Source organism: Novosphingobium aeonii, from assembly GCF_052279045.1.
Lineage (GTDB): Bacteria > Pseudomonadota > Alphaproteobacteria > Sphingomonadales > Sphingomonadaceae > Novosphingobium.
On record NZ_CP176832.1, the window covers coordinates 2,614,902 to 2,728,342 of the forward strand.

104 protein-coding genes, 2 other RNA genes and 1 pseudogene (2 of these 107 cut by a window edge) are annotated in these 113,441 nt (G+C 65.0%); 41 read left to right on the plus strand and 66 right to left on the minus strand.

Annotated features, from left to right (window positions below):
- Positions 1-184, minus strand: the start of a protein-coding gene (locus ACLIMP_RS12645; protein ID WP_185997111.1) for a saccharopine dehydrogenase family protein. The gene continues 1,028 nt to the left of window position 1, outside the view; only the first 184 of its 1,212 coding nucleotides appear in the window; it begins with the start codon at positions 182-184; its stop codon lies beyond the left edge, outside the window.
- A gap of 280 nt (positions 185-464) precedes the next feature.
- Between ACLIMP_RS12645 and ACLIMP_RS12650 the strand changes: the two genes are divergently transcribed.
- The 5 genes from ACLIMP_RS12650 (at position 465) to ACLIMP_RS12670 (ending at position 4,009) form a co-directional block, all read left to right on the plus strand.
- Entirely contained in the window at positions 465-1,700 is a 1,236-nt protein-coding gene (locus ACLIMP_RS12650; RefSeq protein ID WP_324695827.1) for a BtaA family protein, read from the plus strand.
- 10 nt (positions 1,701-1,710) lie between these two features.
- Positions 1,711-2,355 carry a class I SAM-dependent methyltransferase gene (locus tag ACLIMP_RS12655; protein ID WP_324695829.1) on the plus strand — a complete coding sequence of 215 codons (645 nt, stop codon included), beginning with the start codon at positions 1,711-1,713 and terminating at the stop codon, positions 2,353-2,355.
- Between the two features lie 16 nt (positions 2,356-2,371).
- Positions 2,372-3,349 carry a threonine ammonia-lyase gene (locus ACLIMP_RS12660; RefSeq protein WP_324695831.1) on the plus strand — a complete coding sequence of 326 codons (978 nt, stop codon included), beginning with the start codon at positions 2,372-2,374 and terminating at the stop codon, positions 3,347-3,349.
- 127 nt (positions 3,350-3,476) lie between these two features.
- On the plus strand, positions 3,477-3,707 hold the full coding sequence (locus ACLIMP_RS12665; protein WP_185997107.1) for a hypothetical protein: 231 nt from the start codon (positions 3,477-3,479) through the stop codon (positions 3,705-3,707).
- Between the two features lie 41 nt (positions 3,708-3,748).
- Positions 3,749-4,009, plus strand: a complete 261-nt coding sequence (locus ACLIMP_RS12670; RefSeq protein WP_054440830.1) for a hypothetical protein — start codon at positions 3,749-3,751, stop codon at positions 4,007-4,009.
- Positions 4,010-4,058: 49 nt separating this feature from the next.
- On the opposite strand, the gene ACLIMP_RS12675 is transcribed toward ACLIMP_RS12670, so the two are convergent.
- From ACLIMP_RS12675 to ACLIMP_RS12685, 3 genes are read right to left on the minus strand one after another with little or no spacing between them, the layout of a single operon-like run.
- A complete protein-coding gene (locus tag ACLIMP_RS12675) occupies positions 4,059-5,318 on the minus strand; it encodes a class I SAM-dependent RNA methyltransferase (RefSeq protein WP_054440828.1) in 1,260 nt (419 codons plus the stop codon).
- Positions 5,315-6,721, minus strand: coding sequence for an NAD(P)H-hydrate epimerase (locus ACLIMP_RS12680; RefSeq protein ID WP_324695837.1), 1,407 nt, complete (start codon positions 6,719-6,721; stop codon positions 5,315-5,317). Before ACLIMP_RS12680 ends, ACLIMP_RS12675 begins: the two co-directional genes overlap by 4 nt.
- On the minus strand, positions 6,693-7,070 hold the full coding sequence (locus ACLIMP_RS12685) for a hypothetical protein (protein WP_324695839.1): 378 nt from the start codon (positions 7,068-7,070) through the stop codon (positions 6,693-6,695). The genes ACLIMP_RS12680 and ACLIMP_RS12685 overlap by 29 nt, the downstream gene beginning before the upstream one ends.
- A 125-nt stretch (positions 7,071-7,195) precedes the next feature.
- On the opposite strand from ACLIMP_RS12685, the gene ACLIMP_RS12690 reads away from it, so the two are divergent.
- Positions 7,196-7,471 (plus strand): hypothetical protein, encoded by a 276-nt coding sequence (locus ACLIMP_RS12690; RefSeq protein ID WP_324695841.1) that lies wholly within the window; start codon positions 7,196-7,198, stop codon positions 7,469-7,471.
- A 168-nt stretch (positions 7,472-7,639) separates the two neighbouring features.
- Here the strand turns inward: ACLIMP_RS12690 and ilvD are convergent, their stop codons facing one another.
- The 4 genes from ilvD to ACLIMP_RS12710 form a co-directional block, all read right to left on the minus strand.
- Positions 7,640-9,496, minus strand: coding sequence for a dihydroxy-acid dehydratase (gene ilvD / locus ACLIMP_RS12695; RefSeq protein ID WP_132468967.1), 1,857 nt, complete (start codon positions 9,494-9,496; stop codon positions 7,640-7,642).
- 179 nt (positions 9,497-9,675) lie between these two features.
- Complete coding sequence (locus tag ACLIMP_RS12700) at positions 9,676-10,395, minus strand: N-formylglutamate amidohydrolase (protein WP_324695844.1); 720 nt, start codon at positions 10,393-10,395, stop codon at positions 9,676-9,678.
- An 11-nt stretch (positions 10,396-10,406) separates the two neighbouring features.
- A complete protein-coding gene (locus ACLIMP_RS12705) occupies positions 10,407-11,219 on the minus strand; it encodes a 4-(cytidine 5'-diphospho)-2-C-methyl-D-erythritol kinase (RefSeq protein ID WP_443477889.1) in 813 nt (270 codons plus the stop codon).
- A gap of 170 nt (positions 11,220-11,389) precedes the next feature.
- The gene (locus tag ACLIMP_RS12710) at positions 11,390-13,039 is read right to left on the minus strand and encodes an electron transfer flavoprotein-ubiquinone oxidoreductase (protein ID WP_324695848.1); all 1,650 of its coding nucleotides are present in this window, start codon (positions 13,037-13,039) and stop codon (positions 11,390-11,392) included.
- Positions 13,040-13,131: 92 nt separating this feature from the next.
- On the opposite strand from ACLIMP_RS12710, the gene ACLIMP_RS12715 reads away from it, so the two are divergent.
- The 3 genes from ACLIMP_RS12715 to moaB all read left to right on the plus strand — a co-directional run bounded on the left by ACLIMP_RS12715 (position 13,132) and on the right by moaB (position 16,326).
- Positions 13,132-13,932 carry a uracil-DNA glycosylase family protein gene (locus ACLIMP_RS12715; RefSeq protein WP_324695850.1) on the plus strand — a complete coding sequence of 267 codons (801 nt, stop codon included), beginning with the start codon at positions 13,132-13,134 and terminating at the stop codon, positions 13,930-13,932.
- A 143-nt stretch (positions 13,933-14,075) separates the two neighbouring features.
- Positions 14,076-15,809 (plus strand): lytic transglycosylase domain-containing protein, encoded by a 1,734-nt coding sequence (locus ACLIMP_RS12720; protein ID WP_443477890.1) that lies wholly within the window; start codon positions 14,076-14,078, stop codon positions 15,807-15,809.
- Positions 15,799-16,326, plus strand: a complete 528-nt coding sequence (moaB, locus tag ACLIMP_RS12725) for a molybdenum cofactor biosynthesis protein B (RefSeq protein WP_324695853.1) — start codon at positions 15,799-15,801, stop codon at positions 16,324-16,326. The genes ACLIMP_RS12720 and moaB overlap by 11 nt, the downstream gene beginning before the upstream one ends.
- A 72-nt stretch (positions 16,327-16,398) precedes the next feature.
- Here the strand turns inward: moaB and ACLIMP_RS12730 are convergent, their stop codons facing one another.
- The 8 genes from ACLIMP_RS12730 to ACLIMP_RS12765 form a co-directional block, all read right to left on the minus strand.
- Positions 16,399-17,241, minus strand: coding sequence for an arylamine N-acetyltransferase family protein (locus ACLIMP_RS12730; RefSeq protein WP_324695855.1), 843 nt, complete (start codon positions 17,239-17,241; stop codon positions 16,399-16,401).
- A 170-nt stretch (positions 17,242-17,411) separates the two neighbouring features.
- On the minus strand, positions 17,412-19,046 hold the full coding sequence (locus ACLIMP_RS12735; protein ID WP_443477891.1) for an alpha-D-glucose phosphate-specific phosphoglucomutase: 1,635 nt from the start codon (positions 19,044-19,046) through the stop codon (positions 17,412-17,414).
- Between the two features lie 107 nt (positions 19,047-19,153).
- A complete protein-coding gene (locus ACLIMP_RS12740) occupies positions 19,154-19,453 on the minus strand; it encodes a JAB domain-containing protein (protein ID WP_324699058.1) in 300 nt (99 codons plus the stop codon).
- Between the two features lie 236 nt (positions 19,454-19,689).
- Positions 19,690-20,199 (minus strand): hypothetical protein, encoded by a 510-nt coding sequence (locus tag ACLIMP_RS12745; protein WP_324695859.1) that lies wholly within the window; start codon positions 20,197-20,199, stop codon positions 19,690-19,692.
- A gap of 61 nt (positions 20,200-20,260) precedes the next feature.
- Entirely contained in the window at positions 20,261-20,599 is a 339-nt protein-coding gene (locus ACLIMP_RS12750; protein ID WP_054440813.1) for a hypothetical protein, read from the minus strand.
- A 63-nt stretch (positions 20,600-20,662) separates the two neighbouring features.
- Complete coding sequence (locus ACLIMP_RS12755; protein ID WP_231636147.1) at positions 20,663-21,184, minus strand: helix-turn-helix domain-containing protein; 522 nt, start codon at positions 21,182-21,184, stop codon at positions 20,663-20,665.
- Between the two features lie 522 nt (positions 21,185-21,706).
- Positions 21,707-23,509, minus strand: a complete 1,803-nt coding sequence (gene lepA / locus ACLIMP_RS12760; RefSeq protein WP_185997095.1) for a translation elongation factor 4 — start codon at positions 23,507-23,509, stop codon at positions 21,707-21,709.
- A 32-nt stretch (positions 23,510-23,541) separates the two neighbouring features.
- Positions 23,542-26,247: an EAL domain-containing protein gene (locus ACLIMP_RS12765; protein ID WP_324695864.1), complete on the minus strand. Its 2,706-nt coding sequence runs from the start codon at positions 26,245-26,247 to the stop codon at positions 23,542-23,544.
- A gap of 201 nt (positions 26,248-26,448) precedes the next feature.
- Here ACLIMP_RS12765 and ACLIMP_RS12770 point away from each other — a divergent pair, with 201 nt between their 5' ends.
- Complete coding sequence (locus ACLIMP_RS12770) at positions 26,449-27,789, plus strand: FAD-dependent oxidoreductase (RefSeq protein WP_054440807.1); 1,341 nt, start codon at positions 26,449-26,451, stop codon at positions 27,787-27,789.
- Positions 27,790-27,860: 71 nt separating this feature from the next.
- Here the strand turns inward: ACLIMP_RS12770 and dnaN are convergent, their stop codons facing one another.
- The 5 genes from dnaN to ACLIMP_RS12795 form a co-directional block, all read right to left on the minus strand.
- Positions 27,861-28,979: a DNA polymerase III subunit beta gene (gene dnaN / locus ACLIMP_RS12775; RefSeq protein ID WP_132468963.1), complete on the minus strand. Its 1,119-nt coding sequence runs from the start codon at positions 28,977-28,979 to the stop codon at positions 27,861-27,863.
- Between the two features lie 96 nt (positions 28,980-29,075).
- Positions 29,076-29,639 (minus strand): GNAT family N-acetyltransferase, encoded by a 564-nt coding sequence (locus ACLIMP_RS12780; RefSeq protein WP_324695869.1) that lies wholly within the window; start codon positions 29,637-29,639, stop codon positions 29,076-29,078.
- A 1-nt stretch (position 29,640) separates the two neighbouring features.
- On the minus strand, positions 29,641-30,405 hold the full coding sequence (fabG, locus tag ACLIMP_RS12785; RefSeq protein ID WP_185997091.1) for a 3-oxoacyl-[acyl-carrier-protein] reductase: 765 nt from the start codon (positions 30,403-30,405) through the stop codon (positions 29,641-29,643).
- Between the two features lie 105 nt (positions 30,406-30,510).
- Positions 30,511-31,446: an ACP S-malonyltransferase gene (fabD, locus tag ACLIMP_RS12790; RefSeq protein WP_324695871.1), complete on the minus strand. Its 936-nt coding sequence runs from the start codon at positions 31,444-31,446 to the stop codon at positions 30,511-30,513.
- Positions 31,447-31,518: 72 nt separating this feature from the next.
- Complete coding sequence (locus ACLIMP_RS12795; RefSeq protein ID WP_324695874.1) at positions 31,519-32,346, minus strand: LD-carboxypeptidase; 828 nt, start codon at positions 32,344-32,346, stop codon at positions 31,519-31,521.
- A gap of 53 nt (positions 32,347-32,399) precedes the next feature.
- Here ACLIMP_RS12795 and ACLIMP_RS12800 point away from each other — a divergent pair, with 53 nt between their 5' ends.
- Positions 32,400-33,821, plus strand: a complete 1,422-nt coding sequence (locus tag ACLIMP_RS12800) for a glutamate ligase domain-containing protein (RefSeq protein WP_324695876.1) — start codon at positions 32,400-32,402, stop codon at positions 33,819-33,821.
- 40 nt (positions 33,822-33,861) lie between these two features.
- Here the strand turns inward: ACLIMP_RS12800 and ACLIMP_RS12805 are convergent, their stop codons facing one another.
- Positions 33,862-34,806, minus strand: a complete 945-nt coding sequence (locus ACLIMP_RS12805) for a DUF808 domain-containing protein (protein ID WP_324695878.1) — start codon at positions 34,804-34,806, stop codon at positions 33,862-33,864.
- Positions 34,807-35,044: 238 nt separating this feature from the next.
- Between ACLIMP_RS12805 and ACLIMP_RS12810 the strand changes: the two genes are divergently transcribed.
- A complete protein-coding gene (locus tag ACLIMP_RS12810) occupies positions 35,045-35,866 on the plus strand; it encodes a flagellin N-terminal helical domain-containing protein (RefSeq protein WP_054440801.1) in 822 nt (273 codons plus the stop codon).
- Between the two features lie 61 nt (positions 35,867-35,927).
- On the opposite strand, the gene ACLIMP_RS12815 is transcribed toward ACLIMP_RS12810, so the two are convergent.
- Positions 35,928-36,590 carry a glutathione S-transferase gene (locus ACLIMP_RS12815; protein WP_324695880.1) on the minus strand — a complete coding sequence of 221 codons (663 nt, stop codon included), beginning with the start codon at positions 36,588-36,590 and terminating at the stop codon, positions 35,928-35,930.
- 154 nt (positions 36,591-36,744) lie between these two features.
- Between ACLIMP_RS12815 and ACLIMP_RS12820 the strand changes: the two genes are divergently transcribed.
- From ACLIMP_RS12820 to ACLIMP_RS12845, 6 genes are all read left to right on the plus strand, one after another.
- On the plus strand, positions 36,745-37,995 hold the full coding sequence (locus ACLIMP_RS12820; protein ID WP_324695882.1) for a polyhydroxyalkanoate depolymerase: 1,251 nt from the start codon (positions 36,745-36,747) through the stop codon (positions 37,993-37,995).
- A gap of 163 nt (positions 37,996-38,158) precedes the next feature.
- Complete coding sequence (gene rpsF, locus ACLIMP_RS12825; RefSeq protein WP_054440796.1) at positions 38,159-38,521, plus strand: 30S ribosomal protein S6; 363 nt, start codon at positions 38,159-38,161, stop codon at positions 38,519-38,521.
- Positions 38,522-38,526: 5 nt separating this feature from the next.
- Complete coding sequence (rpsR, locus tag ACLIMP_RS12830; RefSeq protein WP_021232952.1) at positions 38,527-38,751, plus strand: 30S ribosomal protein S18; 225 nt, start codon at positions 38,527-38,529, stop codon at positions 38,749-38,751.
- A 14-nt stretch (positions 38,752-38,765) separates the two neighbouring features.
- The gene (gene rplI, locus ACLIMP_RS12835; protein ID WP_054440794.1) at positions 38,766-39,359 is read left to right on the plus strand and encodes a 50S ribosomal protein L9; all 594 of its coding nucleotides are present in this window, start codon (positions 38,766-38,768) and stop codon (positions 39,357-39,359) included.
- Between the two features lie 140 nt (positions 39,360-39,499).
- Positions 39,500-40,930 (plus strand): AMP nucleosidase, encoded by a 1,431-nt coding sequence (locus tag ACLIMP_RS12840; RefSeq protein ID WP_324695886.1) that lies wholly within the window; start codon positions 39,500-39,502, stop codon positions 40,928-40,930.
- A gap of 458 nt (positions 40,931-41,388) precedes the next feature.
- Positions 41,389-44,214, plus strand: coding sequence for a TonB-dependent receptor domain-containing protein (locus ACLIMP_RS12845; protein WP_443477892.1), 2,826 nt, complete (start codon positions 41,389-41,391; stop codon positions 44,212-44,214).
- A 90-nt stretch (positions 44,215-44,304) separates the two neighbouring features.
- Here the strand turns inward: ACLIMP_RS12845 and ACLIMP_RS12850 are convergent, their stop codons facing one another.
- The 3 genes from ACLIMP_RS12850 to ACLIMP_RS12860 all read right to left on the minus strand — a co-directional run bounded on the left by ACLIMP_RS12850 (position 44,305) and on the right by ACLIMP_RS12860 (position 47,511).
- A complete protein-coding gene (locus ACLIMP_RS12850) occupies positions 44,305-46,140 on the minus strand; it encodes a M2 family metallopeptidase (protein ID WP_324695890.1) in 1,836 nt (611 codons plus the stop codon).
- A 165-nt stretch (positions 46,141-46,305) separates the two neighbouring features.
- On the minus strand, positions 46,306-47,067 hold the full coding sequence (locus tag ACLIMP_RS12855; RefSeq protein WP_054440790.1) for an alpha/beta fold hydrolase: 762 nt from the start codon (positions 47,065-47,067) through the stop codon (positions 46,306-46,308).
- The gene (locus tag ACLIMP_RS12860; RefSeq protein ID WP_324695893.1) at positions 47,068-47,511 is read right to left on the minus strand and encodes a GFA family protein; all 444 of its coding nucleotides are present in this window, start codon (positions 47,509-47,511) and stop codon (positions 47,068-47,070) included.
- A gap of 5 nt (positions 47,512-47,516) precedes the next feature.
- Between ACLIMP_RS12860 and ACLIMP_RS12865 the strand changes: the two genes are divergently transcribed.
- Positions 47,517-47,810: a hypothetical protein gene (locus tag ACLIMP_RS12865; RefSeq protein WP_324695895.1), complete on the plus strand. Its 294-nt coding sequence runs from the start codon at positions 47,517-47,519 to the stop codon at positions 47,808-47,810.
- Between the two features lie 85 nt (positions 47,811-47,895).
- Here the strand turns inward: ACLIMP_RS12865 and ACLIMP_RS12870 are convergent, their stop codons facing one another.
- From ACLIMP_RS12870 to hrpB, 7 genes are all read right to left on the minus strand, one after another.
- A complete protein-coding gene (locus tag ACLIMP_RS12870) occupies positions 47,896-48,921 on the minus strand; it encodes an aspartate-semialdehyde dehydrogenase (protein ID WP_054440783.1) in 1,026 nt (341 codons plus the stop codon).
- A gap of 182 nt (positions 48,922-49,103) precedes the next feature.
- Positions 49,104-51,506: an endopeptidase La gene (lon, locus tag ACLIMP_RS12875; RefSeq protein ID WP_054440781.1), complete on the minus strand. Its 2,403-nt coding sequence runs from the start codon at positions 51,504-51,506 to the stop codon at positions 49,104-49,106.
- Positions 51,507-51,781: 275 nt separating this feature from the next.
- Entirely contained in the window at positions 51,782-52,117 is a 336-nt protein-coding gene (locus ACLIMP_RS12880; RefSeq protein WP_132468956.1) for a YbaB/EbfC family nucleoid-associated protein, read from the minus strand.
- 1 nt (position 52,118) lies between these two features.
- Complete coding sequence (locus ACLIMP_RS12885; protein ID WP_324695898.1) at positions 52,119-54,014, minus strand: DNA polymerase III subunit gamma/tau; 1,896 nt, start codon at positions 54,012-54,014, stop codon at positions 52,119-52,121.
- A 134-nt stretch (positions 54,015-54,148) separates the two neighbouring features.
- Positions 54,149-54,243, minus strand: an RNA gene (gene ffs, locus ACLIMP_RS12890) — signal recognition particle sRNA small type.
- Positions 54,244-54,402: 159 nt separating this feature from the next.
- Positions 54,403-54,681 (minus strand): ETC complex I subunit, encoded by a 279-nt coding sequence (locus ACLIMP_RS12895; RefSeq protein ID WP_054440780.1) that lies wholly within the window; start codon positions 54,679-54,681, stop codon positions 54,403-54,405.
- An 88-nt stretch (positions 54,682-54,769) separates the two neighbouring features.
- The gene (gene hrpB / locus ACLIMP_RS12900; RefSeq protein WP_324695901.1) at positions 54,770-57,220 is read right to left on the minus strand and encodes an ATP-dependent helicase HrpB; all 2,451 of its coding nucleotides are present in this window, start codon (positions 57,218-57,220) and stop codon (positions 54,770-54,772) included.
- 169 nt (positions 57,221-57,389) lie between these two features.
- Between hrpB and ACLIMP_RS12905 the strand changes: the two genes are divergently transcribed.
- Positions 57,390-59,342, plus strand: a complete 1,953-nt coding sequence (locus tag ACLIMP_RS12905; protein WP_443477893.1) for a putative bifunctional diguanylate cyclase/phosphodiesterase — start codon at positions 57,390-57,392, stop codon at positions 59,340-59,342.
- A gap of 7 nt (positions 59,343-59,349) precedes the next feature.
- On the opposite strand, the gene ACLIMP_RS12910 is transcribed toward ACLIMP_RS12905, so the two are convergent.
- The 4 genes from ACLIMP_RS12910 to ACLIMP_RS12925 form a co-directional block, all read right to left on the minus strand.
- Entirely contained in the window at positions 59,350-60,114 is a 765-nt protein-coding gene (locus ACLIMP_RS12910; RefSeq protein ID WP_185998746.1) for an energy transducer TonB, read from the minus strand.
- A gap of 103 nt (positions 60,115-60,217) precedes the next feature.
- On the minus strand, positions 60,218-61,282 hold the full coding sequence (locus ACLIMP_RS12915; protein ID WP_324695905.1) for a linear amide C-N hydrolase: 1,065 nt from the start codon (positions 61,280-61,282) through the stop codon (positions 60,218-60,220).
- Positions 61,283-61,322: 40 nt separating this feature from the next.
- Complete coding sequence (locus ACLIMP_RS12920; RefSeq protein WP_324695908.1) at positions 61,323-62,261, minus strand: hypothetical protein; 939 nt, start codon at positions 62,259-62,261, stop codon at positions 61,323-61,325.
- A gap of 272 nt (positions 62,262-62,533) precedes the next feature.
- Positions 62,534-63,550, minus strand: a complete 1,017-nt coding sequence (locus tag ACLIMP_RS12925) for a polyprenyl synthetase family protein (RefSeq protein ID WP_054440898.1) — start codon at positions 63,548-63,550, stop codon at positions 62,534-62,536.
- 108 nt (positions 63,551-63,658) lie between these two features.
- On the opposite strand from ACLIMP_RS12925, the gene ACLIMP_RS12930 reads away from it, so the two are divergent.
- Positions 63,659-63,961 carry a chorismate mutase gene (locus ACLIMP_RS12930; protein WP_185997076.1) on the plus strand — a complete coding sequence of 101 codons (303 nt, stop codon included), beginning with the start codon at positions 63,659-63,661 and terminating at the stop codon, positions 63,959-63,961.
- Between the two features lie 143 nt (positions 63,962-64,104).
- Here ACLIMP_RS12930 and ACLIMP_RS12935 read toward each other — a convergent pair whose 3' ends face one another.
- From ACLIMP_RS12935 to ACLIMP_RS12950, 4 genes are all read right to left on the minus strand, one after another.
- Positions 64,105-64,308 (minus strand): hypothetical protein, encoded by a 204-nt coding sequence (locus ACLIMP_RS12935; RefSeq protein WP_054440894.1) that lies wholly within the window; start codon positions 64,306-64,308, stop codon positions 64,105-64,107.
- A gap of 113 nt (positions 64,309-64,421) precedes the next feature.
- Entirely contained in the window at positions 64,422-65,738 is a 1,317-nt protein-coding gene (locus tag ACLIMP_RS12940; RefSeq protein ID WP_243692624.1) for a sensor histidine kinase, read from the minus strand.
- Positions 65,739-65,847: 109 nt separating this feature from the next.
- Positions 65,848-66,525, minus strand: a complete 678-nt coding sequence (locus ACLIMP_RS12945) for a response regulator transcription factor (protein ID WP_132468951.1) — start codon at positions 66,523-66,525, stop codon at positions 65,848-65,850.
- 171 nt (positions 66,526-66,696) lie between these two features.
- On the minus strand, positions 66,697-66,960 hold the full coding sequence (locus ACLIMP_RS12950; protein WP_185998745.1) for a PepSY domain-containing protein: 264 nt from the start codon (positions 66,958-66,960) through the stop codon (positions 66,697-66,699).
- 212 nt (positions 66,961-67,172) lie between these two features.
- Here ACLIMP_RS12950 and ACLIMP_RS12955 point away from each other — a divergent pair, with 212 nt between their 5' ends.
- The gene (locus ACLIMP_RS12955) at positions 67,173-68,969 is read left to right on the plus strand and encodes an ABC-F family ATP-binding cassette domain-containing protein (RefSeq protein ID WP_185997074.1); all 1,797 of its coding nucleotides are present in this window, start codon (positions 67,173-67,175) and stop codon (positions 68,967-68,969) included.
- A gap of 15 nt (positions 68,970-68,984) precedes the next feature.
- On the opposite strand, the gene ACLIMP_RS12960 is transcribed toward ACLIMP_RS12955, so the two are convergent.
- The 5 genes from ACLIMP_RS12960 to ACLIMP_RS12980 form a co-directional block, all read right to left on the minus strand.
- On the minus strand, positions 68,985-69,968 hold the full coding sequence (locus ACLIMP_RS12960) for an alpha/beta fold hydrolase (protein ID WP_324695913.1): 984 nt from the start codon (positions 69,966-69,968) through the stop codon (positions 68,985-68,987).
- Between the two features lie 118 nt (positions 69,969-70,086).
- Positions 70,087-71,175, minus strand: coding sequence for an oxidoreductase (locus tag ACLIMP_RS12965; protein WP_054440770.1), 1,089 nt, complete (start codon positions 71,173-71,175; stop codon positions 70,087-70,089).
- Positions 71,176-71,204: 29 nt separating this feature from the next.
- On the minus strand, positions 71,205-72,827 hold the full coding sequence (locus ACLIMP_RS12970; protein WP_132468949.1) for an NAD-dependent malic enzyme: 1,623 nt from the start codon (positions 72,825-72,827) through the stop codon (positions 71,205-71,207).
- Between the two features lie 12 nt (positions 72,828-72,839).
- Positions 72,840-74,303, minus strand: a complete 1,464-nt coding sequence (locus ACLIMP_RS12975; protein ID WP_324695916.1) for an alginate export family protein — start codon at positions 74,301-74,303, stop codon at positions 72,840-72,842.
- 44 nt (positions 74,304-74,347) lie between these two features.
- Entirely contained in the window at positions 74,348-75,670 is a 1,323-nt protein-coding gene (locus ACLIMP_RS12980) for a dicarboxylate/amino acid:cation symporter (RefSeq protein ID WP_132468947.1), read from the minus strand.
- Positions 75,671-75,904: 234 nt separating this feature from the next.
- Between ACLIMP_RS12980 and ACLIMP_RS12985 the strand changes: the two genes are divergently transcribed.
- Together ACLIMP_RS12985 and ACLIMP_RS12990 are read left to right on the plus strand one after the other, a co-directional pair.
- Positions 75,905-77,614 (plus strand): sensor histidine kinase, encoded by a 1,710-nt coding sequence (locus tag ACLIMP_RS12985; RefSeq protein WP_324695918.1) that lies wholly within the window; start codon positions 75,905-75,907, stop codon positions 77,612-77,614.
- Positions 77,614-78,924: a sigma-54-dependent transcriptional regulator gene (locus ACLIMP_RS12990; protein ID WP_324695920.1), complete on the plus strand. Its 1,311-nt coding sequence runs from the start codon at positions 77,614-77,616 to the stop codon at positions 78,922-78,924. Before ACLIMP_RS12985 ends, ACLIMP_RS12990 begins: the two co-directional genes overlap by 1 nt.
- Before the next feature lie 35 nt (positions 78,925-78,959).
- Here the strand turns inward: ACLIMP_RS12990 and ACLIMP_RS12995 are convergent, their stop codons facing one another.
- From ACLIMP_RS12995 to ACLIMP_RS13015, 5 genes are all read right to left on the minus strand, one after another.
- On the minus strand, positions 78,960-79,214 hold the full coding sequence (locus ACLIMP_RS12995; protein WP_054440765.1) for an HP1242/YdcH family protein: 255 nt from the start codon (positions 79,212-79,214) through the stop codon (positions 78,960-78,962).
- 141 nt (positions 79,215-79,355) lie between these two features.
- Complete coding sequence (locus ACLIMP_RS13000) at positions 79,356-79,601, minus strand: hypothetical protein (RefSeq protein WP_054440764.1); 246 nt, start codon at positions 79,599-79,601, stop codon at positions 79,356-79,358.
- Positions 79,602-79,786: 185 nt separating this feature from the next.
- On the minus strand, positions 79,787-80,209 hold the full coding sequence (gene ndk / locus ACLIMP_RS13005; RefSeq protein WP_324695923.1) for a nucleoside-diphosphate kinase: 423 nt from the start codon (positions 80,207-80,209) through the stop codon (positions 79,787-79,789).
- Positions 80,210-80,320: 111 nt separating this feature from the next.
- On the minus strand, positions 80,321-80,758 hold the full coding sequence (locus ACLIMP_RS13010) for a DNA polymerase III subunit chi (RefSeq protein ID WP_324695925.1): 438 nt from the start codon (positions 80,756-80,758) through the stop codon (positions 80,321-80,323).
- Between the two features lie 21 nt (positions 80,759-80,779).
- Positions 80,780-82,243, minus strand: coding sequence for a leucyl aminopeptidase (locus ACLIMP_RS13015; protein ID WP_054440758.1), 1,464 nt, complete (start codon positions 82,241-82,243; stop codon positions 80,780-80,782).
- Positions 82,244-82,337: 94 nt separating this feature from the next.
- On the opposite strand from ACLIMP_RS13015, the gene ACLIMP_RS13020 reads away from it, so the two are divergent.
- The 4 genes from ACLIMP_RS13020 to rsmA all read left to right on the plus strand — a co-directional run bounded on the left by ACLIMP_RS13020 (position 82,338) and on the right by rsmA (position 88,052).
- Positions 82,338-84,641 (plus strand): LPS-assembly protein LptD, encoded by a 2,304-nt coding sequence (locus ACLIMP_RS13020; protein WP_054440756.1) that lies wholly within the window; start codon positions 82,338-82,340, stop codon positions 84,639-84,641.
- Positions 84,642-84,820: 179 nt separating this feature from the next.
- Entirely contained in the window at positions 84,821-86,191 is a 1,371-nt protein-coding gene (locus ACLIMP_RS13025; protein WP_132468946.1) for a peptidylprolyl isomerase, read from the plus strand.
- A gap of 20 nt (positions 86,192-86,211) precedes the next feature.
- Positions 86,212-87,231 (plus strand): 4-hydroxythreonine-4-phosphate dehydrogenase PdxA, encoded by a 1,020-nt coding sequence (gene pdxA / locus ACLIMP_RS13030; protein ID WP_324695929.1) that lies wholly within the window; start codon positions 86,212-86,214, stop codon positions 87,229-87,231.
- Positions 87,228-88,052 carry a 16S rRNA (adenine(1518)-N(6)/adenine(1519)-N(6))-dimethyltransferase RsmA gene (gene rsmA, locus ACLIMP_RS13035; protein WP_324695931.1) on the plus strand — a complete coding sequence of 275 codons (825 nt, stop codon included), beginning with the start codon at positions 87,228-87,230 and terminating at the stop codon, positions 88,050-88,052. The genes pdxA and rsmA overlap by 4 nt, the downstream gene beginning before the upstream one ends.
- 9 nt (positions 88,053-88,061) lie before the next feature.
- Here rsmA and ACLIMP_RS13040 read toward each other — a convergent pair whose 3' ends face one another.
- Both ACLIMP_RS13040 and ACLIMP_RS13045 read right to left on the minus strand, forming a co-directional pair.
- On the minus strand, positions 88,062-88,556 hold the full coding sequence (locus ACLIMP_RS13040; RefSeq protein WP_082370517.1) for a PilZ domain-containing protein: 495 nt from the start codon (positions 88,554-88,556) through the stop codon (positions 88,062-88,064).
- Between the two features lie 74 nt (positions 88,557-88,630).
- A complete protein-coding gene (locus ACLIMP_RS13045; protein ID WP_324699059.1) occupies positions 88,631-90,760 on the minus strand; it encodes a malate synthase G in 2,130 nt (709 codons plus the stop codon).
- Between the two features lie 360 nt (positions 90,761-91,120).
- On the opposite strand from ACLIMP_RS13045, the pseudogene ACLIMP_RS13050 reads away from it, so the two are divergent.
- Positions 91,121-91,360: pseudogene (locus tag ACLIMP_RS13050) on the plus strand (hypothetical protein); the annotation flags it as partial.
- A 114-nt stretch (positions 91,361-91,474) separates the two neighbouring features.
- Here the strand turns inward: ACLIMP_RS13050 and ACLIMP_RS13055 are convergent.
- The 3 genes from ACLIMP_RS13055 to mscL all read right to left on the minus strand — a co-directional run bounded on the left by ACLIMP_RS13055 (position 91,475) and on the right by mscL (position 92,758).
- Positions 91,475-91,825 (minus strand): GFA family protein, encoded by a 351-nt coding sequence (locus ACLIMP_RS13055; RefSeq protein ID WP_054440752.1) that lies wholly within the window; start codon positions 91,823-91,825, stop codon positions 91,475-91,477.
- A gap of 88 nt (positions 91,826-91,913) precedes the next feature.
- Positions 91,914-92,287, minus strand: a transfer-messenger RNA (tmRNA) gene (gene ssrA, locus ACLIMP_RS13060).
- 45 nt (positions 92,288-92,332) lie between these two features.
- Positions 92,333-92,758 carry a large conductance mechanosensitive channel protein MscL gene (gene mscL, locus ACLIMP_RS13065; RefSeq protein WP_054440750.1) on the minus strand — a complete coding sequence of 142 codons (426 nt, stop codon included), beginning with the start codon at positions 92,756-92,758 and terminating at the stop codon, positions 92,333-92,335.
- 214 nt (positions 92,759-92,972) lie between these two features.
- Here mscL and ACLIMP_RS13070 point away from each other — a divergent pair, with 214 nt between their 5' ends.
- From ACLIMP_RS13070 to ACLIMP_RS13090, 5 genes are read left to right on the plus strand one after another with little or no spacing between them, the layout of a single operon-like run.
- The gene (locus ACLIMP_RS13070) at positions 92,973-93,578 is read left to right on the plus strand and encodes a LemA family protein (protein WP_054440748.1); all 606 of its coding nucleotides are present in this window, start codon (positions 92,973-92,975) and stop codon (positions 93,576-93,578) included.
- A 4-nt stretch (positions 93,579-93,582) separates the two neighbouring features.
- Positions 93,583-94,404, plus strand: coding sequence for a TPM domain-containing protein (locus ACLIMP_RS13075; protein WP_132468944.1), 822 nt, complete (start codon positions 93,583-93,585; stop codon positions 94,402-94,404).
- Positions 94,405-94,418: 14 nt separating this feature from the next.
- Positions 94,419-95,102, plus strand: a complete 684-nt coding sequence (locus ACLIMP_RS13080; RefSeq protein ID WP_185997062.1) for a TPM domain-containing protein — start codon at positions 94,419-94,421, stop codon at positions 95,100-95,102.
- Entirely contained in the window at positions 95,099-95,659 is a 561-nt protein-coding gene (locus ACLIMP_RS13085; protein ID WP_132468942.1) for an NUDIX hydrolase, read from the plus strand. Before ACLIMP_RS13080 ends, ACLIMP_RS13085 begins: the two co-directional genes overlap by 4 nt.
- Positions 95,660-95,663: 4 nt before the next feature.
- On the plus strand, positions 95,664-95,885 hold the full coding sequence (locus ACLIMP_RS13090) for a hypothetical protein (protein WP_324695939.1): 222 nt from the start codon (positions 95,664-95,666) through the stop codon (positions 95,883-95,885).
- Here ACLIMP_RS13090 and mmsB read toward each other — a convergent pair.
- From mmsB to ACLIMP_RS13120, 6 genes are all read right to left on the minus strand, one after another.
- Complete coding sequence (gene mmsB, locus ACLIMP_RS13095) at positions 95,872-96,741, minus strand: 3-hydroxyisobutyrate dehydrogenase (RefSeq protein WP_324695941.1); 870 nt, start codon at positions 96,739-96,741, stop codon at positions 95,872-95,874. The two genes, ACLIMP_RS13090 and mmsB, sit on opposite strands and share 14 nt — an antisense overlap.
- A 112-nt stretch (positions 96,742-96,853) precedes the next feature.
- Positions 96,854-97,636: an enoyl-CoA hydratase-related protein gene (locus tag ACLIMP_RS13100; RefSeq protein ID WP_054440745.1), complete on the minus strand. Its 783-nt coding sequence runs from the start codon at positions 97,634-97,636 to the stop codon at positions 96,854-96,856.
- A complete protein-coding gene (locus ACLIMP_RS13105) occupies positions 97,633-98,706 on the minus strand; it encodes an enoyl-CoA hydratase/isomerase family protein (protein WP_324695945.1) in 1,074 nt (357 codons plus the stop codon). The genes ACLIMP_RS13100 and ACLIMP_RS13105 overlap by 4 nt, the downstream gene beginning before the upstream one ends.
- A 13-nt stretch (positions 98,707-98,719) precedes the next feature.
- Entirely contained in the window at positions 98,720-99,862 is a 1,143-nt protein-coding gene (locus ACLIMP_RS13110; protein ID WP_185997057.1) for an acyl-CoA dehydrogenase family protein, read from the minus strand.
- A gap of 31 nt (positions 99,863-99,893) precedes the next feature.
- A complete protein-coding gene (locus ACLIMP_RS13115) occupies positions 99,894-100,376 on the minus strand; it encodes a hypothetical protein (protein ID WP_324695948.1) in 483 nt (160 codons plus the stop codon).
- A gap of 73 nt (positions 100,377-100,449) precedes the next feature.
- Positions 100,450-101,943: a CoA-acylating methylmalonate-semialdehyde dehydrogenase gene (locus tag ACLIMP_RS13120; RefSeq protein ID WP_324695950.1), complete on the minus strand. Its 1,494-nt coding sequence runs from the start codon at positions 101,941-101,943 to the stop codon at positions 100,450-100,452.
- A 158-nt stretch (positions 101,944-102,101) separates the two neighbouring features.
- On the opposite strand from ACLIMP_RS13120, the gene ACLIMP_RS13125 reads away from it, so the two are divergent.
- The 4 genes from ACLIMP_RS13125 (at position 102,102) to ACLIMP_RS13140 (ending at position 105,190) form a co-directional block, all read left to right on the plus strand.
- Positions 102,102-102,995 (plus strand): LysR family transcriptional regulator, encoded by an 894-nt coding sequence (locus ACLIMP_RS13125; protein WP_054440737.1) that lies wholly within the window; start codon positions 102,102-102,104, stop codon positions 102,993-102,995.
- Between the two features lie 37 nt (positions 102,996-103,032).
- Positions 103,033-103,524: a flavin reductase family protein gene (locus tag ACLIMP_RS13130; RefSeq protein WP_324695952.1), complete on the plus strand. Its 492-nt coding sequence runs from the start codon at positions 103,033-103,035 to the stop codon at positions 103,522-103,524.
- Between the two features lie 77 nt (positions 103,525-103,601).
- Positions 103,602-104,354, plus strand: a complete 753-nt coding sequence (locus tag ACLIMP_RS13135; protein ID WP_185997055.1) for an SDR family NAD(P)-dependent oxidoreductase — start codon at positions 103,602-103,604, stop codon at positions 104,352-104,354.
- Between the two features lie 44 nt (positions 104,355-104,398).
- On the plus strand, positions 104,399-105,190 hold the full coding sequence (locus ACLIMP_RS13140; RefSeq protein WP_324695955.1) for an alpha/beta fold hydrolase: 792 nt from the start codon (positions 104,399-104,401) through the stop codon (positions 105,188-105,190).
- On the opposite strand, the gene ACLIMP_RS13145 is transcribed toward ACLIMP_RS13140, so the two are convergent.
- The 4 genes from ACLIMP_RS13145 to ACLIMP_RS13160 form a co-directional block, all read right to left on the minus strand.
- A complete protein-coding gene (locus ACLIMP_RS13145; RefSeq protein WP_443477894.1) occupies positions 105,178-107,538 on the minus strand; it encodes a TonB-dependent receptor in 2,361 nt (786 codons plus the stop codon). The genes ACLIMP_RS13140 and ACLIMP_RS13145 overlap by 13 nt on opposite strands.
- Before the next feature lie 66 nt (positions 107,539-107,604).
- A complete protein-coding gene (locus tag ACLIMP_RS13150) occupies positions 107,605-108,474 on the minus strand; it encodes an SDR family NAD(P)-dependent oxidoreductase (protein ID WP_324695960.1) in 870 nt (289 codons plus the stop codon).
- Positions 108,474-109,811, minus strand: a complete 1,338-nt coding sequence (locus ACLIMP_RS13155; protein ID WP_324695962.1) for a cytochrome P450 — start codon at positions 109,809-109,811, stop codon at positions 108,474-108,476. The genes ACLIMP_RS13150 and ACLIMP_RS13155 overlap by 1 nt, the downstream gene beginning before the upstream one ends.
- 119 nt (positions 109,812-109,930) lie before the next feature.
- On the minus strand, positions 109,931-110,266 hold the full coding sequence (locus ACLIMP_RS13160; protein WP_443477895.1) for a 2Fe-2S iron-sulfur cluster-binding protein: 336 nt from the start codon (positions 110,264-110,266) through the stop codon (positions 109,931-109,933).
- A 240-nt stretch (positions 110,267-110,506) separates the two neighbouring features.
- Between ACLIMP_RS13160 and ACLIMP_RS13165 the strand changes: the two genes are divergently transcribed.
- The 3 genes in view from ACLIMP_RS13165 to ACLIMP_RS13175 are tightly spaced (at most 11 nt apart) and all read left to right on the plus strand, a layout consistent with a single transcriptional unit that may run on beyond the window.
- Positions 110,507-111,793 (plus strand): metal-dependent hydrolase family protein, encoded by a 1,287-nt coding sequence (locus ACLIMP_RS13165; RefSeq protein WP_324695965.1) that lies wholly within the window; start codon positions 110,507-110,509, stop codon positions 111,791-111,793.
- An 11-nt stretch (positions 111,794-111,804) separates the two neighbouring features.
- On the plus strand, positions 111,805-113,232 hold the full coding sequence (locus ACLIMP_RS13170) for an aromatic ring-hydroxylating oxygenase subunit alpha (RefSeq protein ID WP_324695967.1): 1,428 nt from the start codon (positions 111,805-111,807) through the stop codon (positions 113,230-113,232).
- A protein-coding gene (locus ACLIMP_RS13175) for an SDR family NAD(P)-dependent oxidoreductase (protein WP_324695968.1) crosses the window boundary here: on the plus strand, positions 113,232-113,441 show its start. The gene runs 543 nt beyond the window's last position; only the first 210 of its 753 coding nucleotides appear in the window; it begins with the start codon at positions 113,232-113,234; its stop codon lies off the right edge, out of view. The genes ACLIMP_RS13170 and ACLIMP_RS13175 overlap by 1 nt, the downstream gene beginning before the upstream one ends.

Here is a 113,441-nt window from a genome sequence, read left to right on the forward strand (position 1 = left end):
CGTCGATCGCATAAGTGCTGATCGAGACGCCGGTGCGCTCCTTCACCGATTCGGCAATCGCCTCGCACTTGGAAACCGTGCGGCTGGCGAGGTGGATGTCCGAGAAGATGTCGGGATTCATCGCCATCTTGTGGACCGCGACCGAACCGACGCCGCCTGCGCCGATCACCAGAACCTTGCTCACCAATTTGTCTCCTTAACGCGATGCTCGCGAACAGCCGCATATAGAGGCCCTGTGTGACAACTCAACTCTTCGAGTTTCGTTGATTCGTTTGTCCGACCTGTCGGTTGGGCAAGACGGCCATCCGGCCGTTTTGTGCGGCACCGGCCCACGCCCGTCCCGGATGTGACGAGCGCACCCAACGAAAACTGTCACAATCCGCCATCGTCCCGTCATCGCGCGGTCACCCGGCGGGGGCAATGCGGCGAGCGAACACCTTTCCCTCGCGGCCAAGGAATTTCCGATGCCTCCTGCCCAGCACCCTCACGCGAGGCCTGCGTCCGACCTCATCGGCAAGGCCGTCGTCCGTCCCGAATCGAACCGTGCCGCCCGCCTGCTCGACAAGGCTTTCGCGCTCGCGTTCAAGGGCCTCGTCTACGCGCAGATCTGGGAAGATCCGGTTGCCGATATGGAAGCGCTGCAGATCGGGCCGGAGAGCCGGATCATCACCATCTCCAGCGGCAGCTGCAACGCCCTGTCCTACCTGACCGCCGATCCCGCCGCGATCACCAGCGTCGATCTCAACACCGCGCATATCGCTCTTGGCCGCCTCAAGATCGCCGCGATCCGCAAGCTGACCGACTATGCGGACTTGCGCCGCTTCATTGCCGAGGCCGATCATCCCGGCAATGTCGCGACATATCGGGACCGCCTTGCCCCGCACCTCGACGAAGCCACCCGCCGGTACTGGGAAGGCCGGGATCTGGTGGGCCGCCGCCGCATCCGCGGCTTTGCGCGCGGTATCTACAAGCAGGGCCTGCTCGGCCACTTCATCGGTGCGGCACATGTCCTCGCCAAGCTCTACAAGATCGACCCCAGCGAAATCCTCGGCGCCGAGACGCTGGAGGAACAGCGCCGCGTGTTCGACGAACGGCTGGCGCCGATCTTCGAGCGCAAGCTGGTTCGCTGGCTGACCGACCAGCCCGCCTCGCTTTTCGGCCTTGGCATTCCGCCTGCCCAGTACGACGCGCTGGCAGGCGGCAACCGCATGGCCGATGTGCTGCGCGCACGGCTGGAGAAGCTGGCCTGCCACTTCCCCCTCAACGACAACTACTTCGCCTGGCAGGCTTTCGGGCGCGGCTACGGACGCGAGCCCAAGGCCCCGCTGCCGCCCTATCTTCAGGAAGCCAATGTTCCCTTGGTGCGCGAGCGGCTTGGCCGCCTCACCTTGCGCCATGCGAACTTCACGCAGGTTCTGAAAGAAAGCGCCGAAGCCTCGCTCGACCGCTACATCCTGCTCGATGCGCAGGACTGGATGAGCGACGCGCAGCTTACCGAGCTCTGGAGCGAGATCACCCGCACCGCGCGCGCCGGTTCGCGCGTGCTGTTCCGCACTGCCGCCGAGCCCACCCTGCTGCCGGGCCGCGTGCCGGAAGCGATCCTTTCCCGCTGGGACTACCGCGAAGAGGAATCCCGAGCGGCCACGCGGGGGGATCGCTCCTCCATCTATGGCGGCGTCCACCTCTACGTCCTGCGCTGAGGCATCCGCGATGACGGGAAGCGCCACCTCGCAGGACCATGCCGCGCTGATGGACAAGGTCTATCGGGGCCAGCGCCACATCTATGACCTCACCCGGAAATACTACCTGTTCGGCCGGGACCGGCTGATCCGCGAACTGGGCGCGGAACCCGGCATGAGCGTGCTCGAAGCAGGCTGCGGCACCGGCCGCAATCTGGAACGGGTCGCCCGTGCCTGGCCCGGCGCTGCCTGCCACGGCTTCGACATTTCCGGCGAGATGCTGAAATCCGCCCGCGCGCGGCTGGGCCCCGACGTGCAACTGGCGCTCGGCGACGCCACACGATTCGAGCCGCGTGACCTGTTCGGCCGCACCGGCTTCGACCGGATCATCCTGTCCTACACGCTCTCGATGATCCCCGGATGGGAGGCCGCGCTGCGACAGGCGGCACATGCGCTGGCACCCGGCGGCGTGCTCCATGCCGTCGACTTCGGCGACCTTTCCGGCCTGCCCGCCCCTCTGCGCGGAGCCCTGCGCGCGTGGCTGACGAAGTTCCACGTCAGCCCCCGGCTGGACCTGCCGATGGTCGCCGCGCGGATCGCCGGAGAACTGGGCCTGCGGGTTGAGGTGAAGCGCGGGGGCCTGGGCTATTACCAGATGGTGCGCCTCATCTGCTGACGCTATGGCCGGGCGCATGACTCAGGCCCTTCTTCACCGTCCGACCGGCCAAGGCGTTGCCATGGCTGCCCGCAAGATCTCGGAAATCCTGCCAAGAACGCCGCTTCTGCCGCTCGACGTCGATGGCCGCACGATCTGGTGCAAGGCCGAAAGCCTGCAGCCCGTCGGCGCATTCAAGATTCGCGGCGCCTGGCACCGTCTGACCGCCCTGACCGAAGAGGAACGCGCGCGCGGAGTCGTCGGCGTTTCCAGCGGCAATCATGCGCAGGGGGTCGCCTGGGCCGCACGCAGGCTGGGCATCGAAGCCACCATCGTCATGCCGGTCGACGCGCCGGAAGTGAAACTTGCCAACACCCGCGCTCTGGGCGCCGAGGTCGTGCTCTACGACCGCCCCGGCGGCGAGGACCGTGACGAAGTGGCGGCCCGCCTGTGCGCCGCCCGGGGCGCTACGCTCGTCCACGCCTATGGCGATCCCTGGATCATCGAAGGCCAGGGCAGCACCGGGATCGAGATCGCCGCGCAAATGGCCGAACGCGGCCTCGCGGCGCCGGATCAGGTAGTGGCACCCTGCGGCGGCGGCGGCCTGACCGCCGGGCTCGCACTCGCCCTGCCGGATGCGGCAGTGATCCCCGTCGAGCCCGAAGGTTGGGACGACGTGTGCCGCAGCCTCGAAACCGGAACGATCTGCCGCGTCGGCGCCGATGCCCCGCCCACGCCCTGCGATGCACTGCAGACGCCCGGAACCTGGCCGATCAACTTCGAGATCCTTCGGGCGCGCTGCCCGTTCGGCCTCGTCGTCACCCCCGCCGAAATCCGCGCGGCGCAGCGCCTCGCCTTCGCGAAGCTGCGCCTCGTTATCGAACCCGGCGGCGCCGCGGCGCTGGCGGCGGTTCTGGCCGGCAGAACTCCTTCGGCGGAGCGTACTGCCATCGTGCTCTCGGGCGGCAATACCGACGCCCAGGCCTTCGCCAGAGTGCTTTCCGGAGCCGACTGACCCGAAAACCGGCAGGGCCGATCGGTGCATTTTGAAACACTTGCACCGGAAAGCAAATTTCTGGACGAACGACGCAACCTGAACTAATCTTGCGCGAACAGGGCAAGACACATTCGGGAGAAAACGCGTGAGCACCCGCAGTGAACCATTTTCCGCCATTTCGATGCGCTGGGCCTTCTTTGCGCTCGAAGCCGTTCTGGTCGTGGTCACCCTCGCGGCGCTTACCAACAACCTGCTCGATGCGGACTGGGGCCTGAGCTGGTCGACCTTCTTCGTGGGCATGATCGGAAGCTGCTGGGCGCTGGTGATCTACCAGCTGGTGTCCGCGCATGTATGCGGGCGCAGTACGGATTCCTGACGCCCCTTCGCGTCGGCCCCCGGTCCTGCTAGGGCGAGGCCATGGATTTCGACGACCAGCTTCGCCGCTACTTCGGCACCGACGACCTTTCGACGATCGCTCCCAGCACGCTGGAAACCGGGATTGACCGGATGCGCGTCGATCTTGGCATGGAGAAGGACCGCAGCCGCCGTTTCGCGCTGTGGTCGTTGCTCTACCTGTTCAATGCCTCGCCCGACCTCGACGTCGCCTTCGACAACGAGGAAGACCGCAACGCCGCGCGGGACTTCATGGACATGATGGCCAAGGCCCAGGGAGAGTAAGGAAGGGGGCGAGGCAGGGAGCCCCCTGCCCCGTCACCATGCGGACGGGCTATCTTTCGAAATAGCTCGCCAGTTCGACGTGGGTGGACCAGCGGAACTGGCCGACCGGACGCAGTTCGACCAGCCGGAACCCCGCCTCCACCAGCCGCGCGGCATCGCGGGACCAGCTCGACGGGTTGCACGAGATATAGACCACCCGGTTCACCGTGGAATCGGCGATGCAATCCACCTGCTCGCGCGCACCGGCGCGGGGCGGATCGAGCAGGACGGCGTCGAACTTGCTCAGTTCGTCAGGCTGGAGCGGATTGCGGAACAAGTCGCGGTGAGCGGAGAACACCGGCAATTGCGCCCGGTCCGCCGCGGTCTTGCAGGCGAGATGGGCATCGCGTGCAGCCTCTGCGGCCAGCACCTTGGTCTGCGGCCCGGCCAGCGCCAGCGCAAAGGTGCCCAGCCCCGAAAACAGGTCCGCGACCGTTGCTGCGCCCTCGAGCCAGCCGCGCGCGGCTTCGACCAGGGCCTGTTCGCCGTCGAGCGTGGCCTGAAGGAACGATCCCGGCGGGAACGGGACCTTGACGGGGCCGAGGCTCACCGTCACCGGTTCCGGCTCCCACACCGTCTCGAAGCCGTAGCCGCCGTCCATGGTGAGACGGGCGAGACCGTACTGGCGCGAGAAATCGAGCATCGATTCGGTCGCCGAGAGCCCTTCGGCGGTGAGCCCCTTGACGCCGAGATCGACGCCCTGGTCAGTCAGCGTCATCTCGATATCGGCGGCCATGCGCGCCTGCTGGTGCTTCGCGGGCTTGCCGGGCCTGCCGCCCTTCTTGGCGGGCGCCGCCTTGCCCATCATGATGAGCAGTTTGCGAAGCGGGCCGAGGATCGCGAACAGTTCCGGCGCCATGACCGGACATTCTTCCAGCTCCACCAGTCGGTGCGACTTGGCCTCGCGGAAGCCGATGACCACGCGCCCGCCCGAGCTTTCCGCCCGCAACGACACGCGGCGGCGCGCGCCCGGCGGGGACAGGTAGGGCGGCGAGATCGCTTCCGCTCCCAGTTCCTGCGAGGCAGAGGCATTGGCCACGCGCGATCCCACGAAGTGTTCGAGGCTTTCCTCGTCGAGCTGTTGAAGCTGGCAGCCGCCGCAACGGCCGAAATGCTGGCAGGCGGGCTGCACATGATGCGGCCCCCATTCGAGCGTGCCGTCCTCGTGCAGGAGGTCGCCCGGTGCAGCGCCCCAGGCGAAGCGGCCGGATTCGGTAACGCCATCGCCCTTGGAGGCGATGCGCAGGATTTCTTCTGTTCCAGTAGTCACAGGCAGGCCGCTAGCGCAGCCGGGACCATTTGTCCAAGCTGACCGGCAGTAAAGGCAGGCGAAGCGCGCCGCGCCGCCTCTCCATGAAGCCACACGCCCTCGCAGGCGGCCGCGAAAGCTTCGGTTCCGGCAGTCAGACGGCTGGCGATGCACCCGGCCAGCACGTCACCCGTTCCCGCAGTCGAAAGCCAGGAACTGGCACGGGGGGCGCAGGCGATCCGGCCGTCCGGCGCGGCGATCACGGTGTCAGGGCCCTTGGCCACCACGACCATGCCCCCTGCCCTCGCCAGCGCCAGCGCGCGGCCGGGCTTGCTTCCGCTTCCCTCGCAGCCGAACGCCCGTTCAAGAGCCAGCAGTTCGCCTTCGTGCGGCGTCGCCACTGTGGCGGCCTTGCGCTCGGCAAGCAGGCGCGGCGTCAGCAGGATCAGCGCATCGGCATCGATCACCGCAGGAACCGGATCGGCCAGGGCAATGGCGAGCCGCTCCCGCGCCAGACTGTCACGCCCCAGCCCCGGCCCTACCAGAACGGCGGTATTGCGGTCATCCACGAGCACATCGACCAGCTTGCCCTGATCGACCACGAGGTCCGCAGGGACGTTACGCTTGCTGTCCGCGAAGAGTTTGACGTAGCCCGCCCCGGCGCCCTGCGCGGCAAGGCTGGCCAGCACCGCTGCGCCAGGCATCGCTCCGCCGACAACCGCAAGAAGCCCGCGCCGGTACTTGTGCGCGTCGGCCGCCGGAGCCGCGAGGCGAGGCTTGGCCACGGCCGATGCAGCCCCTTCCACCGGCGCGACGCCGATCGGCACCAGGCGCAGCGCGCCCATGGCGGCAGCGGAAGGCATCAGGAAATGCGCGTATTTCCAGGCGCCCAGCGCGATCGTGAGGTCATAGTCCGGGAGCGACGGATTCAGCGCCATGCCGGTATCGGATTGCACGCCGCTCGGCAGGTCCACGGCCACCCGGTGATGATGTGCATTCGCCAGCCGCGTGAGCAGCGCCAGGTCGCCTGCCGAAAGCGGACGGGTCAGCCCGCTGCCATAGAGGCAATCGACGAAGACATCGGCAGGTGTCTCCGGCCCAGACACCGCGCCCTGATAAAGCTTTCGCGCATGGACCGCCGCCGCGCTCTTCGGATCGGCGCCGGCAACGACAGTGACATGGCCGCCACGCTCGCGGATGGCCTCGGCCAGAACGTAACCGTCACCGCCATTGTTGCCCGGACCGCAGAGCACAGTGACCTTGCGCCCCGCGCAGATCCGCCAGATCCATTCCGCCGCGCCCCGCCCCGCGATCTGCATCAGCGCATCGACCGACGACCCTGCTGCGATCAGTGCCTCTTCCGCCCGCCGCATCTGCGCAACGGTGAGAATCTGGTCAGCGTGAAGGCTCTGGATTTGCGGCATGGGGCTTCCTCGTCACCGGGAACAGGTAGCGGTCCGCCCCGACGCTGACGTCGAGCCGTTCACCTTCCAGCCTTGTTACCGCCACTTGCGCCCCATCGGCAACCGCAAGGCCGCTGCCGTCTGTCATGACGGTGAAACGCCGGAAGGCGCCGTCGGGGTGGTGGACCACGAGAACGAGCGTTCCCCCTTCTTCCGACCGCTCGACCGCGCAAACCGGTTTCAGTTCGGCGGAACCGCCCACGGCGCAGGAGACAGGCTCGCCGCCTTCGGCGACATTCGGCGCCTCGTGCCGCGACGAGCAGGCGGCAAGAGCGAGGATGAAGACGAAACCGGGAAGCGAGCGTGCCATGCCGCCGGCTAAAAGGACTTTCCCGCCGACATCAAGCCTCTGCACGGCGCAGCCCGAGAATGGGACACTTAACGCGGCCCGCGCGTGATGTTACGCTGGAGCATAATCTACCGAGGGAGAGCACTATGCCGCTGATCGAACGCGCAGCAAGGGCGCTGGCGAAGGCTGAACACGGAACGGATGACTGGAATGGCCTTACCGCGAAAGATCGCGAGCAGTTCAAGGCGACCGCGCGGGAAGTGGTAAAGGCGCTGCGGGTTCCCACGCCGGGCATGTGCCTTGCCGGCGAACATCTGCTCAAGAAGGATCGTGGCCTTACCGTCAACGTCGCCGACGTTCACGATGCATGGCAGAACATGGTTGACGAGGCTGTCCGCCTCTACCCTGTCAGCGACGGTTAACCGGCGCAGTTCCCCAGCCTCAGTTCCCCCGCCTTTCATCGCGAGCAATCCGGAGCGGCGCATGACCGGCTCCGGATCGCGTTGCCATGCTTGCAGTGACGACAGGGAGCGGACCGTCCGAGGATGCGGCCGAAAGCGCCACGCACCCTCGGCCGGCTTCCTCGAACCTTACTTCCGCTTGAGCTGGGTCACGTCGCGCACGGCACCACGGGCAGCGCTGGTCGTCATCGCGGCATAGGCCTGGAGCGCGGCCGAGACCTTGCGAGGACGCGGATGGACCGGCGACCATGCGTCGGCTCCGCGCGCTTCCTGCTGGGCCCGGCGATGGGCCAGAACCTCGTCCGAGACCGCGAGGTGAATGGTGCGACCGGGGATATCGATCTCGATGGTGTCGCCGTTCTCGACGAGACCGATGGCGCCGCCTTCCGCCGCTTCCGGCGAGGCATGTCCGATCGAGAGACCGGAAGTACCGCCCGAGAAACGACCGTCGGTCAGCAGCGCGCAGGCTTTGCCGAGGCCCTTCGACTTCAGGTAGCTGGTCGGGTAGAGCATTTCCTGCATGCCCGGCCCCCCGCGCGGTCCTTCGTAGCGGATCACCACGACATCGCCCGCAGCCACCTGGCCGCCGAGAATCCCCGCAACGGCGGCATCCTGCGATTCGTAGACGCGCGCAGTGCCGGTGAACTTGAGGATGCTGTCATCCACGCCCGCCGTCTTCACGATGCAGCCGTCAGCAGCGATATTGCCGTAGAGCACCGCAAGGCCGCCGTCCTGGCTGAAGGCATGTTCCTTCGAACGGATGACGCCGTGCTCACGGTCGAGGTCGAGGTCGTCCCAGCGGCGGCTCTGGCTGAACGCGGTCTGGGTCGGCACGCCGCCCGGCGCGGCCTTGAAGAACTCCTGCACCGAAGGCGAATTGGTGCGCGAGATATCCCAGTGGTTGAGCGCGTCGCCAAGCGACTTGCTGTGCACCGTCGGCAGGTCAGAGTTGAGCAGGCCGGCGCGGTCGAGCTGGCCGAGGATCGCCATGATGCCGCCGGCGCGGTGGACGTCTTCCATGTGGACGTCGTTCTTGGCCGGCGCGACCTTGGAAAGGCACGGCACCTTGCGGCTGAGACGGTCGATGTCCTCCATCGTGAAGTCCACGCCCGCTTCCACGGCAGCCGCCAGCAGGTGAAGCACGGTATTGGTCGATCCGCCCATGGCGATATCGAGGCTCATGGCGTTTTCGAAAGCGCCGAAGCTGGCGATGTTGCGCGGCAGCGCGGATTCGTCTTCCTGCTCGTAATAGCGGCGGCACAGGTCCACGACGAGACGGCCTGCTTCGAGGAACAGTCGCTGACGGTCGGAGTGGGTCGCCAGCGTCGAGCCGTTACCCGGCAGCGACAGGCCCAGCGCTTCGGTCAGGCAGTTCATCGAGTTTGCAGTGAACATGCCCGAGCACGAACCGCACGTGGGGCAGGCCGAACGCTCGATCGCCTTCACTTCCTCGTCGGTGTAGCTCTCGTCGGCGGCGGCGACCATGGCATCGACCAGATCGAGCGCCTGCTCCTTGCCGCGCAGCACGACCTTGCCCGCTTCCATCGGCCCGCCCGAAACGAACACGACCGGGATGTTGATGCGCAGCGCGGCCATCAGCATCCCCGGCGTGATCTTGTCACAGTTGGAGATGCAGACCATGGCGTCGGCGCAGTGGGCATTGACCATGTATTCCACGCTGTCGGCGATCAGGTCGCGGCTGGGCAGCGAATAGAGCATGCCGTCATGGCCCATCGCGATGCCGTCATCGACCGCGATGGTGTTGAATTCCTTGGCGACGCCGCCCGCAGCCTCGATCTCGCGGGCAACCATCTGGCCCAGGTCCTTCAGGTGGACGTGGCCGGGCACGAACTGCGTGAACGAGTTCACCACCGCGATGATCGGCTTGCCGAAGTCCGCATCCTTCATGCCCGTCGCGCGCCAGAGGCCACGCGCGCCCGCCATATTGCGGCCATGGGTGGAAGTGCGGGAACGATAGGCGGGCATTGTGCGAACTCCGGGATACAGGGGCGCGACTATACGCCCTTTGCGCCGGCCCCTACACTGCGAACTGCGCCGCAGCAATGGGGAGTGAGACATTTTCTTTCGCAAATGCCATAAAGATTGTTTTATTGGTTCAAGGGCCAAGCAGGTTTTCGAATTTCACCCTGCCCGATGCCGCCCCCTCACAGCCGTTCGACCACGCCTGCGCAAAGCCGCGTCATCCGCTCGGCCCAGAGCGCCTGCCCGGCCTCGTCCGCAATCTGGTCCTGCCGGATCTCGATGCTGAGGTAGGGCCGCCCATGCGCCTCGGCATGGCGGTTCATGGAGGCGTTCAGTATCCGTCCCGAGTAAGGCTCCTGATCGCCCACCGTCAGGCCGTCCGCCTCCAGCAGCGCAATGGCGATGCGCGCCGCGCGGTCATCCTGGTTGTAGAGGATGCCGATCTCCCAGGGCCGCGGCTTGTCGCACGTTGCCAGGCCCGGCGTGAAGCTGTGAAGCGAAACGATCAGTGCAGGCTCGGCAGATTCCAGCATTTCTTCGAGAGCGGTGTGATAAGGGGCAAAGTATTCCGCCACGCGTGCGGCGCGGCCATCGTCACCGATCATGTTGCCGGGGATCGCGTAGCCGTCCGAAACGACCGGGAACATGCCGGGCATCCCGATATCGCGGTTCAGATCGCAGACGAGGCGGCTGATCCCGGCAAGCCATGCCGAAGTGCCCGCCTCCGTCATCCTCTCCGCCACGGCGGCGACGCCGATGTCGATGGCGATGTGCTGGTTCATCAGATCCGCGGGAATGCCGAGGTCGATTCCGTCTGGCACATGGTTCGAGGCATGGTCGGCGATGACGACGATGCCGCCTTCCACGGGTTTGCCAAGCAACTTGTAGAGTTCGGTTTTCATCGCAGGGGCTTTCAACGCAATTTCCCGGATAGTTGCCACCAGTCGGGGTGTTCCGCCGCGATGCTTGCGGCAGCATCGCTTAAGGCTTCCTGACTCTCATAGAGCGCAAAACACGTTGCGCCGGAGCCTGACATGCGCGCGAGGAACGGCCCGGTATCGCGCAAGGCCGCCAAGACATCGGCGATAACCGGGCAGATGGCGATGGCCGGTCCTTCCAGGTGGTTGCGCCCGCCCTGGGCGATCTCGCGCAGGGTTCCGCCCGGCATCGGGCCGCGGTCTACGCCGTCCCACGCCTTGAACACCGGCCCGGTAGGCACCGGCGCGCGGGGATTGACCAGCAGCACCGGGCATCCGGCAAGGTCGTTTTCGGAGACTTCGGCAAGATCGGTGCCGGTGCCGGTGCCGATGCAGGGCCGCGAAAGCACGCAGGCGGGCACGTCGGCGCCCAGCCTTGCGGCGCGCTCATGCCAGTCGTCCGGGAGGCCATGAGCGCGTTCGATCATGCGGAATATGGCGCCTGCATCGGCGGAGCCCCCGCCCAGCCCTGCCGCCACGGGCAGGCGCTTTTCGAGGTCGACCGACCATCCCTTGCCATGCGGCAGCGCTGTCAGGGCCTTGGCGACGATGTTGCCGAGCGGGTCGTCGATCTTCCCTGCAAACTCGCCGTGCGTGGCAAGGCGATCCACCTCGGCGGGCGCCGCCGCCAGTTCGTCTCCCGCATCGACGAAGGCGAACAGGGTTTCCAGCTCGTGATAGCCATCCTCGCGTCGCCTGCGGACATGGAGGGCGAGGTTGATCTTGGCATAGGCAGTTTCGGTCAGCATCGCTCCGTCCATGGCGCGAGGCGAGCCCAGAGGCAAGGCGAGCGTTGGCCTTCCCACCCCTCGTTGCAAACCGGGGAACCGTCACCCTGAACCCGTTTCAGGGTGACGGGAGAAATCGGCGGCAATCAGATTCCGAACCGGGAAAGGGCGCTGCCCTTCCCTCATTCCGATTACATATTCGGATAGTTCGGGCCGCCGCCGCCTTCAGGGGTGACCCATTCGATGTTCTGGGTCGGATCCTTGATGTCGCAGGTCTTGCAGTGGACGCAGTTCTGCGCGTTGATCTGGAGCTTCATGCCCGAACCGTCCGGATCGACGAATTCGTAGACGCCCGCCGGGCAATAGCGCGCCTCTGGCCCCGCATAGAGCGGCAGGTTGATGCGCGTGGGGACCGTCGGATCGGTCAGCTTCAGGTGGACCGGCTGGTCTTCCTCGTGATTGGTGAACGAGTAGGACACGCTGGTCAGGCGGTCGAAACTGATGACACCGTCCGGCTTGGGATAGGCGACCGGCTTGTAGAGGTCGGCGCGCTGGAGTGTCGAGGCATCGGTGTGATGCTTCATCGGCCTGGCCAGCCCGAAGCCGAACAGCGTGCGCAGCCACATGTCCGCGCCCGCCAGCACCGTGCCGATCTCGCCGCCCCACTTGGCGACCAGCGGCTCCGCGTTCTGGACGAGCTTGAGTTCCTTGGCGATCCAGCTCTCGCGCACGGCGGTGTCGTATTCGCCCAGCGTGTCCTGCTCGCGGCCTGCCTTGATGGCCGCAGCAATCGCCTCGGCAGCCAGCATGCCGCTTTTCATGGCGGTATGCGTGCCCTTGATGCGCGGCACGTTGACGAAGCCGGCCGAACAGCCTGCCAGCACGCCGCCCGGGAAGGCCAGCATCGGCACCGACTGCCAGCCACCCTCGTTGATCGCACGCGCACCGTAGGCGACGCGCTTGCCGCCTTCGAGAATCGCACGGATTTCCGGGTGCTGCTTCCAGCGCTGGAATTCCTCGAACGGGTAGACGTAGGGATTCTTGTAATCCAGCGCGGTAACGAAGCCCAATGCCACCTGGTTGTTCGCCTGGTGGTAGAGGAAGCCGCCGCCCCAGCTATCGGTCTCGCTCATCGGCCAGCCCTGGGTGTGGATCACGCGGCCGGGGACGTGCTTGTCCGCCGGGATATCCCAGAGTTCCTTGATGCCGATGCCATAGATCTGCGGCTGGCAATCGGCCTCCAGATTGTACTTCGCCTTGAGCCGCTTGGTCAGGTGGCCGCGCGCGCCTTCGCAGAACACGGTGTACTTGCCCAGCAGGTTCATGCCCGGCTGGAAATCACTCTTGGGTTTGCCTTCGCGGTCCACGCCCATGTCGCCGGTCTGCACGCCGATGACGGCGCCATTGTCGTCATGGAGAATCTCGGCGGCGGGGAATCCGGGGAAGATCTCGATCTCCAGCGCCTCGGCCTGCTCGGCCAGCCAGCGGCAGAGGTTGCCCAGCGAGCCGGTGTAGTTGCCATCGTTCGACATGAACGGCGGCATCACCAGATGCGGAAGAGAGAACTTCTTCTTTTTCGTGAGGTGCCAGTGCCAGTTGTCGGTCACGGGCGTTTCCGCCAGCGGGCAGCCGTCTTCGCGCCAGGTCGGCAGCAGTTCGTCAAGCGCCTTGGGATCGATCGTCGCGCCCGAAAGGATGTGCGCGCCGATCTCCGAGCCCTTTTCGAGCACGCAGACCGAAAGCTCAGGATCGACCTGCTTCAGCCGGATCGCCGTCGCCAGTCCTGCGGGCCCACCGCCCACGATGACGACGTCATACGGCATCTCTTCGCGTTCAATCATTGCGTCCACGCAGCAAGCCCCTAGTTTAGTCGCTCGATTAATTTTCGCGAATTGCCTTGATTGGTGGATGGCAAGAGGTCAAGACCCACGCGATGGATCAGGCCCCAAATCGGCAATTTCTGGACGATATCACAGGTGCGCTGAACTGGTGGCGCGAAGCCGGGGTCGAATTCGACTTTCTGGACGAGCCCCGCCAGTGGATCGTGCCCGAGGACGAACAGGACGAAAACGGAGACCGGCTGCCCCCGCGTCGCCGCCTCCCGGTGGACGTCGACGCGCCGCCGCCCCGGCCCGCCCGGATCGACCCGGCATTGCTCCCGGCCGACCTTCCCGCCTTCCGCGATTGGTGGATGAGCGAATCGCTACTGGACGATGGCGGCCCGGCCGGCCGCGTGATGCCGGGCGGCGTGGCAGGCGCGAAACTGATGGTCGTGGTGGAAACGCCCGAACAGCAGGACCGAGACGAACTGCTCACCGGCCAGCAGGGCAAGTTGCTCGACGCGATGCTCGCGGCCTTCGGCACCCGGCGCGCGGATATCTATCTCGCCAGCGCGCTGCCCCGCCACGATGCGCTGCCGGACTGGCGCGCGGCGGAATCGCGCGGCGTGGGCGAAGCACTCGCCCGGCACGTTAACCTTGTCGCACCGCAGCGACTCATTGTGCTTGGCGGAAACGTCCTGTCGCTTCTTGGCCACGAATCACCGCAACGCGCTGCCGTTTTAAGACAATTTCATCATGAAGGACTTACGACACCTCTCCTGGGCGGGTGGGGCCTCGCCGCGCTGCTGCAACAGCCGCGCGCAAAAGCGAGCTTCTGGAACGCCTGGCTTGAGTGGACGAAGTCTGAAATTGCACAGATGAAAGATGCCGGGCCGGAGGGTTCACAGTCCTGAAAGGACGGTTCCCTGCGGATGAACAGGCCAAAGAACGCCGGATGGGTCGCACGATGCGGGGAATTGATTTGAAACGATTTGGCGCTGGAGGTTTGGGCAGCGGGGCTTGGCGCGCAGGCGCGGCCCTGATTGCCGTGGCCGGGATGACCGCAGCCGCGGGGCCAGCCTTCGCCAATAGCGCCGCTGTCGAGTATTTCCGCACGCGGGCGGACAATACCGCCGTTCCCTCGCTGCTCAGCCAGGACGATCGGACCTATTACAAGCAGGTCTTCGACGCGATCGACGCGAAGGACTGGACCACCGTGCAGCGAATGCTGACGGACCGTCCCGACGGCCCGCTGCACCAGCAGGCCCGCGCCGAATACTACCTCGCCTCCGGCTCCCCGAAGATCGAGCTTCCGGCACTGCAATCCTGGCTGGCGCAGGGCACCGAGCTTCCCGGCGCCGACCAGATCAGCCGCCTTGCGCTGAAGCGCGGCGCCCTCAGCGTTCCCTCGCTTCCTGCAGAGCAGCAGTTCGCCCGCCTGCCCACCATGGCCAAGCGCGTGCGCCCCGCCTCCATAGACGACGGCACGATGCCGGCGATGATCGCCTCGGGCATTAACGACCGTATCAAGGCCGACGATCCCACCGGCGCGCGCGTCCTGCTTGACGGCATCGACGCCGGCCTCAGCCCCTCGGCTCAGGCCGAATGGCGCGAAAAGGTGGCCTGGAGCTTCTATATCGAAAACCAGGATGCGCAGGCCTACCAGCTTGCCCAGCTTGCCGCGATGGGCACTGGCCCCTGGGTGGGCGAGGCATGGTGGACGGCCGGGCTCGCGGCCTGGCGCCTGGGTGATTGCGACGGCGCTGCCGACGCCTTCTCCCGCGCGGCCCGCTCATCCGAGAACGCGGAACTGACCAGCGCCGCACATTACTGGAACAGCCGATCGCTCGTGCGGTGCCGCAAGCCGGAGCAGGCCGCCGCGTCGCTGCGCCTTGCCGCCGCGCGCGACGAAACGCTTTATGGCATGCTCGCCGCCGAACAGCTCGGCCTGAAGATGCCGGAACAGCATGCCGCCGCCGATTTCACGCCGACCGACTGGCAGGCGCTGCGCACCAATTCCAACATCCGCACCGCGGTGGAGCTGGCGGAAATCGGCAAGGACAGCCTGGCCGACGAAGTGCTGCGCCATCAGGCCCGCATCGGCTCGGCAGACCAGTACGCCTCGATCAGCCGCCTCGCCCGCGATCTCGGCCTGCCCTCCACCCAGCTCTGGATGGCCTACAATGCGCCTTACGGCGGCAAACCGGAACCGGCCAGCCGCTTCCCCACGCCCAAGTGGACCCCGGTGGGCGGCTGGAAGGTCGACCCGGCGCTGGTCTACGCCCATGCGCTTCAGGAATCGATCTTCCAGGCCAGCGTCGTCAGCCCGGCCGGTGCGCGCGGCCTCATGCAGATCATGCCCGCCGCCGCCCGCGACCATGCGGCCTCACTCGGCGTAACCGGCAATGCCAGCGACCTCAACAAGCCCGAAGTGAACCTCGCTTTCGGCCAGCGCCACCTCCAGATGCTGCGCGACGCACCCGGAACCCAGGGCCTGCTGCCCAAGGTCATGGCCGCCTATAACGCCGGCATTCTCCCGATCAGCCGCTGGAACACCGAAGTGAAGGACCAGGGCGACCCGCTGCTGTGGATTGAATCGCTGCCCTACTGGGAAACGCGCGGCTATGTGAACATAGTGCTGCGCAACTACTGGATGTACGAGCGGCAGGCCGGCGGCCAGTCCGAAAGCCGCATGGCGCTCGCACAGGACATGTGGCCGACCTTCCCGGGGCTTTCCGGCTCGCAGGCCGTCCGCATGGCACCGAATGGAGCTATCCTGCGTGGCAATTGATCCTGAGCGTACCTTCAAGCCGATCAACATCGCCCTTCTGACAGTCTCCGATACGCGTGTCCCCGAGAACGACACCTCGGGCGACATTCTCGCCCAGCGCATCCGTGATGCGGGCCACACCCTGGCAGCGCGCGCCATCGAGAAGGACGACGCGGACCTGATCGCCGCACGGTTCAATGCCTGGATCGACGATCCGAACGTTGACGCCATCGTTTCCACCGGCGGCACCGGCCTCACCGGCCGCGACGTTACCCCGGAGGCCATCGACCGCGTGAAGGAACGCGACATTCCCGGCTTCGGCGAACTCTTCCGCTGGCTCTCCTACCAGACGATCGGCACCTCCACCGTCCAGTCCCGCGCCGCCGCCGCCGTTTCGCGAGGGACTTACATCTTCGCCCTGCCCGGCTCCAACGGCGCGGTGAAAGACGGCTGGGACGGCATCCTCGCCGAACAGCTGGACAGCCGGAACCGCCCCTGCAACTTCGTGGAACTGATGCCAAGGCTCAGGGAAGTCTGAGAAGTCAGGCGGTGCGGACGAATTCGGCGTAGCCACGGATTTTGGCTACGGCCCCGAGGGAGCTGGGCTCCCTTAGGAAAACGGCGGCAGTCTCTCCGCATCCTCATCGGACAGCGCAATACGAAACAGGTCACGCAGGTTCTGCGCATAATCGCGCGCGTCCTCGATGGCGCGGGTTTCGCTCACCCCCTGGGAATGGATCGTGAGTTGCCGGTCGCTGAGAGCCGCGAAACCGCCATCCAGCACCACGCTTGCGACGCAAAGCGTGGTGAACCGCGTGCCGGGCCGCGTCGAAGTCCAGTGATTGGCCATTTCGAGATCGTCTCCGGCCACTTGCGCAAGATCGAAGACATATTGCGGCTGCCAATCGCCGTGCGGTGCGCTGCGCCCATCGGTCGCACCGGCCGGACCGGCTCTTTCGAGCCGCCACTCACCGCCGAGTGATCCGCGCTCCCCGCTGCGCAGCAGGCGGTGCCAGGCCCCGTCCGGGGTCTGGACCTGCGCCCCGTCTTCCAGCGGAAGGGGCGGAACATAGCTGCCGCCGAACCCGGCATCGGCAATCCACGCATCGCCGCCGAGGTTGACCAGCAAAAGCGTATGGGTTCGCGGCGGAACGACGCCTTCCGGCAGCCCCAGCAGCACCCGCGCCAGAAGCGGCCGGTTCGCCAGCCCCAGTGCGGAAAGAACGTCCGAAAACAGCCTGTTCTGCTCGAAGCAATATCCCCCGCGCCCCTGCACCACAAGCTTCTCGAACACGCTGGCGCTGTCGATCCGAACACCCTCGCCGAGCGGGATCGCGAGATTCTCGAAACCGATTGCACGCCGATGCGCCAGCTGAAGCTGCGCGAGCCCGTCCGGATCGAGCGTTGGGGCAGCCGGAAGGCCGATGCGGGCGAAGTAGTTTTCGAGGTCCATATCGCCTGCTCTGCCTTGCCTTCCCGCAGTGGGCAAGGCTGTGGATAAACATGCTGACAAGCCGGGCAGAAACAAGGGAACGATCGGGATAAGTCGGCGCCCTCCGCAAAAACGCAAAAGCCCTGGGAGACGGCGCTCGCAAGGCCTTGCAACCGCGGCGGCGCGGCGTTTTAGGTTATGACGTCGGGCGCGATCCGTCCCGTGTGCCGCGTGATCCCGGCGATCTCCTGCGCGGCAGCAATCTGGTGTTCCAGCATAGCACCGGTTTCCTGATCGATATGACCGGTCGCCGGTTCATAGCGTTCGAGATAGACCCGCAAGGTGGCGCCCTGCGTGCCGGTGCCGGAAAGACGGAACACCACGCGGCTGCCATCCTCGAACAGGACGCGGATGCCCTGGTTTTCGCTCACCGATTGATCGACCGGATCGGAGTAGGAAAAATTGTCGGCCCCGGCGACGATGAGCGGCCCGAACTGCTGGCCTACCAGGCTGGTCAGTCGCTGCTTCAGCTCCGTCATCAATCCGGCTGCGCGGTCGCTTTCGATCGCCTCATAGTCATGACGTGCGTAGTAGTTACGGCCAAAGCGCGCCCAATGCGTGCGCGCAAGCTGATCCACGCCGATATCACGCACGGCAAGGATGTTGAGCCAGAGCAGCACCGCCCACAGGCCGTCCTTCTCGCGCACATGATCGGACCCCGTACCGGCGCTTTCCTCGCCGCAGATCGTCGCCATTCCCGCATCGAGGAGGTTGCCGAAGAACTTCCACCCGGTCGGCGTTTCGAAACAGGGGACCCCCAGCGCTTCCGCCACCCGGTCGGCCGCGGCGCTGGTCGGCATGGAACGGGCAATTCCGGTCAACCGCCCGCGATAGGCCGGAGAGATCTCGATATTGGCCGCCAGCATCGCCAGCGAATCCGACGGCGTGATGAACCGCCCCCTGCCGATGATGAGATTGCGGTCGCCATCACCGTCCGACGCGGCTCCGAGATCCGGCGCGTCCGGCCCCATCATCACATCGTAGAGGTCCTTGGCATGGATCAGGTTCGGATCGGGGTGGTGCCCGCCGAAATCCTCCAGCGGCGTGCCGTTGATCACGGTGCCGGGCGCGAAGCCCAGGCGATTTTCCAGTATCTCCATCGCATAGGGCCCGGTCACGGCGCTCATCGCGTCGAAGCGCATGGTAAAGCCGCTGCCGACCGCCTTGCGGATCGCATCGAAGTCGAACAGCTCCTCCATGAGATCGGCATAGTCGGAAACCGGATCGATGACCTCGACCGTCATGCCGCCGATCGTGGTTTCGCCGAGCGTGTCGAGATCGACATCGGCAGAATCCACCGTGAGCCAGAGCGCGATTTCACGCGTGCGCGCCAGGATCGCGTTTGTGACGCCCTCAGGCGCCGGGCCGCCGTTGGCAATGTTGTACTTGATGCCGAGGTCTTCCTCAGGGCCGCCGGGATTGTGGCTGGCGGAAAGGATCAGGCCTCCACTCGCACCGTATTTGCGGATGACGTGACTTGCCGCAGGCGTCGAGAGTATGCCCCCCTGGCCCACCAGGACCCGGCCATAGCCGTTTGCCGCGGCCATCCGGATAGCCTGCTGGATCACCGTGCGGTTATGAAAACGCCCGTCACCGCCGATCACCAGCGCGGCGCCGGGCTGCGGCTTCACCACATCGAACACGGACTGGATGAAGTTCTCGGCATAGTTCGGCTGCTGGAACACGCGAACCTTCTTGCGCAGGCCGGACGTTCCCGGCGCCTGTCCTTCGAAAGGCGTGGTCGGTACGGTGACGATATCGGTCAAAACCCCAATCTCCATGCAGGACCTGCAGGCGCAGGCGCGGTCGTCGGTATAGATAGCTTGGACGACACTCTGGTTGCATGGCCGGCAAAGTCAAATGCCGATCGTATCTAGATCAAACCATTGTCGCTCATGCTGAAAATACCGCCCCGCGCGACGACGAAATGGTCATCGAGACTGAACTCCAGCGCGGCCATGACCTGCCGGAACGTTCGGGTGGACTGGATATCATCGACACTGGGCGTCGGATCGCCGGAGGGGTGGTTATGCGCCAGCACCAGCCGCCGTGCATCAAGGTCGAAGGCGCGACGCACCGTGCGCCGCAGCGGCAGTTCGCAGCTCGACTGACGGGTGCCGATCTGGAACTCCTCGGCGATGAACAGGCCCTGCGCGGTGAAAAACAGCATCATCACGCATTCCTCCCGGCGGCCGAGCAGCCGCCGCGCAAGGTACTGCCTGAAAGGGCTGCTGCCGATATCGGTTACCTCGCCCAGCAAGGTTTCGCGTGCGGCGACGTCCGCCAGGTTGCGGGCGGCGACAATGGCGGCAGCGATCGCCTCCCGGGCGATCTCACCCGCATCGAGTTCCTCGGCGAGCGCCTGTGCCGACGCGGTATAGACCGTGTAAAGCGAGCCGAAGCGCTGGATCAGGCGGCGCGCAACTTCTTCGCTCCGCTGGCCGATGAAGGGACGTAGGATTTGCGCCAGGACGGATAGTTGCCCAGTTTCTTCTGCCGCCGCATATGAAAACCCAGCCCCAGCGCCATCGCCAGAAGCTGGACGTAGGACGGCATGATCGCCATGACCTGATAGGCCGTCGTGTGGATTTCGACGATCCCCAGCCGATAGAAATGGCTCGAAAAAGCGATAATCTGTGCCCCACCTATCCATAACGGGTAGAACCTGTTTGCCTTGAGCGCGACAGCGCCGATAGCCAGAAGGCTGAACGTGTCGATCGCCAGATGGACGAGATCGACCCCCTGATAGAGCAGGAGGTCAGGCCCCCGCACAAGATGATAGATCCGGTCTACCACGATCATGCCAAGGATGATGCTGGCCAGGATACGTTCGGGCGCCGCACCGCGGCGCATGGCCACGAGGAAAAGGGCGAGATACGCGCCGTACTGCACGTAGGCCCGCGCGCTCCAGATCAGCATGCAAGCCCCCCATGGCCATGCCGCCTGAAACGCGCGGAGCCCGCGATCGGGCCTGGGTCGCTTAAGCCGATCGCAACATCGGCGCTTCTTCCACCAGTTCTGCGGTCTTGGGGCAGGCTTCCGGCTCGTCGGCAATGGCCTTGATATCGCGGCCGATGCCGAGAAGCTCGTGGTGAACACGGATCATGTCGTTCTGGGTTTCCAGCAGGGAGCGCTGGGTCTTGGCAAGGCGCATAAGTGCCGTCTGCCCCGTGAACGTGGCGATGCCATCCGCCTGACGCGCAAGCAGCATGGATTCCATAAGCCGCGCCGAGGCGAGCAGCGCAGAGTCGAGAGAAACTTCGGCCTCGGGAAGCTGACGGGCGATCCGGGCAGTGGCAGAGGAAATGGTGATGGACATGGAGACCCTCATCCAGCGTCATCGGCCCGTTCGATGCGCCTGTTCTTGTGCCGGGAGGCTGGATCAAAGCAGACTGCTCAACCGAGTGGCGAAATCCAGACCGAACACCGCGACGAGGAGAAGTCCCCCGGCGATGGCAATCATGGCTGCCGTGCGGCTGAGGCCCGCGTTGGAACCATCGAGCACCTCCGGAACGATCCTGGCGTAAGGTTCTTCCTGCCAGGGCGCCGTAACCTTGAAGGTGGCACCATCGGCAAGCGTCAGCCTGTCGGTCAGTTCGTCCTGAGCCCGATCCTTGTCGAACATCGCAACAGCCGGAACCTGAGGATTCTTGGCTGGTATCGGATTACAGGCCGCTGCCAGGTCCAACTGATACTGCCTGTAGGCACGCGCCAGTTCCGCGCGCGGCGGCGCCCCCGTTCGGTTACGCACACCCTCGATACGCTGGTTTACGGCGCTTTCGGAAATGCCGAGTTCCCAGGCAATCTCCTTGCTGGTGCGGTTTTCCGCGACGAACGCCAGCACCTCGTGCTGCTTCGAAGTCAGCACGGGAAAGATCGCCATGATCTTCTGGACGTGCGTCAAGTCGCCGCTCCGCTCCATCTGCCCAACTTCCATAACACTATCGAACCACCCTCGTTCCGCCGAGCCCCCGCCCACGCAGTTCGTACAAAGCAATTATAGGTCGTCTGCAAACGCACTATCAACCCGTTACAGGCTACGACTTAACCAAATCCGACTTATCGCTCATCCACGACGCCATGCCGGCGGCCCGCCAAACATCCAGCTTCCAGCATCCGAATGAATTCAAAGCCGAATCGCCGTGTTCGCGCCCGGACAATACCGGCCACCCCTTAACCAGTTCTGCTCACTATCCGCGAGATTCGCGTCACTTGCGTCACGCCGGTTCGGCCAGCTCTATGTTCGAACAGAATTCAACCAACGAATGACCCAAAATGGATTAATTGGTCACTGCGACCGGCATTTCCCGCCCCGCCCAAAGCAAGCGAGGTAAAGCGGGAACTGATACTCACATACGACAACGCCCTCGCGCGGACGGGTCGCGTCCGCACGAGGGCGTCAATGTGACGGTTCGTGGAAGGGGCTTTATTCCTCGCCCATGCGCAGCGCGGCGATGAAGGCTTCCTGCGGAATCTGCACGTTGCCGTATTCGCGCATGCGCTTCTTGCCTTCCTTCTGCTTTTCCAGAAGCTTCTTCTTGCGGGTGATGTCGCCGCCGTAGCACTTGGCGGTAACGTCCTTGCGCATGGCGCTGATCGTTTCGCGTGCGATGACCTTGGCACCGATCGCCGCCTGGATCGGAATCTTGAACATGTGCCGGGGGATCAGTTCCTTCAGGCGTTCCACCAGCGCGCGGCCGCGCGGTTCGGCCTGGCTGCGGTGAACCACCATCGACAGAGCATCGACCGGCTCGTTGTTCACGAGGATGTTCATCATCACGAGATCACCCTCCTGAAGGCCGATCTGCTCATAGTCGAAGCTGGCGTAGCCTCGGCTGATCGACTTCAGGCGGTCGTAGAAGTCGAACACCACTTCGTTGAGCGGCAGTTCGTAAGTCACCTGCGCACGGCCGCCGACGTAAGTGAGGTCCTTCTGGATACCGCGACGGTCCTGACAGAGCTTCAGGATCGAGCCGAGATATTCATCCGGCGTATAGATCACGGCCTTGATCCACGGTTCTTCCATGAAGTCGATCTTGACGGGATCGGGCATGTCGGACGGGTTGTGCAGTTCCTTCACGGTGCCGTCCGTCATCGTCAGACGGTAGACCACGGAAGGCGCGGTGGTGATCAGGTCGAGGTCGTATTCGCGGCTAAGCCGCTCCTGAATGATCTCCAGGTGCAGCAGGCCAAGGAAGCCGCAGCGGAAGCCGAAGCCCAGTGCCGCGCTCGATTCCATCTCGAAACTGAAGCTCGCGTCGTTGAGACGAAGCTTGCCGATCGATTCGCGCAGTTTCTCGAAGTCGTTGGCGTCGACCGGGAAGAGCCCGCAGAACACCACCGGCTGCACTTCCTTGTAGCCCGGCAGCGCCTGCGTTGCGCCAGCCTTGACGGTGGTGATGGTGTCACCGACCTTGGCCTGCTCGACTTCCTTGATCTGCGCCGTGATGAAGCCGATCTCGCCGGGGCCCAATTCGGGCAGATCGATACGCTTGGGCGTGAAGCAGCCTACGCGGTCCACCAGGTGATCGGTGCCGCCCTGCATGAACTTGACGTTGAGGCCCTTCTTGATGACACCGTCGATGACGCGCACCAGAATGACGACGCCGAGATACGGATCGTACCACGAATCGACCAGCATCGCCTTCAGCGGCTTGTCGCGCTCGCCCTTCGGCGGCGGAATCTTGGCAACCACGGCTTCGAGGATCTCGGCAATGCCGATACCCGATTTGGCGGAAGCGAGCACCGCTTCCGACGCATCGATGCCGATGATGTCTTCGATCTCGGTGCGGACCTTTTCGGGTTCGGCGGCCGGCAGGTCGATCTTGTTGATGACGGGCACGATCTCGTGGTCGTGCTCGATCGACTGATAGACGTTGGCCAGCGTCTGCGCTTCCACGCCCTGCGCTGCGTCCACGACCAGCAGCGCGCCCTCGCACGCCGCCAGACTGCGCGATACTTCGTAGGCGAAGTCGACGTGGCCCGGCGTGTCCATCAGGTTCAGCTCGTAAGTGAGCCCGTCCTTGGCGGTGTAGCTCAGGCGCACGGTCTGCGCCTTGATGGTGATGCCCCGCTCCTTCTCGATATCCATGTTATCGAGCACCTGGGCGCTCATCTCACGCTCGGAGAGGCCGCCGGTCGACTGGATCAGGCGGTCGGCAAGCGTCGACTTGCCATGGTCGATATGGGCAATGATCGAGAAATTTCGGATCTGGGCGAGGTCTGTCATGAATGCGCCGTTAGCAGCGGTTTTCGCACCTGTCAGCCTGCCTTGCGCATCAATCCTGAATCACTTGCCTTCGGACCGGCTTCCGGATCGACCCGCGAGGGGCTGAACAGCACCGTTCCCGAGCCGTCGAGCTGCAGCGGACGGACGAATTCCACGCCCATGCGATCCTCCCGGCACCAGCGCGCGGTGGCGAGAACAACGTTGTCGTCCGCAAGCTGAATCCCGAATTGCGTATCGGCCGGCACGTTCCACAGGCCCTCTACCATAGCACCGGTGCTGGAGATGTTGCGGATCGTGGCATGATAGATATGTCCGCCGTGCTCCAGCACGACCTTGCGCAGCATGGTCTGGCGCGGCGCGCGAGCCGAACGCGGCCCCGTAGCCACTGCCGAAAGCCCCTGTTCGAGCCGGGCTGCCGCTTCGGCGGAGGTCAGTGACTTCTCGTAGATATAGCCCTGCACATGACTGCAGCCCAGCAGCCGCACGAGATCGAGCTCGTCGAACGTCTCGACCCCTTCGGCCGTCGTCTCCATGCCCAGCGCTTCGGCGAGGCTGACGATCGAGGAGATGATCGCGCCGTTACGGCTGCCGTCGATGGTGGCGCCGCGCACGAAGCTCTGGTCGATCTTGATCTTGTCGAACGGCGCCTTCTTCAGGTAGCCGAGCGAGGAATAGCCGGTGCCGAAATCGTCGAGCGCCAGCCGCACGCCGATCCCCTTGAGCGCGCCGAACATATCCTCCGTTGCCTTGCCCTCCCCAAGGAAAACGCTCTCGGTGATTTCGAGTTCGAGCCGGGCGGGATTGATTCCGGCTTCCGCCACGGCACCGGCAACGATCCCGGGAAGGTCGGGATTGGCGAATTGCAGTGGCGAGACGTTCACCGCAACGCGCACGTCATGCGGCCAAGCTGCCAGGTCGCGGCAGGCGGTGCGCAGTGCCCATTCGCCGATCTGGGAGACAAGACCGGTCTCTTCCGCCACCGGCACGAACTTCGCGGGCGAAAGATAGCCATGCCGGGGGTGCTTCCAGCGAAGAAGCGCCTCGAAACCGGTGATTTTCTCGGTCGTGGTATGAATTTGCGGCTGATAGTGCAGTTCAAGCGCGTCTCCGGCGATGGCATCGCGCAGGTCCTGCTCCAACTGCTGCCGCTCGCGTGCATCAGAATGGAGATCGTCGTCGTAAAAATGATGACGGCCACGTCCGCCGCCTTTCGCCGCATAGAGAGCAAGGTCGGCATTGCGGATCAGTGCTTCCGTCGTCGTGCCGTCGTCAGGACACATCGCGATGCCCAGCGATGCGCCGATCACCACGCGCGCGCCGTCGATCGAGTAAGGCTGCGACAGGTTCTCGATGATCCGGCGGGCGAGATGGCCGAGACCTTCGTGCTGGTGATAGCCCGGCAGGATCACCTGGAACTCGTCGCCGCCAAGGCGGCCGACCCGCCCCATGTTCGCGACAGTTGCGCGCAGGCGTTCGGCCACTTGCTTGAGCAGCGCATCGCCGGCCGGATGGCCCATGGTATCGTTGACCTGCTTGAAGCGATCGAGATCGAGCAGGAACACCGCGCAGGCACGATTTTCGATCCGCGGCGAATTGATGACCTTCTCCAGCCATTCCGACATCTGGAAGCGGTTGGCGAGCTTTGTCAGCGAATCGAAGCGCGCAAGCTGGGTGGCGTGCTGCTGCGACTTGCGGGTCTCGGTCAGATCGATCCCCGAGCCCCGGAATCCCAGGAAATTGTGAAACTGATCCAGCACCGGACGGCCGCTGATGGACCACCAGCGCTCATCCTTCTCATCGGTCGCGGCGCGCACGCCGATGTCCTGGAAGGAGGAGCGGGTCGAAAGGTGGAACGCCAGCGTGCGCTCGCTCTCGTGATCCTGCGCGCGCAGCCGGAACAGCCCGAGGAAGGGCCGTCCGTAAAGCTCCTCCTGCGGCACGCCGACCAATTCGGCGATGCGAGGCGAGACATAAGTGATGAAGGCTCGCCGGTCGGTCTCCCAGAACCAGCCCTGCCCGGTCTCCTCGTATTCGCGCAGAAGCTCCTCGGCGCGGTGCTGCTCGCGCTCCTGCTCCGCACGACGCGCCGATTCCCGCGCGGCGATGCGCGACTGGCGCATGGCCGCGCTCAGCCCGATGCCGATCCCCGCCGCCAGGAGGCCCATGGTCTGCGGCGATGCGGAATGAATCGACGCCCCTGCCCATACCCCCACCGTCGCCGCCACGATCGAGGTCAGGCGGCGGTCCAGCAGGACCGTCGCCAGCAACACCAGGATGCCGTAGCCCTTGATCGTGAGCCGCCAGTCGAGCGCCGGCGTCTCGTAAGTCCACTGCGCCGCAGCCACACCGAACAGGCACATCGGCAAGGCCACGGCCAGCAGCATGAGCGGATAACGCTTCCAGCTGCGGTGATGGAACTGGCCCTCAAGCGTGGCCAGTAGCGGCGCGGCGAGGCACAGCAGCATCGCGCCGAAGGACAGGCAAAGCGGAAACGAACCGGGCGCGCTGCGCGAGGCCACGCCCATCGCCACCAGCACGCAGACCATGGCCGGTGCCATGAGTTCCCAGCGCCGGGCGATGAAGAAGTGAAGCGGATCGCTGCTCGGGCCACGAGGGCGCAGAAACGCGAAGTTGGGTATGCCGGTGCGCGCGGCTTCCGACTGGGCGGAAAGCGCAGCCCTGTGCGCCGCGCCGCCACGCGATGCCTGCTGCTGCTCCTGAAGTCCCTTGCGCGCCATCAGATCGGCTATTGCCCCGAGCCCATTTCCAAAGTGTTAAGTCCCGGCAACCAAATCCGTTTGCGGTCGGGTATGGCACAAGTCGCCCGATCCACCGGATTTCACTTGCCGCCGCCGCCCAGTCATGTTTGCTTCCATGAATGGCGGGCGCTTAAGTGAGACACCGCCCGCCTGAGAGATAAGCCCTTGGGAGACAACACGATGCGGCACCTGGCAATCGTTGGTTCCGGACCGGCCGGCTACTACACGGCCGAAGCGGCGCTCAAGCAGTGGGGAGACGGTGTCAAAGTCGATATATTCGATTTGTCACCAGTGCCCTTCGGACTGATCCGCACCGGAGTCGCGCCCGATCACCAGTCGATCAAGAGCGTCTCGCACCGATACGAGACGACCGCGCTCAATCCGAACGTGCGCTTCGTCGGCAATGTGATGGTCGGCCGGGATATCACCATCGCGGAACTTCAGGATCTTTACGACGCCGTCGTTCTTGCCACCGGCGCGCCCAACGACCGAAAGCTGGGCCTTCCCGGCGAGAACCTGGCCAATGTCTTCGGCAGCGCCGCCTTTGTCGGCTGGTACAACGGCCATCCCGATTTCGCCGGCATCGGCCCCGATTTCGCCCATGAAACCGCCGTGATCGTCGGAAACGGCAACGTCGCACTCGATGTCGCCCGCATTCTCGCCAAGTCCGGCGCCGAATTCGAAGGCAGCGACATCGTGAGCCATGCGCTAGAAGCGCTGGAGGCATCCCGCGTAAGGCGGATCGTCATTCTCGGGCGACGCGGGCCGCACCAGGTGACGATGACGCCGAAGGAGTTGGGGGAACTGGCCAAGCTCTCTCGCGCCTGCCCGAGCGTCGATCCTGCCGACCTTCCGCCTCTGACGGAGGATGCAGCACTCGATCCGGGCATGCGAAAGACCATGGGGCACTTGCGCGGCTTCGCGATCGGCGGCGGCACTGCCAACGACAACGAAGGCCCGGCATGTCCCGGCCGCGACGTGCGGATCGAGTTCGACTTTTTCGCTGCCCCGCGCGCCATCCTCGGCACCGACCAGGTCGAGGGCATCGAGGTGGAACGCACCCGGCTCGTCGATGGCAAGGCCGTCGGCACCGGGGAGACCTATCGCATTCCCGCTGGCATCGTGGTCGCCTGCATTGGCTACCAGACCTCCCGGATTCCGGATGTTCCCTATGACGAACAGGGGGGGCGCTTCGCCAATGCCGAGGGAAGAATCGCGCCCGGCCTCTATTGCGTGGGCTGGGCAAGGCGCGGACCGACCGGAACCATCGGCACCAACCGGCCGGACGGCTTTGCGATTGTCGAGAAGATCGACGCCGATATCGGCGAAGGCAGCGGAAAGGCTGGGAGGCCGGGGTTCGACGCCCTCGCCGCACAGCGCGGCATCGACTACGTCAAGTTCACCGAGTGGCAGAAGATCGAGGAAGCCGAAGCCGCCAACGCCCGGCAAGGCGCCCCGCGCGAGAAGTTCGTGGCCGTGGACCAGATGATCGCGGAAGCGCATCCCTCCGCCGGAACCTGATCGATCCAAGGTAACAAAAAGGCCGGGGAATGCCCCGGCCTTTTCATTTTTCTGGTCCCTGAACGCGCAGGTCAGACGCGCATCGGCATCAGCACGTATAGCGCCGGGCTTTTCTCATCCTGGCGGATCAGCGTCGGCGCACCAGCGTCTGCCAGATGCAGTTCCACCGTATCGCCGTCGATCTGGCCGAGGATGTCCTTGAGATAATTGGCATTGAAGCCGATCTCGAAGCCTTCGGCCGAATAGTCCGCCGGAACCTCTTCGGCAGCCGTGCCGTTATCGGGCGACGTGACCGAAAGCGTCACACGGTCCTGTTCCAGCGCCATCTTCACCGCGCGGGTCTTTTCCGTGGCGATCGTCGCAACGCGGTCCACGCCTTCGAAGAAGCTCTTGGGATCGATCTTCAGCAGCTTGTCGTTCCCGGTGGGGATGACGCGCGTGTAGTCCGGGAAGGTTCCGTCGATCAGCTTGCTGGTCAGCACCACGCCATGCTCACCGCCCAGCGTGAAGCGGATCTTGCTCGCCGAGAGATCGACCAGCACATTGGTGTCGAGCGCTTCTTCGAGCAGCTTGCGCAGCTCGCCGACGCATTTGCGGGGCACGATCACGTCGGGCATGCCCTCCGCGCCGTCGGGACGAGCAAGAGTGAAGCGTGCCAGTCGGTGGCCATCGGTGGCGGCTGCCTTCAGTTCCTCGTCGGAGACGTGGAGGAAGATGCCGTTGAGATAGTACCGGGTTTCCTCGGTCGAGATGGCGAAGCGCGTGCGGTCGATCAGCTGGCCCAGCGTTGCCGCCGGAATCTCGAAGCTGGTCGGCAGTTCGCCCTCGGCAATCATGGGGAAATCGTCACGCGGGAGCGTCGGCAGCTGGAAGCGGCTGCGTCCGGCCTTCACCACCATGCGGTTGTCCGCGGCATCGAGGCTCACCTGGCTGCCGTCAGGCAGCTTGCGGGCGATGTCGAACAGGAGGTGGGCGGAAACCGTGATTGCGCCAGCCTGCTCGACCGAGACGACGCCGAGCGTCTCGACGACCTGCAAGTCGAGGTCGGTCGCCATGATGCGCAAGGACCCGGTGCCCGAGGCCTCGATCAGCACGTTCGAGAGAATGGGAATGGTATTGCGCCGCTCGACGACGGACTGCACGTGCGAAAGACAGCGCAGGAGCGTGGAACGTTCGATGGTGGCCTTCATGACAGCCTTTAGTCCCCCTTGATCGGGCAAGGGATGCAAAACATCCCGAATTTCAGGACGAATATCTCTAGCGAACGGAAGGCTTGCGGCAAGCGACTATTGCCCGCTCTCCGGTGTTTCTGGGGATAAATTAGGGGATTTCAGGCGTTCGCGGATCGATTCGAACGCTTTCCCCGCATTGGGCGCTCGAATTGCTTCATCCAGCACCCTCCCCATGCAAACCGATTCTTCCCGGCCCACATAACGCCCATAAGCCGCAACCGGCGCGTAGCCATGCCGACGATAGAACGCTGTCGCGCGGGTATTGACCTTGCGTGTGGAGAGGCGAACCTCGCGGTAGCCGTCAGCCGATGCGCCCGCCTCCAGGGCGGCCAGAACCGCCGCACCGCAGCCTTGATCGGCATACATGCGCTTGATCTCCGCCACTTCCTCTTCAAGTGGCCGATAGGCGCCGCATCCGATCACGGCGCCCTCCCCGTTCCGCGCGACCACAAACAGCGCGCGGGAAACGAGGACGTCCGCCGGATCGAACGACGACGTGCCGCCGTCCCCCGTGATCGCTGCGAGCGCCTCCGAAAGGCGCTCCATCGCCGCGACGGCTTCGGGATTGCGCGGATCGCAGGGTTCCACCCGCACGGTCCGCGCAATCCCGGGGGTCATGTCAGACCATTACCATGCCGCCGTTGACGTGGATCGTCTGGCCGGTGACGTAGCCTGCTTCCTTCGAGGCCAGGAATACGGCGGCCGAGGCGATATCCTCGCCCTCGCCCATGCGGCCCATCGGGATCCGGCCGTTGAGCGCGTCCTTCTGGGCATCGGGCAGCACTTCGGTCATCGCGGTGCGGATGAAGCCCGGCGCGATGCAGTTCACGGTGACGTTACGGCTGGCGAGTTCCTGCGCGAGGCTCTTCGACATGGCGGTGATTCCGCCCTTGGCCGCGCAGTAGTTCATCTGGCCGGGATTGCCGGTGGTGCCGACGACCGAGGTAACGTTGATGATACGGCCGAAGCGCGCCTTCATCATCGGCTTGGTCACGGCGCGCATCAGGCGGAAGGTCGATTCGAGGTTGATGCGGATGACCTGATCCCACTCCTCGTCCTTCATGCGCATGGCGAGGTTGTCACGGGTGATGCCGGCGTTGTTGATCAGGATATCGATCTTGCCCAGCGATTCGAGCGCGGCGGGAACCAGCTTCTCGACCTGCTCGGCATCGCCGAGGTTGCAGGCGATGGCGACGTGATCGACATCCTGCAGGTGCTGCGGGGTGTGCTCGTCCAGCTCGTCGCGGAAGGCGCGCAGCTTGTCGGCGTTCGAGCCCGAGATGGCAAGGCGCGCACCCTGCGCGGCCAGCGCGCGGGCGACGGCGGAACCGATGCCGCCCGAGGCGCCGGTGACGAGGGCGGTCATTCCGTTGAGGTTGAACATCTTTCAAATCTCCGTGAATCGCCTGCCTGATCGGCAGGCGACGGCCCGCTGAACGGGGCCATTCTTCAAACCTTCAAGGCGCCGGGGTCAAGCCCGGCGCGCCAATCAGAGGCCTTTCGCCAGTTCCTCGATCTCGGCCATGGTCACGGCGGAGATCACCTCCACCTCGCCGGCCGAACGCTTGATCATCGGGCCGAGCACCTTGCCGCCGAGTTCGACGAACGTCTCGACGCCCGCCTCCCGCATGGCGATCGCGCTTTCGCGCCAGCGGACACGGCCGGTGACCTGCTCGACCAGCAGGCGCTGGATTTCTGCGGGATCGGTGACGACCGAGGCGGTGACATTGGCGAACAACGGCACGTGCAGGCTGACCGGAGGGGTCTTGGCCAGTGCCTCCGCCATGGCGTCGGCAGCGGGCTGCATCAGCGGGCAGTGGAACGGCGCCGAGACCGGCAGCAGCACGCCGCGCTTGATCCCGAAGTCCTTCACCAGCGCAACGGCGCGCTCGATGGCTTCGCGGTGCCCCGAAATCACGACTTGCGTGGGATCGTTGTCATTGGCCACCGTGCAGACCTGGCCCTCGGCAGCGGCAGCGGCGAGTTCCGTGGCCTTCTCGATATCGGCGCCGAGCAGCGCGGCCATGGCGCCAAGGCCCACCGGAACGGCAGCCTGCATCGACTGACCGCGCAGCTTCAGCAGACGCGCGGTGTCGGCAAGGCTGAAAGCACCGGCGGCGCAGAGCGCGGTATATTCGCCCAGCGAGTGCCCGGCGACGAAGTCCGCCTTGTCGGCGAGCGTGATGCCGCCCTCCTTTTCCAGCACGCGCAGGACGGCGATGGCATTGGCCATGATCGCCGGCTGGGCGTTCTCGGTAAGGGTCAGTTCCTCTTCGGGGCCCTGCGTCATCACGCGGAAGAGGTTCTGGCCGAGCGCCTCGTCCACTTCCTGGAAAACTTCGCGCGCGACGGCGCTGGCTTCGGCGAGTTCGGCGCCCATGCCGACCTTCTGGCTGCCCTGTCCGGGGAAAACGAATGCACGCATCTGGCGGCTTCCTTTGTCTGGCAGGCGCTGAGGCCGTGTGCCGTTTTTACGAATCGAATGTGGCGCGGCGGGTTATTGCCCTTCCGCGTTCCCCGCAAGTCCGAACGGCACGATCCTGTTGGCCGCGTCATGCCCGATGTCCGCGCTGCCGAGGAAGGGGATCGAATGATGCTCGCACCAATGGCGGGCGATTTCCTCAGCCTCGATGCCGAAAGGCCGATCATTTTCGGGCACGTCGCTGACCCGGCCGAGCCGCAGGCCGGCGATACCGCCGAGATGCGCGGTCAGGTGGAAGAACAGCCGGTCCACCGCATAGAGATACTCCGAGACCTCCTCCACCAGCACGACATGCTTGGCCAGCCCCGGCATCAGCCGCGTGCCGCACAGCATCGCGAGAGTCATGAGGTTGAAGGCGACTCGCGGGTGGCCATCCCCGCTCGGCTCCAAGCCCGAGGCATCGCCCGAAAGAAAGGCCAGCGCGCGCCGAACCGCATCCGCACCGCCCGCGCGCCGGATATCGGCCAGCATCGGCCCATGGACCGGCTTACCGATCCGCGCGCGATAGAGCCCGCCCAGCAGATAGCCTGCATCGGAATAACCGAGGAACGTCTTGTCCTGCGCCTCGTGCGAGAACCGGGCGAGAGCGGCTTCGGCCACGCGGCAGGCGCCATAGCCGCCGCGCGCGAACCACACCGCGTCCACCGAGGGATCGTTGGCGCATTCCACCAGAGCCTCGATCCGCCGCGCGTCGCTGCCGGCGAAATGGCCATCCACTTCGAAGCACTGATCGTGGATCACAAGCTCCGCATCGGGGAACTCCTCAGCCGCGAGAGCGACGACGGCTTCCGCATCCTCGCGGGTGATCGGGGTGGACGGTGCACAAACTGCGATACGGGTCATGGCTCCTTCCTATCGAGGTTGTCAGGACGAACAAGGCCGCATACCGAAGCGTCATGACTTCCGATCACGATCTCACCTCTCATCCCTGGTTCTTCTGCGGCATCGGCGGATCTGGCATGTTGCCGCTCGCGCTGATCCTTCGGGGACACGGCGCGCAGGTCGCGGGATCGGACCGCAGCCGAGATCAGGGCCGCACGCCTGAAAAGTTCGCATGGCTGGAAAGCCTTGGCTTCGAACTGCACCCGCAGGACGGCAGCGGCATTACCGGCGCGGAACAAACGCTGGTCGCCTCGGCGGCAGTGGAAGACACGGTGCCGGAAGTGGTGCGCGCGCAAGAGTTCGGCTGCCCGCGCATGAGCCGCGCGCAGCTTCTCGCCACCCTGTTCAATGCCGCACCCTTCGGGATCGCCATCGGCGGCACCTCGGGCAAGTCGACCGTCACCGGCATGACAGGCTGGATCATGACCCATGCGGGCTGCGATCCCACGATCATGAACGGCGCGGTGATGAAGAACTTCGCCTCGCCCGATGCACCTTTCGCCAGTGCCCGGGTTGGTCAGGGCGAAGTCTTCGTTTCGGAAGTGGACGAGAGCGACGGCTCCATCGCGCTCTATCGCCCGAAAGTGGCGGTGCTGGGCAACGTCAGCCTCGACCACAAGAGCCTTGAGGAACTGCGCCAGCTTTTCGGCGACTTCCTTGGCCGTGCGGATGTATCCGCGATCAATCTCGACGATGCGGAAACCGCCGCCCTCGCCCCCCACGCCAAGGCGCTGGTGACGTTCGGCATTTCATCGCCGGACGCGCAGATCGGCGCCGTCGATGTAGTCGAAGGGCCGACGTCACTGACTGCCGTGGTGCTGGATCGCCGCGACGGGACTTCGCACGCGCTGGCATTGAAGGTGCCGGGTCGCCACAACCTCTACAACGCGCTCGCCGCCATCGCCGCGGCCAATGCCGCCGGTGTTTCGGTGGCCGAGGGGGTAGAGGCGCTGGGCAGTTTTGCAGGGCTTGCCCGCCGGTTCGATATCGTCGGCACTTCGCCATCGGGCGTGACGGTGATCGACGATTTCGGCCATAACCCGGACAAGGTCTCGGCCACGCTGGCAACGCTCAAGGCGCATCCGGGCCGCGTTATCGCCTTCTTCCAGCCGCACGGCTACGGCCCGCTCAAGCAGATGGGCCATGAACTGGCGCATGTGCTGGCCACCAGGCTGGGGCCAAACGATATGACGATCCTGTGCGATCCGGTCTATTTCGGCGGCACCGTGGACCGCTCCGAGGGCAGCGAGCGCATCGTGCGCCTGATCGAGGCCGATGGCGGAGCAAATGGACCAGGGGCCGAATACGTGCCCTCTCGCGAGAACTGCGCCAGCCGCATCGTCGAGATCGCCAAGCCGGGCGACCGTGTGGTCGTGATGGGCGCGCGCGACGATACTCTGACAGTCTTCGCGAAAGACCTGCTCGCAAGACTGTGAAACACCGCCCCGGCTCTGTCCGGGGCGATGTATGACCCAATCAGTGCGCCGTGCCGCGCGCCTTTGCGATCAGATGCACCACGATCGCGATCACCGCGCCCAGCACCAGCCCGACCACGGCCGAAGCCAGGGCATAACCGAGCCAGCCCAGCACGCCGCCGAGCGGCCCGCCCAGCACGGCCAGCCAATGCTCGACACCATGGGCAAGATGGGCGGGACCGGGAACGCCCAGTTCTTCCAGCCCGTGCAGGATGATCCCGCCGCCGACCCACAGCATCGCCAGCGTACCCACAGACGCAAGGACCGTCAGCACCTTGGGCATGCCGGTAACGAGCATGCGTCCGAAAGCCTGCGTGCCTTTGCCCTGCTTCCTGGCGAGGTGCAGGCCGATGTCGTCCATTTTCACGATCAGCGCGACAGCGCCGTAGACACCCGCCGTGATGAGAATGCCGACCAGCGCCAGCGCCACGGCCCGCGCCAGCAGCGAACTGTCCGCCACTTCCGCAAGGGCGATGGCCATGATCTCCGCCGAGAGGATCAGGTCCGTGCGGATCGCACCGGACACGCGCGCCTGCTCGAAGCTCGCCGCGTCGGCAACCGGCTCTTCCAACGTCTCACCGTGATGCGCGCCGCCGAACTTCTCGATAACTTTCTCGGCGCCTTCGAACGCGAGATACGCACCGCCCAGCATCAGGATCGGGGTGATGAGCCAGGGCAGGAATGCGCTCAGCAGCAGCGCGATCGGCAGCAGGATGAACAGCTTGTTCCGCAAGCTGCCCTTGGTGATCTTCCAGATGATCGGCAGTTCGCGCTCGGGCGTGAAGTCCGTGACATAGCCCGGCGTAACCGCTGCGTCGTCAATCACAACGCCTGCCGCCTTGCTGCCGGCCTTGGCGACGCCCAGCCCCACATCGTCGAGCGAAGCTGCGGCGGCGCGGGCGATTACCGCGACGTCATCTAGAAGAGCTACGAGGCCGGAAGCCATCTGGAAGGAAATCCCCTGTTTGAATGATGCCCGCAGCCATGCGGGCGAAACTATCCGCGATCAAGCGAAAGCGGACAAAGTCGTGCCCATGAAAGGGCTTATCATGAGCATGGCCACACATGCCCCGGCCTTTTCACATCCGGCCCCTTAATGCTCCCCTCCCCCCAACCGTTCTCAGCCTTGTCCGGAAGATCACTTCCAAACTCCTGACAATCTCTTGAAAATCTGGGGAAACACCATGTCCGTCATCAATACCAACATCAGCGCCCTGCGCGCTTCGAACGCCTCCATCGCCGCCAACAAGACCCTTGGCACCGCCATGGAGCGCCTCTCCACCGGCAAGCGCATCAACTCCGCCAAGGACGACGCCGCCGGTCTCGCCATCTCGACCTCGATGACGGCGCAAGTCCGCGGTATGAGCCAGGGCATCCGCAACGCCAATGACGGCATCTCGCTTGCCCAGACCGCCGACGGCGCGCTTTCGGAAGTGTCGAACATGCTCCAGCGGGTTCGCGAACTGGCCATCCAGTCCGCCTCGGGCACCTATCAGGACAGCGACCGCAACGCGATGCAGCAGGAAGTCACCGCGCTGACCGATCAGATCGACGATATCCTCACGCAGACCACCTTCAACGGCAACACCCTCTTCGCCACTACCGGCAGCGACGTCACCTTCGACATCCAGACCGGCGCCAATTCGGGCGAGACGGTTACGCTGACCTCCACCATGATCGACGGCAGCAATCTCGACGCCTCGGCGCTCGACGTATCGACCAGCACCGCAGCCTCGGACACGCTCGACTTCATCGACGACGCCCTGGAAGACGTGAACCAGACCCGCGCCTCGCTCGGCGCCGGGCAGAACCGCCTCGAATCCGCGATCAACAACCTGACCAACAATGTCACCAACCTGTCGGACGCCCGCTCGCGGATCGAGGATGCAGACTACTCGCTGGAAACCACGCAAATGGCCAAGGCGCAGATCCTCAGCCAGGCATCCACCGCGATGATCGCCCAGGCCAACCAGGCCCAGCAGAACGTCATGAGCCTGCTGCGCTGACGATCCGATAGCCCGACAGGGTCGCAAACAGACGGCGGGCCGGAAGGTCCGCCGTCTTTCGTCAGAACTCGACGTCGAGTTCCTCGATATCCTCGGGTTCGGCATGTGCCGCAGCGATCCACTCCGCCATCGGCGACCACTTCTCGATCGTCTCGCAATAGGCGCGGAGCTGGCCCGACATCGGCACTGCATAAGTGATGAAGCGCCGTGTCACCGGCGCATACATGGCATCGGCGATCGTCGGCTTCTTTCCGAACAGGAAAGGCCCCCGATAGGTATCGAGGCAATCTTGCCAGATCGTCTCGATCCGTTCGATATCGGGCCGGGCACCGGAGAAGATCGGGAAACTCTCGTGCCGGACCTTGAGATTCATGGGCAATGCCGACCGCAGGTTGGTGAAGCCGGAATGGATCTCGCCGGAAATCGACCGACAATGTGCCCGCGCAATGGCGTCTTCGGGAAGGAGGCCCGCGTCGGGGAACTTCTCGTTGAGATATTCGGCGATTGCCAGGGTATCCCACACGCTCGCGCCATCATGGCTTAGCCGGGGCACCAGCACCGAGGGCGACAGCAGTAACAGTTCGGCACGGTTCGCCGCATCGTTGAGCACCTGCTTCTCTTCGATATCCAGACCTGCAAGCCGGCACAGCAGCCAGCCCCTCAGCGACCATGCGGAATATGTCTTGCTGGAAATCGTCAGCTGCGCCGGTGCCGAGTCGCTCATGAGTCATGTCCTTGCAGCGTGCTTTTGCTTGCATCAGCTTATGATGCAGCGCAGCATGAATCCAGTGCGGATTGCATCTCCGCCGCCGAATCGCCCACCTGCTTATCAGCCTCTCGATCCCTCGAAACGCATTTGTCACAGGGGACCAGTACGAATGCTTTACCAGGCGTACCAGACCTGCTCCGACATGCTGGCACCGGCCCGAATGGCCGCGCAGGCCGCCACCGGATTCCGCGACCGCTATCTTGGCGGAGCGCAGGATATGCCTTGGTTCAGGCGGTTCTTTGCGCTGGCCGAAGTGTTCGACAAGGCAACCATAACGCACCAGCGCCCCGCCTACGGTATCGACAGCGTTCTCTCCGGCAACCGCGACGTCACGGTACGCGAGGAAGTGGCGCTGGACCTGCCGTTCTGCAACCTGCTGCACTTCGCGAAGGACGATGTTGCAACGCCGCAACCCAGGATGCTGGTGGTGGCCCCGCTTTCAGGCCACTACGCCACGCTCCTGCGCGACACCGTGCATACCTTACTGAGCGATCACGACGTCTACATCACCGACTGGAAGAACGCGCGCGACGTCCCGCTGAGCGAGGGCGATTTCGGCTTCGACGATTTCGTGGACTATGTGATCCACTTCCTTCAGGAACTGGCCGATCCCGCCGACCAAGGTTCGCAAGGCCGCCGCGGTGCGCACGTGCTCGCAGTATGCCAGCCCTGCGTCCCGGTTCTGGCGGCGGTAGCGCTGATGGCGCAGGACGACGACCCCGCGCAGCCCCGTTCGATGACCCTGATGGGCGGCCCGATCGACACCCGCGAAAGCCCGACATCGGTCAATGAACTGGCGACGGAGCACCCGTTCATGTGGTTCGAGGACAACATGATCCACACCGTGCCGCTGCGCCATCCCGGCGCCGGACGGAAGGTCTACCCCGGTTTCGTCCAGCTCTCCGCCTTCATGTCGATGAACATGGGCCGCCATTTCAGCCAGTTCCGCAAGCTCTACCAGGCGCTTGCCGACGAACGCCCGACGGACGCCGAAAAGATCGAGACTTTCTACGACGAGTACCTCGCCGTGCTCGATCTTACCGCCGACTTCTATCTGGAAACCATCGACAAGGTCTTCCAGCGCGCCCTGCTCGCCCGGGGAGAACTGGAACATCGCGGCCGCAAGGTCGATTGCGGCGCCATCCGCAAAACCGCGCTCCTCACCGTCGAAGGCGAGCGCGACGACATTTGCGCCGTGGGCCAGACGGCCGCCGCCCATTTCCTCTGCTCCAGCCTTCGCCCTCACCTTAAACGCCACCACTTGCAGACAGGAGTGGGTCACTACGGCCTGTTCGCGGGCTCGCGCTGGGAAACGCAGGTCTACCCGCAAGTCCGCAACCTGGTCCTCGCCGTGAGCTGATCCGCGCGGCGGACACGGTTTTGCTTGCGTTCCGTCCCGGATAGGCTAAGGGCGCGCCTTCCGTTTCATGCCGTGATGCAGGACGGAAGGAAAGAAAGCCGGAGGGGCCCCGCAATCCCGCGGACAAGCCAGCGATCGGTTAGACAGAGAAAAGGAAGCTGCCGTGGCTCAGTATGAGCACGTGTTCCTGGCACGCCAGGACCTCAGCCAGGCGCAAGTCGATGCACTTGCCGCCACCGCCACCGAGATCGTCGAAGCAAACCAGGGCAAGGTCACCAAGACCGAAACCTGGGGCCTCAAGAATCTCGCGTACAAGATCAAGCGCAACCGCAAGGCGCACTTCGTGATGCTCAACATCGAAGCTCCCGGCGACACCATCGCCGAGCTCGAGCGTCAGACGCAGATCAACGAAGACGTGATCCGTTACCTGACCATCCGCGTCGACGAACACGAAGCTGGTCCGTCGGTCATGATGCGCAAGAGCGACCGCGAGCGTACTCGCCGTCGTGAACGTGAAGGGAACTGATTTCCATGGCACGTGCATTCTTCCGCCGCCGCAAGTCCTGCCCGTTCTCGGGCAAGAACGCTCCGGCCATCGACTACAAGGACGTACGTCTGCTTCAGGGCTTCATGTCCGAGCGTGGCAAGATCGTTCCGAGCCGCATCACCGCGGTTTCCGCAAAGAAGCAGCGTGAGCTGAGCCAGGCGATCAAGCGCGCCCGGCACATCGGCCTCCTGCCCTACATCGTCAAGTAAGGGAGGCTAGGCCCATGGACATCATCCTCCTCGAACGCGTCGAAAAGCTCGGCGCCATCGGCGATGTCGTTTCCGTCAAGGACGGTTACGCCCGCAACTACCTTCTTCCCAACAAGAAGGCCCTGCGCGCCAACGAACGCAACAAGAAGGTCTTCGAGGCCAACCGCGCGAAGATCGAGGCTGAAAACGCCGAGCGTCGCGCCGGTGCAGAAGCCCAGTCGAGCGAAGTCGAAGGCAAGCAGGTCGTCCTGATCCGCGCTTCGTCGAACTCCGGCCAGCTCTACGGTTCGGTTTCCGTCCGTGACATCGTCGATGCCCTCAACGAGCAGGGCGCTGGCGTTGCCAAGCAGATGATCGTGCTCGAGCGCCCGATCAAGACCATCGGCGTGTTCGACGTTCGCGTCAGCCTGCACCCCGAAGTCTCGGTCAACGTCAAGGTGAACGTCGCTCGTTCGCCCGACGAAGCCGACCTGCAGTCGCAGGGCGTGGACGTGATGGCCGCGATGTTCGAACAGGACGTCTCCGGCTTCACCGAAGCCTACGACCCGAACGCCGAACCCGGCGAAATCGCGGTCGAGGAAGCTGTCGAAGGCGAAGAAGAAGCCTGAGCTTCTTCTTTCCCGGCAACTGCCTAAGGGAATCAAGGCCCTCGCTCCATGCGGAGCGGGGGCCTTTCTCTTTTTCCCCGCGCCCCGTTCGAAATTTAAGCTGCTATTGCCCTGCAACATAAATTCAGTAATTACGGGCGATGGAAACGATCAAGAGCACTCTCGCGGAACTCGTCCGCGTTTATGAAACCGCCGTCAGCACTCTCCGGGCCGACATTTCCGCCTTTGTAGAGAACGGCACGCCTCCGCCGCCCGAACGCCGCGAAATGCGCGCATGGTCCTACCCCGAACTGCGCATCACTTACGCAGGCACGGAGCGCGGCACGTTCTACAGCCGTTCGTTCGGCCGCCTGAACGAAGCCGGCGTCTACACGACCACGATCACCAAGCCGCGCCTCTTCGCGGACTATCTCGAGGAACAGCTCGCGCTGCTTCACGAAGATTACGAGGTGGAGATCGTTGTCGGCCCGTCGACGCAGGAAATCCCCTTCCCCTACGTCCTTGACGGCGTTGGCATGGGCAGCGTCACGCCGCAGGAACTGGCCGCGCACTTCCCGACGACCGAACTCGCGATGATCGGGGACGAGATCGCCGATGGCGTGTTCCGCCAGGAATCCGGCGAACCGCTGCCTCTGGCCCTGTTCGACGGTTTGCGCACCGACTTCAGCCTCGCTCGCCTGGCACACTACACCGGGACCAGCCCTGAGCACTGCCAGCGCTACATCCTCTTCACCAACTACCACCGCTACGTGGACGAGTTCGTGGACTGGGCCGGCAAGCAGATCGGCACGGACGACTACACGGCGCTTTCGGGCGCCGGCGGCCTCTATCTCGACAGCCCGGTAGAGAATGCCCGCGAACGCCTGTCCGACACGGCATGGCGGCGTCACCAGATGCCCGCCTACCACCTGATCCGGCCCGACAAGTCGGGCATCACGCTCGTCAACATCGGCGTCGGCCCCTCGAACGCCAAGACGATCACCGATCACCTCGCGGTCATCCGCCCCGAAGTGTGGCTGATGATCGGCCACTGCGGCGGGCTTCGCGAAGGCCAGCGCATCGGCGACTATGTGCTCGCCCATGCCTATCTGCGCGATGATCATGTGCTCGATCCGGTCCTGCCGCCCGAGATCCCGCTGCCTGCCATCGCCGAAGTGCAGCAGGCGCTTGCCTCGGCGGCCGAAGCGGTCAGCGGCGAAGGCGGCGCCAACCTGAAGAAGCGGATGCGCACCGGCACCGTCGTCACCACCGACGACCGGAACTGGGAACTGCGCTATACCGAATCCGCGCATCGTTTCAGCCTCAGCCGCGCCATCGGCATCGACATGGAAAGCGCCACGATCAGCGCCCAGGGCTACCGGTTCCGCGTGCCCTACGGCACCCTGCTGTGCGTCTCGGACAAGCCGATCCACGGCGAACTCAAGCTGCCGGGCCAGGCCAACCGCTTCTACGAAGAAGCCATCGCCAGCCACCTCAAGATCGGCCTCCACGCCTGCGACCTGCTCCGCGCCGAGGGCGAGAAGCTGCATTCCCGCAAGCTGCGCGCGTTCAACGAACCGCCTTTCCGGTAAGAACCCGCCGCGCGGCGGCGCTAACGGCATGACGGGAAAGGGCGTCGCTCCACCAGAGCGACGCCCTTTTTCGATTCCGGCAAAAACACACGGCGCGCGCCCGATGCGCGATGGCGCCCAGAACCCTTCCATTCCCCGCAACCCGGCACGGAAATGTCAGCGCCGGCAGCCAGATAGCAATCTTATAAGTTTGTGATGGATTTTTGCACAACAAATCGGCATATCCGCAAGACAAGATGAAGTAATTTCATGTTACATGAATATTTCAAAAAATTACCTTTAAATTACTTTTATAAATCATCCGATGAAATAATAGTTGCCCATCTACAACTGTGGGAACTTCAATAAAGATCGAATACTATTTACTGATGACAGATCGTTAATCTCGGGAGCAAACCCCCTCATCTGGTTTCGGCCTGCGCCGAATGACGCGCCGAAACCCGCAAAGGGAGTACCGAATGACATCCGAGATGAAGCGCCTTCTGCTGGCGTCCACCCTGCTGATGGGCCTGCCTGCCATGGCACATGCCCAGGACAGCACCCCGGCAAATGCCTCCGCCAACGCGGCCGATGCCGAACCGGAAGGCGGCGCCATCGTCGTGACCGGCTCGCGCCTGTCCAATCCGAACCTTGAGCAGGCCGCGCCGATCATGGCCGTGTCGGCAAAGGAAATCGCGCTGACCGGGCAGGTCAACGTCGAGAATATCCTCAAGGACCTGCCGCAGATCCTGCCGGGCTCGACCGCTGCCTCCAACAATCCCGGCGGGGGCGTCGCCACGGCCGACCTGCGCGGCCTGGGCGCCGCGCGCACCCTGGTCCTGGTGAACGGCCACCGCTATGTCTCGTATGACACCAACCAGATCGTCGACCTCAACACGATCCCGACCGCGCTGATCGAGCGTGTGGACGTGGTGACGGGCGGCAAGTCGGCAGTCTACGGGTCGGACGCAGTGACCGGTGTCGTCAACTTCGTGACCAAGCAGGACTTCGACGGGGTCCAGGCCAATGCCAACTACCGCCTGACCGGCGAAGGCGACGGTGCGCAGTACAATGGCGGCCTTCTGGTCGGCAAGAATTTCGCCGACGGGCGCGGCAACATCACGATCTACGGCGACTACATGCGTCGCAAGTCGATCCTCCAGTCGGGCCGCAGCTACACCTCGGTCGCGCAGACCGACGGCACCAGCGGGCTGGTCGCCGGCGGTTCGGGAACGACACCGGACGGCAAGGTCACGCTGGACGGAACCGGCTACAAGTTCGCGCAGGACGGCAGCTATTCGCTCTACGAAAGCCCGGCCGACGCCTACAACTACGCATCGGAGAACTACCTTCAGGTTCCCCAGAAGCGCGAATTGCTCTCGGCGCAGTGGCACTTCGACGTCAGCGATCACCTGACTCTCTACGGTGAGGGCCAGTACATCCACAACCGCGTGAAGAACCAGCTCGCGCCGACGCCGCTGACCGGCACCTTCTCGATCGACACCGATTCGTCCTTCCTGTCATCCAGCTCGCAGGCCCTGCTCGCCAGCTACGACACCGACGGCGACGGCTATACCTCCACCGCCATCAACCGCCGCCTGACCGAAGTCGGCGACCGCATCTCCAACATGGACAGCAAGGCCTATCGCGGCCTCATCGGCGCACGCGGCCAGATTTCGGGCAACTGGAACTACGACGCCTACTTCAGCTACTCGCGCACCAGGCAGGTCGAGCGCCAGTCCGGCAACGTCTCGGCAAGCCGGGTCCAGCAGGCCCTGCAGACCACCTACGATTCCAGCGGCAACCTCGTTTGCTCGGATACCAGCAACGGCTGCGTTCCGCTGAACATCTTCGGTGCCGGCAACATCAGCCAGGAAGCGGCGGACTTCATCTCGATCGATACGGTCAACCGCTCCACCATCACCGAGAAGGTCGCCAGCGGCGCGATCACCAACAGCAACCTGTTCGATCTTGGTGCAGGCCCGGCCGGTCTTGCGTTCGGTGCCGAGTATCGCAGCGAGCACGGCAGCTTCGAACCCGACGAAGCACTCGCCTCGGGCGATGTGATCGGCTTCAACTCGTCCGAGCCGATCGCCGGCGGCTATAACGTCAAGGAGCTGTTCGCCGAAATCGACGTCCCGCTGATTGCCGACAAGCCGTTCATCCACCGCCTGGACTTCAACGGCGCCTACCGCTTCTCGGACTATTCGAATGCGGTGTCCCAGGTCAGCACTTTCTCGGCGGGCCTCGTCTGGTCGCCGGTCAAGGACATCAGCTTCCGCGGCCAGTTCTCCCGCGCAGTCCGCGCGCCGACGGTCAACGACCTGTTCAGCGGCAATGCCCAGAACTACGAATCGGCAACCGACCCCTGCGCCAAGGATTCGGCGACCGGCACGAGCGAGGCGATCACCAACGCCAATCTCAACGCAAGCTGCCTTGCCTCGGGCATCCCTGCATCGAAGATCGGCAACTACACTGCGGATTCGCAGATCGAGAGCTACAACGGCGGCAATACCGCGCTGCGCGAAGAAACGGCGAATACCTGGACGGTCGGTACGATGATCCAGCCCCGGTTCGCTCCGGGCCTCTCCTTCACCGTCGATTATTACCACATCAAGATCGACAACTTCATCACTGCCGTTGGCACGTCGAACATCATCAAGTCGTGCTACGGTACCAAGGAGAACGGCTGGACGCCGATCGATACCAGTGCCTGCGCCCTGCTGCCGCGTGACTCCAATACCTACATGATCACCGGCGCGATCGACAATCTGACCAATTCGGGCGGCGTGAAGACCGACGGCATCGACTTCGATGCCCAGTACGCCATCCCGCTTGCCTTCGGGGCCCAGGACAGCAGCAAGCTGACTCTGCGCGTGAGCGGCACCCGGTTGCTGCACTGGACGTTCAATCCCACCGCCAACCTGTCCAGCGCGTCGGTCGAATGCGCCGGCAAGTTCGGCCTGCTCTGCAACAACGTCTATGCCAAGTGGCGCCTCAACAGCCGCGCAACATGGTCGACCGACGGCGCGACCGTGTCGCTTGCGTGGCGCCACCTTTCGCCGGTCAAGGATGACGACAACTCGACGGAATACACCGTCGAGAAGATCAAGGCGTATGACTACTTCGATCTCACCGCGCAGATCGATGTGGCGGACCGCTTCACCTGGAACATCGGCATGAACAACATGTTCAACAAGAAGCCGCCGATCCTGGGTGACAACCAGGAACAATCGAACACCTATCCGACGACTTACGACGTTTACGGCCGGACTTTCTTCACCGGTGTGACCGTCAACTTCTGACGCTCATGAAAAAGGGGAGCCGGGCGAACCGGCTCCCCCTATCTGCTTCGAAACGGCCCCGGCGACCATGCGTCGCCGGGGCCGTTCTCGTTACCAGCCCTGCTTCTCGCCCTTGTTCTGCTCGTCGAGCCACTTCTTGAGCGGCGCGAAATAGTCGAGCATCGGCTTGGCGCTCATCTGCGGAGTGCCGGTGAAGGCCTTGAGCGCCTCCGGCCAGGGCTTGGACATGCCCATCTCCAGCATCTTGTTCAGGTTTTCGCCGACCTTCTTGTCACCATAGAAGCTGCAACGGTGCAGCGGGCCCTTCCAGCCGGCCTGCTTGCACGCCGCCTGATAGAACTGGAACTGGAGGATGCGGGCGAGGAAGTAGCGCGTGTAGGGCGTGTTGCCCGGAACGTGGAACTTGGCACCCGCGTCGAAGCCGTCGTCACCGCGCGCGGCAGGCGGGGTGATGCCCTGATAGTCGAGACGCATCTTCGTCCAGGCCTTGTTGTAGTCGGCAGGCTGGATCGAACCGTCGAAGATACCCCAGCGATAGCGGTCGATCAGCAGGCCAAAGGGCAGAAACGCCACCTTGTCCATCGCCTGGCGCAGCAGGAGGCCGATGTCCTTGTCGGCGCTGGGCACCTTGGTCTTGTCCAGCAGGTCGATCTGCACGAGGTACTGCGGCGTGATCGAGAGCGCGATGAAGTCGCCGATCGCCTCGTGGAAGCCGTCGTTGGCGCCGTTGAGATAGAGGAACGGCTGCTTGTTATAGGCGCGCTGGTAGTAGTTGTGGCCCAGTTCGTGGTGGATCGTCACGAAGTCACCGGAATCCACCTTGGTGCACATCTTGATGCGCACGTCGTCCTTGTTGTCGACGTCCCAGGCCGAGGCGTGGCAGATCACCTCGCGGTCGGCGGGCTTCACGATCATCGAGCGCTTCCAGAACGTCTCGGGCAGCGGTGCGAAGCCGAGCGACGAGTAGAAGCCCTCGCCCGCCTTGACCATGTCGATCGGGGTGCGGCCCTGCGCCTTCAGCAGATCGCCGATGTCGTAGCCGAGATCGCCGGCACCCTTGGGCGCGACCAGCGGGTAGATCGTGCCCCACTCCTGCGCCCACATGTTGCCGAGCAGGTCGGCGCGGATCGGCCCGGTCTTGGGCTGCACGGCATCGCCGTACTTCTCGTTCAGCTTGTGGCGGACATACGTGTGCAGCGCGAGGTAGAGCGGCTTCACTTCCTCCCACAGGCGCTGCGTTTCTGCCGAGAACTGCTCCGGCGTCATGTCGTAGCCCGAACGCCACATGGCGCCGACGTCGGCATAGCCGAGCTCCTTGGCGCCCTGGTTGGCGATGCCGACCATCTTCACGTAGTCACCCTTCATCGGCTTGCCGACATTGTCGTGCCAGGTCGTCCACATCTCGGCGAACTCGGCAGGCGTGTGGGTCAGATTGCCCATCTCCGCCTCGATGTCCGAGCCGTTGATCTCCTTGCCGTCCAGCGTGCCGCGGCCCTTGCCGTAAGTGGAGGCGAGACGCGTGGATATCGCGCTCAGTTCGGCGGCGGCACCCGGCGTGGTCGGCGCCGGCAGGACGATACCCTGCCGAAGAATACCAAGCTTGCGCGAGACATCGGCATCGAGACCCGGCAGCTTCGAGAACTTCGCCGCTTCCACCGCATAGGCCACCTGCTTCTCGGTCAACAGCCCGTTGGACTGCGCTGCCAGAGCGTCGGTATCGTCGGTGAGATAGGTGTAGTTCACCCAGTTGATGCGCGCATTGTCGACCGAGAAATCGAACAGGTCCTTCTCGGCGGCGGCCACGAACTGCGCGGCGCCCTGTGCGGTCTCCGGATAGGAGGGCGCGTCCTCGGCAAAGGCCGGCGCGGCCACGCCGAACGAAAGTCCGGCCGCGAGCGCGGCAAGCGCGGTGGATGCGAATTTCATGGGGTTGTCCTCATTTGTCTCTCTGATGGCGCGGGAGACTAGTCGCCCGCTGTGTGAGATCAACTGTTGAGGACGGAAGAGAAGGGCAAAAGCAGGGGAGCATAGCCCCCTGCACCCCCAGGAATGTCGAAGCCGGGTGCCGCCTGCCCCGGAATCTTCTTCTACTTAATCGAGCAGAAACTCGGCCATGGCCCTGCCCATATCCTTGAACGTCACCGAAGACATGTGATTGCCCGGCGTCTCGACGTAATGTCCCTGCGGCAAAGCTTCCGCCAGTTCCGGCGCGGAGCCGTTGTCGTGATCTTCCGCCCCGCAAACGCAGAGCGTGGGCATCACGATCCGGGCGATGGCATCCGCACCGGTATCGTCCACCGATCCCAGCAGCAGCCGCGCCGCCACCCGGTCGATCTTCATCGACTTCATGAAGGCCTGCGCGATGAAGGCCTTGTCGCCGCGTTCGATAGTGCCGAAACGATCGATGGCATCCACGAAGTGGGCGCTGCGCCGCGCCCAGCCGGAGAGCCCGGTAAGACCCATGCCGCCAAGGATCAGCTTGCGCGGCGCAAGGCCTGCCAGCACGCCGCGCACCGAAGTCCGCGCGCCCAGTGAGAAACCGCCAAGATCGTAGTCGGCCAGGCCAAGCGCGGCGATCACCAGTTTGAGATCCTCGACCAGCACGTCGGCGGGATAGGCAGCGGTATCGTGCGGCGCACCGCTCTCGCCGTGAGCGCGCAGGTCCGGCATGAAGACTTCGAACCCGGCGTCGGCAAGGATCTTCGCGTTGCCGTACTTGATCCAGTTCACGTCGGCGCTGGAGAACAGGCCGTGAAGCAGCAGCAGCGGGCGCGCGCCGGTATCGCCCATGACGTGCACGGCCAGATCGGTGCCCGCGTAACCTTCGATGACTTCCTTGCGCAGATCGCTCACTTAGGGAACCTCCAGTCCTGCCGCCTTCCAGCGCGACGCGACGCTTTCCGTCTCCGCGCTGTAATGCCTCGGCAGGTCCTTGGTATCGAGCCACGCCGGATGCAAGCTTTCGCAGCCGGAATGTGCAGCGGGACGGAAGAAACCCGGTTCGTCGAAGCTGCCGAGCGTCAGGTCCATGTTGCCGCTGCTCTCGATGAAGTCGAACCCGAGCGGGGTGCCGCAGCGCGAGCAGAACGGCCGTTGCGCGATGGCGGAACTTTGGTACCAGTCCGGCTCATGCTCCCAGGTCACCCCGGCTTTCGGCACCTGGACGAAAGCCGCCGCGAAGCCGCCCGTCGCCTTCTGGCAATAGCGGCAATGGCACAAATAGGCCTCGTCGTTCTCGACCTTGGCCTCATAGCGAATGCGGCCGCACTGGCAGCCGCCGGTCATGGTTTGGGTCATGCGCAATGAGTAACCCGGAACGCCCCGCGCGCGCCATTGCTGCCGCGAACGAAGCCGTGATAAAGCGCCCCATGGAAACGACAGAAGAAAACACGAGCGCCGAAAACCCGGCGCTGAGCCGGCCGCAACGACGCCTGCTGAAACGAATCTACAACAGCCGAACCGTTCCCATCGTGGCCGATGACCAGCCGTTCCTGACGTACAAGGAGGCTTCGGCCTATCTCCTGTCCCTGACTGATGACGCGCGCGAGGCGGCATATGCGCAGATGAAGGCGTTTGCCGCGGCCGAGGGACGATAGGCCCCGATCCGCACGAAAAGGGCCTGCGCAGCGAATGCTCCGCAGGCCCTTTTTCATGTCGGCGAGGGCCGTGAAGCCCGCCGCGTCAGCCCTTCTTGAGGTGACGGCGGCCGAGCAGCTCGGCAATCTGCACCGCGTTGAGCGCGGCGCCCTTGCGCAGGTTGTCAGAGACGCACCACAGCGCCAGGCCGTTTTCGACGGTCGAGTCTTCGCGCACGCGGCTGATGTAGGTCGCGCCGTCGCCCACGGCTTCAACCGGGGTGACGTATCCGCCGTCCTCGCGCTTGTCGACCAGCATCACGCCCGGCGCTTCACGCAGGATGTCCTGCGCTTCGGTGGCCGAAATCTCTTCCTCGAACTCGATGTTGAGCGATTCCGAGTGGCCCACGAAGACCGGCACGCGCACGCAGGTGGCCTGCACCTTGATCTTGGGATCGAGGATCTTCTTGGTTTCCACGACCATCTTCCACTCTTCCTTGGTGGAACCATCGTCGAGGAAGACGTCGATATGCGGGATCACGTTGAAGGCGATCTGCTTGGTGAACTTGCGCGGCTCGACCTGGTCGCCCACGAAGATCGCGCGGCTCTGTTCGAACAGTTCGTCCATGCCCGCCTTGCCCGCGCCGGAAACCGACTGGTAGGTCGAGACGACGACGCGCTTGATCTTCGCCTTGTCATGCAGGGGCTTCAGCGCCACGACCATCTGCGCGGTGGAGCAGTTGGGATTGGCGATGATGTTGCGGGCCTTGTAGCCGTCGATCGCCTCGGGGTTCACTTCCGGCACGACCAGCGGAATGTCCGGGTCCATCCGGTAGAGCGACGAGTTGTCGATCACGACACAGCCTTGCGCGGCGGCACGCGGCGCGTGGATCGCGGTCGGGCCGGAGCCTGCAGCGAAGAGCGCGATGTCCCAGCCGGTGAAATCGAAATGCTCGATGTTCTTTACTTTGAGCATTTTGCCGGTTTCGCCGAATTCAATCTCGGTCCCGGTCGAACGCGACGAAGCCACCGCTGCGATCTCGTCGCAGGGGAATTCGCGCTCGGCGAGGATGTTGAGCATTTCGCGGCCGACATTTCCGGTCGCGCCGACGACGGCAACCCGGTAACCCATTTCAAGATCCTTCTAGCAAAATCCTGCAGGCAAGGTGCGCCGCAGGAACGCGGGCCGTTACAGGGTGTGTGCGCTCATGACAAGCGCCCTGCGCAAAAGACTTTCTTTCAGAAGGTCCAGCTCGACCGAAAATTGCCGCGAGACACCCTCTCCCGAAATGGAAAGGGCGTCTCGCGACAGATTCAGTGAGCGGTCGCCGAAGGGACCGGAGCCTGCGGCGGTGCTGCAGCCAGTTCGTCTGCCTCCGTCCACTCGATGGCTTCGAGCGGCTCGGTCAGGGCCTTGGCCAGCACTTCGTCGACATGCGAAACGGGAATGATATCAATGCCCTGCTTCACATTCTCGGGAATTTCCGCGAGGTCCTTGCGGTTCTCTTCCGGGATCAGCACCGTGGTGATGCCGCCGCGCAGTGCGGCAAGCAGCTTCTCCTTGAGACCGCCGATCGGCAGCACGCGGCCGCGCAGAGTGACCTCGCCGGTCATGGCGACATCCTTGCGCACCGGCACGCCGCTCAGCGTCGAGACGATCGAGGTGACCATGCCGATGCCCGCCGAAGGACCATCCTTGGGCACCGCGCCTTCGGGCAGGTGGATGTGGATGTCCTTCTTCTGGATCGTCGAAGGCTTGATGCCATAAGCGGGCGAGCGCGCCTTCACGAAACTGAAAGCCGCCTGGATCGACTCGCTCATCACGTCGCCGAGCTTGCCGGTCGCCTTGATCTGGCCCTTGCCGGGCACGGTCACGCTTTCGATGGTCAGCAGTTCGCCGCCCACTTCGGTCCAGGCAAGGCCGGTGACGGCACCGACCTGATGCTCTTCCTCGCCCACGCCGTGGCGGAACTTGCGAACGCCCGCGAAGTCGGAGAGGTTCTCCGGCGTGATCGTGACCTCGGTAGCCTTGCCTTCGAGGATCTGGCGCAGCGACTTGCGCGCCAGCTTGGCGATCTCGCGCTCCAGCGTACGCACGCCGGCCTCACGGGTGTAGTAGCGGATCAGGTCGCGCAGGCCCTCTTGCGTGAGCGTGAACTCACCCTTCTTGAGGCCATGTGCCTCGACCTGCTTGCGCACGAGGTGCCGCTCCGCGATCTCGACCTTCTCGTCCTCGGTGTAGCCTTCGAGGCGGATGATTTCCATGCGGTCAAGCAGCGGCTGCGGCAGGTTCAGGCTGTTCGCCGTGCAGACGAACATCACGTCCGACAGGTCGATGTCGAGTTCGAGGTAGTGATCCTGGAACTTCGCGTTCTGTTCCGGATCGAGCACTTCGAGCAGCGCCGAGGCCGGATCGCCGCGGAAGTCCTGACCCAGCTTGTCGATCTCGTCGAGCAGGAACAGCGGGTTGGACTTGCCCGCCTTCTTGAGGTTGGTGACGATCTTGCCCGGCAGCGAACCGATATAAGTGCGGCGGTGACCGCGAATCTCGGCCTCGTCGCGCACGCCGCCAAGCGACTGGCGGATGAACTCGCGCCCGGTCGCCTTGGCGATCGACTTGCCAAGCGAGGTCTTGCCAACGCCCGGCGGGCCGACGAGGCACAGGATCGGCCCCTTCAGCTTGTTGGTACGGGCCTGAACCGCCAGATACTCGATGATCCGGTCCTTGACCTTGTCGAGGGCGTAGTGATCCGCGTCCAGGATTTCCTGCGCGGCCGAAATATCACGCTTGAGCTTGCTCTTCTTGCCCCAGGGCAGACCGAGCAGGACATCGAGGTAATTGCGGATGACGGTCGCCTCGGCGCTCATCGGCTGCATCGACTTGAGCTTCTTCAGCTCGGCCGTGGCCTTTTCGCGGGCTTCCTTCGACAGGCGCGTGCTTTCGATACGCTCCTGAAGCTCCTGAAGCTCGTTCGCTTCCTCGCCGTCGCCGCCGCCGAGTTCCGACTGGATCGCCTTGAGCTGCTCGTTCAGGTAATACTCGCGCTGGGTCTTCTCCATCTGGCGCTTCACGCGGCCACGGATCTTGCGCTCAACCTGAAGAACGCCGAGTTCGCCTTCCATGAAGGAATAGACCATTTCGAGACGCTTGAGCGGGTCCGGCTCCGAGAGCACGGCCTGCTTGTCGCCCACCTTGGCGGAAAGCTGCGCGGCCACGGTATCGGCCAGCTTCGCCGCATCCTCGATATCGCCGAGCTGGTCTCCGGCGTCCTGCGAGAGCTTCTTGTTGAGCTTCGCATATTCGCCGAACTGTTCGACCACCGTGCGCATCATCGCGGCAACTTCCGTGCCGTCGGCCTCCACGGGCTCGACACGCTCGACCTGGGCGACCAGCATCTCGCCTTCGGCGGACTGTTCGGCACGCAGGGTCTCGAGCCTGGCACGTTCCTGCCCCTCGACCAGCACGCGCACGGTGCCGTCCGGCAGCTTCAGGAGCTGGAGGACACTGGCGATAACGCCGGTATCGTAAAGGTCGTCACGATCGGGATCGTCGCAGCCGGGATCGAGCTGGGCGAGGAGGAAGATGTCCTTTTCACCCGCCATCGCCGCTTCGAGCGCGGCCACGGATTTCTCGCGTCCGACGAAAAGCGGCACGACCATGCCGGGAAACACGACGATGTCGCGCAAGGGAAGCAGCGGAAGCAGGTTCAAGGTCATATCCATTTCAACACACGCGGGAGCGCTGCAAGAGCCTCCCGGCCTTCGCGGGACGATATGGGGTCTCTCGGGCCGCACGCAATGGATTGGCTCTGAAAGACTGTGGAAGCGCTAACCGCACCCCTTCTCCGTTCCCCTAGGTCGGACGCACCGGAAAATACCGAAGCGTTGATCCCATATAGCGCATTCCGCCGGGAATTTCGTCATCCCTGACTGAAATCGCATTTCCCACGCCCCGGCGTTATCGAACCGGAGCGCGGAAATCCTGCGAAACTTCAGAACGGCATCTTGAAGCCCGGCGGCAGGCCCATGCCCTGCTGCGCCTTGGCCAGTTCCTCGCCGGCCACCGAATCCGCCTTCACGCGGGCATCGTTGTAGGCCGCCGCGATCAGGTCTTCGAGAATCTGCTTTTCGCTGGGCTGGATCAGGCTGTCGTCGATCGACACGCCGATCACGCGGCCCTTGGCCGAGCAGCGGATCTTGACGAGACCGCCGCCGGAAAGTCCTTCGACTTCCATCGCGTCCAGCTTGCCCTGGGCCTCGTTCATCTGCTTCTGGATGGTCTCGGCAGCCTGCTGCGCCGCCTTGAGCATCTCTTCCATCGACTTCATCTCAACGTCTCCAGTTACGCGCTCCGCCGCCAACGGCGAGCGGGCGATCATCCTCGATAATTGCGGCCTGCGGAAACGCCGCCTTGGTCGCCAGCACGAGCGGGTGCTGGTTCACGGCATCGCTTTCCGCATTCTTCCTTGCTTCGGCCTGCTCGACCAGGGTCGGCGTGCCCTGCTCCGAAACGCGGTGGACTTCCCAGCGATCCCCGGTCGCCTTGGCAAGGCAGGCACGCAGGAGCCCGGTGATATCCTCGCTGAAACCGGGCGGCTGCGAATAGCGCAGCATGCCGGATGCCAGCTCGACCACCCGCACCTGCATGCGCATGGTATTGGCGGTGGACAGTTCGCCCATGTGCTCGACATCGTCGACCAGCTCTTCCCAGCGCCGGGCCACCATCTCGGGCGTCACGGCGGCGACCGCCGCAGGACCGGCCGGTGCCCCGTCAACACCGCCGGGCACGCCTGCAGGCACGCGGGCAGCCAGGTCTTCAAGCTTCTTCACGAGCGTGCCGGGGTCGGGCATGTCCGAGGCATGCATGATCCGAAGCAGCGCCATCTGCGCCGCCACCAGCGGATCGGGCGCAGACTTCACTTCCTCATGCCCCTTGATGAGAAGCTGCCAGATGCGATGGACCTGCCCGGCCTTCAGGGCCTTGGCCCAACCCTCGATCGCCTCGCGCTCCTCGGCGGAATGCGCATCATGGGCGCCGCCGCCGACCTGGGCCACGGCGATGCGGTGAACCAACGTCATCAACCCGCGCATCATCGCGATCGGCTCTACGCCGAGCGCGAACTGGTGCGCGATCAGATTCAGCAGTTCGCCGCCCTGGCCATCGAGAATGGCGGTGATGAGTGCCCGTTGCACGCTCTTGTCGGAAAGCCCCAGCATGTCGCGCACCTTCTCGGCGCGAACCTGCCCCTCCCCGTCGAGGTCGGCATGGGCGATGGCCTGGTCGAGGATCGACAGACCGTCGCGCACCGAGCCTTCTGCGGCGGCGGCGACCATGGCCAGCGCCTCGCTCTCGGCATCGACGCCCTCAAGGCCGCAGACTTTCGCGAAATGAGCGGCCAGCATCGGTGCCGGAATGCGCCGCAAGTCGAATCGCTGGCAGCGGGACAGCACCGTGACCGGCAGCTTGTCGACCTCGGTGGTCGCGAAAAGGAACTTCACATGCGCGGGCGGTTCCTCAAGCGTCTTCAGCAAGGCATTGAAAGCATTGCGAGACAGCATGTGAACTTCGTCGATGATGTAGATCTTGTAGCGGGCCGAGACGGCAGCATAGCGCACGGCCTCGATGATCTCGCGCACATCGTCGACACCAGTGTGCGAGGCGGCGTCCATCTCGATCACGTCGATATGGCGGCCTTCGGCGATGGCCTGGCAGGGCTCGCACTGTCCGCAGGGATCGATCGTCGGGCCGCCCTGCCCGTCAGGCCCGATACAGTTCAGGGCCTTGGCGATCAGACGCGCGGTCGAGGTCTTGCCGACCCCGCGCACGCCGGTCATCAGGAAGGCGTGGGCCAGTCGGTCGCGCCTGATGGCATTGGCCAGCGTCTGCACCATCGCCTCCTGCCCGATCAGCTCGGCGAAAGTCTGCGGGCGATACTTGCGGGCAAGCACGCGATAGGGCTGGGCCGGCACGCCGACCGCCGCAGGCGCGGCCTTGGCGGGCGTAGGCTTCGCCTCGAGCGTGGGCGCGGCTGCAGGTTCAGCAACAACGGGTTCGGCAGCAACGACAGATTCGGGCGCTACAGGTTCAGTCAGGGCCGGGTCGGAATCGCCGAACATCGACGCCTGCCCGGCTTCTTCAAGCTGGGCCTTGGTCGGTGCGGCCTCTTCCTCCTCCTTGTCGTCCCAGGGGGGGGTATCGCCGAACATGTCGCGTGAATCGTCCATCGCCTGCCAAACTAGGGGGCCGAGGCCGGAATGTCAGGGGAAAAGCAAATTGCTCCACAGCCCAGAGCCGAAACCGCGACTTTCCGGCGGGTCCGGCGATCAATTGACCCTTTCGGGACATTGTCATCATGTGGGCTGAAGGAGCCGGGCGACCCGCCGCTATCCGTTGTGGCTGCTTCCTTCCGGACCTGACCAGGTTGGCGAACGCAAACGTCCACCCGACTCCCGGGCGGGCATATGGCGAGGCGCGCCGGGTTTGTCCAGCCCGGATTGCGGAACCTTTCGAACAGCCGCCGCGAAGCCTGAGCGCCATAACGCAATCGGCCCGCGTTCCCCTTTCGGAAAAACGCGGGCCGATTGCTTGATACCTGCGCCTCAGCGCAGCGGGTCAACGGAAATTGTCGGCGTATGCCTGAATCTTGAGGCGGCGCGGCGGCGTGGAATGCACTTCGGCTTCGATGCCGTAGCGAGCGGCATAGGCCTTCGCTTCTTCCACGTCGGGAAACTTCAGCGTGACCTGCTGCTGCGTGTCGCCAGAACCGGCCCACCCCATCAGCGGATCGGGCTTCTTCGCCTCGGAGGGGGCGAATTCGAGGACCCACTGGTCCAGCAGTGCCTTGCCGGACTGCATGGCGTTCTTCGGGCGCTGATAGATGCGTGCACTCATGGGCAAGCGCTTTGCCTCCGAATCGCGGCGGAAATCAAGCGCGAATCGCGTCGATAGCTGTGTATCGCCCGCATGAGCCGCGAAGGGCTCACTTGCGCGATGCCTCGAAAGCGTTGCGCGTCTTCAGGCTGGGGTCTTCCGTCCAGGGCTGGTCCGGCCAGCGATGGCGCGGATAGCGCCCCTTCATGTCGCGCTGGACATCGCGCCAAGAGCCGCGCCAGAAGCCCGGCAAATCGCGCGTCGTCTGGATCGGCCAGCCAGCGGGCGACGTCAGCTTGAGCAGCAATGGCTGCGGCGGCTGGCCGAAGGTCGGATGGCGATCGAGCCCGAACAGGGCCTGCACACGTACCTCCACGCTGGGGCCGCCCTCATCCTCGTAATCGATCGCATGCGTGCTTCCGGCCGGGCTGCGAAACTCGGGCGGAGCAAGTTTTTCGAGCGCCTGCTGATCGTCCCACGTCAGGCGATTTCGCAAGGCCTCGGCCAGAGCGCCCTTGTCTACCGCATCGATTCGGCGCCCCAGCAGCGGGCCGAGCCAGTCATCGAGATCGGCCAGCAAAGCTTCGTCGGACAATGCCGCGATCCCGGCATGGCGCGCGCGCTTCAGCATCGAGAGGCTGCCCTTGCCGAAGGGCACGAGTTCCAGCCCCCGTTCGCGAACACGCTCCAGCAGGAATGCCGAGATCGCCTTCGGATCGGGCGACGGGTCCGGCCCGGTCGCCAGTGTGATCGCCCCCAAACGGCGCTCCAGCCGGGCCTCGACCCGGCCTTCGGCCTCGTTCCAGCGCAGGACCGACCGCCGCTCGATGCGGGAGGACAGCCCCTGCTCCACTTCCGGGGTTTCCAGCGAAGCGCCCGAGAGAATGCGGGCGCCCCGCGCCTGCCCCTGCGCATCGCCGATCACGAGCCATTCCCTGCTCGCCAGCGGTGAGGCGGGATCGAGCACATAGCCCCGGCCGCCGGCGGAAAGCCAGTTCTCGCCGCCGGCATCGCGCCTGCGCGCCACCATGTCCGGCCGCCCCAGCGCCAGCAGCACGCCGACCGGGCTATCGCCGCCCGGCCCGGCCGCGGGTACGAGGGAGCGTGCCCTCCGGGCCCAGCCGGCCGCCAGCTTGCGCGAAGCCTCCGCACGCGGCGCACGGTCCGCATTCCAGCGGGAAAGCCGCTGCGAAAGATCCTCGCTGCGCCCGCCCAGCCCTCGCTCCTGGAGAAGCAGGGCCAGCCTGGCCGCCGTTTCCGCTTCGCCCCGTTCGCTCGCATGGAGGATCATGGCGGCCTGCGCCGGGTCCATCGGCAGGCTGGCGACCTTGCGACCGAAATCGGTGATCCGCCCTCCCGCATCCAGCGCGCCCAGTGCCTCAAGCTGCCGATGCGCCGCCTCCAGCGCCGGGGCGGGTGGGGGATCGAGCCAGGCCATCGCCATGGGATCGCCCGCTCCCCACTGCGCCAGCGAGAGCGTCAACGGCGCAAGATCGCTGGTCAGCATCTCCGGCGGATCGAATTCAGGACGCCCGGGATGCGCGGCTTCCTCCCAGAGGCGATAGGCGGTGCCCGGGCCCTGCCGTGCGGCGCGCCCCGCGCGCTGCGCCGCCGAGGCACGGCTTGCGCGGTGCGTCACCAGCCGGGTGACGCCCGCCGCCTTGTCGAACTCGGCCCTGCGCGACAGGCCGCTATCGACCACCACCGAAACCCCGTCGAGCGTCAGCGAAGTCTCGGCGATCGCGGTGGAGAGCACGATGCGGCGGCGCCCCTGCGAATCGCGGCGAATGGCCGCGCGCTGCGCTGCCGGTTCGCACTGCCCGTGCAGCGGCAGCACCAGCGCCTGCGGAAGCTTCTCCGCCAAACGCTCCGACACCCGCTCGATCTCGCGCACACCGGGCAGGAAGGCGAGGATGTCCCCCTCCTGCTCGCGCCAGGCTGTCAGCACGGCGGAGGCCATGGCATCCTCGATCCGCAAGGCAGGAGACGCGCCGAGCCAGCGCAGCGCAAGCGGCCAGGCCTTGCCCTCGCTTGCGATTACGGGAACCTCGGCCCCCAGCAAGCGCGAGAAACGCGCGCCGTCGATCGTTGCCGACATGACGACAATGCGCAGATCCTCCCGCAGCACCGCGCTGGATTCGAGGGCGAGCGCCAGGCCAAGGTCGCTATCGAGATGCCGTTCATGGGCCTCGTCGAACAGAACGGCGGAAACGCCGGACAGTTCGGGATCGGATACGATTGTCGCCACGAAGATCGCCTCGGTCATCACCAGAACCCGGGTCCGCGCGGACCGCTTGACGTCTAACCGAGTGACGTAGCCGATCGTCTCACCGGCCTTTTCGCCAAGCTGCTCGGCCATGCGCTCGGCCGCGGCCCGCGCCGCGACACGCCGGGGTGACAGCAGGATCACCGTGCCCGTGCACCAGGGCTCCGACAGCAGCGCGGGCGCCAGCGCGGTGGTCTTGCCTGCCCCCGGCGGCGCGATCAGCACGGCGTGAGGGCCGTCACGCAACGCGGACAGAATTTCGGGTAATACGTAGTTTATGGGAAGTTCGCTCACGCCGCTTCCTTAGAGCCCCCGCCATGGCGGGAAAAGGGGCCGACCGGGGTTAGAGCGGATTCCACCCGCCCGCCTCGGAAATGGGTGAAGCCCAAATCGGATGAGATCGGGGTTTCGTCTACGCTTCATCAAGGATTTATACGTAAGCAACTCGCCAGGAGACGACCTTTTGCCTGACGCCAATACGATACAGAGCAAAATGCATCGTGCCGGGCAATATCCATTGCCGGTGGCGCAATACTTGCGCCTGCGCGAACGCATCCCGCCGCTATACGGGCTGTTGTCGGTCAATGCGGGCATCCTGGCCTATACACACCGCTTCGTGGCGCCCGGCGTGCTCACGCTGACAGTGCCTGCGATACTCATTGCCGCCTGCCTCGTGCGGATGTTCGTCTGGCTGCGCCCGATCGGCAGCGCCGACCTCGACACCACTCTCGCGCAGGAGCGGATGGACCGCACGACGTGGCTCTCGGTGATCTTCACGATCGCCTTTTCGATCTGGGCGCTATGCCTCGATCGCTATGGCGACGCCTACGAGCATGGCCATGTCGCCATTTTCGTGGCGATCACGGTGCTTGGCTGCGTGTTCTGCCTGACCTTCCTGCCCACCGCAGCCATGCTGATCTGCGTGACGGCGCTGGGTACTTTCCTGGCCTATTGCGTCGCCGTCGGCTCCGACGTGCTGACGGCGGTGGCGATCAACATCGCCCTCGTCGCAGCGGTGATCCTTAAGATCCTTCGCGATACCTACGATTCCTTCGTGGAACTGGAAGTCGCCCAGCGCGAACTGCGCATCGAACGACGGCAGGCGCAGGTCCTGGGCGACGAGAACGCCCGCCTCGCGCAGACCGACGCGCTGACCGGCCTGCCCAACCGCCGCTATTTCTTCGCCACGCTCGAAGCGATGCTCAAAAAGGAGCAGGACGATCAGGTGTTCTGCGTCGGCCTGATCGATCTCGACCGTTTCAAGCCGGTGAACGACACTTATGGCCACGCGCAGGGGGACCGCCTCCTGCAAGTGATCGGCAGCCGCATGATCGCGCAGAGCCCCTCCAACGTCGTGGTCGCCCGGCTCGGCGGGGACGAGTTCGGGTTCATCGTGCTGGGCGGCGCCGAGGAAGCGGAAGAGATCGCCCAGAGATTCTGCTCCGCGATCCGCATGCCGGCACGCATCGGCGAAGTCACCGTGGCGGTAGGCGGCTCGGCCGGGATCGCCGTCTATCCTGAAAGCGCCCGCGACGCCCATTCGCTTTACGACCGCGCGGATTTTGCCCTCTACCACGCGAAAAACCACAAGCGCGGTTCCTGCGTGCGCTTCTCCAGCGAACTCGAAGTGCTGATCCGTTCCGAGCAGGCGCTCGACGCCGCACTCCAGACGGCCGATCTTTCCGCCGAACTGTCAGTCGCCTTCCAGCCCATCGTCGCCACGGAAAGCGAAGTGGCGGTCGGCTTCGAATGTCTCGCGCGCTGGACTTCGCCAAGCCTTGGCGCCGTCGCCCCAGAAATGATGATCGCCTCGGCCGAACGGATCGGGCGCGCCCGCGACGTGACCGCCACGCTGTTCGGCCATGTGCTGAGCGCGCTCACGCAACTGCCGCATCCACTTACGGTGTCCTTCAATCTTTCCGGGCACGATCTTGCCGATGCGGACACCATTGCAGCCCTGCTCGAACGCATCGACGACAGCGGCTGCGATCCGCGGCGCCTGCTCTTCGAAATCACCGAAACCACGCTCATCGCCGAGATCGAGACCGCGCGCGGCGCACTGCAACGTCTGCGCTCCACCGGTGCGCGGATCGCGCTCGACGATTTCGGCACGGGCTACTCCAGCCTCTCGTCGCTGCACCAGTTGCCGCTCGACATGGTCAAGATCGACCGCAGCTTCGCGCCCCGTCTGGACGAAGCGGTCGGTCGCCGCCTGATCGCGGCGATCCGCAATCTCGCGCGTTCGCTCTCGCTGGAATGCGTGATCGAGGGTATCGAGACTGAAGACCAGCTGCTCAGCGCGCGCGTCGCCGGCTTCGCGCTGGCGCAGGGCTTCCACATCGCCAGGCCCATGTCGCTACCGGAGGTGCTGGACCTGATCTCGTGCCCGGCAGCCGAAGCATCGGCAGCAGGCTGATCCTGCCTCAGCTTTCGCGCTTCGTTCCGTAGTCGATCCGGATACGCACCCAGGTGCCGAGCTGCGACTTGCCATTGATCCGCGGCGGCAGGACCTGGAACTGCCAGGCCGCATTGAGCACCGCCCGCCCAAAGCCCGAACCGCGCGGCGATTCGCCCAGGATCTGGCAATTGTCGACCTTGTAGTGCTCCATGGTCTGGCAGGCGATCATGCCCCAGCCGCTGTCCGGCCGGGTTGCCGGAAGATAACCGCCAAGCTGCGCATCGGTGGGTGGACGGAACCAGTCCGCATTGTAGAGCACCGCGCCGCCCGGCCCTTCGCCGGGGCCATACGTCCCGCCGGCCCCGCCCGCCGCCGGCGCGCCGGAGGCCGACGAAGGCCCCTTCATCTTCCCGATATCGGCAGCGGCGAAATCCTGGGTGGAAAGCTTGAGAAACGTGAAGGCGGGCTTTTTCTCGACCGGCTTTTCGACCGGCGGCGTCGGCACGGTTTCCTGCACCACGGCGGCGTGCTGCTTCTGCTCGACCTTCTTTTCCTCACGCTGCTTGGGCTTTTCCGGCTGGTCGCCGCCCTTGTCGCGATCGTGATCGATGACATCGAACGTGGTGAGCGCCGCGCTCTTCTTCTCCAGCGCGGGGACCAGCCCGGTCTGGTAGATCGCCAGCAGCAACGCAGCCAGAATCAGCCCCGCTGAGAGGACCGAGGAGACGAAGCGTTGGCGCGGCGACCCGGGCTGATAGCCTGCGGGCGCCAGCTCGGATTCGGAGGACATGGCGCGGCTTGAATAGGGCGCTTCCCACGTCACCGCAATTGCAGCCTTGTTGCGATTTCATTGCAGGTGAAAGTGTTGCCGGAAAAGCCCAGTGCCCGCTCCCTCAGCCATCCAGCCCCAGGAACCGGAACGGCGCATGGTCCACGAATTGGCCGTTCGCCTCGCCGGAAAACGTGTGATCCTGGTTCGGTCCCAAATCCAACATCTTCACTTTGCCGGTCTCCCTGGAAAAATCGATCTTGCGCACGTCGATCCAGAAGGTGTTCGGCGTCAGCGCGGATTCGAAGAAATAGAGCCCGCGCTTGTGATCGAACACCGTGCGCCAGCGGGTGGAAGAGATGTTCGGCTGATCCGGCGTGTTGATCCCATAGGGAACCGAGGCATTGCGGATCACGCTGAATACGGCGGCCAGTGCCTTGTTCGGGTCAGGCTCCTTCGGGATCGCGTTGATGTAGAAGGAAGCCCGCGCGAAGCGGTCGGCAGCCCGGTTGGTGCCCGGCAGCATGGTCGTGCCGCCGATCCCCTTCCAGTAGCTGTTGAGCGCCAGTTGCTCGTCGAACGTCGGCGAGTTGGTCATCACCTGGTATTCGCGGCCGTGGTGGATCACCAGCTTGCCGCCGATATATTCAAAGATGGCGCTGTCCCCGCCGGCATCGGACAGGGAAAGGTGAACGGTGGTAAGCCGGTTCTCTCCCGGCACATTGTCCGTCACGACGATGAACGGCTCCTTTTCCAGCGCGGCCACCGCCTCCGCAACCGTCGCGAAATTGTCGAGGGCATATTGCGCCCATGCCGCGATCGTCAGCCCCGGCTTTCCTTTGCCGTCGAAGTGCGGATATTCCGATTCGACCAGCCAGAGCATGTTGGCGTTGAGCCCCTTCTCGTTCACCCCGTCGGTGCTGGACACGTCATAGCCGCTGACGATCACGCTGCCGTACTTCGAGGTCCACTTGATGGAATTCGGCCCCGCTTCGCCGCTGCGCGCGATTCCGCGCGGCAATATCCAGAGATTGCTGACGATATCGCTCTTCCAGTCCATCGAGCGCGCGGTGATGATATTCCCTGCGGGCCCCAGATAGACGGCCCGCGTGCAGGCTTCTGCCGGAACACCTGCGCCGAGCGCGGCCGTCAGCGCCAGCGTAGCCAGCGCACCGCCGATTCTGGTCATTACCCGCATGGTCTTCTCCACTTGCTGGAAACGGCCCGGATCAGAACAGCACGGACATGCCCAGCAGGGGCCCGCGCTGCTGCATGTCCCAAATGAACCGGCCGCGATTGGTGAAGTCGGACTGGTCGTATTTCTCGTAGAGGAAGCGATAGCCGCCGCGCAGGATCGTTCGCCGGCCCATGAGCCGGGTGCGATAGCCCAGCATGGCAACCGCATTGACGCTGAGATCGGAACCGGCGCCGAAGCCGCCCAGATCGGCCTGCGTGAACAGGTTCCAGTGACGGGACAGGTCCGCGTTCACACGCAGTCCCGCGAAAGGATCGACCCATCCCGCGCTTCCGGTTGTCTGCACGGCCAGCGGCGCGATGCCCGCCCTCGCCCGCAAGTGGGTCCAGCGCAGGCCCGCAGTCGGCTCTATCGAGATATCGCGCCCGGCACCGAAGGCGCTCTTGCCGGGAAGCGGTATCTGCCACGCCTTGTAGTAGAAGCCGCCCGCCAGTCGTCTGGTGCGAATGTCGAGATCGACCGGCAGCGATCGCACCGCCTCGGCTTGCGAGGTCTTCACGCGCTGCGCGTCGAGATAGCCTCCCCACCGGTCGTTCACCGCCTCGATCGTGCCCATGGCCGCCAGATCGACGTGCTTGAAGATATCCCTGAACGGAAGATGCAGATTATGCTGGAGCCCGGCGAGGCCAAGATCGCCGCCCAGCGAGGCGCCCCATGCGTAAGGACTGACGATCAGGGTCCAGCCCGCCCCCGGACTACCGGCGGGCGGAACGCCCGGATCGACCCGCCCCGGATCGGCCGGCAGCGGATGCGCAGAAATCGGCTCTCCCGGTTCCTGATCGTTCGGAAGTCGCTCCTGATCCGGTGCGCCCTTCGGCAAGCTCCCGACATCGAAGGCGAATTCCCTTACCTGCCCTCCGGCCGCAGGCACGATCAACAGGCTGCCGATCACAATGACCTGCACCTCCATCACGCGCGATAATGATCGACACAGCCGAACCATTCACGACCCCCTGGAGCAGGAATTCGTAATGCATCAGGCTATAGGTAGATTTTCGTAGTATCAACCAAATAGAGCGGAGCGAAAATCCTCGCAGCCCGGGGATTTTCATGACGTACATGACCATAAGGCGGCCGGATATCGATGCTGCACTATCGTTATCGGATCGGAAACCTTGTCGGCGCAAACGAAAACGCCGGACAGAACCTGCCCGGCGCTTTCCCGATAGCTCTGGCGATAGCGACCTAGTAGCGACGCGCCACTGCGAACTCGACCGCTTCGCACATCGCATCGCGAGCCGCGCCGGCAGGGAAGATCGACAGTGCATCGATCGCGCGCTGCGCATAGAGGCGTGCCCGCTCGCGCGTGGCTTCGACGCAGGCATGGCGGTTGATGAGTTCGACGGCGTAAGCCAGGTCTTCGTCCTCGGTGCGGAAGCCGGCGATGGCATCCTCCCAGAACTTGCGCTCCTCGGCACTGCCGCGCGCATAGGCCAGGATGACCGGAAGCGTCATCTTGCCTTCGCGGAAATCGTCACCCTTGTCCTTGCCGGATTCGGTGCTTTCCGAATCGTAGTCGATCGCATCGTCGACCAGCTGGAAGGCGATCCCGAGATTGCGGCCGTAGGAATCGAGTGCCTGCTCCTCCGCCTCGCTCTTTTCGGCCACGATAGCCGGAATGCGCGTGGCGGCCGCGAACAGGGCTGCGGTCTTGGAGCCGATGATCTGGAGGTAGTGTTCCTCGCTCGTCTCGATCCGGCGCTGGGCGGTCAACTGGTCGACCTCACCCTCGGCGATGATCGAGCTGGCCTTGGAGAAGATCTTGAGGACCTTGAGGCTGCCGTCCTCGACCATCAGCTCGAAAGCGCGGGTGAACAGGAAGTCACCCACCAGCACCGTCGCCGGGTTGCCGAACACGATATTGGCGGCGGCCTTGCCCCGGCGCATGTCGGAACCGTCAACGACGTCGTCATGCAGCAGCGTGGCGGTGTGGAGGAATTCCACGGCGGCGGCCAGCTTGTGATGGCGCGCGCCCTGGTAGCCGCACAGTTCCGCGGCGGCGACCATCAGCATCGGGCGCATTCGCTTGCCACCACCCGAGATCAGATGCCCGGCTAGCGCCGGGATGAGCGGAATTTCGCTCTGCATCCGGTCAAGAATGACGGCGTTGACGCTGTTCATGCCGGGGGCGGTAAGCGCCAGCATGGGAGCGAGGGTGGGCTGCGACCCGCGTGCGCGCAGGGGAATGACATCGGCACTCATCGACCCGCGCATTGCGCGTTCGGCGTCCGTAACGCAAGAGCGAATGCCATGGAATGGTGGAACGGGCCGACTGGAAGAGGCCGCCAAGCCGTGCTAGCGGACCTGCCGATGACTCAGGACACTCCCGCAGCCGACCCCGTTCTCGCCAGCTTCCGGTCGAGTATCGACAATATCGATGCCGCCCTGATCCACATGCTGGCCGAACGATTTCGGATCACGCAGGCCGTTGGCGCCTACAAGGCGCAGAACGACCTGCCCGCCTCCGACCCCGGCCGCGAGGAGCGCCAGATCGCGCGCCTGCGCAACCTGGCGGAAGAGGCCAATCTCGACCCCGATTTCGGCGAGAAATTCATCCGCTTCATCATCGACGAAGTGATCCGCCACCACGAACGCGCCAAGAACGAAGCCTGATTCGAGGCCGGAACCGGCATTTCGTAAAATCGAAGCCGCAAAGTTGCCGCTTTCCCGGCTCCGGCCGGGAAAGGGCCGCGCCGCGTCCCGCAGCGCCTGAAGCAGCCGCCCCGGGCCGATCCCGGGACGAGGCTGCCTGAAGCTTATTCCTCGACCAGATCCTGAAGCTTCGACATCAGCGTCTGGATGCGCGTGGCGGCTTCGGTGAAGGTCGTCACGTCTTCCCGGTTGTTGTTGCCGCGCGCTTCCTTGGCGGCTTCCACATAGCCTTCGAGATCGACTTCCAGGGCATCGACGATGATTTCGATCTCGTCCGACGACAGCGAAAGATTGATGGAATCGGTCATGAGGGTGTCCTTGATCTGGTAAACCGCGCCAATGGGGACGAATGACGGGAGCCGCAACCGCCTCTGCGCCGGTTCCCCCAAAAATCCCGCCGGAAGCCGATCGGTCTTGAAAACTAGGCGAGAACGCGAGGCAGCTTGAGCTTGACCAGCAAGCCGCCCAGATCCTCGCTCTCGTCCAGTTCGACCGTGCCGCCATAGATTTCCACGACATCGCGCACGATGGCAAGGCCAAGGCCGGTGCCGGGCTTTCCGGTGTCGAGGCGGGCGCCGCGATCGAAGATGCGGATGCGTTCCGCTTCGGGAATGCCCATTCCGTCATCCTCGATCCAGACCTCGCAAAGCGGGGCGGCGCGATCGGGATCGACGGTCACGAAGACGCTGCCGCCGCCGTATTTCGCGGCGTTCTCTATGAGATTGCCCAGAATTTCCTCGAGATCCTGCTTCTCCAGGGCCACCACGGCCTCGTGATTGCCGTCGAGATCGAGGCGGGCCTGGTCGTAGAGCCGCTCCACCGCGCGCAGCACCGCCTCAAGGCTGGGCCAGACTTCGGCGCGGGACTGCCCCACGGCGCGGCGGCCCACGGCCCTTGCCCGCGCGAGGTGATGATCGACCTGCCGGCGCATCACCGCGGCCTCGCGAATCACCGTGTCCGACAGGTCCGGCGCCTTGGCCGTCGCCGCGTTCATCACCACCGTCAGCGGGGTCTTGAGCGCATGGGCGAGATTGCCCGCATGCATGCGCGCTTCCTCTGCCTGCCGCTCGGTATGGGCGAGCAGCGCGTTGAGTTCCTCCACCAGCGGCTCCACTTCCTGTGGCAGCGGCTGGGTGACGCGGCTGGCGCCGGTGGTGCGCAGTTTCTGGATGGCGCGGCGGACGTGGCGCAGCGGGAACAGGCCGTACCATGTCTGCATCCCCGCCATCAGCAGCAACCCGAAGCCGAGTGCCACGAAGCTGTAGACGAGAATGCCGCGCACCATCTTGATCTGGTCATTAAGGTCCACGCGGCTCGCCGCCACCGTGAACATCCACTTCGTATCGCTGCCGGGCAGGATGATCGAGCGTTCCATCACGCGCAGCGGTTCGCCTGCGAACTGGGTGCTGTCATAGACGTGCGGCTGGGCGTCGAAATGGTCCTCGGGCACGTTGAGGCTGCGGTCCCACAGCGAGCGCGAGGGGAAATCCTCATGCCCCTTGGCGCGAATCTGCCAGTAAAGACCCGACCCCGGCTCCAGGAAACGCTGGTCCCCGAGCGGGCGGATGAAGAAGACCTCCCCGTCCGGCCCGATTTCCGCCGAGCCGATCATGCCGGTGAGCATGTAGCCGAGCTGTTCGTCGAAGTTGCGGGTGATGAGACCGGTCAGCGTGCGGTCGAGCGCGAGCCCGCCGACCAGCAGCAGGATGAAGATCCATCCAGCCGCGATCAGCATCATGCGCCGCGCGAGAGAGCCCGTGTTGGCCGCCTTCACGTGCGGCCCGGCCTGGGCTTCTCCTGTCTGATTCTGCCCGTCTTGCATATGCTCGGTCGCCGTGGCGGACGATTCAGCCGCGGCCGGGTTCCGCAGGATCGTCGAGGCTGTAGCCGAGGCCGCGGATCGTGGTGATGACATCGGCGCCCAGCTTCTTGCGGATGCGGGTCACGAAGACTTCGATGGTGTTCGAATCGCGGTCGAAATCCTGATCGTAGATATGTTCGATCAGTTCGGTACGGCTGACCACCTTGCCCTTGTGGTGCATGAGGTAGGACAGCAGCTTGTATTCCTGCGCGGTGAGCTTCACCGGTTCACCGGCCAGCGTGACGCGGCCCGAGCGCGTATCCAGCCGCACGTCGCCGGCCGTCAGTTCGCTGGAGGTATTGCCGGAAGCACGGCGGATCAGCGCGCGCAGGCGGGCGATCAGTTCCTCGGTCTGGAAGGGCTTGGCGAGGTAATCGTCGGCCCCCGCATCGAGGCCCGCCACCTTGTCCGACCAGGAATCGCGCGCGGTCAGCACGAGGACGGGGAAGTTCCGCCCTTCCCGGCGCCACATGCCGAGCACTGTCAGTCCGTCGATCTCGGGCAGGCCGAGATCGAGGATCACGGCGTCATAGTCTTCGGTCGACCCCAGGAAATGGCCATCCTCGCCATCGACGGACAGATCCACGGCATAGCCGGTCTGTTCGAGCGTGGTCTTGAGCTGGTTGCCGAGCGTGGGTTCATCCTCGACGATCAGGATGCGCAATTCGGTCTCTCCCTAAGATGAGCGAGCTTGAAATGGGGCGGATGCCCGGAAGCGTCAAGCGACGGAAAACTCCAAGGTTCCCCGGCGTCGCTTGCAAATTCATCTGTAGGCGCTTCAACCTGAACGTAAAGATGAACAAGATCGGTTCATCCACATTTCAGCGCTGCACCTCTATCGCGATTGCCCGATCACCCGCCCGGTGCGAGCATCGACATCGACGAAATAGACCTTGCCGTTCTGGATGAACTTCAGGCGGTAAGCCATGGCGGCGGGATCGTATTCCGGGCCGAGGTACTGCATTCCGGACATGCGCGGCAGCACTTCACGTTCGATTTCGCGCAAGGGGCGGACGTTGCCGGCCTTGCGTTCGCGGCGCACCTCGCCCTGCTCGCCGCCGGGATCGGCGGCATGCGCGGTCAGCGAAGGCGCAACCATGCCGAACGCGCCGAGTGCCAGCGTGACCGGGACCAAGAGAAGGGAAAGGGACTTGTTCATATCGACTTGCTGCCTAACCCCATCGCCTTGAACAAGTCCTGAATGTGGCCGGAAGGCGGCAGGAGCAAGCGCCTGTTGCCCAAATCCCACATCCACGCTTTCCTGCGCGCCAGCTTGCCAGCCCCCCGCTCTGCCCTGTAGGGCGCGCAGCCATGGCACTTGCACCAATTCTCAGCTGGGAAAACCTCGGCCTCATCCAGGGCTCCGGCTGGCTCTTCCAGGATCTCGACATCAACATCGCCCCGCGCGACCGGCTGGCCCTGATCGGCCGCAACGGCGCGGGCAAGACCACGCTGCTCAAGCTGATCGCCGGCACGGTGGATGCGGACAAGGGCACGCGCTCCGTCCAGCCGGGCACGCGCGTGGTGACGCTGGAGCAGGACCCGTTCTTCACCGGCTTCGACACCCTGCTCGATTTCGCCATCCACGGCGACGATGCGCCCCAGCAGCACGAAGTGGAAGCCATTGCCGACCAGCTCGGCATCGACCTTTCACGCGAAGCGAAGAGCGCATCGGGCGGTGAGCGCCGCCGCGCCGCGCTGTGCCGCGCCCTCGCCTCCGAACCCGACCTGCTGCTGCTGGACGAGCCGACCAACCACCTCGACCTTGCCGCGATCGACTGGCTGGAATCCTGGCTCCAGCGCTACAACGGCGCGTTCGTGGTCATCAGCCACGACCGTACTTTCCTGACCCGCCTGACCAACGCCACGCTCTGGCTGGACCGGGGCGGCCTGCGCCGCCGCGAGATCGGCTTCGGCGGCTACGAGGCCTGGGAAGACGAAGTCTACGCCGAGGAAGCGCGCGCCGCCCAGAAGCTCGACGCCAAGCTCAAGATCGAGGCCCACTGGCTGGAGCGCGGCGTCACCGCGCGGCGCAAGCGCAACCAGGGCCGCCTTGCCAAGCTTTGGGAAATGCGCGCCCAGCGGGCCTCGATGATGGGCCCGCAAGGCGCGGCCAAGCTCGCCGTGGTGGCGGACGACAGCAAGACCAAGTCGGTCATCGTCGCCGAACACGTCACCAAGCGGTTCGGCGAAGGCGATAGCCAGCGCACGGTCATCAAGGACTTCAACTTGCGCATCCAGCGCGGCGACCGCATCGGCGTGGTCGGCGCGAACGGTTCGGGCAAGACCACGCTGCTCAAGATCCTGATGGGCGAACTTCAGCCCGACGAAGGCAAGGTGACGCGCGCAGCCACGCTCGATGCCACCGTGATCGACCAGCAGCGCAGCCGGATGAGCCCCGAAATGCGCATCCGCGACGTGCTGGCCGAAGGGGGTGACTGGATCGACGTGGTCGGCGTGCGCAAGCACATCCAGGGCTACCTCAAGGACTTCCTGTTCGATCCGGGTCTGGTCGAGGCGAAAGTCGGCACGCTGTCGGGCGGCGAACGCTCGCGCCTGCTGTTCGCCCGCGAATTCGCCCGCACCTCCAACCTGCTGGTGCTCGACGAACCGACCAACGACCTCGACCTCGAAACGCTGGACCTTCTCCAGGAAGTGATCGCCGATTACGACGGCACCGTGCTGATCGTCAGCCATGACCGTGACTTCCTCGACCGCACCGTCAACGTCACTCTCGGCCTCGACGGTTCGGGGCATATCGACGTGATCGCGGGCGGCTATGCCGACTGGGAGGCCAAGCGCCGCGAACGCACGAGCGCGGGGAAAGCCAAGGCGAAGGGCGAGAATGCCGCCCCGCCGCCGCCGATGCCGCCGAAGAAAGGTAAGCTCTCCTACAAGGACCAGCGCGACTACGAACTGCTGCCCAAGCGGATCGAGGAACTGGAAGCGGCCATCGCCCGCGACGAGAACGCCATGGCCGACCCCGCGCTCTACACCCGCGACCCGGCGAAGTTCGCGGCCCTCACCGCCGCCATCGAAAAGGCGAACAGGGAAAAGGAAGCGGCTGAAGAGCGCTGGCTGGAACTGGCCGAGCAGGTAGAGGGTTAGGCCCGCCCGCGCCGGTCAGTCGATAGCGGCGGCGGCGAGGAAATCGGCGATCGCCGCGGACCATGGCCCGGGCTGCTGGTCCACGATGTCGATCCCGCCGCCCTCCAGTTCGGTGAATGCGAAATCCGGCCGCATCTTCCTCGCCTGCAGCGCGGACGCATAGAGCATGTCCCCGGTATTGGTGAGCAGCAGGGTCGGCTGGGTGATCTTCATCAGCGCCTCTTCCTGCCGGTAGTTCAGCCCCGCATTGTGGCCGTACCAGTAAGCGCCGCGCTGCACCGCCAGCATGGCCTGGACGACATAGTCGCTGATCCGCTCCGCGCTGATCGAACCATTGGCATAGCGCTCCCGCGCTTCGGCAAGGAGGTTCATGTGCGCGGCGTGAGGCAGGGCACGAAAGGCCCGCTCCCGCCCGCCAATATCGGCGATCAGCGCGGCGCGTTGTTCGTCGCTGATGAAAAGCGGGCCGCAAAGGATGTTCGCGCTCACCCGCTCGGGATAGCGAATCGCCACCTCGTTGGTCACAAGCGCCCCGGTATGATGGCCCACCACGGCAGCGCGGCTTATGCCCAGGGCATCGAGCACCGCCGGAACGACTGGCGCATAATCGCTCACTGCCGGTTCGAACGGCGTGCGATCCGAAAGACCGAACCCCGGCATGTCGATGGCGATCGGCCGCAGCCCGCGCGCAATCAGCGGCGCGAAGACATAATCGAACTGGTTGGCCGTCATCACCGCCTGATGGAGCATGACCAGCGGCCGCCCGGTTCCGGCATCGAGATAATGGATCTGGCCATATGGACCGTCGGCATAGGCGCGCCGCATCGCCGCGGACTGCTTCATCGCGGCGGGGCCGGCCTTTTCCCGTGGCGGGGCCCCCGGCGTGACGGCGGCGGGCGATGCAGCCCCGGCCGAGTGCGAAAACGGCCCCAGCGTGCCGACAATGGAGCCGCTGCCGATCATTCCCAATGCAACCCGCCTTCGAACGTTCCCGATCATCGACACTCCCCCTGACGCGGCGACCCTGCCGCCAGCATCCGCGAAGCGAACGGTCCGCCAAACGCCGGTCCGTCCGTCTGGTCGCCTGTCGATAATTCGGCTGGAGCCCCGGCGCGCGTCAGTCCCGGAAGCTGGCGGCCCAGGCCTGTCGTTCCGCCTCGGTCAGCGGCAGATCAACGGTGCGCCCTTCGGCAGCGGATTGCTGCGCCGCCTCGATCACCGCCATGACCGCCAGGGACTGGATCGGCGGGACCGGGTTGGGCGCCCTGCCCCGCATGGCCTCGGCGACGAGGCGGTAGAATTCGCGCTGGTCGCCCGGCTCGGCCGGAACCCGGCTGGCCTGTCCTTCGGCATTGTAGATCACCAGCGGATCGGGATCGATGCCCCAGCCGGGCGCTCCGGGCGCCATGCCGGCAAGGAGCTGGCCTTCCTGCACGTCCATCCCCTGCTTCACCGCGCTGCCCGCAGTGCCGTGGACGATGAAGCGCGGAACCCCGCCCGCCACCAGCATCGAGGCATGGAGAATGGCGCGCCGGTCTCCCTCGAAGCCAAGCACGACATGGGCCCAGTCGTCACTGCGCGCACCCTCGCGCTGGAGGGCGAGAGAGGCGGTCACCTGCAGCGGCAACCCCATCAGCAGCAGGGCCTGATCGGCAAGGTGAGGCCCGAGGTCGAACCACACGCCGCCTCCCGGACCGCCGGATTCCCGCCAGCGGTCCCGGACTTGCGGGCGGAAGCGGTCGAAGTGGATTTCAAGATGCGCCGGCATGCCGACCAGCCCTGCATCTACGGCCTTGCGTACAGTGCGAAAATCGCTGTCCCAGCGGCGATTGTGAAAGACCGTGAGCTGCCCGCCGGTTTCCTCCGCCAGCGCGATCAGCGCCCGGGCTTCGGCAAGGTCCAGCGTGAAGGGCTTGTCGACGACCACGCTCTTGCCGGCCCGAAGCGCCGCCTGCGCCAGCGGGAAATGCGTGGCGTTCGGCGTGGCGACAACAACGAGATCGACCGAAGGATCGCCGAGCACCGCCGCCGGATCGTCATGGATCGCCGCATCGGGAAAATGCGCGCGGATCGCATCGGGCTGGCGGCTCGCGAAATGGGTCGGATCGAGGCCCGGCACCGCCCGGATCAGCGGTGCATGAAACGTGGCCCCGGCATAGCCGTAGCCGAGAAGGCCTGCCTTCAGGGTATCGGTCGCCAGGGCCATGTTCAGTGCCTTTCAGTATGGTGTCAGGTTCAGTTGTAGACAGCCTGCCACATGCTTTGCGCGATGCTTTCGCGGGTCAGTTCCTCGGGTGCCGCCGTGGCGAGACCCTCGGCCTGTGCCTGCGCGGCCACGACCACGGCGATCTCCAGCGCCACGTCCCGCAGCTCGGTAACGGCGGGAAGCAGGCCGTTCTCGCCCTGGCTCAGCTCGCCCAGACGGCGCGCCGCGACCATGAACATGCCGTCACTGATTGCCGTGGCCCCGCTGGCCAGCGCGCCGAGGCCCACGCCCGGGAAGACATAGACGTTGTTGACCTGCGTGACGCCAGGCGTGCCGAACGGGCTGCCGGTGCCGACGATCGCCTTGCCGCCGGTCCATTCGAGGATATCCGCCGGATGCGCCTCGGCGCGCGACAGCGGGTTAGACAGCGGGAAGACCACCGGACGCTCGACATGCTCGGCCATGGTCCGGATGGTGCGTTCGCTGAACGAAGCCTTCTGGCCCGACGTGCCGATCAGCACCGTGGGGTGGACGTTCGCCACGACTTCCTGAAGCGAGATCATGTTCTGCCCGCCCGCGTTCCAGCTGGCGATCTCGGCCGGATCGCGCGCCAGCTTGACCTGCTGCGGCGGCAGACGCGGAATGTCGGAAAGGATGAGGCCGTCGCGATCGACCGCCCAGATCTTCGAACGCGCTTCCTTCTCGTCCAGCCCGTCGGCGATCATTGCCTGCACCAGCATCTCGGCCACGCCGCTGCCTGCCGCGCCCGCGCCGAACAGGACCACGCGCTGCTCGGTAAGCGGCACGCCGGTCTTGCGGATCGCCGCCAGCAGGGTGCCGACAGCCGTGGCGGCGGTGCCCTGGATATCGTCGTTGAAGCTCAGCAGACGGTCGCGGTAGCGGCCCAGCAGATCGTAGGCGTTCTTGCCCGCGAAATCCTCCCACTGGAGGAGGACGCCGGGGAAGCGATCGTCCACGGCGCTCACGAAGGCCTCCACGAAATCGTCGTAGTCCTGGCCCCGCACGCGCGGCGCGCGCCAGCCGACATAGAGCGGATCTTCGCGGCGGGCGTGGTTGTCGGTGCCCAGGTCGAGCAGGATCGGCAGGACTTCGGAAGGATGGATGCCCGCGCAGGCGGTGTAGAGCGCCAGCTTGCCGATCGGGATGCCCATGCCGCCCGCGCCCTGGTCGCCCAGGCCGAGGATGCGTTCGCCGTCACTGACGACGATCACCTTCACCCGGTCATAGGCAGGATCGGCGAGAATATCGGAGATGCGGTCGCGGTTGGGATAGCTCAGGAAGAGGCCGCGCGGACGGCGCCAGATCTCGCTGAAGCGCTCGCAACCCTCACCCACGGTGGGCGTGTAGACCAGCGGCAGCATGCGCGGCAGGTCGCTCTGGACCAGCGCGTGGAACAGCACTTCGTTCGAATCCTGAAGCTCGCGCAGGAAGGCGTAGCGCTGGAAGTCACTTTCCTTTTCTTCCAGTGCCTTGCGGCGACGTTCGATCTGGCTGTCGAGCGTGCCGACATGCGGCGGCAGCAGACCGTGCAGGCCGAACTCGTCACGCTCCTCGGCGGTGAATGCGGTCCCCTTGTTGGTGAGAGGATCGGAGAGCAGCGCGCGGGCTGCGGCGTGACGGGTGGGGGACATCTGCGACCTTTCCTAGAATCGTAAACTCAGCCAGCCCGCGAGAAAATCGGAGCTGCGGTAACCCGCATCGGTCAGCGCGGGCCCGGCTTCGAGATGCTCGTAGCGCCCGGTGAACGAAACGCGGGGCGAGATCGTCCAGACCGCCTGAAGGCGGGCCAGTTCGGCGATCTTGCGCGCCCGCCCGTTCTGGGTGCCGGCAAAGGGTTGGCCGTTCGCCCGATAGACGGCATCCGTGACACTGTCACGCCATGCAAAACGGTATTCGGCATTCACTTTCACATTCTTCAGCGGCGAGAAGCTGAAAGTGGGGGCAATCGCGCGAATGTTGCTGGGCGTCAGGTAGAGCTGATAGCTGAAGTAGATGTTGTTGCCGAAGGGCGAATAGGCGTCCCGCAGCTTCCCGTCGCCATAGCCGCCGCCGCCGCTCGCATAGTCCGCGCTGAACCCGATGCGGGGCGCTGCCTTGGCCGATCCCAGCCGGTAGGACTGGGCCAGCAACACCTGCCAGGCATCGATCTTCTGGTCGATGAACTCGCCCCACTGATGGTTGACGGTCCAGTCGACCTGAACCGGCCCGGCATCGCCGTAGACGTGGACCCCGCCATACCAGCGCGTTGCCGGGCCGATCCGCCCTCCCCATGTGCCGACGCCGTTCTGACGCCGCCAGAGGAAGGGATCGACGAAGATCTTCGAATCACCCAGAAAAGCCTTGGGCACGGCATAGCCCAGCGTCACCCCGGAGAAGCGGCGTTCGGGATCGCTGCGATCGTCGCCGATGCCGTCCTCGCCATAGGCGGTGGGCCGCAGGTCGAAGACGTCGGCGCGCAGCGTCTTGCCCCTCACCCAGGCGCGCACGCCGTTCAGGGTGTAGTGGACCGTGTTGTTGTCGCGCTGCGACGTCAGCAGGTTGGGCCCATCGACGAATTCCTGCCGCCCATAGCGCACGCCCACGTCGAGCCCTGCGATCTGGCCGCTCGCCTCGGCGAAATATTGCTGGGCGACAAGTCCGTTGCGCATGCTGGTGGCCGGCGTTCCGATATTCCGGCCGCCGATCCCGGCATGCGCCAGCTCTCCGTAGAAGCGCAAGTGCGGGCCGACATGAAGGTCGGCGCCCGCCACAACGCGGCTGATATCCTGCCGCTGCGCCTCGGCCTCGCGCAAGTTGGGATTGGTGGTCTGGTTCACCCGCAACCGCAGTTCACCCGAGAGCGTGAGGTAGATATCGCCGTCTGCACCGAGCGGCAGGAACTTCAGCCGGTCGAGCGGATCGTCCCGCTTCGACTTGTCGGCCATGCCCCGCCAGTCCTCGGCCCAGCGCGAGATGCTGTAGCCGTTGGTGACGGCGCCGTCGCCGTTGGAGGATACCGGATAGACAGGGGAAGTGGCCGAATTCGCGGTCCGGGCCTCTTCGGCATGAGCCGTGAAAGGGGCGCAGCAAAGGGTGGCGGCCAGCAGCCGCGATAACTTCGTCTTCATGTCCGTGATTCCTGTGCGGGGCTTTCGCCCCGGGTGCAGTCAGGTCAGACGAGCACGGGGCTCACCGCGGCGGCGGGCTCACGATTGGCGAGCACCGCCTTGAAGCGCTCGGTGTCCAGCTTGCCTTCCCAGCGCGAGACCACAACCGTTGCCACGGCATTGCCGATGAAGTTGGTCAGGCTGCGGCATTCCGACATGAAGCGGTCCACGCCGAGGATCAGCGCCATCCCCGCGACCGGCACCGAAGGCACGATCGAGAGCGTGGCGGCCAGCGTGATGAAGCCCGCGCCGGTGACGCCCGCCGCACCCTTGGACGAGAGCATGGCAACGCCCAGCAGCAGCACCTGCTGGCCCAGCGTCAGTTCCACGTTGCAAGCCTGCGCGATGAACAGCGCCGCCAGCGTCATGTAGATATTGGTGCCGTCGAGGTTGAAGCTGTAGCCGGTCGGCACAACGAGGCCGACGATGCTCTTGGGGCAACCGGCGCGCTCCATCTTCTCCATCAGCGAAGGCAGCGCGCTTTCCGAGGAGGAGGTGCCCAGCACCAGCAGCAGTTCGGCCTTGAGGTAGGCGATCAGCGAGAAGATCGAGAAGCCGGCAAACCGCGCGACAAGGCCCAGCACCACGACCACGAAGAGCGCCGAGGTGAGATAGAACGTCGCCACCAGCCCCACGAGGTTGGCGAGGCTGCCGACGCCGTACTTGCCGATGGTGAAGGCCATCGCGCCGAAGGCACCGACGGGCGCAGCCTTCATGACGATCGAGACCAGCTTGAAGAACACCAGCGACACGTCTTCGAGCAGCGAGAGCGGACGCGCGCCCCGGTCGCCCAGCATGGCGAGCGCGATGCCGAAGAGAATGGCGATCACCAGGACCTGAAGGATATTACCCTCGGTCATGGAGGAGAGGAAAGTGTCCGGGATCATTTCCATCAGGAACCCGGTGATCGACGTTTCGTGTGCCTTCTCGGAGTAAAGTGCGACCTTCGAGGCATCGAGCGAGGCGGGATCGATGTTCAGGCCGTGGCCGGGGCGAACGACGTTCGCGACGACCAGCCCGACGATCAGCGCCAGGGTCGAGAAGAAGAAGAAATAGCCGAACGCCTTGCCCGCGACGCGCCCGACCGAGCGGAGATCGCGCATCGAGGCGATGCCGGTGACGATGGTCAGGAAGATGACCGGGGCGATCACCATCTTGACCAGCTTGATGAAGGCATCGCCCAGGGGCTTCAGCGCTTCGCCGGTGGCCGGAAAGAAGTGGCCGAGCGTCACACCCGCCGCGATGGCGATAAGCACCTGCACGTAGAGATGACCGTACCAGCGCTTTGGCGCGGACGATTCGTGCGTATCGGGCAAGGTGGTGTGCATGGTCAGGCCTTTCTTCCTCTCTCTGCCCGCGCAAGACTTATGCTTATCGCGGGCTGGGCAGAGACTGTTCGATTCCACGCTGCGGCCAAAGACATTTTTGCACTCGCCCTAAATGCCTGATTTGCGGGGATGTGCGAACGGAAGCGCCCTGCTTTTCGAGCAGAAATCGGCACATTGCAGTGCAGCGATGTGCCGAAAGTTGCACATCGCTGCGGCCGGGCCTAGATTGCCGGAGTGAATCGCCGCCACACCCTCTACTGGACGCTCGCCGCAATCGCTGCCGCTTTGATCGCCGGCGGCATCGCGGGTGAGATCGTGAGACAGCGGGCCACCACCGCTTTCTCAGCATCGGTAGAAGCCGACGCGCGCCTGCGCCAGTCGTTGCTGGAAAGCGAGATCGCCCGCTTCCGCCTGCTTCCCCAGACCCTCGCAGACGACCGCGACGTGATCGCCGCCGCCAGTGGCGAGGCCGGCGCGGACCGCCGGCTGAATGCCAAGCTCGAAGCCTTCGCAACCCAGATCGGGGCCTCGGCCATATACCTCGTCGGTGACGACGGCTTCGCGATTTCCGCCAGCAACTGGCGCCGCTCGGACAGTTTCGTCGGCCGCGACTATCGCTTCCGCCGCTATTACCGCGATGCCCGCAGGCACGGCGACGGCGCCCAGTTCGCGCTCGGCACTGTCAGCCATCGCGCCGGGCTCTACCTCGCGCGCAAGGCGGCCGGGGACTGCGTGATCGTCATCAAGCTCGATTTCGACCGGATCGAGGCCCAATGGCGCACCGCGGGCGGCGAGACTTTCGTGACCAACCGCGATGGCGTGATCCTGGTCGCCAGCCGGGCCGACTGGCGGTTCGCCATGACCCGTCCGATCGATCCCGCCCGGCAGAAGGCGATCGCGGGCGATATCGGCATTCCGGGTCTGACCACGGCCCCTTACGGCACGGATGGTGACGGATTCCTGCGCATTCCGGGACGGAGGGCGCGGCTCCTTCTCGCCACCAGCCCGCCCAACCGCGACCAGTGGCGGGTCAACCTCGCCCTGCCGATCCGCGTCGCCGTTACCACGCCCATGCGCAGCGCTCAGGCCGTCGCGGCAACGCTCGCGCTGGTCGCGGTCTGTGCGCTCTGGTGGCTGGCCCAGCAAAGCCGCCGCCGCCGCGAACGCACCGCGCTGCTCGAAGCCGCCGTCACCGAACGTACAGCGGAACTGCGCCGGGAAATGGAAGAACGTGCCGCGCTCGAACAGCGCGCCGCCCTCCTGCGCGAGGAACTGCGCCTCGCCAATCGCCTCGCCACGCTGGGTCAGGTTACCGCCAGCGTCGCGCACGAAACCGCCCAGCCCGTTGCCGCCATCCGCAATTACGCCAGTTCGGCGGGACAGTTGCTGGACCTCGGCGCCGCCGCCGACGTTCGCGAGAACCTCACCGCGATAGACCGTCTGGCCGAGCGCATCGGCGTCATCACCGCGCAGTTGCGCGGGTTCGCGCGTAAGAGCAGCGGCGGCGAAGGCGCCGTGCCCCTGGCCGAAGTGCTGGACGGCGCGCATCTGCTGCTCAAGGAACGCCTCGCCGCGCTGTCCTTCGAAACCCCTGAGATTCCCGCGGACCTCAAGGTGCGGGGCGACAAGGTGCGGCTGGAGCAGATCCTCGTGAACCTGCTCCAGAATGCCACCGAGGCGCTGGCTGGCCGCCCGGACCCGCGCATCACGCTCACGCTCGCCGTGGATGGCGGGATCCTGCGCCTCACCGTGGCCGACAACGGCCCCGGCATCGCGCCCGAGATCGCCGACCGCCTGTTCACCCCGTTTGCCACCAGCCGCGCCGAAGGGCTCGGCCTTGGCCTCGTGATCGCGCAGGATATCGCACAAGAATTCGGCGGCACGCTGCGCCTCGTACCCGGCGAAACCGGGGCCGCCTTCGAGCTTCGATTGAGACTGGCCTGATGACCATTGCCCCCCTCGCCCCTCGGCGTGTCGCCCTTGTGGAGGATGACGAAGACCTTGCGCGCTCGACCGCGCAACTGCTCAGGCTTGCCGGGTTCGAGGTCGAACTCTTCGCCGCTGCGCCCCCCGCCCTCGCCGCCCTCACCGCCGACTGGCCCGGCGTGGTCGTCAGCGATGTCCGGATGCCGCATGTCTCGGGGATAGACCTGTTCCGCCAGCTTCACGAGCGCGACCCGGAATTGCCGGTCGTGCTCGTCACCGGCCACGGCGACATCGAAATGGCCGTGCAGATGCTGAAAGCGGGGGCATGGGACTTCCTCACCAAGCCATTCGCACCCGATACCCTGATCGCCGCCGTCACGCGCGCTGCCACCGCGCGCGGGCTTACGCTCGAAAATCGGCGCCTGCGCGCCATGGCGCAGGATACCGACGCCCCGGTGTTCCTGGGCGAAAGCCCCGCCATCCGCCGCCTGCGCGAAATGATCCCCGTCCTCGCCAACGCCGACATAGACCTGTTCATCGAAGGCGAGACCGGCACCGGAAAGGACCTGTTCGCCCGCCTCGTTCACCGCGCGGGGAAGCGGGCGCGCCAGCGCTTCCTGCCCATCGCCTGCGCCGCCATGCCCGAGGCGCTGGCCGAACCGCTGTTCGCGGCAAACGGGCTGGCCGAACCGGGGCTCGCCGCGGCCCATCGCGGCACGCTCTATCTCGACGACGTGGACCGCGCCCCTGCGCATTTGCAGGAGCGCCTGCTGCCCTTCATCGAACAGCGCGTGCTGCGCCATCGCGGCGAGGCGACGCCGATCGACGTGCGCGTGATCTCCACCAGCCAGGATGCCGCCGAAGGCCCGCCGCCGTCGCTGCTGCCCCCGCTGTTCTACCGCCTTGCGGCCATGCGCCTGCGCATCCCCCCGCTGCGCGAACGGCGCGAGGATATCGGCTCCCTTTTCGCCCGTTTCGCCGGAGATGCCGCAAGCCGCATGGGCCGGGAGCTTCCTCCCGTCACCGCGCCGGTGCGCACGATGCTCGAACGGCACGACTGGCCGGGCAACCTGCGGGAACTCGCCAATTTCGCGGAACAGTTCGTGCTGGGCCTCGGCGAGCCATCGCCCACGCCATCAGCCGCCCGGCACAAGGGGCTGACCGAGCGTGTCGATGCCTTCGAACGGGATGAGATCGTTGCCGCCGTGCAGGCCGCCGGAGGCGAGATCGGCGCGGCCATCCGCTCGCTCGATCTGCCGCGCAAGACCTTCTATTACAAGGTCAACAAGCACGGGATCGACCTTGGCGCCCTGCGGCGCAAGGATTGAACGGTGCGCCGGGCTCCGGCCCCGGCACGGCCGCGTCAGACGCCGACGGAGCCTGCATCGCGGATCATGCGGCCAAGCTGGTCCAGCAGGCAGAGCCGCTCCTTCTTCAGTTCCTCAAGCCGGGTGTCGGACGCGGCATCCAGTTCGGCCTCGATCCGGTGGATCGCGCCGTTCACTTCGTCGTAGCGGTCGGCAAGAACCGCAAAATGTCCGCGCGTTGCCTTCAGGTGGTGAAGAACTTCCAGATCGTCCGGAAATTCGGCGGCGAGTTCGTGGGCTTTGTGGGACATCGGCTATCCTCTTCGCTCGAAAACACACGGAAAGCTGGGGCGATACGCCTCGGCAGCATGGTACCGCTTCCCCAACCTGACCGAACCTGCCCTGTTCCGCCCAACTCCACCTTGAGCGGGATCAAGGACCGGCACTGATCGTCAGATTTCGGAATAGTCCACTTGCGGGCGGCTTTCGCGCGTGCCGCGATAACGCTTGTCAGGCTCGCGGGGATCCCCGGCGATCACGACATGGTCATCATGCACTTCGACCAGCGTGCCAACGAACGGAAACCCTTCCAGGCTCCCGCCGACGCGGTAGCTGACCGTATCGCCGACCTTGAAGGTTTTCTCGTCGAAATTGAACTCGAACGGGCAGACCTCGTCCGCCGTACCCATGCCTTGCATTCTCGCTCTCCTCTCCGAGAGACAGCCTAACGCAGAACCGGCAGTGGCCAAATCGAAAAGCCGCCTAGAGCCGCTTCGCCCCGCCGATCTTCACGCCCGCCTGGATACCAAGCAATTGTGCCAGCACAAAAACAAAAAGGCCGCCCTTTCGGACGGCCTTTTCATCATGTCGCGAAGCGGGTGCTTCAGCCGACGATTTCTTCCGGCTTGAAGAAGTAGGCGATCTCGATCGCCGCGTTCTCGTCCGAGTCCGAACCGTGGACCGAATTGGCTTCGATCGATTCGGCGAAGGTCTTGCGGATGGTACCTTCGGCGGCCTCGGCCGGGTTGGTGGCGCCCATCACGTCGCGGTTGGTCTTCACGGCGTCTTCGCCTTCGAGAACCTGCACGACCACCGGACCGGAGATCATGAAGGAAACGAGGTCGTTGAAGAAGGGACGCTCCTTGTGGACCGCGTAGAAGCCTTCAGCCTGCTCCTGCGAGAGCTGGATGCGCTTCGAGGCGACGACGCGCAGGCCGGCTTCCTCAAGCAGCTTGGTCACGCCGCCGGTCAGGTTGCGGCGGGTCGCGTCGGGCTTGATGATCGAGAAGGTGCGGGTAACCGCCATGATACGTTCCTTGCGAAGTAAGGGTTTTGAATTGTTGCGCGCGCCCCTAGCCGGGAACGCGCCGCTCCGCAAGAATTAGGCGTCGTGAAGGTCAGGGATAGCGGCGGAGAATCATCCGGCCTGAACCCATCTCCCGCCGTCCTGCTTCCAGTAGTAGTGTTCCACGCCTTCGCGTTCCCGCAAGGCCCGCCAGGTTTCCCGCGCATGCTGGAGCGTGGACTGGTCGAACAGGAAGAACGTGCGCTCGAACGGAACCTCGCCCTCGCGCCACTGGCCGTCCGCGATCGCCATGTACTTCGCGCCATTGGCAGGCTCCGCCACGTCGGACAGGAGGATCGGCTGGCGATCCTCGCTGCCTTCGCCCGCGAAGCCGTTGGCAAGGAAGCTCTCCGGCCCCACGGACCAGAGAGCCTGACAGATGCGCTGCCGCTGGCCGAGGTCGGCGGAGACGACGAGCAGGCGCTCGCCATTCCCCGCGACCTTTCCGGCGATCAGCGCCAGCGCGCTTTCGGCAGGGTCGCGACTGAGCTGGTAGAAATCCACGCGCATGTCGCGCTCCCCGCCTCCCGATTACGCTTCCAGGTTGTCGCGCACGAAGCGGTCGAGCAGGCGCACGCCGAAGCCCGAGGCGCCCTTGTCCCAGGTTGCGCCGGGCTTGTCGGTCCACACGGTGCCGGCAATGTCGAGGTGCGCCCAGGGGGTGTCGTTCTCGATGAAGCGCAGCAGGAACTGCGCCGCCGTGATCGAACCGCCGAAGCGCGGGCCGACGTTCTTGATGTCGGCGATCGGGCTGTCGATCATCTTGTCGTAGGCCGGGCCCATCGGCATCCGCCACAGGCGGTCGCCCGAAGCGTCGCCGGCGGCGGCGAGCTGGCCGGCAAGGTCGTCGTTGTTCGAGAACAGCCCGGCATATTCATGGGCGAGGCTGAGAATGATCGCGCCGGTCAGCGTGGCGAGATCGACGATCTTGGCGGGCTTGTATTCACGCTGCACCCAGGTCAGCGCGTCGCAGAGCACCAGGCGACCTTCCGCGTCGGTGTTGATGACTTCGATGGTCTGCCCCGACATCGAGGTGACGACGTCACCGGGACGCTGGGCATTGCCGTCGGGCATATTCTCCACAAGTCCGCACACGCCGATCACGTTGGCCTTCGCCTTGCGCAGCGCGAGGGCGAGCATGGTGCCTGCAACGGCGCCGGCGCCGCCCATGTCCCACTTCATGTCTTCCATGCCGGCGGCAGGCTTGATCGAGATGCCGCCGGTGTCGAAGGTCACGCCCTTGCCGACGAAGGCCACGGGCGCTTCGCCGTCAGCGCCGCCGAGCCATTCCAGCACGAGCAGGCGCGCCGGGCGCACCGAGCCCTGCGCCACGCCGAGCAGCGAGCCCATGCCGAGATCGGCCATTTCCTTCTCGTCCAGCACGCGAACCTTGAGGCCGCTGCCCGCCATCTTCGCCTCACAGCGCGCGACGAAGGTTTCGGGATAGATCGCGTTCGCCGGCTCGGTCACGAGTTCGCGGGTGAAGGACACGCCCTCGACGATGGCCTGCTCCACCGCCCAGACCGCCTCGGTGCCTTCCGGCGCGCCGACCACGGCAATGTCCACAAGGCTCGGCTTGGCGTCGTCGGCCAGCTTGGTGCGATAGGTGTCGAGGCGCCAGCTGCGCAAGACCGCGCCCAGCAGCACGCCCGCCGCTTCGTCCGCCGAAAGGCCGGCGCCGGTAAGGTCCAGCGTTACCGCCGTCTCGCCCGAGGTCAGGTAACGGGCAACGATGCCTGCGCCCGCGCGCTCGATCGCGCCCTTGCGGTCCTTGCCGTCCGCCGCGCCGATCCCGGCGAGCGCCACGCGCACCACCTTGCCGTCCCGCTCCACGAAGCCCTCGAATACCTGGCCAGCCTTGCCCGCGAACCGCGAAGCCTTCGCGCCTTCGACAAGAACCTGCTCGATATCAGCCGGAATCGAATCCTGATTCACGAAGCGGGCGACGAGACGCGCCGGGGCGGGGGCAGCGGCGTCAAGGAACTGGATATTCATGGGATCTCCTGAATCACGTGGGCGAGCGCCGAACTTGTGCGCTTCACCGCAACAGCGGATTGCAGTTAGGCACAGGCGGTGCGATAGGCAAGTGATGCTCCCTGCCGCGCCGTCTCCGCTGCAAGCCCCCGATCGCCGCTTGCGACCTATTTCGCTGCGCGCGCTCGCCCTTGGAATCGCCTGCATCGGCCTGCCTGCCGGTGCCTGGGCACAGGACCTTTCGCGTCCTGTCGATACCGGGCCGATCGAGGGTGCGCCCGCCGCCCCGCCCGCCTCTACCGACGATACCGTGCCGATCGCCTTCGAGGCCGACACCGTCGAATATGCCCAGAACGACGAATTCGTCACCGCCACCGGCAATGTCGTGCTGCGCAAGGACAAGCAGTCCGTCCGGGCCGACAAGGTGACATGGAACCGCAAGACCGGCCAGATCCTGGGCAGCGGCAATGTCCGCATGGTCGATCAGGACGGCAACCAGCTCTACACCGAGAGTGTCGAGCTGACGGACGAACTGAAGACCGGCATGATGGAGAACCTGCTTCTCGTCATGCGTCAGGGCGGCCGCCTCGCCGCCAACAAGGGCGAGCGCATCGCCAATGGCGACGTCGTGCTCCAGCACGCCGCCTATACCGGCTGCGCGGTGGAAAACGACGAAGGCTGCCCCAAGACCCCGACCTGGCGCGTCGTCGCCAAGACGGTGGTCTACAGCGAGACGCAGAATCGCGTGCGGTTCAGCGATGCCCGCCTCGAACTGTTCGGCGCCGTGCAGCTTCCGCTGTTCGGTCTCTCGGTCAGCACCAATGGCGGCGCGGTTTCCGGCTTCCTCGTGCCTGACCTGCGGTCGAGCCCGTCGAACGGCATCGAGGTTGCACAGTCCTATTACTGGAAGATCGCGGAAAACCGCGACCTCACCGGCTCGCTTCACGCCTATACCAAGGCCGCGCCGATGGCCTCGTTCCAGTACCGCGCCCTGACGGACCTCGGCGCCTACCAGATCACCGGCTATGCGACCTCTAGCAACCGCATACCGATCAACAGCAGCAATCCCGACCCGAACCGCGAACGCGCCTTCCGCGGATACATCTTCGCCAACGGCAAGTTCCAGCTCGACGAGAACTGGAGCATCACCGCCTCGATCCGCCGCGCGACCGACCGTACTTTCGTGCGCCGCTACGACATCTCGCGCGACGATCGCCTGCGTTCGTCGGTCGAACTGGAGCGGATCGACCAGGACAGCTACTTCTCCTTCGCCGGCTACGCGACGCAGACCCTGCAATCGAGCCGCGACCAGGGCATGATCCCGGTCGCCCTACCGGTGCTGGACTATCGCCACCGCTTCGACGACCCCCTGCTCGGCGGCAAGATCGAGACGCAGGTCAACACCATGGCCGTCACCCGCGTCGACGGTCAGGATACCCAGCGCGCCTTCGCCAGCACCCAGTGGTCGCTGCGCAAGATCACCGGACTGGGCCAAGAAGTGACCTTCACCGGCCTCGTGCGCGGCGATGTCTATCACTCGGACGAAAACGACCTGACCACCACCGCGCTCTATCGGGGCAATGCGGGGTGGCAGGGCCGCGCGATCGCACTCGCCGCGGTGGACGTGAAGTGGCCGCTGGTCGGGCAGGTGTTCGGCGGCAGCCAGGTGCTGACCCCGCGCATCCAGTTCGTCGCCACGCCGCCGGTCAAGAACCTGGCGATCCCGAACGAGGATTCGCGCGCGATCGAGCTTGAGGATTCCAACCTCTTCGCGCTCAACCGCTTCCCCGGCTATGACCGGTTCGAGGACGGCGCGCGCGTCACTTACGGGTTCGACTGGATGTTCGAACGTCCACGCTGGCGGATCAAGTCCACCATCGGACAGTCGGTCCGCCTGAGCAACAAGCCCTCGATCCTGCCTGACGGCACCGGCCTCACCAGCAAGACCTCGGATATCGTCGGCCGCACCGAACTGCGCTATCGCAACTTCTTCAACATCATCCACCGCTTCCGCGTCGATAAGGACACGCTGGCGGTCCGTCGCAACGAGTTCGACATCGCGCTGGGCAACAACCAGACCTACCTCGAACTCGGCTATACCAAGCTCAACCGCGACATCTCGATGGACATCGAGGACTTGAAGGACCGCGAGGAAGTGCGCGCCGCCGGCCGCGTCGCCTTCGCCAACTACTGGTCGATGTTCGGCTCCGCGGTGGTCAACCTGACCGACCGCAACGAAGACCCGACTTACGGCTCCGACGGTTTCCAGCCCCTGCGCACCCGCGTGGGCATGGCTTACGAGGACGATTGCCTCCAGGTCTCGTTCACCTGGCGGCGCGACTACGTGACCTTCGGAGACGCCCGCAAGGGCAACTCGTTCCAGCTCGGCTTCGCGCTCAAGAACATCGGCGCGTGGTAAATCCGGCCATGGTGGACGCGGAACGTCGCGGGCGTTGGCACCGTGCTGCAAAGCGACTATCGGACGTGCTCAGTTTCGGTTAAGCCGCGTGCCGACATAGGGCCGAAGAGATGCCCCTCGGCGAATTTTTCCATCGAGCGGCGTCGGCCGTACGGGTCGAATACGGGATACAGGTCAAGGTGAAAGCAATCCAAGGCAACAAGTTCATCAAGCGCGCGGCTCTTGCCTGCGGCGCCCTGGTCGCCTGCGGCACCGGGGTAGCGACACTTTCGTCCAGCGCTGCTTTCGCCCAGTCCGCCCCCCAGGGCGAAATCGTCATCCCTGACGACGTGAAGATCTTCGGCAACGACAATCCCAACGTCCGCCGCGCCACTGCCGTGGTCAACGGCGCCGTCATCACCGGCACCGACGTCGACCAGCGCCTCGCCCTGATCCTCGCCGCCAACCAGGGCAAGATCAGCGAAGAAGAACAGAAGCGCCTGCGCCTCCAGGTGCTGCGCAACCTGATCGACGAAACGCTCCAGATCCAGGAGGCCAAGGCCGCCGACGTCGCCGTCGATGACGCCGAAGTCGAACAGTCCTACGCCCGCGTCGCCTCGCAGAACTTCAACCAGAACACACAGGCGATGGACGCCTATCTCAAGCGTGTCGGTTCTTCGCCGGACTCGCTCAAGCGCCAGATCCGCGGCGAAATGTCGTGGCAGCGCCTGCTCCAGCGCAACGTCCAGCCCTTCGTCAACGTCTCCGACGACGAAGTGAACGAAGTGATCGATCGCCTCAAGGCCGCCAAGGGCACCGAGGAATACCGGCTTGGCGAAATCTATCTCGCAGCCACGCCGGATTCGCAGCAGCAGGTCTTCGACAACGCCAACCAGATCATGCAGCAGCTCCGTCAGGGTGGCAGCTTCGTGGCCTATGCGCGTCAGTACTCGCAGGCTTCGACGGCTGCGGTCGGCGGCGATCTGGGCTGGATTCGCCTTGCACAGCTGCCCAACGAACTGGGCACCGCGGCGCGGGACATGCAGGCCGGCCAGCTCGCCGGTCCGATCGAGATTCCCGGCGGCTATTCGATCCTCTACCTGATCGACAAGCGTCAGGTGCTCACCGCCGATCCGCGCGACGCGCTGCTCGCGCTCAAGCAGATCTCGATGGAATTCCCGAAGGGCATTAGCGAAGCACAGGCGAATGCCAGGGCCGAAAGCTTCGCCAAGACCATCCAGACCGCCAAGGGCTGCGGTGACGTCGACAAGGTTGCCGCCACGATCGGCGCACAGGTCGTCGCCAACGATCAGGTCAAGGCGCGCGACCTGCCGGGCCCGATCCAGGCCTCGATCCTCAACCTCTCGCCCGGCGAGACCCTGCCCCCGTTCGGCTCGCTGACCGAGGGTGTGCGCATCCTGATGCTCTGCGGCCGCGACGATCCGCAGCAGGTCGATTCGGGTCCGAACTTCGACCAGGTCATGTCGCAGCTCGAAGACGACCGCATCAACAAGCGCGCGCAGATGTACCTGCGCGATCTTCGCCGCGATGCGGTGATCGAATACAACTGACGATAGCAGGGGCGGCAAGCATGGCGGCCAGTTCCAACGGCGCGCCGCCCCTCGCGGTTTCGCTCGGAGACCCGGCGGGCGTTGGCCCGGAACTGTTCGCCGAGGCCTGGTCCCGGCGGCATGAGGCCGGACTTTCGCCCTTCTTCGTGACCGGCGGCGCGGGCGTGCTTGTCGCCGCCGCGCGCAGCCGGGGGATCGACCTTCCCGTAGCGCGCATCGCCGCGCCGGCCGAGGCCGCAGACCTCTTCGGCGAAGCACTCCCGGTGCTGGGAAGCGAGGATGCCGGCGCATCGTTCGGCGCGCCCGATCGTGAAGGCGCCGCGCTGGCGCTGCACTCCCTCACCCGTGCCACGCAGCTTGCCATCTCGGGCGAGGCAGGCGCCGTCGTCACCGGCCCCATCGCGAAGTCGCGGCTCGCCGAGATCGGCTTTACCCAGCCGGGCCAGACCGAATTCCTCGCCGACGCCTGCGGAATTCCGCATGAAAGCGCGGTGATGATGCTCGCAGGGCCCAACTTGCGCACCGTCCCGCTGACGGTCCACGTCGCACTTTGCGAGGTGCCCACCCTGCTGACCCGCGATCTGATCGAGAGCAAGGCGCGGATCGTCGCCCATGCCCTTGGCCGCGATTTCGGGCTTTCTCCCGCACGCATCGCCATTACCGGGCTCAACCCCCACGCCGGGGAAGACGGCCGCATGGGCCGCGAGGAGATAGAGACGATCGCCCCCGCTATCGCTGCGCTGCGCGAATCGGGGCTTGCCGTAACCGGCCCTCACCCCGCCGACGCCCTGTTCGCCGCGCATGAGCGCGAGAAGTTCGACGTGGCGCTCTGCATGTATCACGATCAGGCACTTATCCCGATCAAGACGCTCGATTTCGATGCGGGCGTCAATGTCACCCTGGGCCTGCCGATCGTGCGGACCTCGCCCGATCACGGAACCGCCTTCGGCATCGCCGGCAAGGGCGTGGCCAGCCCCGGCGCCACCATCGCGGCGCTGCGCATGGCCGGCGAATGCGCCGGCCGGAGAGCAAGCAAATGACCACCCTACCTCCCTTGCGCGAAGTCATCGCGAAGCACGGGCTTTCGGCGTCGAAGGCGCTGGGGCAGAATTTCCTGTTCGACGAACAGTTGCTGGATCGCATTGCCGCGATCCCCGGCGGGCTGGAAGGCAAGCAGGTGCTGGAAGTCGGCCCCGGCCCCGGCGGGCTGACGCGGGCGCTGCTGCGTGCCGGCGCAACCGTGACCGCCATCGAAATGGACCGCCGCTGCCTGCCCGCGCTCGCAGAACTGGAAACCGCGTTTCCCGGCAAACTCAAGGTGATCGAAGGCGATGCGATGAAGATCGCCCCGGCCGACCTTTTCGACGGGCCTTATGCCGTGGTCGCCAACCTGCCTTACAACGTCGGAACGGCGCTGTTCATCGGCTGGCTTTCCGGCGAAAGCTGGCCTCCGCAATGGTCTTCGCTGACGCTGATGTTCCAGGAGGAAGTCGCCCGCCGCATCGTGGCCGAGCCGGACACCTCGGCTTACGGACGCCTCGCGGTGCTGGCCCAGTGGCGCGCCAAGGCGAAGCTGGCGATGAAGGTCCATCGCAGTGCCTTCACGCCCCCGCCCAAGGTCATGTCCGCGATCGTGCATGTCGAACCCGGCGATGCGCCGGAAGGCGTTTCCATGCGGATTCTTGAGCGCGTGACGGAAGCCGCCTTCGGGCAACGCCGCAAGATGCTGCGCCAGAGCCTCAAGGGCGTGCCGGGGGCGCTCGACGCGCTGGACCGCCTCGGGATAGACCCGCAGCGCCGCGCCGAAACGCTTTCGGTGGATGAATTCGTGAGCGTGGCGCGGGAACTGACCCGCGCCTGACGCCCAGCGTCAAAGATCGCCCGCGCCCGCCACGGTTTCCCGCGCCGCTTCCAGCGAGCCGATGCTCGCCGTGACGAAATGGGAAACCATCAGGGCTCCGCAGCCCAGCACCGCCGCGATCAGGGCGAACTGAAGAACCCGGCCCAGCAGCGGCCCGTCTGAAGCCAGGATGCCGGCCAGGCCCTGCCGCTTGTCACGCGCGGCGGCAGCCGCGGAAAGCGTGATGGGAATATCTCCGCCCTCGATCAACGCTATCACGCTGATCGGTTCACGCAGGGCCACGCCGCACCGGTTGCCCAGCCGCCAGCGCACTTCGCCGGAGATGGATTGCCCTCCGACGACCATCCGCACACGCTCCCCCCGCTCAGGCGGTTTCGACATGGTCAGACGCATACCGTGCGAACTGGCATCAAGCACGAATGCCTCGCCTTCCCCACGTTCACTGCAAACACGCACTTGAACCATGGCGCGCGTACGCGCGCGCCTGATCTTTTCTTCCTTCACGCCAGCCCCCCTAGCGACCCGGTTTTCCCGTTAGACGCTAGGAGGGAATAGCTCAATTTAAAGTTAAGATCGGTTCAGGCTGCAGCGAAAAACTTATCCGAAACCAGTACTTTCTTCTTCCGGCGCCATGCGTGGAGCAGTGGCTCGGTATAGCCGTTGGGCTGGGCCACGCCCTTGAACACGAGGTCGCAGGCGGCGCGGAATGCCAGCGAAGCATCCCAATTGCCCGCCATCGGTTCATACAGCGGATCGGCGGCATTCTGCGCATCGACCTTTTCCGCCATCCGGTGCAGCGAATCGAGCACCTGCGCTTCGGAACAGACGCCGTGCAGCAGCCAGTTCGCGATGTGCTGGCTGGATATCCGCAGCGTGGCGCGGTCTTCCATCAGCCCCACGTCATCGATGTCGGGAACCTTGGAACAGCCGACACCCTGATCGATCCAGCGTACGACATAGCCCAGCAGCCCCTGCGCATTGTTGTCCAGTTCCTCGCGAACTTCTTCCTCCGACCAATTCGCGCCATCTGCCAGCGGCACCTGCAACAGCAGATCAAGGGAGGGAATTTCTGCGCCTTCCATTTCCTTGCGCAGGCCGAACACGTCCACCGCGTGATAATGCATTGCGTGGAGCGTGGCCGCGGTGGGTGACGGGACCCAGGCCGTATTGGCGCCGGTCCTGGGGTGGCCCACTTTCTGCTCCAGCATGTCCCGCATCATGTCTGGCGCGGCCCACATGCCCTTGCCTATCTGCGCAATGCCGGAAAGCCCGTGGCGCAGCCCGATGGCGACATTGCGCTTCTCATAGGCCTGTATCCAGGCCGATCCCTTGATCGCGCTCTTGCGGATCATCGGCCCGGCCCGCATCGATGTGTGGATCTCGTCCCCGGTGCGATCGAGGAATCCGGTATTGATGAAGACGATACGGTCCTTCACGGCATGGATGCAGGCCGCCAGGTTCGCCGAAGTGCGCCGTTCCTCGTCCATGACGCCGACCTTGATCGTGTGGCGCGGCAGGCCCAGCAGGTCTTCGACCGCGTCGAACAGGTCATTGGTGAAGGCGCATTCCTGCGGCCCGTGCATCTTCGGCTTGACGATATAGATCGAGCCTTCGCGGCTGTTCCCGAAGCGGGTCAGCCCCTTCACGTCCTGCGCGGAGATGGCGCTGGTCAGCACCGCGTCCATGATCCCCTCGGGAATTTCGGAGCCGTCAGGCAGGAGGATAGCCGGATTGGTCATGAGGTGGCCGACGTTGCGGACGAACAGCAGGCTCCGCCCCGACAGCTCGAACGCTTCGCCGGAAGGCGTGGTTACTTGCCTGTTGCCGGCGAGCTCGCGGGTCTGGACCTTCCCGGCTTTCTCGAAAGTCTCGACAAGATCGCCGCGAATGACGCCCAGCCAGTTGGCATAGGCCGCGAGCTTGTCCTCGGCATCGACCGCCGCGACCGAATCCTCCAGATCGACGATAGTCGTGAGCGCCGCTTCGAGAACGATGTCGGAAATGCCCAGCCTGTCGGACCGGCCGACTTCGGTTTCAGGATCGACGACGATCTCGATGGCAAGGCCGTTCGAACGATAGAGCCGCCCCTGCGCCGTTTGGCCAACATACTGCGCCGGATCGGCCAGAATTGCTTCGAAACCGGTGGCATCCACCCAGCTTCCCGATGCCAGCGGCAGAGCCTGATCGAGGAATGCACGCCCTGCCGCGATCACTGCGGCACCGCGAGCCGGATCATAGCCCCTGCCCTGCGCCGGAGCGGCATCGAGCGCGTCCGTACCATAGAAGGCATCGTAAAGGCTGCCCCAGCGCGCATTGGCGGCATTGAGCAGGAAGCGGGCATTGAGCACGGGAACGACCAGTTGCGGCCCCGCCATCGTCGCGATTTCCGCATCGACGCCGCGCGTACCGATGGTGAAATCGCCCGGTTCGGGCACGAGATAGCCGATCTCGCGCAGGAACTGCTGATAGGCTTCCTGTTCGATCGGCTGGCCGGCGCGCGCGCCATGCCATTCATCGATGCGGGCCTGCAAGGCATCGCGCGTTTCGAGCAGGGCCCGGTTACGCGGCGCGAAATTGGCCAGCAGATCGGCAAATCCGAGCCAGAACGAACCTGCATCCTGCCCGATGGGGGCCAGAACCTCATCCTCGACGAAGCGCGCCAGTGCGGCGTCGACCCGGAGGCCCGAACGTTCAACGCTGTCAGTCATCATTCCTCGCATTCCTTGCGCGCGCAGGCCCATCGGGCGAGCGGCGACCGTGACAATTCTTTTCAAGACTGTCCTGGGGAGGATGCCTATCCTATGCCGCATCCCGGCGGGAATGGCAACATGCGCCATTTACGGTCCAAAGTGGCACCACGTCGGATCAGCTTACAGCTTGCGTCGGAATAACTTACATAGGACATTCACCCTGCTCGAAAGCCGCGCGGGAACACGCGGTTGGCACGGGTGTTGCTGAACCGGATAACGTAATGGCGCCCGGCGGCGCCAGTGGGTTGCCCCTGGTTCAGGCGGGCCTTTTCGCAAGCCGGGCAGGACGTGAGGATGGGAATGTTTCGAAAACCGGGAATATTTCAGAAACTCAGCCGACTGTTCGTGATCAAGACACGCTGGGAAGCGTTCATGATCATCTACGCCCTTGCGCTTGGCGCCGTGGAACGCGGCAGCGTGTACATCACGCGCTTTCCCGGCTGGGGCGGGAAGCTGCTGTTCCTGGCGTGCACGGGCGCCGTCTTCATGGCAGGCGCCAAAATTCTCGACTGCATCAAGTACGAGAAAGCCGAAAACGCCGCAAAGGTCGAACTGGCCAAGCTCGAAACCACATCCGAACCGGAGGACAGCGGTGCCCCTGCCCTGATAACCGCTCAGGCTCCGGGCCAGATCGCTGGACAGGCAAGGCCGGACGCAGCCTGACGGGAAATCTCAGAAACTCGCGCCGTCCACCGGCCTGATCGCCAGCTTGCCAAGGTCCGCCTCGGGCACGCAGCGCAAGTTGATGGCAGCCATCGGCGTGCCATCCGGCCCTTGCGCACCGGCGAAAGGCTGGCACCCGCAGGTGGTGCAAAAACGGTGCACGATCTTGTGCTTGTAGAAGCGATATTCCCGCAACGCGTCCTCGCCGCTGGAAATTCCAAGCGCATCCTCGGGCACGAATGTCAGGAGAAAACCCTTGCGGCGGCAATGCGAGCAATTGCAGCTCATCGCTTCGGAAGGAAGATCGGCATCGACGGTGAAGGACACGGCGCCGCAATGGCAACTGCCGGAATAAGCCATTCCGCTTCCCCTTCTCCAAGGTTGCCCGCCTGCATGTTTCAGGCCGGGAAGGTGGGGTGTTTCTGTTGCAAGGTACACCCCGAACCCCTGGAATCCCTTCTGTTGCCCGGTGGGTCCAACCGCGCTTTAGCTTTGTAACGTCAGGGCGTTAGCCCCTAGAATTACGCGGCGAGAGCGAGTGCTTCGTTGTCGTTGGCACTTGTGAGTTTTGAGCCTTGAACGGGTTACTCAGCCCGAATGAAAACACCGCTTTTCAACACACGTCGATCCTAGTTCGGCCCCGTCATCACCCCTGCGACAACAGGGCTGTCCCGCCGGAAAACTCCGAAGGAACGGGTGATGGTGGAGCCGCCGGGTACCGCCCCCGGGTCCGCTGTGCCTATTATACGGCGCAGTTTATCATCATATCCGGTCGAAACCGGCGGAACCTCATATAGGGCGCCGGCCGGAAAAGAAAAGGGCGGGAATGACCCCGCCCTTCTGCAATTCACAGAGGATTTTTCAGCCTCAGTCCTTCTTCAGCGCGTCCCGGATTTCCGCCAGGAGTTCGACTTCGGTGGGGCCGGTGGGCGCCGCGGGCTCTTCCTTCTTGGGCAGCAGGCGGTTGGCCTGGCGCACGATCAGGAAGATGACGAAAGCGAGAATCAGGAAGTTGATGATCGCCGTGAGGAACGCACCATAGCCGAACATGGCGACACCTGCCGCCTTGAGCCCTGCGTAAGTCATGGGGCCGGTATAGCCGGCCGGAACGGTGCCCAGCACGACGAATTTGTTGCTGAAATCGATGCCTCCGGTGATGAGGCCGATAAACGGCATGATGACGTCGTCGGTCAGCGAGGCGACGATCTTGCCGAAAGCCGCGCCGATGATCACACCGACGGCGAGGTCGAGCACGTTGCCACGCGCGATGAAAGTCTTGAATTCCTGAAGCATGGGTCGTTTTCCCCTCGATCCTGTTCCGTCCACGGCCGGCTGCGGGAACCTGCCACATCGGACCTTTTGTAACAATCGGTCCTGTAACAATAGGTTGCGCCGCGATGTTCATCGCGGCCGCGCAATGCGACTGTCCTTGAACCGGGACCTCCGCCTGCTATCTATGCGGACAACAGGCGTGGCTCCTTGGCCGCGCCGATCAGGAGGATCACGCATGACCCTTTCCAACCTGGCCCGCAAGAGCCGCGCCGTGCTGGCCCTTGCGGCAGCGCTTTCGCTGGCGGCTTGCGGCTTCAACTCGGTCCCGACCAAGCAGGAAGCCGCCAAGGCCAAGTGGGCCGACGTCCAGGCCGCTTTCCAGGAACGCGCCAACCTCGTTCCCAACCTCGCCGCCGTGGCCAAGGGCGCCGCAACGCAGGAGAAGGAAATCCTGACCGGCGTGGTCGAGGCGCGCGCCAAGGCGACCAGCGTACAGGTCAATGCGGAAGACCTGAACGATCCTGCCAAGATGCAGCAGTTCCAGGCCGCCCAATCGCAGTTCGGCCAGAGCCTGTCGCGCCTGCTGGTCAGCGTCGAACAGTATCCCGACCTCAAGTCGATCGTGAACTACCAGATGCTCCAGACCCAGATCGAGGGCCAGGAAAACCGCATCCGCATCGCCGTGCGCGACTATAACGCCTCGGTTCAGGACTATAACACCGAAGTCCGCACGTTCCCGACCATGATCGGCGCCAAGCTGCGCGGCGCGGACCCGCTGGTTCCCTATCAGGCGGCCACCCCGGGGGCGGACGTCGCGCCGAGCCTCGAAGGCAAGATCTGATAACGTGACACGTTTCAGGGCCGTTTTTGCGGCCATCCTCCTGGCGTTCGGCGCGCTGCTTGCCCAGCATGCAGCCGCCGAGCCCACGTTTCCGAAACTGACCGGCCGCGTCGTCGACGATGCCCATCTCCTGCAGCCCGAAGTCGCAGCCCGGCTCACGCAGAAGCTCGACGCGCTGGAGAAGAACTCCGGCCGCCAGCTCGTGGTCGTCACCCTGCCCAGCCTTCAGGGCTACGAGATTTCCGACTACGGCTATCAACTCGGCCGTGCCTGGGGCATCGGCGAGAAGGACAAGAACACCGGCGCCCTGCTGATCGTGGCGCCCAATGAGCGCAAGGTGCGGATCGAGGTCGGCTACGGCCTTGAGCCGATCATCACCGACGGCCTCTCGTTCCTCATCGTCAACAACGACATCCTCCCCCGCTTCAAGGCCGACGACTATCCCGGCGGTATCGAGGCAGGGACCGACGCTCTCGTCAAGCAGCTCACCCTGCCGCCCGACCAGGCGCGCAAGGTAGCGGCGGATGCCGATGCCGCGCGCAAGGACAGCGGCGGCGGCTTCCCGTTCGGCGTTATCGTGTTCATCCTCATCATCGTCTTCTTCGTGGTCATGCCCATGGTCAATGAAGCGCGCGGCGGCGGCAGGCGGCGGGGCGGCTTCGGCGGCCCGATCATCTGGATGCCCGGCGGCTTCGGCAACGACGATGACGACGACCGCTGGGGCGGCGGTGGCGGCTGGGGCGGCGGTGGCGGCTTCGGAGGCGGAGGCGGATTCTCGGGCGGCGGCGGCAGCTTCGGCGGCGGCGGCGCGAGCGGAAGCTGGTAAGGGGGACTGAGACTATGCCGACACCCGTCTATCTTTCCGCCGAGGACCATGACCGCATCAGCGCGGCCGTGGGCGAGGCCGAAATGCACAGCGCCGGCGAGATCGTCACCGTTCTGGCGGACCGTTCGGACGGCTATACCGACGTCGCGCTCGCATGGTCGGCGATCGTCGCCTTCCTCGCGCTGGGCGCGCTGGTGATCGCGCCGGGCTTCTACATGGGCCTTTACGAGCGCCTGCTGGCCGATTGGGGCCACGAGTGGACCCCGCGCATGCTGCTGGGCCTTGCGGCTGGCGTGGCCGCGATCAAGTTCGGGGCGATGCTGCTGCTCCAGTTCTGGCAGCCGCTCAAGTTCTGGCTGGTTCCGCCGCAGATCAAGACCATGCGCGTCCATGCCCATGCCGTTCGCGCCTTCCGCATCGGCGCCGAGCAGCGCACCACCGGCCGTACCGGCGTGCTCATCTACCTCTCCATGCGCGAGCACCGCGCCGAGATCGTCGCAGATCGCGCCATCGCCGAAAAGGTCGACCCCGAAGTCTGGGGCAAGGCGATGTCGGCCATGCTCGCCCATGTCGGCGAAGGCCGCATTTGCGACGGCATGATCGTGGCGGTCGGCAAAGTCGGCGCGATCCTTTCCCAGCACTTCCCTCGCGCCGATGACGACGTGAACGAACTTCCCGACAGGCTGATCGAAATATGACCGATATCTCCGCCCTTCCCCTGCCGCCCGATGCCGACGCGCCGGACGAAGTGATCTGGCAGGGCCGGTTCATCACCACCCGCAAGCGCGGCCGCTGGGAATATGTCAGCCGCGCGCGCGGCATCCGCGCTGCCGTGATCCTTGCGGTGGACGCCGAGGATCATGTCATCCTCGTCGACCAGTACCGCGTGCCGCTCGGCAAGCGCTGCATCGAACTGCCCGCCGGCCTCGTCGGCGACCATGACGACAGCGCCGACGAGGACGCCAGCGTCGCCGCCGCCCGCGAACTCGAAGAGGAAACCGGCTTTCACGCAGGCCGCATGGAAAACCTGGGAGAATTCTATTCCTCGCCGGGGATGGTCAGCGAAAGCTTCACCCTGTTCCGCGCGCATGACCTTGTGAAAGTGGGCGAAGGCGGCGGCGTGGACAGCGAGGATATCGTCGTTCACCGCGTGCCCCTTGCCGGGATCGAACAGGCGATCGCGGCGTGGCGCACGCAGGGCTATGCCATCGACGTGAAGCTGCTCATGCTGCTGGGCGCGCGGCTGCTGGGCTGAACCCATGCGAACGCGCTTCGGCGTCTGCCAGCGCAAGCGGCGCTACGCCGCCGAGGCGGAAGCGCTGCAAGCGGCAGCGAAAGCGGCCGTTACCTTGCGGCCCTATCGCTGCGCGCTTTGCCGGCAGTATCATCTGACCGGGCGGACCAAGGGCCTGCGCGTGCCCCGTTTCGTGCTGGAGAGGAAGAAGGACGAGGACAGCAGGGAGGATTTCACAGCGTCGTGAAGATCGCTCCGAAGTCCTTACCGCCGTTCCCCGCCTCCACGAAGGCCTCGTAGATCTTCGTCGCGTGTTCGCCCATCGGCACCGCGGCGCCGGAAGTTTCCGCGCCCGCCATCGCCAGCCGCAGGTCCTTCAGCATCAGCGCGGAGGCAAAGCCCCCGGCATAGCCGTTGTCCGCCGGGCTCGCCGCGCCGACGCCGGGCATCGGCGTATAGTCGTTCAGCGACCAGCAGTAGCCCGTGGCCTTGGAACTGATCTCGTAGAACGTCTGCGGATCGAGCCCGGCCTTTTCCGCCAGCGCCAGCGCCTCGCAGGTACCGATCATGTGGATCGCCAGCAGCATGTTGTTGCACATCTTGGCGACCTGCCCCGCACCGGTATCCCCGGCATGGATCACCGCCTTGGCCATGGGCTGGAGCACCGTCTTCGCGCGCTCGAACACGTCTGAGCTGCCGCCGACCATGAAGGTCAGCGTGCCGCCATTGGCCGCCGCGATGCCGCCCGATACGGGGGCATCGGCCATCGCGTAGCCGGCGGCCTGCGCCAGCCCCACCACCTCGCGCGCGGTTTCGAGGTCGATGGTCGAGCAATCGAGGAACAGCGCCCCGCGCGGAGCATGGCCAAAGACTTCGGCCGTATAGACCGAGCGCACGATCGCCCCGTTGGGCAGCATCGTCACCACCGCATCCACACCTTCGACGGCCTGGGAGACCGCGGCGAACGTCTCGCAACCCTGTTCCGCCGCCTTGGCTACGGCTTCGGCGGACAAGTCGAAGGCCCGCACCTCATGGCCCGCCTTCACGAGATTGGCAGCCATGCCGCCGCCCATATTGCCGAGTCCGATGAAGGCGATTTTCATGACATTCTCTCCCTGGGTCGCAACCTGTAATCCCGCCGCCGGCCGGAACGATATGGGCCGGAACGGGATCGGGTTGCGCCCTTGTGCAAACCTTGGACGAGCAGGAACGGCGTCAGCGGCCCTTCCAGACTCCGGGACGCTTCTCGACGAAGGCGGCCATGCCTTCGGCCTTGTCCTCGGTGGCGGTGAGAACCTGGAACATGCGGCGCTCCATGACGAGGCCGGTGTCCAGCGTCGTCTCGAAGGCCATGTTGACCAGTTCCTTGTTCATCATCGCAGCAAGCGGCGGCATGGCCGCGATCGCGGCGGCGGCCTTGAGCGCTTCGTCGAGAAGCTGCTCCAGCGGCACCACGCGGCTGACGAGGCCTGAACGCTCGGCTTCAGCGGCGTCCATCAGGCGGCCGGTGAGGCACATGTCCATGGCCTTGGACTTGCCGACTGCGCGGGTCAGGCGCTGCGAACCGCCCATGCCCGGCGCCACGCCCAGCTTCACCTCGGGCTGGCCGAACTTCGCGTTTTCCGAAGCGATGATGAAGTCCGCCATCATCGCCACCTCGCACCCGCCGCCAAGCGCGAAGCCGTTTACTGCCGCGATCCAGGGCTTGCGCGTGGCCTTGACCAGATGGCTGGTCCAACCGGCAAAGAAGTCCTCCGAATAGAACTCGGCGCCCGGCTTGTCGGCCATTTCCTTGATATCGGCACCTGCGGCGAAGGCCTTCTCGCCCGCGCCGGTAATCACCGCGCAGCCCTGGGTCTTGTCCGCCTCGAACGCCGCGAAGGCCCGGATCAGCTCTTCCAGCACCACCGAGTTGAGCGCATTGAGCGCCTGCGGGCGGTTGAGCGTGATGAGAGTGACGGCGCCGCGCGTTTCAACCAGGATCGTTTCATAGCTCATAGGGGCTTCCATTCCTCCTCTTGGGGCAGCGGCGCGAAGATCGCGTCCAGCATCGGTTCGGTTACATCTTCGGGCGCCGCAGGATTCCACTTCGGCGCATGATCCTTGTCCACGATCACCGCGCGCACGCCTTCCGCGAAATCGGGCAGCACGATCACCCGGCTGCCGATGCGGTATTCCATCGCCATGTTCCGGGCGAAGGTATCCAGCGTCAGCGAAGTGGCGAGCTGGCGCAGCGAGACCTTGCAGGCCTGCGGGCTCTTGGTCCGCAAGGTGGCAAGCTCGCGCGCGGCCCACTCGCTCTGGTCGGATTCCAGGGAGGCCAGCACCTGCTCCAGCGTGTCGAAGGCGAAGTGCCTGCGGATCTGGCCCTCGTGCGCGGCGATCTTGGGTTCCGGCGCCTTGACCGACAGGGCGCCGAGCACGCCGCCGATTTCATGCCCGGCCGCGATGCGGCGCTTGGCTTCCGGCAGGGCTTCGCTGGAAAGATAATGCGTGGCAAGGCCCGCCCAGAGACACTCCGCACCGTCCAGCCGGGCGCCGGTCAGCGCCAGGAACTGCCCGAGGCGGCCGTCGAGACGCGAAAGGTACCAGCCGCCGCCGACGTCGGGAAACAGGCCGATGCCGGTTTCGGGCATCGCGAAGCGGGTATGTTCGGTCGCCACGCGGAACTGCGCCGGCTGCGAGATGCCGACGCCGCCGCCCATGGTCACGCCGTCCATGAAGGCAACCACCGGCTTTTCGTAAGTGAAGAGCTGGTGGTTGAGCCGGTACTCCTCGTGGAAGAACCTGCGCCCCGCCGCGCCGTGATCCTCCAGCGCGGAACGGCGCAGCAGGTTGATGTCCCCGCCCGAGCAGAAACCGCGCCCCTCGCTATGCTCGATCATCACGGCCTTCACGCCCGGATCGCCGGCCCATTCACCAAGCGATTCGCGCATCGATTCGCACATGCCCAGAGTCAGCGCATGGATCGCCTTGGGTCGGTTGAGCGAGATCACGCCCGCCACGCCCTCGCGGCGGGTCAGCAGTTCCCGGGCAAGGGCTTCGGTGCTCAACAGGTCGGTCGTCATGTCCTCGGGCCCCTTACTTGAGGAGGTCGCGGCCGATGATCATCCGCATGACCTCATTGGTTCCTTCGAGGATACGATGGACACGCAGGTCGCGCCAGAACCGCTCGATGGGATAGTCGCGAAGATAGCCGTATCCGCCGAACAGTTGCAGCGCACGATCGACCACCGAGGAGCCGGTGTCGCTGGCCATCATCTTGGCCATGGCGGCGAAGCGGGTCTTGTCGGGCGATCCGGCGGTGACCTTGCCTGCGGCGAGGTACAGCAGCGCACGGGCTGCCTCCAGTTCGGCCGCCATTTCGGCGAGGCGGAACTGGGTGTTCTGGAACTCGGCCAGGGCCACGTCGAACTGCTTGCGGTCCTTCACGTACTGGACCGCCTCGTCGAGGCAGCGCTGCGCGCCGCCCAGCGAACAGGCGCCGATGTTGAGGCGGCCGCCGTCGAGCCCGGCCATGGCGAACTTGAAGCCGTCGCCCTCGGCGCCGACGCGGTTGGCGACCGGAATGCGGGCATCCTCGAAGATCACCTGCGCGGTGGGCGATGCGTTCCAGCCGAGCTTCTTCTCAGGCGCGCCGAAGGAGACACCCGGCGTGTCCTTGTCCACCACGAAACAGGAAATCCCGCGCGACTTGTGATCGCCGGTGCGGGCCATGACGACATAAACATCATTGTAGCCGCCGCCCGAGATGAACTGCTTGGTGCCGTTGAGCACATAATGGTCGCCGTCCAGCCGCGCCGAAGTCTTGAGCGCCGCCGCATCCGAGCCGGAGCCGGGTTCGGTGAGGCAATAGGAGCCGATCTTCTCCATCGTCACCAGATCGGGAAGATAGCGGTCCTTGAGCTGCTGGTCACCGAAAGTATCGATCATCCAGGCGACCATGTTGTGGATCGAGATATAGGCGCTGGTCGCCGGGCAGCCGTAGGACATGGCCTCCATGATGAGCGCCGCGTCGAGACGGCCGAGGCCGATGCCGCCGCTTTCCTCCGAAACGTAGATCGCCCCGAAGCCGAGTTCGCCGGCGGCCTTCCAGACATCGACCGGGTAATGGTGCTTCTCGTCCCACTCGGCCGCGTAAGGCGTGATGCGGTCGGCGGTGAACTTGCGCGCAGTCTCCTGGATCGCAAGCTGGTCCTCGGTCAGCCCAAACTGTTCGGTCATCTCTGTCCCTGTCAGGTGCGGTTAGGTGCCCTCAGGGGCACTTTGTGTAAGTGAGCGGACCGGGCATCGCGTCCGGTCCGGTATCCTTGCGGATCAATGTCTTGCCGCCGTCGGGCGATGTCAGCGCAACGTCAAGGTTCCAGCTCTGCCCTTCCCCGGTGAAGGCGAATTCACCATTGAACGAGGAAGGCGAACCGGACCTGATCGTCGCCAGCTTCGCCACCGATTCGTAGAAGGTCAGCGTATCGCCGCTGATCGTCAGCAAGCCCTTGGCGTCGCCCCGGGTGCTGGTGCAATCGGCGTCGACGAGCCCCCAGCGACCCTGCAGGGCACCGGGAATGGCGGTGGGCATCACCGCTGGCCCGGTGGCGGCAGCGCTGCTCGGCGTGGGCTGCGGCACGGCGGTTCCGGTTTCCTGCGCGGCGGGCTCGGCCGGCTCCTTCGAACAGGCCGCAAGTCCGAAGAGCAGCGCCGCTGCGGCCATGGGGGCGAGTGCGTTCCTGATCTGCATCATCAAACGTCCTTTTCGTTCCGCGGGCATTGCCTGGGCAACGCCCGCGCAAGCCCCCATGTTCCGCCAGTCGGCCTCAGGCCATGGTCGGGATGATGAAGGCGCTGTCACCCGCGCCGCCATCGGGCCAGCGCTGGGTCACGGTCTTCACCTTGGTCCAGAAGCGCACGCCTTCCATGCCGTACTGGTTGTGGTCGCCGAAGGCGGAACGCTTCCAGCCGCCGAAGCTGTGATAGCTGACCGGCACCGGGATCGGAACGTTCACGCCGACCATGCCGACCTGCACGCGCTGCACGAACTCGCGCGCGGCATGACCGTTGCGGGTGAAGATGGCGACGCCGTTTCCGTACTGGTGCTTCGTGGGAAGCTCCAGGGCTTCCTCGAAGTTCTTGGCACGGACGATCTGAAGCACCGGCCCGAAGATCTCCTCCTTGTAGGCGCTCATCTCGGTCGTCACATGATCGAACAGCGACGGGCCTACGAAGAAGCCTTCCTCATAACCCTGAAGCGAGAAACCGCGTCCATCGACGACCAGTTCCGCGCCTTCGTCGACGCCGGTCTGGATCCAGTTCTCGATCTTCTGCTTGTGAACCGCAGTCACGACCGGGCCGTACTGGGCCTCGGGATCGTTGGACACGCCGACCTTGAGCTTGTCGATCGCGGCGACCAGCTTTTCGCGCAGGATTTCGGCGGTTTCATCACCCACCGGGACAGCGACCGGCAGCGCCATGCAGCGCTCGCCCGCCGAGCCATAGGCCGCGCCCATGATGTCGTTGACGGCCTGATCCATGTCCGCATCCGGCATGACGATGGCGTGGTTCTTCGCGCCGCCCATCGCCTGCACGCGCTTGCCGGCGGCAACGCCGCGCGAATAGACGTACTGCGCGATATCCGACGACCCGACGAAGCTGACCGCGGCGATACCGGGGTGATCGAGGATCGCGTCGACCATTTCCTTGTCGCCATGGACGACCTGCAGCACGCCTTCCGGCGCACCGGCTTCGATGAAGAGTTCGGCGAGGCGGTTCGGCACCGAAGGATCGCGCTCGGACGGCTTGAGGATGAAGGTGTTGCCCACCGCCACGGCCGGGGCGAACATCCACAGCGGGATCATCGCCGGGAAGTTGAACGGCGTGATGCCCGCGCCAACGCCGAGCGGCTGGCGCATCGAATAGACATCGATGCCCGGACCGGCGCCCTGCGTGTATTCGCCCTTGAGCATGTGCGGGATTCCGCAGCAGAACTCCACCACTTCAAGGCCGCGCTGGATGTCACCCTTGGCATCGTCCACCACCTTGCCATGCTCGGAAGCGAGCATTTCGGCAAGCGACTGCATGTTCTGTTCGATCAGTTCCTTGAACTTGAACAGCACGCGCGCGCGGCGCTGGGGATTGGTGGCGGCCCACTTGGGCTGCACGGCATGGGCGGTGGCCACGGCACGGTCGAGCAGCGCCTTGTCGCCAAGCGGGACCTGGGCCTGGACCTGCCCGGTGCTGGGATTGAAGACGTCACCCAGACGGGCGGCCGAACCGCCGCTTCCGCCGACAACGAAGTGGTCAATCAGCCGCATTCCTCATCCTTTCGCAATTTCTTTCCCCGAACGCCCGCAAGCGCTCTTTGAGGGGTAGGTGGTCCCGGTCCGATTTGCAGGCAAGCTGAAAATACGCCATCGATAACTGCACATTTGCAGCCGGACGGACAATTCTCCGCAGTGACGATACCTTGACGATGCATTCCATTGACTGGAGCGACTACCAGGCCTTCCTCGCCATCGCCCGGGCGGGGCAACTGGCGGGAGCGGCACGGCTGCTCGGGGTGGACCCCACCACCGTAGGGCGCCGCCTGCGCCGCCTTGAAGCCGCGCTCGGCACCACGCTGTTCGAACAGACCCGCAGCGGCCAGGAACTGACCGAGGCAGGCGAAACCCTGCTCTCCTCGGTCGAGGCCATGGCCAGCGCGGCCGGCCGGATCACCGAACCCGCCCAGGGCAGCGACGGCCTTTACGGCACCCTGCGCATCAGCACGTCCGAGGGATTCGGCTGCTGGTTCCTTGCCCGGCACCTGCCCGGATTCCAGGCTGAACACCCGCGCCTCGCCATCGATCTCGTCGCCAGCAGCGGGTTCCTCAGCCCGACCCGCCGCGAGGCGGATGTCGCTGTCATGCTCTCCCGCCCCCGCACCGGGCCGCTGGTGGCGCACAAGCTGTCGGACTACACGCTCGCCCTCTACGGGACGCGGGACTATCTCGATGCCCACGGCAGCCCCGCGCGCCCGGCCGACCTGCTGGAGGGCCATGCCATGGTCGGCTACATTCCCGACCTGCTCTATTCGCCCGAACTGCGCTATCTCGACGAGATCCAGCCGGGCCTGAAGGCGGCGATCCGCTCGCCCAGCATCACCGCGCAGCACAGTCTCGTCGCCAGCGGCGGCGGGCTGGGCGTCCTGCCCTGCTTCATGGCCGATTCCGATCCGAGACTGGTTCAGGTCCTGCCCGAATGCCGGATAACCCGCGCATTCTGGTTCGTGACTCACCAGGATATCCGCAAGCTTCCGCGGGTGACGCTCTTCCGCCAATGGCTTGACGAAACCGCCCGACGGATGGAGGGAGTTCTCAAGCCATGATGCGTCGCAACATCGCAGTAACAGGATGACAGACCCAGTGACCACGACCACCATCGACCCGGCCGAGTTCCGCAAGGTCCTGGGCAGCTACCCGACCGGCGTCTGCGTGATCACCGCGCTCGACGATGGCAAGCCCGCGGGCATGGTCGTCGGCTCGTTCACCTCCGTTTCGCTCGATCCGCCGCTGGTCGGCTTCTTCCCCGACAGGAAGTCCTCGTCCTGGCCGCTGATCGAGAAAGCCGGGCATTTCTGCGTCAACGTCATGGCCAGCGACCAGACAGACGTCTGCCGGGCCGTCACGGCCAAGGGCGACCAGAAGTTCGTCGGCGTGGAATATACGGTATCGGACCATAACCTGCCGATCATCGCGGACTCGATCGCCGCAATCGAATGCCGGCTCTATTCGGTAACCGAAGCGGGCGATCACTGGTTCGTGCTGGGCGAAGTGCTGCGCATGGAAGCAGTGCGCGAGAACGATCCCATGCTGTTCCACAAAGGCCGCTACGGCGGTTTCGCCGAACGCATGTAACAAGGGTTCTTGACTCCCGGGGCGCTCGCTGTTCACCCGTTCAGCGCAAATCGAGTGCATCCGCGGGAGAGAATTTCATGACACGTTCGCTTGAAGGCAAGGTCGCCGTCGTCACGGGCGGCGGCTCGGGCATCGGGCGCGGCATCGCGCTGCGCCTTGCCGAGGACAAGGCCGCCATCGCCGTATGGGACCTCAATCCCGAAGGCGCGGCCGAAACGGTGCGGCTGATCGAGGAAGCCGGCGGCAAGGCCCTGGCGATCACCGCCGACTGTTCGGACAAGGCCGCGATCAAGGCCGCCGCCGACGAAACACGCGGCACGTTCGGCCCGATCACCATCCTCGTCAACAATGCCGGCATCGCACCCTTCACGCCTTTCCTGGATATCGGCGAGGACGAGTTCGACAAGGTGATCCGCATCAACCTCAAGGGACCGTGGCTGGTTACCAAGGAAATCGTGCCGGACATGCTGGCGGCGCAGTGGGGGCGGATCATCAACATCACTTCCTCTTCCACCCAGTCCGGCTCCTTTGCGCAAAGCCACTACGTCTCGTCGAAGGGCGGCCTGCTCGGCATGACCAAGGCGCTGGCGATGGAACTGGGCGGCACCGGCATCACCGCCAACATGATCCCGCCCGGCTCGATCGACACGCCGATGCTGCGCCAAGCCCCGATCGACGCGGAGGCCTATGGCAAGTCCCTCCCGGTCAAGCGCCTCGGCAAGGTCGAGGACATCGCGGCGGCAGCAGCTTTCCTCGCCTCCGAGGAAGCCAGCTACATGACCGGGCAGACGATCAGCACCAATGGCGGCCGCTACATGGGCTCTGCCTGATTTGATCAGTGCGTCATGCGTGCGGGGGCGCTAGCCTCCTGCGCATGACGCAAGACTTCAGCATCGAAACCGGCGGAGCCACGCTTTCGGGATACCGCCGCGAGGGAACCGGGACGCCGCTCGTACTGGTCCACGGTTTCGGCGGCTCCCGGCACGACTGGGAGCCGATCGTGGCCGCCCTGCCCGCCGACCTTCCGTTGATCGCCTACGACCAGCGCGGCTTCGGCGATTCCACCGGCGCTCCCGGCGTGCCGTTCTCCCATTCGGACGACCTGCTCGCCCTGCTCGACACCCTCGGCATTGCGCGGGCGGACTTGTGCGGCCTCTCGCTTGGCGGGGGCACCGTGCTGAACTTCGCCCTGAACCACCCGGAGTGCGTGCGGCGGCTGGTCTTGGTCAGCCCGCTCATGCTGGGCTGGTCCTGGAGCGCAGACTGGGTCGAGCGCTGGAAAGCGATCGGCCGCGCCGCACGGGGCGGCGATATCGCGTCCGCCCGGGAGCTCTGGTGGAATCACCCCCTGTTCGAAACCACGCGCGAAAGCGCCGGATCGCAGCGGCTCCGCGCCGGGATAGAAGCCTTTCACGGCCGCCAATGGATACAGGACGACCAGCGCCCGGAACTGCCCGAGGCCGAGCGGCTGACCGATCTCGCCACGCCGACCCTGCTGCTGACCGGCAGCCACGACACCGAGGACTTCCGGCTCATGGCCGCCCTGATCGATGCCGCGAGCGAACAGGTGTCCCGGATCGACCATGAAGGTGCCGGCCACCTGCTCAACCTCGAAATTCCCGCCAGGCTGGCAGGAGAAATCATCGCCTTCGTTCAGAACCGGTAGCGGATCTCCAGCCCGTAAGTGCGCGGCTCGCCCACGGCGGCGGCATTGTGGCCCAGCGCTGCGGCCAGCGTCATGCCGCCGACGAAATAGGCCTGGTCGGTCACGTTCTTGACGAAGAGCGCGGCCGAGAAGTCCGATCCCATGATCCCGTTCCAGTCGAGCCGCCCGTTCACCAGCACATAGCCCCGCAGCTTCGTACCCGGCGCGATCGAATTGGCCGCATTGGAGAAGTATTGCGCCGTCTGCCCGTAAAGGTCGCCGCGCAGCGAGACTTCGCCCGCCTCCTCACCCACCGGCAGGAAGACTTGCGCATAGGCCGTTCCGGAGAATTCGGGCGTATCGCCTACCGGACCATAGGAATAGGGCGTGCCGAACAGTTCGATGTTTCCGTTCGTGAACGTCGCCTTGGTATAGGCCGCCGAACCGCCCAGTTCGAGCCATGGGGCCGGGCGGAGATTGCCCTGCACCTCGAAGCCCCAGATGCGTTCCGAAGGCACATTGGCGGTCACCGCAATCGAGGCGAGCCCGCCGGGGCCGTCCGGATCGGGGAACTCCACGCGCTGCACATCCTGCACCCACTGGATGAACACGGCGCTGGCGAAGTTCGCGGGGCGGCCCATCACGTCACCGGCGAACTTCAGGCCGCCTTCGATATCCTGCGTATGTTCGGAATTGAACAGGTTGCCGCCATCGGTAGCCGTCGCGTTGACCGGCGGGGCCGCACCGTTGAAGCCGCCCGAACGGAAGCTGCCGCGCGTCTTGAGATAGGCGAACCACTCCAGCGAAACCTTGTACTCCAGCCCCACTTCCCATGACGGATCGGAGAAGGTCTTCTTCTGGTCCGGCGCGCCGTAAGTATAGGTCGCGCCGGGCAACTGGGCGATCGAGACCCGCTCCCAGGTGTAGCGCAGGCCGCCGGTCAGCTTCAGGTCCGGCAACACGGCATAGGACACCTGGCCGTAGACCGCATTGGTCCGGTTGCGGATGCGGAAGTTGTTGGTGACGTAGCTGGGCGGAATGATCGGCGAGACATCGAAATAGGTCTGCGGCCAGAGCGTGTCGCTGCGCTGTTTCTGGAAGTAATAGCCGAAGATGTAGTCCAGCTTGCCATCCATCGCATCGCCGACCAGTTGCAATTCCTCGGAGACGGAGCGGACCTTCAGCTGGTTTCCGAATTCGCCCGCAGCGGCATTGGCGGTCAGGATCGTCACGAAAGGCGCGCCGAGCTGCGGCTGTTCGGAGCGGGTTTTCGAATCCGACCAGCCGAAGATGTTGCGCAGCTTGGCGCTGTCGCTCAGGTCGACTTCGGTGGTGTTGGTGAGGAACCAGTCCTTGCCATGGTGGCTGGCCCCGCCGGGATGGCGCGTCTTGTAGGGCCCGATGCGGCGCTGTTCGTTCACGTAGTCGATCAGGCCCGGCGCATAGGCATCCGGATGCGCGGCGAGATAAGCCTCCCACGCGCCCGGTCCGGCGACGGAATCGAGCGTCGGCCCGAACAGCAGCCCTGCCCCGCAGGTCAGCGCGAAGCCGTTGTTGGTCTGGCCGCAGGAATAGACGCTGTAAGTGTAGGACGCACCGGTATTGGTGCCGCGCGTGTTGGTATATTGCAGCATGGTGGTGTTGCTGATCGTGTCGGTGGGCTCCACCGTCAGCGTCACACGGCCACTGTCGCGGCGGATGTCGCCCAGACGCTCGTCGTTGAGCAGGTTGCGGATGTAGCCGTCCTTGCGGATCACGTCGAAGGCGCCGCGCAGCAGGATCTTGTCCGCCAGCAGGGGCACGTTCAGCATCCCCTCGCCTTCCCACATGCCGTAATTGCCGACCCGGCCGGTCAGCGCCGCCTCCAGCTTGTCGCTGGGCCTGGCCGAATTGTAGAGCACCGCGCCGCCGGTGGCATTGCGCCCGAACAGCGTGCCCTGCGGGCCTTTCAGGACCTGCACGTTCTCGAGATCGTAGAACGAGGAGGCGCTGTTGATCGTCAGCGGCACTTCGTTGAGGTAGGCGATCACCGCCGAGGGCGAACCCGAGAACGTATCCGCCGATTGCCCACGGATCGAATAGGTCAGCGAGTTGTTGCCCTGCGTCTGGCGGATCGTCAGGCCCGGCGCGATGCGTTGCAGGTCGGAATCGGTCTTCACCCCGCGCTCGACCAGATCGGTGGCATTGAGGGCGGTGATCGCCGCCGGCACGGTGGACAGGCTCTCGTCACGCCGCCGCGCGGTGACGACGATATCGCCTTCGTGGATCGTAACGCCGCCCGGCGATGCCTGCTGCGATTGTGCATAGGCGCCCTCCATTCCAGACAGCACCGTTCCAGCCGCCAGCGCGGCCTTCAGCCAGTTCCTCATGGTCCCTCTCCTCCCCGGGAAGCGGCACACCACCGCTTCCAATGCTTCGCCCCGTCTTCGGGGTCTTCAGCCGTCGAGCCGCTCCATCGCCGCGAATGCCGCGGCGCGAGCGTCGAATATCTGCTCCAGATGGTTGACCGGATCGCCCACGGTCACGCCGCCTTCCACCGGGATCACCGCGCCGGTCATGTGGCGCGAACGGTCGCTGGCGAGGAACAGCGCCACTTGCGCCACGTCCTCCGGCTCTCCGCGCCGCTTGATGAGCTGGTTGGAGAGGTAGACCGCATTCACCCCCTCCTCGATCCGCGCGGCAAGGCCGTTCTCGGCCCCCTTCTCTCCGAACGAGGACAATTCGGTGCGCACATGGCCCGGCACGATGCAGTTCACCCGGATGCCGTGCCGCGCCAGATCGATGGCGGAGGACTTGGAAAACTGGATCAGCGCCGCCTTCGACGCGCGATAGGTCATCATCGCATGGCCTGCGAGCGTGCCGGCGATGGAGGCATTGTTGAGGATCACGCCGCCCCGTTTTTGACCATTTGGGCCTGCCTTCGCCATGATCCGCGCCGCATTGCGCGTGCCCAGCATGGGCCCAAGCACGTTGACGCGCATCACCCGGTCGAAATCCTCCAGCGTATCGTCCAGAAAGCTGGGAAACGCGCCGCAGGACATGCCCGCATTGTTGAACAGCACGTCGATCCCGCCGAAGCGGGAGACGGCGGCCTCGATCATCGCCTCCACCGCCGCCGGATCGGATACGTCGGTGCGCTGGTAGACCGCCGAAACGCCCAGCCTTTCCGCCAGCGCCGCGCCTGCCTCGTCGGCGATATCGGCGATGACGACCTTTGCCCCCTCCGCCGCGAACAGTTCCACGGTGGCGCGGCCGATGCCGCTGGCGCCGCCGGTGACGACGGCCACTTTGCCCGCAAGTTCCATCAGCGCGCCTCGAAAGTTATCGGCAGCGACTCGATGGTGCGCGTGGCGACGGTGGGCGTGTAGCGGATCGCGCTTTCGGGAATGGCCAGCTTCAGGTTCTTCATCTGCCGGACGATCTCCCGCGCGGCCACCTTCACTTCCATGCGCGCCAGCGCCAGCCCGATGCAGCGGTGCGGGCCGCCGCCGAAGGCCACGTGGCGGCCGAGATTGGGGCGGGTCAGGTCGAACTTGCGCGGCTCCGGGAACACCGTTTCGTCATCGTTGCCCGATCCGTAGACCAGCAGCATATGCGCATGGGCGGGGATCGTCGTGCCGTTCACGGTGACTTCTCGCGTGGTCATGCGGCTGAGCGCGCGCACCGGCGGTTCGGCGCGCAAATGCTCCTCCACGAAGCGACCCAGCTGGCGATCGTCGTCCGCCACGCTCTCCAGCAGTTCGGCCATGCCGGGGCGCGTGGTGAGGACGTAGAACAGGTTGCCGATGGCGGTCGCAGTGGTGTCGTTGCCCGCGATCAGCGTGGCGCGCACCAGCGAGACAGCCTCTGCGAAAGTCAGCTTCTCCTTGCCGCCATCCTCATTGGTAACTTGCGCATGAACCAGATCGGAAAGCATGTCTTCCGACGGGTTCCCCTCGCGCTGCCTCATCTTGGCGATCAGGTATTGCTGAAGCTCCGCGATCTGCGCGGCATTGGCCAGCATCGTCTCGCGGCTCTGCATCGCGCCGATCTGCGCGGTGACCGCGACCGACCAGCGCGAAATCTGCTCCTCCATGCCCTGATCGAGCCCGAGCTGCTCCACGATCACCCGGATGGTCAGCGGGATCGCGATGTCCTTCACACCGTCGCACCGGCCATCGCCGCGCGCCACCACATCGGCGATCACCCCGCGCACCACTTCGGTGATGCGCGGCTCCAGTTCCTTCACGCGGTGCGCGGTGAAGGCCTGCTCCATCAGCTTGCGGATGCGTGTGTGATAGGGCGGATCGGACATGATCGCGTCCGGGAAATAGCCCCCGCCATGCTCTTCGAGGTAAGCCTGAAACTCCTCCCGCATCCCGCGCGCCTGCTGTTCGGAATAGCCGTGCTTCACCGAGAAGGTCACCGGGTCGGACTGGATCTGCGCAATATCCTCGTGCCGCGTCACCAGCCAGGAACCGAGCCGCTCGTCATAGTGGATCGGATCGCCGTGGCGCATGACGCGGTAGAACGGGTTCGGCTGCGCCTGGATCGCGGTATCGGCCAGCGAACCGCTGCCCAGCAGCGCCTGCTCTTCGGCGGTGAGTTCCCGCCGCGCGCTGATCCGGTCTTCGCTTGCCCCAATTTGCGTTGACGTTGCCATGTACCCTGTCCCGTGAATTGATGCAGCGGTTCGTGCCGCCTCTTGTCATGTTCTATGGACCGCGCGGCGACGGCCAACCATGCCCGCCCTCGAACCAAGGCTTGCCCCGAGGGGAAGGATCAGTACCCCGACGCATGCGCCACGGTGACTTCCAAGCCGTCCAGATCATCGCTCATCCTGATCTGGCAGCCCAGGCGGCTGGTGTCCTTCATGACGTCCGCCACCATGTCGAGCATGGCGAACTCCACCTCGTCCGGCTCACCCACTTCGTCCCACCAGTCCTGCGAAATGTAGACGTGGCAGGTCGCGCAGGCGCAGCCTCCCCCGCAATCGCCCATGATCCCGGCAACCCCGCGCCCACGGCCGAGTTCCATCAGGCTCACGCCCTCATCCACATCGGAAAATTCGTGCTTCACGCCGTCGATGTCGGTCATGGTGACATGAAGGTTGCCCATAAGTCCGGCCCGGTCCTCTTCGTTTGGTTTTCATAGGTGATGCCGCAGCCGGGAGGCCGCGCAAAGCGCTCCCCGTGCCTTGCGACTTGCCCCAGCAGGAAAACCGCCACCACGTAGCCGCCGGGCCTTCCGGTACAGGACAAGCCCTCTGCCCGGCCCGTCATTTGCCGCGCCGCACCTCCCTCCTAACCTGCCTCCCCAAGAGCCACGAGAACACCCGTGGCCAGAAGGAGAAAAACCGTGGGACGGACACTGATCCAGAACGCCACGATATTCGACGGGACGGGCAAAAGCACGATCAAGGGCGACCTTGTGGTCGAGGGCAACCGTATCACCTCAGTCGGCACCGCAACCGTCGCGCAGCCGGACGACATCACGATCGACGCCAGCGGCATGTTCCTGATGCCCGGCATGGTCGAAGGCCACGCGCACCTCTCGTTCGAGAATGTCTGCGCGACCGAGGATCTGATCACCCCCTGTCCCGAAACGCAGGTCTTCACCGCCGCGCGCGGGGCCAAGGCGCTGATCGAGGCGGGCTTTACCTCTGCCTACGGTGCGTCCGAAGCGAAGCTGAAACTGGCCGTCGCCGTGCGGGACGAGGTCAACGCCGGCCGTCTGCCCGGCCCGCGCATCCGTGCGGGCGGCCTCGAAATCTCCGTCACCGGCGCGATGGGGGATGAGAGCAAGCTCCACAATCCGCGGATCGGCCCCTCCGCCATCGTCGACGGCGTGGAAGAGATGCGCAAGACCGTGCGCCTCCACTGCCGCGAGGGGATCGACAATGTGAAGCTCGATGTCTCGGGCGATCCGTTCTACCCCGGCACCCCCGGCAACACGACGCCGATGACGTTCGAGGAAGTGCGCGTCGCCGCCGAGACGGCCCATGCCTATGGCCGCAAGATAAACGCCCACACCCGCTCCATCGAAGGCTCCAAGCACTGCGTCCGGGCGGGCGTGGACGGCCTGTTCCACTGCGAATACGTGGACGAGGAGCTGCTGGACATGATGGAGGAGGCGCGGGACCGCATCTTCGTGGTGCCCACCGTCGGCCTTTTCGCGCAGATCATGGCGGGCGAGGCTTCGGCGCATGGCCTCTCCCCCGAACTGGGCGGCTACATGAACATTCCGGATCTGCTGGAAAACTCGGTGAAGACGCACACCGAACTGCGCAAGCGTGGCATCCGCCACCTGATCGGCGGCGACTATGGCTTCGGCTGGAGCCCGCAAGGTACGCAGGGGCGCGACCTCAAATCCTTCGTCGATTTCTACGGCTACACCCCGGCCGAGGCGCTGGTCTGCGCCACCCGCAACGGCGGCCTCGCCATGGGATACGGCGGCGAACTCGGCACTCTGGCGCCGGGCAATCTGGCCGACCTGATCCTGGTCGACGGTGATCCGCTTGCGGACATTTCCATCCTAGCCGGGCCGGAAAAGGTCGCCTTCGTGATGAAGGACGGCGCGGTCCAGAAAATCAGCCCTGCCCTCGCAACACATGCGAGCACGCCGACGCTCGAAGCGGCGGAATAAGGAGCCTCGGAATGAACGTCGCCACCGGAACGCTGCAGCCCGGCGAGGCCCGCTGCCCCGCCGAATCCACGCAGGACATCATCGCCGCCGACCGCAACGCTGCGCCTGCCTGGGCGGCCAGCGAAAGCTACCACTACCTCGGCAGCGAGGACGTTTCCAAGGAACGCTACACCGACCCCGCCTTCGCAAAGGGCGAGTTCGAGCGGATGTGGACGCGCACATGGCAGATGGCCTGCCGTGAGGATCACATTCCCGAAGTGGGCGACTATTACGTCTACGATATCGGATCGTACTCCTTCATCGTCACCCGGTGTGACGATGACGAGATCCGCGCCTACTTCAACGCCTGCCTCCATCGCGGCACCAAGCTCAAGCCCTCCGGCACGGCGGGCTTCGCGGCGAAGCTGAAGTGCCCGTTCCATGGCTGGACCTGGAACCTCGACGGATCGCTGAAGGAAATCCCTGAAAAGTGGGACTTCGCCCATGTCGCCACGCGGAAGATGTGCCTGCCCGAAGCACGGGTGGAGCGGCTGGGCGGCTTCGTCTGGATCAACATGGACCCCGCCGCGCCCAGCCTTGAGGAGTACCTCGGCGCCGAGGCCCTCGCTCATCTCAAGGCGTGGAAGCTGGAGGATCGCTACATCTACCTCCACGTCCAGAAGAGCTATCCGGCCAACTGGAAGCTGACGATGGAGGCCTTCATGGAGGCCTATCACGTCGGCGACACGCACCCGCAAGTCGCGCCCGCCAATGGCGACGTAAACTCTCAGTACGATGTCTACGGCGATCACGTGGACCGCTTCATCTCCACGCTCGGCGTGGTCAGCCCCAAACTGCGCGACAAGTACAGCGAGGCGGACATCATCGCCAACTTCACGCTGGGCGACAGTTCCTCGCTGGGCGGCAGCAAGCCCGAACTGAAGGCGGGCGAGCGCGCGCGGCAAGTGATGGCGGACATGTTCCGCGACATGTTCGAAACGGCAACGAACACCGATCTCAGCCACGTTTCGGATACCGAGCTGCTCGATACCTACAGCTACACGTTCTTCCCGAACCTGTTCCTGTTCCCCGGCATCTCGCTGCCGATGATCTACCGTTTCCGCCCCGACGCGCGCGACCATCGCCGCACGATCTACGAAGTGATGTTCATGCGGCCCAAGCCCAAGGACGGCGGCGAGGTAGAGACTGCCGAGGTGGAGATCCTTCAGGATCACCAGTCCTTTGCAGAAGCGCAGGGCATGGACCCCGGTTTCGGCCATATCCTCGATCAGGATACCGACAACCTCTACGCCCAGCAGGAAGGTCTGGAAGCCAGCGCCAAGCCCGGCATCACCCTGGGCGACTATCAGGAAGTGCGCGTGCGCCACTTCGAACAGACCATCGACAAGTACATGGCGCTGCCGCCCTATCAACCTGACTTTAGGGCCCTTCAACGCTGATGACGTTTTCACTATCGGGTCGCACTGTTTTCGTCGCCGGCGCCTCCTCCGGGATCGGCGCCGGTTTCGCGCGCGCCATTTCCTCTGCGGGCGGACGCGTCGTGCTGGGCGCGCGGCGGGTGGACCGCTGCGCCAAGCTGGCGGCGGAACTGGGCGAGGCACTGGCCGTCGAACTGGACGTGACGGACGAGGCTTCGGTGCGCTCCGCC

Bases quoted from the DNA above. Each gene is read 5' to 3' on its own strand.
- ACLIMP_RS13110 (WP_185997057.1), bottom strand. From the start codon at position 99,862: ATGACCGAACAGTTTGGGCTGACCGAGGACCAGCTTGCGATCCAGGAG.
- ACLIMP_RS13120 (WP_324695950.1), bottom strand. From the start codon at position 101,943: ATGCGGCTGATTGACCACTTCGTTGTCGGCGGAAGCGGCGGTTCGGCC.
- mscL (WP_054440750.1), bottom strand. From the start codon at position 92,758: ATGCTTCAGGAATTCAAGACTTTCATCGCGCGTGGCAACGTGCTCGAC.
- ACLIMP_RS13160 (WP_443477895.1), bottom strand. From the start codon at position 110,266: ATGGGCAACCTTCATGTCACCATGACCGACATCGACGGCGTGAAGCAC.
- ACLIMP_RS12685 (WP_324695839.1), bottom strand. From the start codon at position 7,070: ATGGCACGCTCGCTTCCCGGTTTCGTCTTCATCCTCGCTCTTGCCGCC.
- ACLIMP_RS13115 (WP_324695948.1), bottom strand. From the start codon at position 100,376: ATGATGCAGATCAGGAACGCACTCGCCCCCATGGCCGCAGCGGCGCTG.
- ACLIMP_RS13155 (WP_324695962.1), bottom strand. From the start codon at position 109,811: ATGGCAACGTCAACGCAAATTGGGGCAAGCGAAGACCGGATCAGCGCG.
- ACLIMP_RS12705 (WP_443477889.1), bottom strand. From the start codon at position 11,219: ATGCTGACCGAAACTGCCTATGCCAAGATCAACCTCGCCCTCCATGTC.
- ACLIMP_RS12720 (WP_443477890.1), top strand. From the start codon at position 14,076: ATGACCGCAGCCGCGGGGCCAGCCTTCGCCAATAGCGCCGCTGTCGAG.
- ACLIMP_RS13090 (WP_324695939.1), top strand. From the start codon at position 95,664: ATGCGAACGCGCTTCGGCGTCTGCCAGCGCAAGCGGCGCTACGCCGCC.
- ACLIMP_RS12970 (WP_132468949.1), bottom strand. From the start codon at position 72,827: ATGTCCCCCACCCGTCACGCCGCAGCCCGCGCGCTGCTCTCCGATCCT.
- ACLIMP_RS13010 (WP_324695925.1), bottom strand. From the start codon at position 80,758: ATGCGCGTGGATTTCTACCAGCTCAGTCGCGACCCTGCCGAAAGCGCG.
- ACLIMP_RS12955 (WP_185997074.1), top strand. From the start codon at position 67,173: ATGGCACTTGCACCAATTCTCAGCTGGGAAAACCTCGGCCTCATCCAG.
- ilvD (WP_132468967.1), bottom strand. From the start codon at position 9,496: ATGCCCGCCTATCGTTCCCGCACTTCCACCCATGGCCGCAATATGGCG.
- rsmA (WP_324695931.1), top strand. From the start codon at position 87,228: ATGACCACCCTACCTCCCTTGCGCGAAGTCATCGCGAAGCACGGGCTT.
- ACLIMP_RS12700 (WP_324695844.1), bottom strand. From the start codon at position 10,395: ATGAAAACCGAACTCTACAAGTTGCTTGGCAAACCCGTGGAAGGCGGC.
- ACLIMP_RS12915 (WP_324695905.1), bottom strand. From the start codon at position 61,282: ATGACCAGAATCGGCGGTGCGCTGGCTACGCTGGCGCTGACGGCCGCG.
- ACLIMP_RS12820 (WP_324695882.1), top strand. From the start codon at position 36,745: ATGCTTTACCAGGCGTACCAGACCTGCTCCGACATGCTGGCACCGGCC.
- lon (WP_054440781.1), bottom strand. From the start codon at position 51,506: ATGACCTTGAACCTGCTTCCGCTGCTTCCCTTGCGCGACATCGTCGTG.
- ACLIMP_RS12930 (WP_185997076.1), top strand. From the start codon at position 63,659: ATGACTCAGGACACTCCCGCAGCCGACCCCGTTCTCGCCAGCTTCCGG.
- ACLIMP_RS12935 (WP_054440894.1), bottom strand. From the start codon at position 64,308: ATGACCGATTCCATCAATCTTTCGCTGTCGTCGGACGAGATCGAAATC.
- ACLIMP_RS12680 (WP_324695837.1), bottom strand. From the start codon at position 6,721: ATGCCGCAAATCCAGAGCCTTCACGCTGACCAGATTCTCACCGTTGCG.
- ACLIMP_RS12765 (WP_324695864.1), bottom strand. From the start codon at position 26,247: ATGGCGCGCAAGGGACTTCAGGAGCAGCAGCAGGCATCGCGTGGCGGC.
- ACLIMP_RS12840 (WP_324695886.1), top strand. From the start codon at position 39,500: ATGGAAACGATCAAGAGCACTCTCGCGGAACTCGTCCGCGTTTATGAA.
- ACLIMP_RS12925 (WP_054440898.1), bottom strand. From the start codon at position 63,550: ATGAGTGCCGATGTCATTCCCCTGCGCGCACGCGGGTCGCAGCCCACC.
- ACLIMP_RS13055 (WP_054440752.1), bottom strand. From the start codon at position 91,825: ATGGCTTATTCCGGCAGTTGCCATTGCGGCGCCGTGTCCTTCACCGTC.
- ACLIMP_RS12895 (WP_054440780.1), bottom strand. From the start codon at position 54,681: ATGAGTGCACGCATCTATCAGCGCCCGAAGAACGCCATGCAGTCCGGC.
- ACLIMP_RS13070 (WP_054440748.1), top strand. From the start codon at position 92,973: ATGACCCTTTCCAACCTGGCCCGCAAGAGCCGCGCCGTGCTGGCCCTT.
- dnaN (WP_132468963.1), bottom strand. From the start codon at position 28,979: ATGAAGGCCACCATCGAACGTTCCACGCTCCTGCGCTGTCTTTCGCAC.
- ACLIMP_RS13170 (WP_324695967.1), top strand. From the start codon at position 111,805: ATGAACGTCGCCACCGGAACGCTGCAGCCCGGCGAGGCCCGCTGCCCC.
- ACLIMP_RS12990 (WP_324695920.1), top strand. From the start codon at position 77,614: ATGACCATTGCCCCCCTCGCCCCTCGGCGTGTCGCCCTTGTGGAGGAT.
- ACLIMP_RS13080 (WP_185997062.1), top strand. From the start codon at position 94,419: ATGCCGACACCCGTCTATCTTTCCGCCGAGGACCATGACCGCATCAGC.
- ACLIMP_RS13145 (WP_443477894.1), bottom strand. From the start codon at position 107,538: ATGAGGAACTGGCTGAAGGCCGCGCTGGCGGCTGGAACGGTGCTGTCT.
- ACLIMP_RS12660 (WP_324695831.1), top strand. From the start codon at position 2,372: ATGACTCAGGCCCTTCTTCACCGTCCGACCGGCCAAGGCGTTGCCATG.
- lepA (WP_185997095.1), bottom strand. From the start codon at position 23,509: ATGACAGACCTCGCCCAGATCCGAAATTTCTCGATCATTGCCCATATC.
- ACLIMP_RS13140 (WP_324695955.1), top strand. From the start codon at position 104,399: ATGACGCAAGACTTCAGCATCGAAACCGGCGGAGCCACGCTTTCGGGA.
- ACLIMP_RS12650 (WP_324695827.1), top strand. From the start codon at position 465: ATGCCTCCTGCCCAGCACCCTCACGCGAGGCCTGCGTCCGACCTCATC.
- ACLIMP_RS13150 (WP_324695960.1), bottom strand. From the start codon at position 108,474: ATGGAACTTGCGGGCAAAGTGGCCGTCGTCACCGGCGGCGCCAGCGGC.
- ACLIMP_RS13135 (WP_185997055.1), top strand. From the start codon at position 103,602: ATGACACGTTCGCTTGAAGGCAAGGTCGCCGTCGTCACGGGCGGCGGC.
- ACLIMP_RS12880 (WP_132468956.1), bottom strand. From the start codon at position 52,117: ATGAAGTCGATGGAAGAGATGCTCAAGGCGGCGCAGCAGGCTGCCGAG.
- ACLIMP_RS12730 (WP_324695855.1), bottom strand. From the start codon at position 17,241: ATGGACCTCGAAAACTACTTCGCCCGCATCGGCCTTCCGGCTGCCCCA.
- ACLIMP_RS12960 (WP_324695913.1), bottom strand. From the start codon at position 69,968: ATGATCGGGAACGTTCGAAGGCGGGTTGCATTGGGAATGATCGGCAGC.
- fabD (WP_324695871.1), bottom strand. From the start codon at position 31,446: ATGCGTGCATTCGTTTTCCCCGGACAGGGCAGCCAGAAGGTCGGCATG.
- ACLIMP_RS12750 (WP_054440813.1), bottom strand. From the start codon at position 20,599: ATGTCCATCACCATTTCCTCTGCCACTGCCCGGATCGCCCGTCAGCTT.
- ACLIMP_RS12670 (WP_054440830.1), top strand. From the start codon at position 3,749: ATGGATTTCGACGACCAGCTTCGCCGCTACTTCGGCACCGACGACCTT.
- ACLIMP_RS12950 (WP_185998745.1), bottom strand. From the start codon at position 66,960: ATGGTTGCGCCTTCGCTGACCGCGCATGCCGCCGATCCCGGCGGCGAG.
- ACLIMP_RS12770 (WP_054440807.1), top strand. From the start codon at position 26,449: ATGCGGCACCTGGCAATCGTTGGTTCCGGACCGGCCGGCTACTACACG.
- ACLIMP_RS12860 (WP_324695893.1), bottom strand. From the start codon at position 47,511: ATGACCCAAACCATGACCGGCGGCTGCCAGTGCGGCCGCATTCGCTAT.
- ACLIMP_RS13105 (WP_324695945.1), bottom strand. From the start codon at position 98,706: ATGACGACCGACCTGTTGAGCACCGAAGCCCTTGCCCGGGAACTGCTG.
- ACLIMP_RS12870 (WP_054440783.1), bottom strand. From the start codon at position 48,921: ATGGGTTACCGGGTTGCCGTCGTCGGCGCGACCGGAAATGTCGGCCGC.
- ACLIMP_RS13015 (WP_054440758.1), bottom strand. From the start codon at position 82,243: ATGAATATCCAGTTCCTTGACGCCGCTGCCCCCGCCCCGGCGCGTCTC.
- ACLIMP_RS12995 (WP_054440765.1), bottom strand. From the start codon at position 79,214: ATGTCCCACAAAGCCCACGAACTCGCCGCCGAATTTCCGGACGATCTG.
- ACLIMP_RS12845 (WP_443477892.1), top strand. From the start codon at position 41,389: ATGACATCCGAGATGAAGCGCCTTCTGCTGGCGTCCACCCTGCTGATG.
- ACLIMP_RS12965 (WP_054440770.1), bottom strand. From the start codon at position 71,175: ATGGCCCTGGCGACCGATACCCTGAAGGCAGGCCTTCTCGGCTACGGC.
- mmsB (WP_324695941.1), bottom strand. From the start codon at position 96,741: ATGAAAATCGCCTTCATCGGACTCGGCAATATGGGCGGCGGCATGGCT.
- fabG (WP_185997091.1), bottom strand. From the start codon at position 30,405: ATGTTCAACCTCAACGGAATGACCGCCCTCGTCACCGGCGCCTCGGGC.
- ndk (WP_324695923.1), bottom strand. From the start codon at position 80,209: ATGGCGGTTACCCGCACCTTCTCGATCATCAAGCCCGACGCGACCCGC.
- ACLIMP_RS12690 (WP_324695841.1), top strand. From the start codon at position 7,196: ATGCCGCTGATCGAACGCGCAGCAAGGGCGCTGGCGAAGGCTGAACAC.
- ACLIMP_RS12810 (WP_054440801.1), top strand. From the start codon at position 35,045: ATGTCCGTCATCAATACCAACATCAGCGCCCTGCGCGCTTCGAACGCC.
- ACLIMP_RS12740 (WP_324699058.1), bottom strand. From the start codon at position 19,453: ATGATGCTGTTTTTCACCGCGCAGGGCCTGTTCATCGCCGAGGAGTTC.
- ACLIMP_RS13125 (WP_054440737.1), top strand. From the start codon at position 102,102: ATGCATTCCATTGACTGGAGCGACTACCAGGCCTTCCTCGCCATCGCC.
- ACLIMP_RS12655 (WP_324695829.1), top strand. From the start codon at position 1,711: ATGACGGGAAGCGCCACCTCGCAGGACCATGCCGCGCTGATGGACAAG.
- ACLIMP_RS12885 (WP_324695898.1), bottom strand. From the start codon at position 54,014: ATGGACGATTCACGCGACATGTTCGGCGATACCCCCCCCTGGGACGAC.
- ACLIMP_RS12850 (WP_324695890.1), bottom strand. From the start codon at position 46,140: ATGAAATTCGCATCCACCGCGCTTGCCGCGCTCGCGGCCGGACTTTCG.
- ACLIMP_RS13020 (WP_054440756.1), top strand. From the start codon at position 82,338: ATGCTCCCTGCCGCGCCGTCTCCGCTGCAAGCCCCCGATCGCCGCTTG.
- rpsR (WP_021232952.1), top strand. From the start codon at position 38,527: ATGGCACGTGCATTCTTCCGCCGCCGCAAGTCCTGCCCGTTCTCGGGC.
- pdxA (WP_324695929.1), top strand. From the start codon at position 86,212: ATGGCGGCCAGTTCCAACGGCGCGCCGCCCCTCGCGGTTTCGCTCGGA.
- ACLIMP_RS13100 (WP_054440745.1), bottom strand. From the start codon at position 97,636: ATGAGCTATGAAACGATCCTGGTTGAAACGCGCGGCGCCGTCACTCTC.
- ACLIMP_RS12800 (WP_324695876.1), top strand. From the start codon at position 32,400: ATGACTTCCGATCACGATCTCACCTCTCATCCCTGGTTCTTCTGCGGC.
- ACLIMP_RS12795 (WP_324695874.1), bottom strand. From the start codon at position 32,346: ATGACCCGTATCGCAGTTTGTGCACCGTCCACCCCGATCACCCGCGAG.
- ACLIMP_RS12975 (WP_324695916.1), bottom strand. From the start codon at position 74,303: ATGAAGACGAAGTTATCGCGGCTGCTGGCCGCCACCCTTTGCTGCGCC.
- ACLIMP_RS12865 (WP_324695895.1), top strand. From the start codon at position 47,517: ATGAGTAACCCGGAACGCCCCGCGCGCGCCATTGCTGCCGCGAACGAA.
- ACLIMP_RS13085 (WP_132468942.1), top strand. From the start codon at position 95,099: ATGACCGATATCTCCGCCCTTCCCCTGCCGCCCGATGCCGACGCGCCG.
- ACLIMP_RS13045 (WP_324699059.1), bottom strand. From the start codon at position 90,760: ATGACTGACAGCGTTGAACGTTCGGGCCTCCGGGTCGACGCCGCACTG.
- ACLIMP_RS13000 (WP_054440764.1), bottom strand. From the start codon at position 79,601: ATGCAAGGCATGGGTACGGCGGACGAGGTCTGCCCGTTCGAGTTCAAT.
- ACLIMP_RS12780 (WP_324695869.1), bottom strand. From the start codon at position 29,639: ATGACCCCCGGGATTGCGCGGACCGTGCGGGTGGAACCCTGCGATCCG.
- ACLIMP_RS12910 (WP_185998746.1), bottom strand. From the start codon at position 60,114: ATGTCCTCCGAATCCGAGCTGGCGCCCGCAGGCTATCAGCCCGGGTCG.
- ACLIMP_RS12745 (WP_324695859.1), bottom strand. From the start codon at position 20,199: ATGCTGATCTGGAGCGCGCGGGCCTACGTGCAGTACGGCGCGTATCTC.
- ACLIMP_RS12940 (WP_243692624.1), bottom strand. From the start codon at position 65,738: ATGATGCTGATCGCGGCTGGATGGATCTTCATCCTGCTGCTGGTCGGC.
- rplI (WP_054440794.1), top strand. From the start codon at position 38,766: ATGGACATCATCCTCCTCGAACGCGTCGAAAAGCTCGGCGCCATCGGC.
- ACLIMP_RS12715 (WP_324695850.1), top strand. From the start codon at position 13,132: ATGGATCAGGCCCCAAATCGGCAATTTCTGGACGATATCACAGGTGCG.
- ACLIMP_RS12710 (WP_324695848.1), bottom strand. From the start codon at position 13,039: ATGATTGAACGCGAAGAGATGCCGTATGACGTCGTCATCGTGGGCGGT.
- ACLIMP_RS12815 (WP_324695880.1), bottom strand. From the start codon at position 36,590: ATGAGCGACTCGGCACCGGCGCAGCTGACGATTTCCAGCAAGACATAT.
- ACLIMP_RS12805 (WP_324695878.1), bottom strand. From the start codon at position 34,806: ATGGCTTCCGGCCTCGTAGCTCTTCTAGATGACGTCGCGGTAATCGCC.
- ACLIMP_RS12980 (WP_132468947.1), bottom strand. From the start codon at position 75,670: ATGCACACCACCTTGCCCGATACGCACGAATCGTCCGCGCCAAAGCGC.